Raw genomic sequence first — 115,343 nt, forward strand, 5'->3', positions numbered from 1 at the left:
ATCGGCGAGCGCGTCGCTCATGATCGCTCCCGCGGCGCGCCGAACATCGGCGAGTGAATGGTTTCGAGCGTCCGGCCGCCGCCGAGATACATATGCACGCCGCAAGGCAGGCAGGGATCGAAGCTGCGCACCGTGCGCATGATGTCGATGCCCTTGAACTTGTCGCGGCCGTTCTCCTCGAACAAAGGCGTATTCTGCACCGCATCCTCATAAGGTCCCGGCGTGCCGTAGTCGTCGCGCGGGGTGGCGTTCCAGGGCGTCGGCGGATAGGGATGATAATTGGCGATCCTGCCGTCGCGGATGACGAGATGGTGCGAGAGGACGCCGCGCACCGCCTCGTGGAAGCCGCAGCCGATCGCCTCGTCCGGAACGGCGAATTCCGTCCATGTACGGGTGCGTCCAGCCTGCACTTCGGCGAGCGCCTTGTCGATGAAGTGATAGGCGAGCGCCGCGCAATAGGCCTGGAAATAAGTGCGGGCGCGGTTCCGCTCGATGGCGTTGCTCCACTTCGGAATCTTCCATTCGAACTCGCGCTCGGGACGCAGCGCGGTCTTGGGGAGATAGATCTTGACGCTGTCGCCGGTCGATTTGACATAGCCGACGTCGACGAGACCGGCGAGCGCGGTCGACCACAGCCGCGCCAGCGCGCCGCCGCCGGTGTCGAGCGCGAGATGATCGCCGGTGCGCTTGTCGTACCAGCGCGGGCACATCACCCAGGAATAATTGCCGTCGAAATTGCGCTTCTGCGGCCGCGGTATCGTCGTCTGATTCCAGGGGTGGCGCTGATCGACCGGATTGCCGAGCGGATCGGTGGCGACGAAGGTCTCGCGGCTCTGCCAATCGTCATAGAAGCTCGCGCCGAGCAGGATGCGGATGTTGAGATTGATGTCGACGAGATCGGTCGTCACCAATTTGCCGTCGACGATGACGCCGGGCGTGACGAACATGGCGCGGCCCCAGTCCGTCATCGTCTCGTAGCGATAATCGCATTTGTCCGGATCCTGGAAGGCGCCCCAGCATCCGAGCAGGATGCGCCTGCGGCCGACCTCCTCGTAGCCGGGCAGCGCCTCGTAGAAGAAGTCGAACAGATCGTCGTGCAGCGGCACGCATTTCTTCATGAACTCGGCATATTTGACGAGTCGCACCAGATAGTCGGTGAAGAGCTGCACCGAGGGCGTCGTGCCGACGCCGCCCGCATAGAGCGTCGAGGGATGCACATGGCGCCCCTCCATCAGGCTGAACATTTCGCGCGTGTAGCGCGAGACATGCAGGGTCTCGCGATAGAACTCGCCGGTGAACGGGTTGAGCGCCGTCATGATGTCGGCGATGGTGCGATAGCCGTGCTCGGCGGCGTGCGGCGCCGGCGTCGACTGCGCCTTGGCCCAGACGCTCGGATTGGTCTCCTTCACCATCTGCTCACAGAAATCGACGCCGACGAGATTGTCCTGAAAGATATTGTGGTCGAACATATATTCGGCGGCCTCGCCGAGATTGATGATCCAGTCCGCGAGCGGCGGCGGCTTGATTCCATAAGCCATGTTCTGCGCATAGACCGAGCAGGTCGCGTGATTGTCGCCGCAGATGCCGCAGATGCGGCTCGTGATGAAATGCGCGTCGCGCGGATCCTTGCCCTTCAGGAACACGCTGTAGCCGCGAAAGATCGACGACGTGCTGTGGCATTCGGCGACGCTGCGGTTGTCGAAGTCGATCTTGGTGAAGATGCCGAGGCTGCCGACGATGCGGGTGATCGGATCCCAGTTCATCTCGACGAGATTGGGAGACGTCTTCCGCTCGTCGTCCACGGGGCGCGCTTTGTCATCCATCTCGTTCTCCTAGAGCGGGTAGACTTCCTCGGGCTTGTCCGGATGATAGCCGGTGGTGCGCTCCGCCTCGTTGTGCCGCCATTTGGGCTCCTTGCTGAGCGTGGAGTTGGTGAGGCGGCGAAGATTGCGGATGAGAAATCCGTAAGGCGTGACGAGAGTGGAGGAGATGCGCGCGCCGGGCGGCTCGTCCATGAAGGGCATGAGCTTGTCGGGAAAGCCCGGCATGGTGCAGCCGATGCAGATGCCGCCGACATTGGGACAGCCGCCGACGCCGGCGATCCAGCCGCGCTTGGGCACGTTGCACTGGACCACCGGCCCCCAGCAGCCGATTTTGACGAGGCATTTGCGCGAGCCGTATTCATGCGCGAAATCGGCCTGCTCATAGAATGCGGCGCGGTCGCAGCCCTGATGCACGGTCATGCCGAACAGCCATTTCGGCCGCAATTCCTCGTCGAGCGGTATCATCGGCGCGAGCCCGGCGAGCTGACGCAGCACATAGAGCAGCGTCTCCATGAAATTGTCCGGCTGCACCGGACAGCCGGGAACATTGACGATCGGCAGTCCGGCCTTCGACTGCCAATGCCAGCCGAGATAATCGGCGAGGCCCATGCAGCCCGTCGGATTGCCTTTCATTCCGTGCACGCCGCCATAGGTCGCGCAGGTTCCCGCCGCGATCACGCCGAGCGCCTTGTTCGCGAGGCGATCGATCCACTCTGTCGTCCTGATCGGCTGGCCGGTCTCCGGATCCGTGCCGACCGCCGCCCAATAGCCTTCGCCGCTCAGATGCTCGTTGGGAATGGAGCCTTCGACGACGAGCAGGAAGTTCTCGATCTCGCCGCGCGCCGCCTGGTGGAAGAATTTCATGAAGTCGTCGCCGACCTCGTAAGCGAGAACGGCGTTGTGCAGGTGGACTTTCGGCAGGCCGGGCACGGCGCCGAGAAGAATGTCCTCGATGCTGGGCTCGCTCGCCGCCGTGATCGAGACCGTGTCGCCGTCGCAGGAGAGGCCCGCGGTGATCCACAGAATATGAACCTCTTCGATGTTCGGAACATGTTGAGTGGAGCGTCCATAAGGGGCCGCGTCCCGAGCCGTATCGGCCATGCTCGCCTCCGCCATTCGACAAAGGAACCAAACGCGGCGTTGCGGTTTTAGTTCCTGATCCGACCGCATCCCCGGGCTCGGGCGGCGGCGCGGCCGGCGCTCCCGCCTGCTCGCATAAGTGGAATTGCGAAATTGCGGGCGCCGCGCCCTCGTCTAGGCTCGATTTCGCCATTTTCTAAAACGCGCGGTCGACGACTCGGGAAGGACGTGAGCGAAATGATCGACGTCGGCGATAGCGTGGCCAGGCTCCTGTTCGAACGGTTCGGCGCCGCGGCGCGGCGCTGGGACGAACTGCCGCCTGCGGAGCGGGATGTCTATTTTCGCACGGCGCAGGACGTCTTGCGGGAGATCGCGTCGAGAGCGCCTCTCGACGCCGAGACGCTGGTCGAGAGAGTGAGGGAGACGCGGCCGACGCGGCTCGGTTTCCTCCATATGACCTATGCGCTCAATCGGGCCGAGGCGGCCGCCCTGCTCGCCTCTCGCGCCGGCCTGCCGCGCCGCCAGAGAAAGCCGGCGGCTTGAACAAGGGCGCAGAGTCCTGCCTCGAGAGGCAGGACTCGAATCGGCGCGCTGCGCCGAACGCGATTACTTCACCGCATAGAAGCCGTATTCGCCGATGTTCCCACCGACGTCTTGAGTGAAGGTTCCGCCGATCAGCAGTTTTGCGCCGGGATCGGACAGATTGCCGGTCCAGGTCTGGAAGGTGTCGTTGGTCGCCGCAGTCACGCGTTGGAAGCTGATGCGGCCGCTTCCCGGACAATAGAAACCCTGGATTTTGTCGACCGGCGGGACGCCGACGTTCTGAATGAGGCCGGTGATCGCCTTGCACACGCCCGCTGCGGCCTGCGTCCGGATGGTGAGCGTCAGATGGCTCTGATTGGCGTATGTGTCCCACACGCCGACGACCGTCGGCGGCCAGGGCTGCGCCAGAGCGGATCCGGCTGCGAAAACGCCGGCGATGATCGACATGGAGATGATAGTCTTTTTCATGAGAATGCTCCTTTCGCAACACAGAGCCGGCTTCGGGCGAGCGCCTTCGATCCGTTCTGCGATCGCGAATATGAGCTTTGTCCCCACCTTCGTTTGTGCTGCAGCGCATAGCGAAAACTAGCAGCAGCGGAAGGCGCGCCCCCCTTCGCCAAATCGACTTGCCTGCCGCTCGCGGAAATAATCCTCGCGCGTCATCGCGGGCTCGCCCGGATGATTGGCGCGCCGATGCGCGGCATAGGCCTCGTAATCGCCCTGGCCGATCATCAGCTCGGCGCCGCGGCGCAGCTTCTTTGCGAGCCTCGCGAGATCAAGCCCGGACGGCGCGCAGATCCGGCACGTCATCGGTCGTCTCCCTCGTGGTGACTGTCTTCGTGCGCAGAGCGTCGCGGATCGCGACGAGGCCGAAGCCGAGCATCGACAAAACGAGTGCGATGAAAATCGCGCAGAGGGCGATGTTCACATAATCATTGAACATGATGCGGCTCATTTCGGCCGCCGTCTCGGCGGGCGCGAGCAGCCTGCCTTCGGCGGCTGCGGCGGAAAAGCGCGCCGCATGGGCGAAGAAGCCGATCTTGGCGTCGGGATGAAAAATCTTCTCGAGCCCCGCCGTCAGCGTGCAGACATAGAGCCAGGCCGCCGGCGCCGCGACGACGAAGGCGTAACGTTGCCGCTTCATGCGAAAGAGCACGACGGTGCAGAGCGTCAGCGCGATCGCCGCCAGCATTTGATTGGCGATGCCGAACAGCGGCCAGAGCGTGTTGATGCCGCCGAGAGGATCGACGACGCCGGCATGAAGGAACCAGCCCCAGCCGCCGACGGCGAGGGCCGTGGAGGCGAGATTGGGAATCCAGGCGCGCGTGTGACGGAAGCGCGGCGCGAAGGTTCCGACGAAATCCTGAATCATGAAGCGCGCGACGCGCGTTCCGGCGTCGACGGTGGTGAGAATGAACAGGGCCTCGAACAATATGGCGAAGTGGTACCAGAAGGCCATCATCGCCTGTCCGCCGATCGCGCTCGACAGGATCTTCGCCATGCCGACCGCGAGCGTCGGCGCGCCGCCGGTGCGCGAGAGCACGCTCTTCTCGCCGACATCCGCCGCCGCCTGCGTCAGCGCCTCGGGCGTGATCGCAAAGCCCCAGGAGGAGATCGCCTGCGCCGCCGAATCGGCGGAGGCGCCGATCACCGCGGGCGCGCTGTTCAGCGCGAAATAGACGCCGGGCTCGAGCACGCTCGCAGAGACGAGCGCCATGATGGCGACGAAGGATTCCATCAGCATGGCGCCATAGCCGATGAAGCGAATCTGCGTCTCGTCGCCGATCATCTTCGGCGTCGTGCCCGAGGAGACGAGCGCATGGAAACCGGAGACGGCGCCGCAGGCGATGGTGATGAACAGGAAGGGGAAGACGCTGCCGGCGAACACCGGCCCCTTACCGTCGATGAAGCGGCTGACCGCCGGCATCTTCAGCTCCGGCATCACGACGAAAATGCCGATGGCGAGCGAGGCGATGGTGCCGATCTTCAGGAAGGTGGAGAGATAGTCGCGGGGAGCGAGCAACAGCCAGACCGGCAGCACCGAGGCGACGAAGCCATAGGCGATGAGCATGAAGGCGAGCGCCTCGCCCTCGAAGGAGAACAGCGCGGCGAGCGCCGGCGTCTCCGCGACGGTTCGGCCATAGGCGATGCCGGCGATGAGAAGCATGAAGCCGATCGCCGACATTTCGAACACGCGCCCGGGGCGGATGTAGCGGCCATAGATTCCCATCGCCACGGCGGTGGGCAGAGTGGCGAAGACGGTGAAGGTCCCCCACGGGCTGTCGGCGAGCGCCTTGACGACGATCAGCGCCAGCACGGCGAGCAGGATCACCATGATGGTGAGAATGCCGACCATGGCGACGAGGCCCGGCAGCGGGCCCATCTCGGTCTTGATGAGATCGCCGAGCGAGCGGCCGTCGCGTCGCGTCGAGATGAACAGCACGACGAAATCCTGCACCGCGCCGGCGAAGACGACGCCGGTCAAGAGCCAGAGCGTGCCGGGCAGATAGCCCATTTGGGCGGCGAGCACCGGGCCGATCAGCGGCCCCGCTCCGGCGATGGCCGCGAAATGATGGCCGAACAGAACATATTTGTCGGTCGGAACGTAATCGAGCCCGTCGTTGCGCCGATGCGCCGGGGTCGGGCGGTTCGGATCGAGGCCGAGCGCGCGTTGCGCGATGAACAGCGAATAGAAGCGGAAGGCGACCAGATAGACGCAGATGGCGGCGGTGACGAGCCACATGGCGTTGACCGTCTCCCCACGCGCCGTCGCCAGGGTGAAGAGGGCGAAGACGCCGATGAGCGTGACGGCGCTCCAGAGCGCGATTTGAAGCGGGCTGCGGGCGGACGCGGAGAGTGATTCGGACATGGATCGCCTCGGTCGCGATGGATGAGCGCCGGCGACACAATCAGCTTTCCACAAAAATGCAAGAAGGGGCGCGCCCTTCTCCCGCCTGGGGACAAGGTGGCCTCGCGAAACGAGGTCGGATGGGGAACGACCCCAGCGCCAGTGATCTCGAACCTTCATGCGATTCCGAGCATCGCAGCGGCCCTCATCCGCCCCGGCTTCGCCGGGCCGCCTTGTCCCGCGAACGGACGCGCTCTATCTTGATTCCCTGCGCAGCGACGTATATAGATATCTTTATATCTGTCTCGGAAACGCCATGACCCAGTCTCCCCGCCTCCTCCCCCTGGAGCCCGCGCTCACCGCCCTCAATGCGGCGGGAGAAGAGACGCGGCTGCGGTTGCTCGGCCTCCTGGCCGAGACCGAGCTCACCGTCAGCGAGGCCGTCGCCATTCTCGGCCAGTCGCAGCCGCGCGTCTCGCGCCATTTGAAGCTTCTCGTCGAGGCCGGCCTCGTCGAGCGCCGCCGCGAGGGCGCCTGGGCCTTTTTCCGGCTCGCCCCAGCCGATGCGCAGGGCGAGATCGCCCGCAATGTCGTCTCCTGGCTCGATCCGCTCGATCCGATGCTCGCCGGCGATCGCGCCCGCCTCGCCGAGGTGCGGCAGGCGCGCGCCGACGCCGCCGCCCGTTACTTCGCGGAACATGCGGAAGAATGGGACGCCATTCGCTCGCTCCATGTGCCCGAGGCCCAGGTGGAGGCCGCCATGCGCGAGGCGGTGGGCGAGGAGCCGCTGCGCCGCCTGCTCGATCTCGGCGCCGGCGCCGGCCGCATGCTGGAGCTGTTCGCGCCGCAAGCCGAGCAGGCGATCGGCGTCGACCTCTCCTCCGCCATGCTCGCCGTCGCGCGCGGCCGGCTCGAGAAGGCCGGCGCGCGCAATGTGCAGCTGCGCCAGGGCGACATGTACGCCTTGCCGATCGAGCGCAACAGCTGCGATCTCGTGATCGTGCATCAAGTGCTGCATTATCTCGACGATCCCGGCCGCGCGCTGCGCGAGGCGGCGCGCGCGCTCGCGCCCGGCGGGCGTCTGCTGGTCGTGGATTTCGCGCCTCACCGAGAGGAGGCGCTGCGCGATCAGCACGCCCATCGCCGGCTCGGCTTTTCCCCACAGGAGATCAGCGCTCTGCTCGAACAGGCCGGGCTCGAGGTCTTGTCCCAAAAGGAGCTCGCTCCGCGCGCCGAGGACGGCGGCAAGCTCACCGTCTCCCTGTGGCTGGCGCGCGATCCGCGCGTCATCGCCGACCCCATTCCCAAAACGAGCTACGAGACCGCCTGATGCACGATGCGCGCACCTCCTGGCCTCCGGGTCATTTCGACATCTCCTACGAGTTCTTCCCGCCGAAGACCAAGGAGATGGAAGTCCAATTGTGGGAGTCGATCGCGCGTCTCGCGCCATTGAAGCCCAAATTCGTCTCCGTCACTTACGGCGCGGGCGGCTCCACGCGCGAGCGCACGCACAATATCGTCGCGCGCCTCGCCGCCGAGACCGATATTCTGCCCGCCGCGCATCTGACCTGCGTCTCCGCCTCGCGCGCCGAGATCGACGAGATCGTGCGCGGCTATTGGAACGCCGGCGTGCGCCATATCGTGGCGCTGCGCGGCGATCCGCCGACGGGCGTCGGCACGACATTCGAACCGCATCCGCGAGGCTATCGCAGCTCCACCGAGCTCGTGCGCGGCATTCGCGAGATCGGCGATTTCGAAATCTCCGTCTCGACCTATCCGGAAGGCCATCCCGAGAGCCGCAGCATCGACGATGATCTCGACGCGCTGGCCGCCAAGGTCGACGCCGGCGCGACGCGCGCCATCACGCAATTCTTCTTCGAGAACGACGTCTATTTCCGCTTTCTCGACAAGGCGCGCGCGCGGGGCCTGAAGATTCCGATCGTGCCCGGAATCATGCCCGTGCAGAACTTCAAGCAGACCGCCAATTTCGCGCGCAAGGCCGGCGCGAGCGTGCCCGGCTGGCTCGCCGACCGCTTCGAGGGGCTCGACGAAGATCCGGTGACGCGCCGGCTCATCGCGGCGGCCGTCGCCGCCGAGCAGGTGCTCGATCTCGCGGAAAACGGCGTGCGCGAATTCCATTTCTACACCAATAATCGCGCCGACCTCGTCTTCGCGATCTGTCATCTTCTGGGCGTGCGTCCCGTCACCGAGAAAGCCGCAGCATGAATTTCGACAAGAATCACGGACCGAAAATTCTCGCTGCGCTCGAGACGGCGGCGAGCGAGCGCATCCTCGTGCTCGACGGCGCCATGGGCACGATGATCCAGCGCCACAAATTCACGGAAGCCGATTTCCGCGGCGAGCGCTTCAAGGATCATCCCAAAGACCTGCGCGGCAACAATGATCTGCTGACTCTCACCCAGCCGCAGGCGATCGAGGCGATCCATCGCGCCTATCTCGAGGCCGGCGCCGACATCATCGAGACCAATACTTTCTCCTGCACCTCGATCGCGCAGGCCGATTACGGCCTCGAGCATATCGTCTACGAGCTCAATCTGGAGGGCGCGCGTCTCGCGCGCAAAGCCGCCGACGAAGTGGCGCGCGAAACCGGCGTTCCGCGTTTCGTCGCCGGCTCCATCGGCCCGACCAACCGCACGGCCTCGATCTCGCCGGACGTGTCCAACCCCGGCTTTCGCGCGGTCACTTTCGACGAGTTGCGCGACGCCTACCACGCGGCCACACTCGGATTGATCGAAGGCGGCGCCGATATTCTGCTCATCGAGACGATCTTCGACACGCTGAACGCCAAAGCGGCGATCTATGCGGTGGAGGACGCGTTCGAGACGGTCGGCACGCGCTTTCCGATCATGATCTCGGGCACGATCACCGATCTTTCCGGCCGCACGCTCTCCGGCCAGACGGCGGCGGCCTTCTGGAACTCGATCCAGCACGCGAAGCCGTTCTCGATCGGATTCAATTGCGCGCTCGGCGCGCGCGAGATGCGCCAGCACATCGCCGACGTCGCGCGCATCGCCGACACGCGCGTCTGCGCCTTTCCCAACGCCGGCCTGCCGAATGAATTCGGCCTCTATGACGAAAGCCCGGAATATATGGCCGAGCTGGTCGGCGAATTCGCCAAATCCGGCCTCGTCAATGTCGTCGGCGGCTGTTGCGGCACGACGCCGCCGCATATCGCCGCCATCGCCGACGCCGTGAAAGGCGTCGCGCCGCGCGCCATCCCCGAAATTGCGCCGCTGCTGCGCCTCGCCGGCCTCGAGCCCTTCGCGCTGACCAAGGACATTCCCTTCGTCAATGTCGGCGAGCGCACCAATGTCACCGGCTCGGCGAAGTTCCGCAAGCTCATCACCGCCGGCGATTACGCCGCGGCGCTGGATGTAGCGCGCGATCAGGTCGCGAACGGCGCGCAGGTGATCGACGTCAATATGGACGAGGGTCTGCTCGATTCGAAAAAGGCCATGGTCGACTTCTTGAACCTCGTCGCCGCGGAGCCGGATATCGCCCGTGTGCCGGTGATGGTCGATTCGTCGAAATTCGAGGTGATCGAAGCCGGCCTGCAATGTCTGCAGGGCAAGGGCGTCGTCAACTCCATCTCGCTGAAGGAAGGCGAGGAGAAATTCATCGAGGCGGCGACCAAGGTGCGACGCTATGGCGCCGCCGTCGTGGTGATGGCCTTCGACGAGGCGGGACAGGCCGACACTTTCGCCCGCAAGGTGGAGATTTCCGGCCGCGCCTACAAAATCCTCACGGAAGAGGTCGGCTTCCCGCCGCAGGACATCATCTTCGATCCCAACATCTTCGCCGTGGCGACGGGCATAGAGGAGCACGCCAATTACGGCGTCGATTTCATCGACGCGGCGCGCGCGATCAAGACCACCCTGCCTCATGCGCATGTATCGGGCGGCGTGTCGAATCTCTCTTTCTCCTTCCGCGGCAACGAGCCGGTGCGCGAGGCGATGCACTCCGTCTTTCTCTACCACGCCATCGCGGCGGGGATGGATATGGGCATCGTCAACGCCGGCCAGCTCGCGGTCTATGAGAAGATCGATCCCGAGCTGCGCGAAGCCTGCGAGGATGTGGTGCGCAATCGCCGGCCGGACGCGACCGAGCGCCTCGTCGAGATCGCCGAGCGCTTCAAGGGCGCGGGCGCGAAGACAGCGGAGAAGGACGCCGCCTGGCGCGAGGCGAGCGTCGAGAAGCGCCTCGAATATGCGCTGGTCAACGGCGTCGCCGATTACATCGAGCGGGATGTGGAGGAGGCGCGTCTTTCCAGCGCGCGTCCGCTCGATGTGATCGAAGGCCCGCTGATGGCCGGCATGAACGTCGTCGGCGATCTGTTCGGCCAGGGCAAGATGTTCCTGCCGCAGGTGGTGAAATCCGCGCGTGTGATGAAGCAGGCGGTCTCGCATCTCCTGCCTTACATGGAGGCGAACAAGGAACGACGCTCCAGCGCCGGGAAGATATTGCTGGCGACGGTGAAGGGGGACGTCCACGACATCGGCAAGAACATCGTCGGCGTCGTGCTCGGCTGCAACAACTTCGAGATCATCGATCTCGGCGTGATGGCGCCATGCGCGAAGATTCTCGAGACGGCAAAAGCGGAAAAGGTCGACATCATCGGCCTCTCGGGCCTCATCACGCCGTCGCTCGACGAAATGTGCTTCGTCGCCTCCGAGCTCGAACGCGAAGGTTTTTCCGTGCCACTGCTGATCGGCGGCGCGACGACGAGCCGCGTGCATACGGCCGTGAAGATCAGCCCCAATTACCTATCCGGCCAGGCCGTCTATGTGACCGACGCCTCGCGTGCGGTCGGCGTCGCGCAGGCGCTGGTGTCGGACGCTTCTCGCGCGGACTATGTCGCCAGGACGCGCGAGGAATATGAGAAGGTCGCCGAGGCGCATGCGCGCGCCCAGGCCGAGAAGCAGCGCGTATCGCTCACCGCCGCGCGCGCCAATGCGCTGAAGATCGATTGGAGCGCCTATGAGCCGCCGAAGCCGAACTTCCTCGGCGCGCGCGTCTTCGCCTCTTATGACGTCGCCGAGCTCGCGTCCTATATCGATTGGACGCCTTTCTTCCAGACCTGGGAGTTCAAAGGCCGCTATCCCGCTCTGCTCGACGATCCCGAGCGCGGCGCCGCGGCGCGGCAGCTTCTCGACGATGCGCAGGCGATGCTGGCGCGCATCGTCGAGGAGCGCTGGTTCAATCCCAAGGCCGTGATCGGCTTCTGGCCAGCCAATGCGATCGGCGACGACATCGCGCTCTATACCGGCGAAGGCCGCGTCGAACGACTCGCGACGCTGCACACATTGCGTCAGCAGCTCGCCCGCCGCGACGGCAGACCGAATGTCGCGCTCGCCGATTTCATCGCGCCCGAGGGCTGCGGAAAGGGCGATTATATCGGCGCCTTCGTCGTCACCGCCGGCGCGCAGGAGGCGAAGATCTCCGAACGCTTCGCGCGCGCCAACGACGACTATGGCGCGATCATGGTGAAGGCGCTGGCCGATCGCTTGGCGGAAGCCTTCGCCGAGCGCATGCACGAGCGCGTGCGTCGCGAATTCTGGGGCTATGCGGCGAACGAGACGCTCTCGGCCGAGCAGATCGTCGCGGAGGATTATCGCGGCATTCGCCCGGCGCCGGGCTATCCGGCGCAGCCCGACCACACCGAGAAGGCGACGATCTTCCGTCTGCTCGAAGCCGAGAAGCGCACGGGCGTCGCGCTCACGGAGAGCTATGCGATGACGCCCGCGTCATCGGTCAGCGGGCTCTATTTCGCGCATCCGCAGGCGCATTATTTCGGCGTCGCCAAGGTGGAGCGCGATCAGGCCGAGGATTACGCCGCCCGCAAGGGCGTCGCCGTCGCCGAGATCGAGCGCTGGCTGCGGCCGGTGCTGAACTACGAGCCGGCGGCGCGAAAAGAAGCGGTCGAGCCGGCGCAGTGACGCCGGCTCGCAGATCTTCGGTTCGCAAACCGCTCGTGAAAGCGCTCTAAATCGCGCCCGGGTCGAACGCGTCGCAATCGGCGGCGGGTGACGGCGCTCGCTTCGCTTCGTCGAGCCCTTCGGTGAAGCAGGCTTTGACGCGGATCGGGCCGCCGGGAGGCGGCGGAGCCTTCAGACCGTAGAGCAGCTTATGCGCGATTTGCGCCTGCTTCTGGCTGCTCGCGCGCGCAATCTTCACCTCGTCGACTCGGCCGGCGCCGTCCACATGAAGAATGGCGATCACGCCATGCGGAGTAAGGGCCTTCGTCTTGCGCTTCTCCATCGCGCGGAACATGATGTGGAGATAGTCGACCTGCACGCGGCGCCGGCTTTCGTCTGTGAACCGGAATTCCTGCCGCGCCTCGAAGGAGCCGCCGGGCGGCGGCGGCGTATGGATGGCGGCCATGATCGCCTGCACGAGCGGCTCGACCTGTCGTCGATTGGTCGACGATTCCAGCTTGTAATCGACGACGCGCCCGGAGGCGCCGATTGTGAAGACGACTTCGGCCGAATCCGTGAGGATGTCTACCTTTCTCGGCGTATGGCGTCTGATTTCGGCCGTGAGCAGGCGAACATAGTCGGCCTTGGACAGGTCAGGTCAGCCGCCTGCTCGCCCGCTTCCCGCGCCGACGGCGGCAGATTCGTTTGGGAGCGTCTTTCCTTTGCGGGCGCGGGACCGCCGATCACAAGGGCGGTCATCGTCGCATTTGGTCTATCTCGAAATGGTCGGCGTAGCGGCTGGGATTGCGGCATCTCGCGCAGATCATCGGACCGACATCCGGCGTCGTTTCGTGATCCGAAAATGCGCTCTTTGAAAAGCAGGTCACGGGAAAACGAAGACATGCATCAGACGGACCGCGCCGCCGGGCAGCGGTGGGACCTTCAGTCCGCCGAGGACGTTCCGGACCGTCTCAGCGTGCTCGCGGCTGCTCGCTCGTCACATCGTCGACGCGACCGGAGGCGTTCAAGTGGAAACTCGCCGTCACGACGCCCGGAGCGAAGTTTTTCAGCATGCGCTGATCGATCGCTTTTTGGAGAATGCGAGTATATTTGTCGGGCACCTGGAGGAAGTGGAACATCTGCGTCGCCGAGAACGAGCCGCCTGGCGGCGGCGGCGTTTTGACGGTGGCCAGGATGCCACAGGCCTCCAATTCGAGCCGGGGATGGGTCGACGACCGAACCTCGCATGAAACGACACGACCAGAGGCTCCGACGACAAACGCCACTTCGATCCAGCCGCCTGGGCCAATATGGACGGCAGGCGTATGGCGCCTGACCTCGAAGGCGAGCAGCCGGGCATAAGCCCCACCACGGTCGGGCGTGCTCTCGCCCGTCTCGCCGCCGCCGCCATTGTTTCGCCTCGCAACGACGGTCGCGCCCGCGGTCCGCGTCGCGGTTCCGGCGGCGGCTTCAAAGGCCGGAGCCGGCCCCATGAACAGCGCGATTACGATCACAGCATATTGAAAGCGTCTCATTCCGAACTCCGACGCAGATGAAATGCAACACGTAAAACAAGCGTTGACCGCTCGACCCGTGGCGCGCCAGTCTGGGCGCGAGGCCAAAGGAGATGACGTCGGCCCCTTTCGCGCTCAGTGGAAATTGAACGTCTGCGACCCCTCGAACGACCCCGCCGGCGGCGGCGGGCCTTGCAGGCCGGAGAGGATTTTGCGCACCAGCTCCGCATGCTTGGCGCTGCTCGAGCGCGCGATCGTCACCTTGTCGACGCGGCCGGTGGCGTCGATGTGGAAATTAGCGGTCGCCGAGCCGGGGCCCGACGTGTTGGTCATGGGCGTGCGCTTGGCGATCTCGCTGTAGAGCAGGCCGAGAAACTTGCTCTGCGACAGGCCGGAAGGGGCCGGCGCGGCGATCGGTTTCGTCTCGCCGGCCTTGTCTTCCACCGCGGCGGCATTGCCGCATATCAATAGGAGCCCACACAGAAGGGCGAGAGTGACGCGTTTCATCATCTGTCCGAAAAGCTGGTCCGGCGCGGCGCCCGGCTCCCGCCGGGGGCCGCGCCGCATGCTGTCAATGGAAGTTGAATTCCTGCACCGCGGAGAAGGAGCCGCCGGGCGGCGGCGGCGTGTGGACCGCGGCGAGGATCTGGCCGACCACCGGCTCCAGCGCAGGATTGGACGAGGACTGCACCTTGTGGGAGACGACGCGGCCGGAAGCGCCGACCTTGAAGGCCACATGGATCGAGCCGGTCTGAGCGTTGGCGCTCGGCGTATGGCGCTTGATCTCGGCCCCGAGCAATTTGACGTAGTCCATTTTGGACAGGCCAAGCTTCTGCTCGCTCGTCTTCCTGTCCGTCTTGGCCTTGGACTTGTCCTTCTCCTTGTCTGCGGCGGCGTGGCTCTTCGGCTTTTTCTTGGCGGGCTTCTCCGCCGCGCCATGGCCGACTATAGCGGGAGCGGCGTCAGGCGCCGACGCCGCTGCATCGCCCTCGACCGCGAGAACGGGGCCGCCGATCATCAGGGCGGCAAACATCACAGCAAGCTGTTTCATCTCGGCAGTTCTCCGCAGTTTTTAGTTTCCATGAAAGTGGAAGGTCTGAGCGAAGGATGTGCCGCCGCCGGGCGGCGGCGGAGCATGCACAGAGCCGAGAATCTGCCGCGCCAGCGCGGCATGGGCCGGCGACGACGAACTCGACACCGAGACTCGCGTGATGCCGCCGCCGGCGGTCACATAGAAGGAGCATTGGGCCGTGCCCTCGCCGAGGGCGGAAACGGAAGGCGTGTGCCGGAGAATCGCTGCCCTCAGCAGCGCGTTATAGGCGGCCTTCGACATTCCCTCGGCTTGCGACTGCCCCTCCGGCGCGCCCATGCGCCGCGCCGCCTTGGCCTCGCGCTTCTTGTCGTGGTCGACCTCGCGCTTGCGCTCGACGACCTTCTTTTTCTTCTGCTCGACGATCTCTTTCTGCTGCGGCAGGGTCGGCGCGTCGAGCGACATCACCTGCGGCGGCGGAATGGCGAGGTCGGGCTGCTCGATCTCCTCGGGCGGGAGGGGCTCCTCCTCCGCCGCTGTGACCTCTTGCGTGTCGATGAACTCGCCCTGAGGCACCAGCTCCATGCTGATCGAGTCGAGGCTCAAGATCGCCGGCACGGAGAGCTTCAGCAGCAGATAGGCGACGCCCGCATGAGCGGCGACGACTCCGGCGATGCTCGCTGCGCGCAGCCACGGCGGCTTGACGCGCGGCGGAGCGTTGTCGCCGCCCACTCCGCTCGCGACGGACGAATAAGCGATGTCGGTCATTTCGCCGCTCCTCCCGCCGCCGCCGGGGCCGCGCCCATGGCCGGAGCCGGGGCGGAAGCGGGCGCTGCCGCCGCAGGGACCTTGCTGCGCGAATCGGTCAGGATCGCGAGATGCGTGATGCCGTTCATTGCCAGCCGATCCATCACCGCGATCACCTCGCCGTAATTGGCCTCCTTGTCGCCGCGCAGATGCACGACCCGGCCGAGATCGTCGCCCATGGCCGCGCGCACGAGATCGACCAGCGCCTCGGGCGCGACTTCCTCGGAGCCGAGCGCGACCTTGCCGTCCTTGGACACGACGATAACGATCGGCTCCTTGGGATTGAGCGGCTGCGCGGCTTTCGATTGGGGCAGATTGACTTTCATGCCCTTGGCGAGCAGCGGCGCGGTCACCATGAAGATGATGAGCAGCACCAGCATGACGTCGACGAGCGGCGTCACATTGATGTCGGCGAGCGGCTGATAGAGGCTGTCGCCGTTCTTGAAGCGCGTCGGAAGTCCGGCCATCACGCCGCCTCCCGGCGCCGCGTGGGCGCCATATGGCCGCTGGTGATGGCGAGCGCCCTGTCCTCGACATAATGCGCCACCTGCTGGCCGGCGCGGGCGAAAGCCGCGCCGATGCGATTATAGCCGACCGAGGCCGGAATGGCCGCGGCGAGACCATAGGCGGTGGCGGCGAGCGCCTCGGCGATGCCGGGCGCGACCACCGCGAGGCTCGTGTCCTGCGACTGGGCGATGCCGGCGAAGCTGGTCATGATGCCCCACACCGTGCCGAACAGGCCGACGAAGGGCGCGACCGAGGAAATCACGGCCAGATTGGGCAGGCCGCCCTCCGCATTGGTCAGCAGCTCGCGGCCCGCGCGGCTCATGATCTCGGCGATGCGCTCGCGCTTCTCGCCGACCGATTCGCCGGGAAGGTCGAAGGAGCCGGCATGCTCGCCCGCCGCCTCGATCGGCGCCAGCAGGCCGGGCGGTCCGCCGGCGCGAGCGGCGCGCGCCGCCCGGGAGATGCGCACGACGGCGACGATCCCCTCGACGATGAGGACCCAGGTCCATACGGAGGCCAGAATGAGCATCGCCATGACCGCCTTGCCCACAGGCCCGGCGTTCATGAACATCGTTACGGGTGAAATCGAAGAATATTCCATGAGACGCACTCGTGCTCGGGGTTTCCCGACCGCGCGGCCAGGCCGGCGATCTGCAGATTGATTTTCTCGATTGTCGCCTTGTCGTCCGATCGCCAGCGCCCTTCCGACGAGGGAATCGGGGCGCGATCCGAATTCATTTTCGCCTCCGCGCTCTACGCGCGAAGCGTCCGTCAGGCGTGCGGCGCGACGGCCGGCGGCGCTCTTGCGCCGTTGACGGCGTGACGCAGCGCGAAACGCGGAAGCGATATCGGCGATGAGAGATAGATGGCGGGCGTCGCCGGCTCGCGCCGCATCATCAGCGCGAAACGTTCCGGCAGCACCGCCGAGCCGGCGTGCGCTGTGAGACAGCACGGGCAGGAAATCGGCTTCTTGGCGCCGCTCTTGTTCGGCGCCGCGTCTTCCGTGGAAGTCGGCTGCGCGCTGCGATCGTGACACAGGAAGGCGACGGCCTGCGCGGCTCCGCGAAGGCCCGCGCGAGCCGACGCATGAGGCGCAGCGGCGACGAAAAGACCATAGAGCAGCGCGCAAGCGGCGACGATCGCGAGAAACGCGCGCATTCCTGCTCTGTGGCCTCCACCCTGTGACATAAATGTCTCTTAACGGATTTTTTAACTTCTGACAATCTGCGGGGTCTTGGATTTGACCGCCGCCGCGCTCAAATTGCGGCCGTCGTTTCGACACGGTTAACGGCGCACCCTGCAATGGCGCTCACGTATCTCGCCCGGCTCCTGTTCGGCCTCGCCCTGCTGGCGCAGTTCGCCATGGGCGCTTCAGCGCCTGCGGCGCACGGCGGCGCGCGACTGTGCTTCGTCACGCACCGCGAGGCGCTCTCCGAGACTTACGCCGGCAATCCGTCCGAGCAGCCGCGGCAACGCGAGACGGACCACCGACACGGCGCCTGCTCCTTCTGTCTGTTCGGCTCGGACGATCCGCCAGTCTATCCTCGACTGCCGTCTCTCGAGACGTTCGCCGGCGCCGCCGGCCGGCGGCTCTCCTTCGTGTATGCCGAAGGATTGGCGTTCTTCCACGTCGATCGCAACGCGTCGGCGCGCGCGCCGCCCTCTTTCTCCTGACCTGCTGAAGTCTCACGTCGCGGCGCCGCCGGCGCCTGCGTTTCGGCATGCGCCCCCACGCGGGCGCCGGGAAGGGTTCTGTTCAATGCACCGTCATCATCTGCTGCGCGGCGTCTCCGCTGGCGCGCTCGTCGTCTGCGCGTCCGTCATCGCGCCCGCTTTCGCCCAAGAATCGCTGCCGACCATCGAAATCGCCGCCGCGCAATCGGCCGGCGCGCGCCGGCCGGCCCCCGCCTCGACCTGGTCGCCGACCCTCTCCGACGGGAGGCCGGCCTTCGCCGAGAAATTCAAGCTCCCCAACACCGTCGCGAGCGTCACGCGCAAGGACATAGACGAAAAAATCAACGTTATCGACACCGAGGACGTGGTCAAATATCTGCCGAGCCTGTTCGTGCGCAAACGCAACAACGGCGACACGCAGGCCGTGCTGCAGACGCGCACCTGGGGCGTCGGCTCCAGCGCCCGCAGCCTCGTCTACGCCGACGATCTGCTGCTCACCGCGCTCATCGGCAACGACAACACGATCGGCGCGCCGCGCTGGGGCCTCGTCGCGCCGGAGGAGATCGAGCGCGTCGACATGCTCTACGGCCCGTTCTCGGCGCAATATCCGGGCAATTCGCTCGGCGGCGTGCTGCAGATCACGACGCGCATGCCCGACAAGCTGGAAGTGACCGCCAAGCAGACCGTTTCGCTGCAGGATTTCTCGCTCTACGGCACGAGCAAGCTGTTCCACACGGAGGTGACGAGCGCCTCGGTCGGCGACAAGGTCGGCGATTTCTCCTGGTTCGTCGCCGCCAATTACGCCCATGGAACCACCGAGCCGCTCACTTATGCGACGACCGGCTCCGCGGTCATGTATCCCGGCGCCTATTGGGCGACGAACAAATTCGGCGCGCCCAATACGGTGGTGGGCTCCACCGGCAATCTCGAGAACGATCAGATCAACGCCAAATTGAAGCTCGCCTATGATTTCTCGCCGACCATCCGCGCGACCTACACGCTCGGCTTCTGGTCGAACGACGGAACCTCGATCCCGGAGAATTATCTCGCACCGGGAACGGAAAACTTCTCGGTCACGCCGCCCCTGTCGGGCTCGACTCTGCAGAGCTTCGGCTCCGGCTATTACCGGGTCCAGGAGAAGATGCTGACCAATGCGCTGGCGGTGAAATCCAACAGCGGCGGGCTGTTCGACTTCGAGATCTCGGCCGCGCATTTCACCTATCTGCAATCGGACCAGCGCAGCCCCTGGTCGGCGGTGGCGATGGGGGGCTTCACGCAGGCCGGCAGGGACGTGCGCTATGACGGGACCTATTGGACCCTGCTCGACATCAAGGGAATCCTGCGGCCGGAAGGGTTTCTTTCGGGTCACGACATCAGCTTCGGCCTCCACGGCGATCACTTCCATCTCAATAATCCGACCTATCTGACGTCCAATTGGACGGCCGGCGCGGCTTCGGCCTATCCCGGCGTCGCTCTCTCGGTCGGCAACGGAACGACGCGGACGCAGGCGCTCTGGGCCCAGGACTCCTGGAAATTCCATCCGGATTTCAAATTCACGGTCGGCGGGCGCTGGGAGCATTGGCAGGCGTCGGACGGCTATAATCAGTCGCTGCCGACCAGCACGATCAATGGGACGGCGACGACGATCACGCCCGGCAATCCGGCGTCGCTGCTGCCGATCTACCAGCCCAATCTCTATCACACGCGCTTCTCGCCCAAGGGCTCTCTGCAATGGACCCCGGACGCGGATTGGACGCTCACCGGCTCGATCGGCCTCGCCAATCGCTTCCCGACGGCGAAGGAGCTCTATAATCTGTCGACGATCTCCTCGACCGGCCTCAATGTGAATCCCAATCCGAACCTGCTGCCGGAGGTCGCGCTGTCGAGCGAGATCGCCATCGACCGCAAGATCGGCGAGGACGGCAATGTGCGCGTCTCCTTCTTCAACGAGGAGGTGCGCGACGCGATCATCTCGCAGAGCACCTATATCGCCGGGACCAACATTCTCGCTTCGGCGAACTCCAATGTCGACAAGATCCGCAACCGCGGCGTCGAGCTCGCCTTCCGCAAGGACAATGTTCTGCTGAAAGGACTGGAGTTCTCGGGAAGCCTCACCTATCTCGACGCGCGCGTTCTGGCGGACAGCAGATGGGTTCCTTCCGCCGCCTATCCGTGGAATGTGTCGGTCGCCGGCAAGAATGTTCCGAACGTCCCCGACTGGCGCTGGACGCTCGCCGCCACCTATCGGCCGGACGAGCATTGGGCGCTGACCGCAGCGGCGCGCTTTCAGGGCCGCATGTGGACGACGCTCGACAACAATGACCTCGCCCATGGCGTCTATCAGAGCTTCGACCGCTTCTTCGTCGTCGACACCAAGATCTCGTATAAGTGGAACAAGCATCTCTCCTTCACCTTCGGCATAGACAACATCAACAACTACCGATATTTCCTGTTCCATCCCTTCCCCCAGCGGACCTTCGTCTTCTCGGGCAAATACGAGTTCGGTCACACTCGTGGCGAGCGCGGCATCTTCTTCGAAGGCGACGAGCCGGGGCTGTTCGACGCGTTCCGCACGGCGTTCGCGCGCTGAGCGCGACGCTCGCAGCCCGGAGCCGATACGCGCTCCGGGCTGCTTCGCTTCCTCACGGTGGGGCAAACTACCGCGAGAGAAGACAAGGGAGCGCTTTGTTTCGCGCTCGAAGGCGGAGCCGCGCCTGGTTCGGCGCGCCGGCAGTCTCTGCGGCGGGCCAAGTCCTCTCGTCGCGCCCGACGCCGATTTCGCGCGAGACTGTCTCCCCCGCTGTGCCCACGCGCACATGACCAACGAAAAAGGCCCCGGATCGCTCCGGGGCCTCTTTCTAGCCTTCTGTGGCGGCAGATCAGAAATCCATGCCGCCCATGCCGCCGCCCGGAGGCAGGGCAGGACCGCTGTCCTTCTTCGGCTGCTCGGTGATCGTCGCCTCGGTGGTGACGATGAGCGCCGCGACGGAAGCCGCGTCCTGCAGGGCCGTGCGCACGACCTTGGTCGGATCGATGATGCCGAACTTCAGGAGATCGCCATACTGGTCGTTCTGCGCGTCGTAGCCATAGGCGTAGTCCTTCGACTCGAGCAGCTTGCCGACCACGACCGCGCCGTCGGCGCCGGCGTTGTCGACGATCTGGCGGGCCGGAGCCTGGATCGCCTTGCGGACGATCTCCACGCCGGTCTTCTGGTCGGAATTGGCGACCTTGACGTCGGCCAGCGCGGTGATCGCGCGCAGCAGGGCGACGCCGCCGCCGGGCGAGATGCCTTCCTGCACCGCGGCGCGGGTGGCGTTGAGCGCGTCGTCGACGCGATCCTTCTTCTCCTTCACCTCGACCTCGGTCGCGCCGCCGACGCGGATCACCGCGACGCCGCCCGCGAGCTTGGCGAGACGTTCCTGCATCTTCTCGCGATCGTAGTCCGAGGTGGTCTCCTCGATCTGCGCCTTGATCTGGGCGACGCGGGCCTCGATGTCCTTCTTCTCGCCGGCGCCGTCGATGATCGTCGTGTTCTCCTTGTCGATACGGATGCGCTTGGCGCGGCCGAGCAGCGGGAGAGTGACGTTCTCGAGCTTGATGCCGAGATCCTCGGAAACGACCTGGCCGCCCGTCAGGATGGCGATGTCCTCGAGCATGGCCTTGCGGCGATCGCCGAAGCCCGGCGCCTTCACGGCCGCGATCTTCAGGCCGCCGCGCAGCTTATTGACGACGAGCGTCGCCAGCGCCTCGCCCTCGACGTCCTCGGCGATGATGAGCAGCGGCTTGCCGGTCTGCACCACGGCCTCGAGGATCGGCAGCAGCGGCTGCAGCGTCGACAGCTTCTTCTCGTGGATGAGGATGTAGGGGTCCTCGAGCTCGGCGACGAGACGCTCCGCGTTGGTGATGAAATAGGGCGAGAGATAGCCGCGGTCGAACTGCAGGCCCTCGACGATCACCGTTTCGGAATCGAGGCTCTTGGCCTCCTCCACGGTGATCACGCCCTCGTTGCCGACTTTCTGCACCGCCTTGGCGATCTCCTGCCCGATGAAGGAATCGCCATTGGCCGAGATGGTGCCGACCTGAGCGATCTCGTCGTTGGAGGTGACCTTCTTGGAGTTCTTCTTGAGGTCGGCGACGACCGCCTCGACCGCGAGATCGATGCCGCGCTTCAGATCCTGCGGGTTGAGGCCGGCCGCGACGGCCTTGGCGCCTTCCTTGGCGATGGCCGCGGCGAGAACGGTCGCCGTCGTGGTGCCGTCGCCGGCGGTGTCGTTCTGCTTGGAGGCGACCTCGCGCACGAGCTGCGCGCCGAGATTCTCGAACTTGTCGGCGAGCTCGATCTCCTTGGCGACGGTGACGCCGTCCTTGGTGATGCGCGGAGCGCCGAAGCTCTTCTCGATGACGACGTTGCGGCCCTTGGGGCCGAGGGTGACCTTCACCGCATTGTTGAGAATGTCGACGCCGCGCAGAATGCGGTCGCGCGCGTCGGAGGCGAAACGGATATCCTTGGCTGCCATTGTCGTTCAGCTCCGTTGGAGAGAGATTTGATTGCGGGCCGGCCGGCTCAGGCGATCACGCCCAGAATGTCGCTTTCCTTCATGATGAGGAGATCTTCCCCGTCGATCTTCACTTCGGTGCCGGACCATTTGCCGAACAGAACGCGATCGCCTTCCTTCACGTCGAGGACGACGAGCTTGCCGCTCTCGTCGCGCGCGCCGGGACCGACGGCGATGACCTTGCCCTCGGCGGGCTTTTCCTTGGCGGTGTCGGGAATGATGATGCCGCCTTTGGTCTTGTCCTCGCTCTCGAGGCGCTTGACCACGACCCGGTCGTGGAGGGGACGGAACGCCATGTGGTCTTCCTTCATTTCGAGCCCGCACGTCGCGACGCGCGGGCGATAGGATTGCGTAAAAAGCCGATTAGCACTCGCCCGCAGCGAGTGCCAACAGGCTGGCGGAGACATAGGAACGCGCCCCCCGTCTTGTCAAGGCGGGGGACGCGAACTTCCGCACAGCGTCGCACAAGCTATTGATCGATAAGTTGAAATTTAAATAGCGGCGCTTTGTCGCGCCAGTGGCCGGCGTCTGCGGTCGCCGCCTCGGCGCCCCATTCAGCGATGCGCTTGGGCCTCGCCGCCGATCTTGGGAATGCGGAGGACCTGGCCGGGGTAGATCTTGTCCGGATCGGAGAGGAGCGGTTTGTTGGCGGCGAAGATCTCCTCATATTTGCCGCCCTTGCCGGCGCCGTATTGCGCTTCTGCGATCTTCCACAGAGTGTCGCCGCGCCGAACCTTGTAGAAGAGAGATTCGGTTTCGGTCTTACCGACCGAAATATTGCTCTCGACCTGCGAGACGCCCTTGGTGTTGCCGACGGCGAGCACGATCTTCTCGGCGTCGCTGGTCGAGGCCGCCTTCCCGCCGAGCTTGACTTTATCGCCCTCGACCTTGATCTCGATCTTCGAGGCGTCGAGCCCCTGCTTCTCGATCTCCTTCTTCAATTCCTCGGGCGGGGCCGCGGCGTTCTCGGTCGCGCCCTTGGGCGCGGGCGCGTCCTTGGCGATCGGCTCGCCGCTCTTGGCGTGGTTCCAGAAATTGAAGATGCCCATCTCGCTCCTCCTTCGCAGCATGGACGCGAGCGCCGAACCCGGCGCCGGCGTGCGGCTTAGATAGGGCGCGAGCGCCGGAGGCGAGCCTATCGGCTGCTCGCCCGCGCCGGCGGGCGGTCGGTCAGCGTCTGCAGAAAGGCGACGACGGCGTCGATCTCCGCGTCGTCGAGACGCGGCTTCTGGCCCGGCTTGCGATCATAAGGGACCTCTTTCACATTCACATTTTCGTGATGCGCCTTCGGCAGATCGTCATATTTCGCGACCTTGCCGCGCGCCTTCGGATACCAGCGCTCGGGATTGGTGTCGCGCGTCGCATAGAAGGCGACCACATCGCGCAGACTCGTGAAGACGCCATTGTGCAGATAGGGGCCCGTGAGGGCGATATTGCGCAAGGTCGGCGCCTTGAACTGGCCGCACAGCCCGTCGATGTCGTAGCCGTTCGGCGCGATCTCGGCGAGCTTCTCGCGCTTGCAGACGCCGAGATCGACATAGGCCGGCTCCTTGTTGTCGGGAATCTCGGCGTTGCGGGGCGCGCCGAGCGCGTCATAGGAGAAGTCGGTGAAGAGCCAATCCTCCGGATTGCGCGACTCCTCCTTGCCCATGTGGCACGCGAGGCAATTGCCTTTCTTCTCGTCCTTGAACAGCTCGAAGCCGCGCGCCTCCTGTTTCGACAATCTCTCCTCGCCGCGCAGGAAAGCGTCGAACTTCGACGAGAAAGGATGAAAGCGCGGCGAGCTCTCGAAAGCGGCGACGGCGCGCGCGAGCTTGTCGAAGGCGGCGTTCTTGTCCGTGAAGATGTCCTCGCCGTAGACTTGCCGGGCGAGGCCGGCGTAATCGCCGTCCCTGATCTTGTCGACGACGGCGGCCGTCGACGGATTGTTCATCTCGCGCGGATTGAGGAGCGGCCCTTCCACCTGCGCGGCGAGATCGTCGGCGCGTCCGTCCCAGAACTGGCCGCCGGCCGGGATCATTTCGACCTCGCCGGTCTTCTCGTCCTTCTTCTCGATGAAGCCGAAGCGCGGACTGTAGGACGCATAAGAGAGAGAGGGCGCATTGCGGGCTCCGAGGACGCCCGGTCGGCTGCCGCGCGCGAGCGCGGCGACCGGCGAGCCGTTGTTCCCCTGAAACGCCTTGGCCGGATCGTGACAAGACGCGCAGGAGACGCCGGCCGGCTCCGAGAGCCGCGCATCCTCGAAGACCTTCTTGCCGAGCAGCTCGAGCGGCGAGAGCCCCGCCTCATCCACGGCGAGCGCCGTCGCCGTCTCGGCGACGGCGGGGGGAGCCGCCATGACGCCGAGCCACAACAAGACCGTCGCGCACGACGCGATCGTCGTGCGGCGGCGCGGACGAAGCGCGAGCGCCATGAATGAAATCTCCGCATTCGATGAACGCGGGCGCGCCGCGTCGCGGCGAAATCTAGAAAAGACGCGAGCGCCGCGTCAACCGGATAAATTGGACGGTTTCCAAAGTAGAGCGCGTCAGGATCGCCTGTCGCGAGGCTCCGGAAGAGCGAGAAAGATCAGGACGAGGCCGAGCGAAACGAGGAAACGGAAGGCCGGCTGCTGAAAATTCCAATCGGCCGATCGCCACATCTGCAGCCATTCGCCGCCGACGATCATGAATCCGAGAAAATAGAGAAGGACGCCGAGCGTGAGGCCGGCGAATGCAAAATCCTTCGCGGCCTCGAACGCCTCGGCGTCCGCCTGCCGCGCGGCGAAGAGCCACAGGGCGCCGACGACGCACAAAGAGCCATAGGCGAGCTCCGCGGCGATGATCGCGCCATAGAGCAGGCGGTGAAGCGTGTCCGAGACCACCGCCCGAGCCATCATCGCCGCGCCGGCGCCGGTCGTGTCCATCGACGTCACATGCCGCACCACCTCGAAATTGGTCCCATAATCGAGGATGTTGTCGAGCCCGCTGAGCAGGCCGAGCAGGCCGGCGCAGGCGACGAGGAGGATTTTCGACAAACGCAGCGTCATGCGTTCAGTCTACGCGCTCCGCGACAGGACGGGAAGCGCGGGTTGACCGCGCCGGCGCCGTCTGAAAGATTGCGGCGCATTTCGCCCGAACTTTCGAGGTCCGCGTTGTTGTTCGTCGCCCTCTGTCTGGACAAGCCCGATCATGTCGCCTTGCGCCTTTCGACGCGCGAGGCCCATCTCGCCTTTCTCGCCGAGCATGCGGCGCAGGTGAAGCTCGGCGGGCCGTTCCTCGACGCGGCGGGCGAGAAGCCCATCGGTTCCCTGCTGATCGTCGAAGCGCCGGACGAGGAGGGCGCGCTGGCGCTGCTCGCGCACGATCCTTATGCGCAGGCCGGGCTGTTCGCCAACGTCGAGGTCAAGCCCTGGCGGCGCGTGGTGGGGGTCGAGCTCTGATGGCGCATTGGCTGTTCAAGAGCGAGCCCTCCGCCTGGTCCTGGGACCAGATGGTCGCCGCCGGCGCCGAGGGCACTTTCTGGAACGGCGTGCGCAACCACCTCGCCAAGCGGCAGCTGATGGCGATGAAGCTCGGCGAGCGCGGATTTTTCTATCATTCCAACGCCGACAAGGCGATCGTCGGCGTCGTCGAAGTGATCAAGAGCTATTATCCGGACCCTACCGACGCCTCGGGCAAATTCGGCATGGTCGACGTGAAGGCGGTGGAGCCGCTGAAGACGCCGGTGACCCTCGCGCGCATCAAGGCCGAGCCGCGTTTGTCCGCCATGGTGCTGGTCAATAACTCCCGCCTCTCGGTGCAGCCGGTGACCGAGGAAGAATGGGAGCTGATCTCGACGATGGGCGGGCTGAAGCCCGGGACGTGACGCCGGCGCTCGACGCCCATTCCCTCTCCGGCCCGCGGAAGAAAGAGCGACTTATGGTCACGCTCAATTTTCGTGCGAAAGCCTGTCCGAGGCCAGTCCCGTCTTTTCAGACGCCGAAAAGCGCGCTAGCACTGTTTTTCGCGACGCTCGCCCATAGGAGAAACGATGGCGCGCAAGAAAATCGCACTGGTCGGCGCCGGAAATATCGGCGGCACTCTGGCGCATCTCATCGGCCTCAAGGAGCTCGGCGACGTCGTTTTGTTCGACATCGCGACCGGCGTGCCGCAGGGCAAGGCGCTCGACCTCGCCCAGTCCTCTCCCGTATCGGGCTTCGACGCCGCTTTTTCGGGCGCCGATGATTACGCCGCCATCGCGGGCGCAGACGTGGTCATCGTGACCGCCGGCGTGCCCCGGCAGCCCGGCATGAGCCGCGACGATCTCTTGAGCGTCAATCTCGGCGTGATCTCCAAGGTCGGCGCCGGCGTCAAGACCTATGCGCCCGACGCTTTCGTGATCTGCATCACCAATCCGCTCGACGTCATGGTCTGGGCGCTGCAGAAGACGAGCGGCCTGCCGGCCAGAAAGGTCGTCGGCATGGCCGGCGTGCTCGATTCGGCGCGCTTCCGCTATTTCCTCGCCGAGGAGCTGAACGTCTCCGTGGAGGATGTGAGCGCATTCGTGCTCGGCGGCCATGGCGACGACATGGTGCCGTCGGTCCGCTACTCGACCGTCGCCGGCGTTCCCCTGCCCGATCTCGTCGCCATGGGCTGGATCACTCGGGCGAAGATCGACGCTATCGTGGAACGCACCCGCAAGGGCGGCGGCGAGATCGTCTCCCTGCTCAAGACCGGCTCCGCCTATTATGCGCCCGCCGCCTCGGCGATCGCCATGGCCGAGAGCTATCTGAAGGACAAGCGCCGCGTGCTGCCCTGCGCCGCCTATCTCTCCGGGCAATATGGCGTCGACGATCTCTATGTCGGCGTGCCGGTGGTGATCGGCGCCAATGGCGTCGAGCGCGTCGTCGAGATATCGCTCGACGCCGCCGAGCAGCAGATGTTCGCCAAATCCGTCGCGTCGGTGCGTTCGCTCATCGCGGCGAGCAAGGCCCTCGACCCGGCTTTCGCCTGAGGCCGCGCAAGCAGCGGCCGCTCGGGCATTTCACGACCCAGTCGCATTCAGGATCGACGACACATGAACATCCACGAATATCAGGCCAAAGCGATTCTGCGTGAGTTCGGCGCCCCGGTCGCCGCGGGGACGCCCGTGTTCGAGGCGGCCGAAGCCCGCCAGGCGGCGCAATCGCTGCCCGGTCCGGTCTTCGTGGTGAAGGCGCAGATTCACGCCGGCGGCCGCGGCAAGGGCAAGTTCAAGGAGCCCGCGGCCGGCGAAAAGGGCGGCGTGCGCCTCGCCCGCTCGCTCGAAGAGGTCGAAACTTTCGCCGGACAAATGCTCGGCTCGACGCTCGTCACCGCGCAGACCGGCGAAGCCGGCAAGCAGGTCAACCGTCTCTATTTAGAGGACGGCGCCGATATTGCGCAGGAGTTCTATCTCTCCCTGCTGATCGATCGCGCCAGCTCGCGCATCTCCTTCGTCGTCTCCACCGAAGGCGGCACGGATATCGAGGCCGTCGCCCATGCGACGCCCGAAAAGATCGTCACTTTCTCTGTCGATCCGGCGACGGGCGTCCTGCCCCATCACGGCCGCCGCGTCGCCGATGCGCTCGGGCTGAAGGGCGCGCTGGTGAAAGAGGCGGTCGATCTCACCGACAAGCTCTTCTCCGCCTTCGTCGCCAAGGACATGGAGCTGCTGGAGATCAATCCGCTGATCGTCACCAAGGACGGGCGCCTGCGCTGCCTCGACGCCAAGATCTCCTTCGACGACAACGCCCTCTATCGCCATCCCGACATCGTGGCGCTGCGCGACGAGACCGAGGAGGACGAGAAGGAGATCGAGGCCTCCAAATATGAGCTCGCTTATATCGCGCTCGACGGCACGATCGGCTGCATGGTCAACGGCGCCGGCCTCGCCATGGCGACGATGGACATCATCAAGCTCTACGGCGAGAACCCGGCCAACTTTCTCGACGTGGGCGGCGGCGCCGGCAAGGAGAAGGTGACGGCCGCCTTCAAGATCATCACCGCCGACCCCAAGGTGAAGGGCATTCTCGTCAACATCTTCGGCGGCATCATGCGCTGCGACGTGATCGCCGAGGGCGTCATCGCCGCGGTCAAGGAGGTCGGGCTCGCCGTGCCGCTGGTGGTGCGGCTCGAGGGCACCAATGTCGAGCTCGGCAAATCGATCCTCGCCGGCTCCGGCCTCGATGTGATCCCCGCCGAGGATCTCGACGACGCGGCACAGAAGATCGTCGCCGCCGTGCGCGGGCGCGGCTGACCTCCGATCCGGCGCCGCCGGGGCCGACGGCGGGAGCTCCGGCGGTGAGAACATCGCACTTGCGGGGATGGCCCAAAATGGCCATCTTCGCTCATGATGGTGACGCTGCGGGACGCAGTGTGAGGCGAATCGGCGCCGCTTCGGCCGCTTGCGGGAAACACAGCACGTGAACAAATCATTTTCGCTCCATGCGCCCGCCCGGCGCGGCGCAGGCGGCGTCTCGCCCCGCGCGGCGGCGGCCGTCGCGGCTTTTTGCATTTTGTCGTTCGGCGACGCCGGCTTCGTCGGCAAGGGGCTCGCCCATGCGCGCGAGAGCCTCTCGATCGCGACGCCCTTCGAGGTCGGCGAAAGCGCGTCCGGAAATTATCTCGCGGCCATCGTCGCGGGCGCGGAACGCGACACGCACGCCGCCTCCACCTTCTTCCGCGAGGCGCTGCGCGACGATCCGCGCAATCGCGAGCTGACCGAGCGCGCCTTCGTCGCGGCGCTGGCCAACGGCAATATGGCCGAAGCCTTCGACCTCGCCGCGCGCGTCGCCTCCTATGACAAGAAGAACGGGCTGGCCAATCTCACCCTCGGCGTCGAAGGCATCAAGACGAAGAAATACGCAAAGGCGCGGGCGGCTCTGACCAAGGGCGGGCTCGACCGCAAGCACGACGTGACCTCCACCCTGCTCACCGCCTGGGCCTATGCCGGGGCGGGCGACGCCAAGCAGGCGCTGCAGACGGCCGATCGGCTGAAGGAGGACGCCTTCTCCGTCTTCCGCGACTATCATGCCGCGCTCATCGCCGACCTTTCGCCGAATGGCAAGGCCGAGGCGGAGAAGCGATTCAAATCCGCCTATGGCTCCGAGCGCAACACGCTGCGCCTCGTCGACGCCTATGGACGCTTTCTCGCCCGGCGCGGCAGCCGCGAGGAGGCGCGTCGCATCTATCGCGCTTTCGACGATCTCTCGCCGCGCCATCCGATCGTCACCGCGGCGATCGCCGATATCGACGCGGGAAAACCCTTCTCCCCGCTCGTCCGCAACGCCGAGGAAGGCGCGGCCGAGGTGCTCTACGGCCTCGGCGCAATCGGCGGCCGCCAGGGCGACGAGCTCGCTTCGCTCGTCTATCTGCGCCTCTCGCTGTTTCTCGCGCCGGAAAATTCGCTGGCGACGATCACGCTCGCCGACATTTATGAGCGGATGAAGCAGGAGGCGATCGCCATCGATCTCTACGACAGCGTGCCGAAGACAGATCCCCTGCGCGTCAACGCCGATGTGCAGGCGGCGCTGCTGCTGGAGACGCTCGGCCGCAACAAGGAGGCGACCGACCATCTGCAATCCGTCATCTCCGAGCATCCCAAGGATCAGGAGGCGCTGACCGCGCTCGGCAACATCCAGCGCTCGCGCAAGCTGTTCGGCGAGGCCTCTGACACTTACAGCAAAGTGCTCGAGCTTCAGCCGCAGCCGGACCGCAGCCAATGGCTGATCTATTATTACCGCGGCATCGCCAATGAGCGCCACAAGAACTGGACACAGGCCGAGGCCGACCTCAAGAAGGCGCTGGAGCTCTTCCCCGACCAGCCGCTGGTGCTGAACTACCTCGGCTATTCCTGGGTGGATCAGGGAATCAACCTGGACGAAGCCTTCCGCATGCTGCGTCGCGCCGTCGATCTGCGCGCCCGCGACGGCTATATCGTCGACAGCCTCGGCTGGGCCTATTACCGGCTCGGCCATTATGAGGACGCGGTCCGCGAGCTCGAGAAGGCGATCGATCTGAAGCCGTCCGATCCGGTGATCAACGATCATCTCGGCGACGCCTATTGGCGCGTCAACCGCAAGCTCGAGGCGCGGTTCCAGTGGAATCACGCGCGCGACATGAATCCCGATCCAGACGATCTGCCCAAGATCCTCGAGAAGATCGAGAAGGGTCTGAGCGACGCATCCCATCCCGTCGCCAGCGACCAGACCAAGAAGAACGGCGGCTGACGGGGCGCACTTCCTTCTCACCCGGCTCTCAGGACGAGGGAGGGAGAGAGGGGCGCCTCGCGCGGACGCGATCAGCTCAAACCAGCCGGCTCTGCGCTTTCGCCGCCTCGATGAAGCTCGCGAACAGCGGATGCGGATCGAAGGGCCGCGACTTCAGCTCCGGGTGATATTGCACGCCGATGAACCAGGGATGGTCGGGGATTTCGACCGTTTCCGGCAAGAGCCCGTCCGGCGACATGCCGGCGAAGGAGAGGCCGTACGCCTCGAGCCGCTCGCGATAGGCGGAATTCACCTCGTAACGATGGCGGTGGCGCTCGGATATGTTCTGCTTGCCGTAGATTTTCGCGATGCGCGAGCCCGGCTTCAGATGCGCCGGATAGGCGCCGAGCCGCATGGTCCCGCCGAGATCGCCGCCCGCCGCGCGCTGCTCGAGCTCATTGCCGCGCAGCCATTCGGTCATGACGCCGACGACCGGCTCTTCGCAGGGGCCGAATTCGGTCGAATTGGCTTTCCCTATGCCGGCGAGAGCGCGCGCCGCCTCGATCACCGCCATCTGCATGCCGAAGCAGATGCCGAAATAGGGCACGCCGCGCTCGCGCGCGAAACGCGCTGCGAGAATCTTGCCCTCCGCGCCGCGCTGGCCGAAGCCCCCGGGCACCAGAATGCCGTGCACATCCTCGAGAAAAGCGGCCGGATCGCTGCTCTCGAACACTTCCGATTCGATCCAGTCGAGCTTCACTTTGACGCGATTGGCGATGCCGCCGTGGGCGAGCGCCTCGATGAGGCTCTTATACGCGTCCTTCATGCCCGTATATTTGCCGACGACGGCGATCGTCACCTCGCCTTCCGGGTTGTTGACGCGCTGCGTCACGGCGTTCCAGCGGCTCATGTCCGGCTTGGGCGCCGGATCGATCGCGAAGGCGGCGAGCACCTGCGCGTCGAGCCCGGCGGCGTGATAGGCGCGCGGCACGTCGTAGATATGGGCGGCGTCGCGCGCCTCGATCACCGCGCTCTCGCGCACATTGCAGAAGAGGCCGAGCTTGCGGCGCTCCTCGCGCGGAATCTCGCGGTCGGTGCGGCACAGCAGAATGTCCGGCTGAATGCCGATCGAGCGCAGCTCCTTCACCGAATGCTGGGTCGGCTTGGTCTTCACCTCTCCAGCGCTCGGTATGTAGGGGAGCAGCGTCAAATGAATGTAGACGCAATGCTTCTCGGGCAGCTCGTTGCCGAGCTGGCGGATCGCCTCGAAGAAGGGCAGGCCTTCGATGTCGCCGACCGTGCCGCCGATCTCGATCAGCGCGAAATCGACATGGTCGTTGCCCTCGAGGATGAACTCCTTGATGGCGTTGGTGACATGGGGGATGACCTGGATCGTCGCGCCGAGATAATCGCCGCGCCGCTCCTTGGCGATGATGTCCTGATAGATGCGCCCGGTCGTCACATTGTCCTGCTTGCAGGCGGGACGGCCGGTGAAGCGCTCATAATGGCCGAGATCGAGATCGGTCTCGGCGCCGTCGTCGGTGACGAAGACCTCGCCGTGCTGATAGGGGCTCATCGTCCCCGGATCGACGTTGAGGTAGGGATCGAGCTTGCGCAGCCGCACCGTATAGCCGCGCGCCTGAAGCAGCGCGCCGAGCACTGCAGACGCCAAGCCTTTGCCGAGTGAGGAAACCACGCCGCCGGTGATGAAGATGTACCGCGCCATGGGGCCCTATGCTTAGCGCCTTCCCGACCAATTCGGAAAAGATTTTTTCGTGAGTCGGAGTTTTCCCCCGGCTCACGCTGGCGTTGTCGTCAGTCGTCGCGCGCGCCTTGCGCGGCTCGTCCTATTTCGGCTCGGTCGCGGGCGCCTTGTCCGCGCCCTCGTCGGAGGGCTGGGCGTCGGGCGCCTTGGCCTCCGGCTCCTTGGCCGGCTCCTCCGCGGGACGCAGGGCCGGCGGCTCGGACGCAGGCGCGGCGTCGAGCGTGGCGGGCGGCGGAGCCTCGGCGGCGGGCGGCGTCTGGCCCTGGCGCTGCTGCTGGACGCGCTGCAGCTGCTCGAAGATGCTCTCTTTCTTGTCGCCGGGAACGGCAGCTCCCGGCGCCGGCGGCTTCGGCGCGTCGGGCGTCGCCGCGGGCGCGTTCTGCGCGGGGAGTTCCTTCAGCTCGATGATCTTGCCGGCGTCGAAGCCCTCGCCGCCGCGCTCCCAGGCCGGGAGCACGGTCAGGATGATGCTGGTCAAGAAGAAGATCGCGCCGAGAATGCCGGTCGCCCGCGTCAGCGCATTGGCTTGGCCGCGGCCGGTGAACAGGCCGCCGCCGCCGCCGATGCCGAGCGCTCCGCCCTCCGACTTCTGGTAGAGAATCAGCACGACGAGAGCCACCACCACCATGAGGTGGATGACGATGACGACCTGTTGCATGAACGGTTTTCTCCCGGCGCTCGGCTCCGCCCGCCCCGCGGTCCGCGCATGTTCTTGTCGCCGCGCCTTCTACACCATTTGCGCGGACCGAGGGAAGGGGCGGGCTGCGGGCGCAATCAGTAGAAATTGCCGTCCTGGCCCTTCCAGCCCTTCGAGCCCTGGGACGATTGGTCGAAGCGGGTCTCGTCCTTGAACTCGATCTTGGCGCCCGGCTCGATATATTGCTTTTCCTTGATCTCCTGATTGGAGATGGTGGTCGAGAAATAATTGCTCGCCGAGCAGCCCGGCTTCACGGCGCCGGTCTCGTCCGGCTTGCACTCGAGATGCGCGCCCTTGGGGAAAGCGACGGTCGCGGTGAAGTAGTACTCGACGCCGGCGTGGCCCGCGCCCTCCACATCGAGCCGCCAGAAGCGCGTCACGTCGAACGTCTCGATCACGGCGTCCGCATCGAACTTCTGCTTCACGCGATTATCGAACACTTTTCGCGCATCCTCGGCGGTCGGCTCGCAGGAGAACAGACAGAACGCCTCGGCGCGGCTCCCCGCGAACGAAGCCGCCAGCAGCGCAGCCGCGAGGATGTGAGATTTCGACATGTGCGTCTCCTCTTGTTTATTATGATTATCGTCGCCCGGAAGGGACGCCGCCTCGCCCGCCGGCCCGCGATGCGTCGTTCCCCGATCCATCGCAGGCTGCACGGTCGCCCTTCGAGCGGCAAGTGCCGCGGAAGCGGACAGATTGTCGCATGAGACGGATCGGCGCGGCCAGTGTTGCGTCGGCGCCGCGAGCGCCGTATTGACGGCGCGACCCCGAGAGAGACCCGACTCCTGGAGAAGATTTCATGCCCGCCTACAAGCTCCTTCTTCTGCCCGGCGACGGCATCGGCCCGGAGATCATGGCCGAGGCCGAAAAACTCGTCGCCTTTTTCGCGCGAGCGGGCGTCGCCTCTTTCGAGACGGAGAAGGGTCTCGTCGGCGGCGCGGCCTATGACGCCCATGGGCAGGCGATCAGCGAGGCCGACATGACCCTCGCCCAGAGCGCCGACGCCGTGCTTCTCGCCGCCGTCGGCGGGCCGAAATGGGACGGCGCGCCCTATGACGTCCGCCCCGAGGCGGGCCTTCTGCGCCTGCGCAAGGACCTCGGCCTCTTCGCCAATCTACGCCCGGCCATCTGCTATCCGGCGCTGGTCGAGGCCTCCTCGCTGAAGCCCGATCTCGTCGACGGCCTCGACATCATGATCGTGCGCGAATTGACAGGCGGCGTCTATTTCGGCGAGCCCAAGGAGATCGTCGATCTCGGCAATGGCCAGAAGCGCGGCGTCGACACGCAGGTCTACGAGACTTACGAGATCGAGCGCATCGCCCGCGTCGCCTTCGAACTCGCCCGCAAGCGCTCCAACAAGGTGACCTCCTCCGAGAAAGCCAATGTGATGAAGTCCGGGCTTCTGTGGCGCGAGGTGGTGACGGCGCTGCATGCGCGCGAATATTCCGATGTGAAGCTCGAGCACATGCTCGCCGACGCGCTCGGCATGCAGCTCGTGCGCAGGCCCAAGCAGTTCGACGTGATCGTCACCGACAATCTCTTCGGCGACATGCTGTCGGACGTCGCCTCCATGCTGACCGGCTCGCTCGGCATGCTGCCCTCCGCCTCGCTCGGCGCGCAGGACGCGACGACCGGAAAGCGCAAGGCGCTCTATGAGCCGGTGCATGGCTCGGCGCCCGACATCGCGGGGAAAGGCCTCGCCAATCCGATCGCCATGATCGGCTCCTTCGTGATGGCGCTGCGCTATTCCTTCGGCCTGACCTCCGTCGCCGACGCTGTGGACAAGGCGATCGCCGATGTGCTCGCCGCCGGCCTGCGCACGGCAGACATCGCCGGGCCGGGCGTCGCGCCGGTCTCGACGAGCCAGATGGGCGACGCTATCCTCGCCGAATTGAAGAAGACGCTGGGCTGAGGCGGCCTCGCTCGCACGGCCCCGCTTTCCGGGTCGTCACCGACGGTCGCGACGCACGTAGGGCCGACCGCAACTCCGACAGGTCATACCCCCGCCAATCCTCGACAGAAGCGCACGTCTCCTTCTCCCACTGGTGGGAGAAGGTGGCCCGGCGAAGCCGGGTCGGATGAGGGCCGCTGCGGTTCGCGGCGCGGATAAAGGTTCGAGAATGCTGTAGCGGTTCGACCCTCATCCGACCCCGCTTCGCGGGGCCACCTTCTCCCGCGAAGCGGGAGAAGGGAGAACGTCGAGACTCCGCCCTATCGCCGCCCCTCCCACGCCCAGGCCGCGACGATCGCGCCGAGCAGCGCGGAAAGGCCCAACAGCCCCAGCGCCAGCGGCGCGACCTCGACGCCGCGCAGCACGCTCGCCTCGGTGCGCTTCGTGCCGATATAATCCGCCCCGCCGAACACCGAGGCTTCGCGCAGCTCCACGATGCGCGGAAGGGCGATCGCGCCGCTCGCGTCGCGCGAGAGGCGGCGCACCGTTCCGCCCGTCGCCTCGGCGAGCGGGCGCAGCCTGTCCACCGTCGACACCACCTCGCGAAACTCGCGCGGATTCTCCGGCCCGACATTGACGAGCGCCTTCAGCTCGCCGCTCTCGAACCGATAGAGCCCCATCTCCTGCGCCGCATGATGCGCGCGCGAGAGGCCGGGCGCGGCCGGCGCGAGCGATATCTCCGCCTGCGCGCCGGAGGGCGTCGTCATCGTCGCCGGCGCGGCGTTTTCCTTCAAGCTCTGACGCTCGATCAGAATGTCGTGGCCATGCGCGCTCGCGCGCAGCGCCTCTTCCTCGAGGTCGGGCTCCTTCATCAGCCAATGGGCGAGGCGGCGCATCAGATCGACATGCGGCCCGCCGCCGTCGAAGCCGCGCGCCCACAGCCACATCTGATCGGTGAGCAGAGCGGCGACGCGCCCCCTGCCCTCGCGCGCGAGCACCAGGAGCGGCCGGTCGTCGGCGCCGGCGAGCAGCGAATGGCCCTTGACCACATCGGCCTGGACCAGACGGAACCATTCGCCCCAGCTCGGCGGATCGGAATTCGATCCCTCGAGCCCCCGCGTGACAGGATGTTTCTCGCCATCCGCCGTGACATGGGCGCGAAAGGCGCGCTCATAGAGCGCGCCGTCCGGCCGCGCCGGAATGACGCTCTCGAGCGGCGAATAATAGAGCCCCTGCACGGTGGCGAAATCGGGCCCCGTCGCGACGAGAAAGGCGCCGCCGTTCTCGACATAGCGCAATATGTTCTCGAAATAGACCGAGGGGAGGATCGTCTGGTTCGAGTAGCGGTCGAAGATGATGAGGTCGAATTCGTTGATCTTGCGGCCGAAGAGATCGGCGGTCGGAAAGGCGATCAGCGATAATTCGTGCGGCGGCGTGCCGTCGAGTTTCTCGGGCGGACGCAGAATGGTGAAATGCACCAGCTCGACATTGGCGTCGGAGCGCAGGAGATTGCGCCAACTGCGCTCGCCCGGATGCGGCTCGCCGGAGACGAGCAGGACTTTGAGCTTGTCGCGCACCCCCTCGATGGCGACGACGGCCTTGTTGTTGACCGCGGTCAGTTCGCCCGGCAGGACCGCCGCCTCGAGCTCCACGACATTCTGGCCGCCATGCTCCACGCGCACGGGGATATCGACCGTCTCGCCGGCGCGCGCCACGACCCGCGGCAGCGGCTCGCCGTCGCGCCGCATCTCGATGACGACGGGTTCGCTCGCGCCGATATTGCTGTCGACGACGCGGGCGCGGATGAGTTGATCGCGGCCGACGATGCCGAAGCGCGGCGCCTCGACGAGCTCGAGGCGGCGGTCGCGCTCGCCGTCATGGCCGGTGACGAGCGCATGCACGGGCGCCGAAAATCCGAGCGCGGCCGCGCTCGCGGGAATGTCGTGAACGATTCCGTCCGTCACCAGAATCGCGGCGCCGACACGTTCGCGCGGGACATCCTTCATTCCGTCCTCGAGCGCCTGGAACAGCCGTGTGCCGTCGCTCTCGCCGCCCTGGCGCGCGCTCTCGATGAAACGCGGCTCGATGTCGCCGAGCGCGGCGAAGGCGTTGTCGAGCGCCGCGCGCGCCGCGTCGGTCTGCGCCGTCCGCTCGCCGAAGGACTGGCTCTCGCTGTGGTCGAGCACCACGGGAACGATCGTCTTCGACGATTCGCGCTGCTCGCGCACCAGCGACGGATCGAGAAGCGCGAGCAGAACGAGCGCGAAGGCCGTGAGGCGCAGCGCGGCGCCACGCCCGCCCGCGCGCAACGAGACGGCCGCGAGCGCCACGGCGAGCGCCCCGAGGATGGCGAGCGCCGGCCAGGGCAGGAGCGGCGTGAAGGAGAGAGAGAGCTCACTCATTGGCCGAGCCGCTCCAGAAGATCGCGCACATGCACCTGATCGGATTTGTAATTGCCGGTCAGCGTGTACATCACGAGATTGACGCCGCCGCGGATGGCGAGCTCGCGCTGGCGCGCGCCGCCCGGCGTCAGCGTGTAGAGCGGACGCCCGTCGGCGCCGACGGCCCAGGCGCCGGCGAGATCATTGGAGGTGATGACGACCGGCGACACGCTGTCGGTCGCACGCACCGGCCGCGCCGGATCGTCCTTGCGCTCGGGCGGCAGCGCCTCGACCCAGGTCTTGCCATCGGTCGTGCGGCCATAGAAGCCGTCGAGCAGATAGAAGGTCTTGGTGATCACATGGTCGCGCGGCACGACCTCGAGCTCGGGGATGTCGAGATTGCGCGTCAGCTCGCGCAGCCGTTTCGTCTCGGGCGTCGGCGGGCCGTCCGGATGCGCGACGAGCGCGTCGCGCGTGTCGAAGACGATGGTGCCGCCCTGCTTCAGGTAGAGGCCGACCTTGGCGATCGCCTGCGGCGACGGCATCGGCGTGGTCGCGACGACCGGCCAATACAGCATCGGATAGAAGGCGAGTTCGTCGCGGCCCGGATCGACGCCGACGGGCGCGCCGGGCGCATAAGAGGTGCGCTGCGCCAGAGCGCGCGAGAGCGCCTCGAGGCCGAGGCGGCTCGTTTCGTCGACTCGCGCGTCGCCGGAGACGACATAAGCGAGGCGCGAGGTGAGCGCGGCGTCACGGTCGCGCTGCGAGAGAGTCGCGGCTCCCTTCGGCGCATCCTTGGCCTCTGCGCGCGGGGGCCCCGCGCCGAGCAGCGCGAGCGCACAGACAGCCGTCAGCGCGACGCGCGGGCGAAAGGCGCCGGCGAGGGCGAGCAGGATCGCCCAATCGGCGAGAAGGCCGAGAAAGACGAGCGCCAGCAGCGCCGGGCGCAGGTCGAGCGGCGCGTCGCCCTGCAGCGACGAGACCGGAAGGCCGAGCGGTCCATAGTCGAGCCGGCGCAATTCGTCGCCGGGGCGCAGCGGCTGCACGGCGACCGGCGCGTCGGCCGGGCCATAAAAACCCGGCGGATGGTCGCGGTCGGCGCGTCCGTCGAAATCGCCGGGAATAGGCCGCGCGGTCGGCGGCGGCGCGCGCATCACGCCGCGGCCGTCGAGCGCGACGAGCGGCGCGAGGGCGGGCGCGTCGTGCGCGGCGCCCTCCTCGCGATGGGCGGCGGATTCGCCGCTCTCGGCGGCGATCCTCCGCAGCATCTCGACGAAGAGACCGGAGATCGGCAGGTCCGACCAAGTGGCGTCGGCGCTGACATGAAACAGCACGACGAGCCCTTTGCCGCGTCGCTCGGCGGTGACGAGCGGCGTGCCGTCGGTCAGCGTCGCCCAGGTCTTGGCCGCGAGGCCGGGCTCGGGCTCGGCGAGCACCTGCCGCGTCACCGTCACCTCATCCGGCGCCGGCAGGCCGAAGAAGGGGCTCGCCGGCTCGAAGGGCGCGAGCTTTTTCGGCGCGTCCCAGGACATGGCGCCGCCGAGCACGCGGCCGCTGCGCCGCAGCCGCACGGGCGTCAGCTCGTCGGCGCCATTGGCGAGGCGCGGGCCGGCGAAGCGCAGCAGCACCCCGCCCTCCTCGACGAAGCGCGTCAGCGCGTCGAATTCCTCGCCCGGCACCACGCCGATGTCGGCGAGCGCGACGATGTCGGGATGGTCGGCGACGAGGCCGAGCAGCGGTTCGGCGACGCCCGGCCGCGGCAGGCGCGCCTCGGCGAAGGGCGCGAAGGCCTTGGCGAGATAATATTGCGGCGCGAGCAGCGGCTGCGCGAGATCGACGCTGGTTCCGCTCAGCACGGCGACGCGCCTGACTTTCGCGCGGCCGTCGAGCAGCGCCACGGCGCCGGCGGAAGCCTCGCCCTCGAGGCGCAGCAGAGCGACGTCATTGCGCAATTCGATCGGCAGATCGAAGCGCGCCGTCGCTTTGGCGGCGGCCTCGAAGGCGAAGGGCGCCTCGGCGACCATGCGTCCCTGCGCGTCGAGGGCCGAGACGCGGCCGGATGCGGGCGCATCCCCCGAGGCGCGGATCACCTCCACCTCGAGCGCGCCCGCCCGGTTCGACGGCGCGACCAGCGCGCGGGGGACCCGGGAGTCGGCGAGGATGCGCACGGAGGCGCCGGCGCCCGCCGCCGCGCGCAGAACCTCGACGAAGGCGATGGCCCCGCCCTGCTCCAGCCCATCGGAGATCCAGACGATGCGGGCGCCCGCATGGGCGGCGACAAAATTCGTGACGCGCGCGGCGGCGGCGGCGCGGTCGGGAATATAGGGCTTGGGCGCGAGCGCGCGCAGGCGCTCGTCGATCTTGCCGCCCTCCTCGAGAGAAGGCTCGGCGTCCGCCTCCGACATGGTGAGCAGCGCGACCGCGGCGCCATTGCGCGCGGCTTCGGCCGCGAGCGAACGCGCCGCCTCCAAACGCAGGTCGAAATCGGGCGCCGCCGGCCAGCCGTCGTCGAGCGCGACGAGCAGCGGCGCGCGCGAGAAAGGCGTCGCGGCGGTGGGCGCGAAACTCGGCCCGGCCATGGCGACTATCGCGCAGGCGGCCACGGCGAGGCGCAGCGCCAGCAGCTGCCAGGGGGTGCGGGCCGGCGTCTCCTCGCGGCGCAGCAAGTCGAACAGCAGCCGGATCGGCGGAAAGACGATCTCGCGCGGACGCGGCGGCGTCACCCGCAGCAGCAGATAAATGACCGGCAGGGCGAGCAGCCCGACGAGCGCCGCGGGCGCGGCGAAGGAGAGCGCGAGCGGCCCCATCAGACGCGCTCCAATCCGGAGGCGAGCGCGAAGCTCAGCGAGAGCGCCGCCTCGGCCGCCGGCCGGTCGGTGCGGTGGAGATGCAGCGAGAAGCCGACGCTCGCGGCGGCCCGGGCGATCTCGTCGCGATGGCGCGCGAGGCGCTCGGCATAGGCTTCCCGCCACGCCTGCGCCCGGCCGGCGCGCAGCGAGGCGCGGCTGTCGGTGTCGAGAAACAAGGTTTCTCCCTCGAAGGGAAAGGTCTCCTCGACCGGATCGGCGATCATCAGCAGCGCGCCCGCGGCGCCGTCGGCGGCGAGCCGTCCGAGCCGCTCGGAGAGCGCGGCGGGGTCGCAGAGAAAATCGGAGAGGAGCAGCGCCCTGGCGCCGCCGGGCAGCGGCGCCGCGGGCGGCGACTCGCCGCGCGCGGCCTCTCCCGCCGAGACCAGCGCCGCCGCGAGCCGTTCGATGATGTCGCGCGTCGACATGGGATGGGTGAGGCCGAGCAGGCCGACCCGCTCGCCGCCGCGCATCAGCACGTCGGCGAGGGCGAGGCCGAGGGTGAGAGCGCGGTCGAGCTTCGGCTCCAGCGCGAGCGAAGAGACGAAGGCCATGGAGGGCGAGCAATCCATCCACAGGAAATAGGAATGGGCCGCCTCCCATTCGCGCTCGCGTACGAACAGCCGGTCGTCGCGCGCCGAGCGCCGCCAGTCGATGCGATGGGCCGGCTCGCCCGCGCCGAAGGGCCGGAACTGCCAGAAATTCTCGCCCATGCCGGCCCTCCGGCGGCCATGCGCGCCATGCACGACGCTGGCGGCGACTTCGCGGGCGCGAATGATGATGTCGGGCAGCCGGCCGGCGAGATCGGCGGCCTCGATGGCTCGCGCGCTCGCCGAGAGCCGCGCGCCGGGCTCCAGCGCATGTGTGACGACGGCGGGCGCCACCTCAGCCGATCCTCTCGACCAGCTTCCCGATCAGCTCGGCGATGGTCCGCCCCTGGGCGCGGGCGGCGAAGGTCAGCGCCATGCGATGGCGCAGCGCGGGCGCAGCCAGCGCCGCCACATCGTCGAGCGAGGGCGAGAGGCGGCCCGAGACGAGGGCGCGGGCGCGCGTCGCCAGCATCAGGGCCTGGGCCGCGCGGGGGCCGGGACCCCAGGCCACATGGACGGCGATCTCGCGATCCCCCTCTCCCGGCCGCGCGGCGCGGACGAGATCGAGTATGGCGTCGACCACACGGTCGCCGACCGGCAATTGCCGCACGAGACGCTGGACCGTGATAAGTTCGTCGGCCGAGAGCGCCCGCCGCGGCTCGGCGATGCGGTCGCCGGTCGTCTCCAGCAGGATGCGCCGCTCGCTGGCGCGATCGGGATAGTCGACGTCGATCTGCAGCAGGAAACGGTCGAGCTGCGCCTCGGGCAGCGGATATGTGCCCTCCTGCTCCAGCGGGTTCTGGGTCGCCAGCACATGGAAGGGTCGCGGCAGATCGTGGCGCTCGCCGGCGACGCTCACATGATATTCCTGCATCGCCTGCAGCAGCGCCGATTGGGTGCGCGGCGAGGCGCGGTTGATCTCGTCGGCCATCAGCAATTGCGCGAAGACCGGGCCCTTGACGAAGCGGAAGGAGCGCTTCCGGTCGGCGCTCTCCTCCAGCACCTCGGAGCCCAGAATGTCGGCGGGCAGCAGGTCCGGCGTGAACTGGACGCGGCGCTCGTCGAGGCCGAGCACCCTGCCGAGAGTCTCGACCAGCTTGGTCTTGGCGAGGCCGGGCACTCCGACCAGCAGTCCATGGCCGCCGGCGAGCAGGGTGACGAGCGCCTGCTCGACCGCCTCCTCCTGGCCGAAGATCACCGTGGAGACGGCTTCGCGGGCGCGGCCGATCTGCTCGAGGGCGCGCTCTGCGGCGGCGGCGACGGAGGAAGCGGTTGCGATTTGATCGGTCATTGCGATTGCGGGTGCTCCGTGGGGGCCGACGGCCTCGATTGTCCTACAATAGACGGTGGAACGCCCTTGTCGACGTTGCGGAATGATTAATTTCGGCTTACCCATTCCTCCGAGGATAGGGCGCGCTCCCTCTCCCACTCGTGGGAGAAGGTGGCCCCGCTCCGCGCACGGGAGTTAAGGAAGACGCGCGTGCTACGCGCACGAAGAGGCTCTCATGTGGCGGGTCGTCATCCAACCTCTGCTGCTGTTCGTCACTCCCTTCGTCCTCTATGCGCTCTATCTGCTGGCGCGCCGGCGCTTTCCGTTCGTCGCCGAGCTCTGGACGCGCAGCGTCGTCTCGACGCTGGCCATCGCCGGCCTCGCCGCCGCCGTCGCCGGCTTCGTCCTGCTCGGCGTGCTGTCGACGCGCAATCAGGGGGCCTATGTGCCCGCCCATATAGAGGACGGCCGGCTGGCGCCCGGCCGCTTCCAATAGCCTTGCCGCTCCGCCTCCTCGCCGATCCGAAGATCGAGCGCCTGTTCGCAGCGCTCTCGGCGACCGGCGGCGAAACCCGCATCGTCGGCGGCGCGGTGCGCGACTCCCTGCTCGGCCGCCGTCCCCACGAGGTCGATCTCGCCACCACCGCCCTGCCGGAGGCGGTGATGGCGGCGGCGCGCGCCGCCGGCCTCAAATGCGCGCCGACGGGAATCGAGCACGGCACCGTCACCGTCGTGGTCGAGGGCGCGCCCTTCGAAGTCACGACGCTGCGCGAGGATGTCGAGACTTTCGGCCGTCACGCCAAAGTGCGCTTCGGCGATGATTTCGAGGCCGACGCCCTGCGCCGCGACTTCACCATCAATGCGTTGTCTTTGTCGCAGGACGGAACGCTGCATGACTACACCGGCGGACTAGCCGATCTCGAGGCGCGGCGCATCCGCTTCATCGGCGATCCGGCGACGCGCATCGCCGAGGATCATCTGCGCGTTCTGCGCTTCTTCCGCTTTCACGCCTCCTTCGGCGAAGACGCGCTCGATCCTGCGGGCCTCCACGCCGCGATCGTCGCGCGCCATTCGCTGCGAAAGCTCTCCGCCGAGCGCATCCGCGCGGAAATCCTCAAGCTGCTTTCCGCGCGGGGGGCCGTGGCGGTGGCGCGCGACGTCTCGCAGGCCGGCATTCTGGAGATCGTCGTCGGCGCGACCTTTCCCGCGCGGCTCGAACGACTCGCCGCGATCGAGGCGAAGCTCGGACATTTCGTCGATCCGCTGCTGCGGCTCGTCGCCCTCGCCGTGATGGTCGAGGAGGACGCCGACCGTCTGCGCGAGCGGCTGCGCCTGTCCAATGTCGAGCACAAGCGCGCCGCCGGCGCCGCCCGGCTGCTGGTCGAACTGCACGGCGCGCGCGACGCGCCGATCGAGCAGGATCTCACGCGTCTCCTCTTCGTGCATGGGCGCCCCTCGGCGCGCGACGCTCTGGCGCTCGCCCATGCCGAGAGCCGCGCCGCGACCGAGGACGAGGGCTGGCTGCGCGCGGCGCGCTTCCTGGCCGAGACGCCTTCGCCCGATTTCCCGGTGAAGGCCGCCGATCTCATCGCCCGCGGTCTCGCCCCGGGCCGCGCTCTCGGCGCGGTGCTGAAGGAGCTGCAGGCGAAATGGATCCGCGCCGGCTTTCCCGAGGATCCGGCGATCGTGACGCGCCTCGTCGAGGAGGCGACGAACAGCTGCGATTCCGCCCGCGAGTGACTCCCAATCCCGCACGTCCCGCGCTATCATCGACGCACCGTCCATGTGCGGGAGTGGCGTCATGAGCGTCGAGACCAGACAGCCGAGAGACGTGGCGCGGCGGCTGGCGGAGCGCGCCCGCGCCAATCGCAGCGCGCGCAGCGACGGCTGGCGGCGCGAGACATTCACGCTCGAGCGCGGCGCGGCGCGGGCCAAGGCGCGCGAATGGTTCGACCTCTATCCCAAAGCCGCTTACATGACCGAGATCGAGTTCTGGCGCGAGCTCGAGGACGGCCGGATCGAGTTCACCATTCGGCGGCTGCCGAGCGCGGATTGATACGACATCCGAGCTCTCTGCGGAACCCGAGACAAGAGGCCGAAGCCGAGCGAATCGCTTCGCGAGGCGGTCCTCTCTCGAACCGAAAACAAATTCCCGCCATTGGCGCGCGCCCGTCGGCTCGCTATAAATGCAGCCGGGCGGTGACGCGCTGCCCCGGGGCGTGGAAACCCCGAGAGTACCGGCAAAGGCGCCGGCCGGAACGGCGCCGAGTCCTTGACCATTCGGTCGGGGAGCCTGCGGCGCATGTCCAGGCGCCTCGGTGCTAAAGGTCGTAGGGACCGAGTACTCTCGGTTTTCCAACTCCCCGATCTGGTCGCGAGAGTTTGCGGGGGCGCACCGCGAACGCCGCCTTCCGTGCCGAGGGGAGATGAAGGCTGGAAAGTCGGCCACGCGCCGCCACGCAGAACAAGGACGTCGCCTGAGCCTCGCAGGGCGCGAGAGCAGAGCCGTCCTGCCTTCGGCCCGGCGTCGCCGGCTTTTCCGATCGGTTGTCGAATGCCCATTGAGCAGCGGGCCGGCGGCGCGGCGACGGCGTTCCGGCGCTCCGCGAGCAGCGCCGATCGGCGTCGGAGCGGCAGTTTTTCAACAGGGAGAATTCAAATGAGTCATTCTTTGTCGTTCGAGCACGCGAGAGCCGAAAATGTCGAGGCGGCGGCGAAGCTCGCATCCGAGATCACGATCTCGGGCAAACGTTTGGAGATCGCCGTCAGAGACAGCCTGCGCTGCGCCCTCGGCGAAGCGAGGCTCTTCTATATCGAAGGCGACTACGCGAGCGTCGTACGTTCCTGTGTCGAAGCCGCGCTCGCGGCGGCTCGGCAGACAAAGAGCGAGAGCGAGATCGCTGTCGTGATCGAAGAGCATATCTCGGCCGCGATCGACGCGCATCTGAGAGAGTTGGCGGCGCCATCCTCGTCACGATAGCCGATCGCGCGAGGCCTCAGAACGTATCCGGCAGCACGTCCGGCGTCTCCCAGGCGAGATGCTGGCCGGCGTCGACGGCGATCATCTGCCCGGTCACGCTCTTCGCCTCGGCGAGATAGACGACCGCGTCCACCACGCCCGCGACATCCGCCGGGCGCTTCAGCGGCACGCCGCGCGCCTCGGCCTCGAAACCCTTCTGGCCATGCACGGCGTTGGGAAACACCGGCCCCGGCCCGACGGCGTTGACGCGGATGCGCGGCGCGAAGCTCTGCGCCATGGTGCGCGTCGCCATCCACAGGGCGGATTTGGCCAGCGTATAAGTGAAATAGCGCGGCGTCGGGCGGAAGACGCGCTGATCGAGGATGTTGACGATCGCCCCTTCCGTCTCGGCCGGCAGTCGCGCCGCCATGTCGCGCGCGAGCAGCAGCGGCGCGCGCAGATCGACGGAAAATTGCCGGTCGAACACCTCGACCGAGAAATCCTCGGCCGAATCGAGTTCGAACAGCGAGGCGTTGTTGACGAGCAGCGCGATCGGCCCGAACTGCCGCGCCGCGAATTCCATCAGCGCCTCCGTCTCGCGCGCGTCGGCGAGGTCGGCGGCGGCGATGGTCGCGCGCCCGCCTCTGGCGCGGATCGCCTCCGCCGCGAGCTCCGCCTCCTGCGCGGAACGAGGCGAGGTGTGCAGCACGACCGGCCGACCCTGCTGCGCGAGGCGCGCGGCGATGGCGAGGCCGATGCGCCGCGCCGCGCCGGTCACCAGAGCGGGTCCCCGGCCGGCGCCGCCCGCGCTCGAGATGTCTTCGCCTTTCGTGCTCACGGGCGGGGGAATTCTCACGGCCGGAGGGCGACGTCAATGCGGACAGAACGCTCCGCCGCCCCAGGAGTCTCGAATGTCACGCGCGCTTCGATTGTGCGGCCTCGTTGGAATTGGCGGTCGGCGTCGCGGTGATTTCCGCCATCCTCGCGCCGAGATCGATGATCGCCTGACGCAGGGCCAGCACGTCGCGCTCGCCCTGCCCCGCTTCGCCCGTGAACGCGAGGGAATGGCCGCCGGCGGCCTCGCGCCAATGGGCGTGCTCGCGCCGCAGCGCGTCGACCGCTCCCTGCAGCAGCGCATTGTCGGAGCGCGCGGCCTCCAGACGGTCGGCGTGGTCGCGCTCCTCGGCGCGGGCGACGCGCAACGCCGATTGGAGCCGCTCGATCTCCACCGTCGCCGCGCCCTCCAGCGCCTCGAGCCGCGCAACGGTCTCGTCCAGCCTGCGCTGGAGCTCGGTCTTCTCGACGATGGCGATGTCGAGCTCGCGCGTCGTCTGCGCCAGCACCTGATCGACGTCGCCGAGCCGCTGCGCCTCGGCGAGCGCGCGCGCCAGCTCCTCCTGCAGCGCGTCGAGCCGCTGGCGCATCTCGGCGTTCTGCACATGCAGGCCGGCGATGCTCGATTCATGCGCCGCCACCTGCGTCCTGTGCATTTCGGTCAGCCGGCCGAGCTCCTCGCGGTCGGTCTCGACATTGCGCAGATTGCCGATGAGCTGCTCGACGCGGTCGGTCATGTCGTTCAGCGCGGATTCGGTCGAGCGCAGCAGCGCCGTGCGCTCCTCGAGGAAGCCCTTGGTCTCCTCGAATTTCTTCTCGAACAGATCGCCGCGGGCGGTCGCCGCAGCGAGCTTGCCGTCCAATTCGGCGATGCGCGCGACGCCTTGCCCGATCGCCAGCATGTCCGCGGCCTTGCCGGCCTCGACCTTCTCCATCTTCTTCTCGAGGCCACGGCGGCGCGCGGCGAATTCCGCGCGCAGCAGATCGCGCTCGGCCGCCATCTTCTCGATCGAGAGCGGCGTGAGCATGTCGAGCCGGCGCAGCGACAGCCGCATGGCCCGCCGCCAGAAGGCGGGCAGGATCATCAGGGTGAAGAGCCCGGCCGCGAGGAACCCGAGCGCGAAATACATCGCCTGTTCGATCACTTGCGGGTTCCTTCGGACGAAGCTCGGGCGAGAACTCTCGAGGTCGGGATGAAATGGGGGCGCGCCCTCGTCGCGACAATGCCACGGCGCCCATGCGAAAGCAAAGCGCCGAGCCGCCGTCCGGCCCGGTGTTTTCATGTCTCGGTAAATAGGCGCGGCGACGCTTCAGCCGCGTCCGAACAGTTTTTCGATGTCGGCGAGCTTGAGCTCCACATAGGTCGGCCGGCCATGATTGCATTGGCCCGCGCCCGGCGTGCGCTCCATCTCGCGCAGCAGCGCATTCATCTCCTCAGCGCCGAGCCGCCGTCCGGCGCGCACCGAATGATGGCAGGCGGCGCGCGCCAGCACCGCGTCGAGCCGGCGCGAGAGGCCGCGCGCGTCGCCCTCTTCGACGAGCAGATCGGCGACGTCCGCGACGAGCCGCTCGACCTCGGCGTCGCCGAGCGCGGCCGGAACCTCGCGCGCCAGCACGGCGCCGGGACCGAAGGGCTCGAGCACGAGGCCGAGCTCGGCGAGCTCGGACAGCGCCGCGAGCAGCGCGTCGAGCGGCGCGTCGTCGAGCTCGACGACGCGCGGGACGAGCAGCAGCTGGCGGGCGACGCCGGCGGCCTGCCGCTCGGCCTTCAGCCGCTCATACACGAGCCGCTCATGGGCGGCGTGCTGGTCGACGATGACGAGCCCGTCGCGCGTCTGGGCGACGATATAGGTCTCGTGAATCTGCGCGCGCGCCGCGCCGAGCGGGGCCTCGGCGTCGGCCGGCGCGGTGGGGACCGCATCGGCGCGGGCGTCGGCCGAGGGCGGGCCGATGTCGAATCCGGCCTGCGCCGCCTCGGCGAAGCCCGCGGGCGCGGAGGGCGAGCGGCGCGGGTCCCAGTCGAGCGGCCGCGTCCAGACGCGCGGCGGCGGCCCCGCGCGTCCGCGCGCGAGCAGCGACAGGGCTTCGCGCGCCGGCGTATCAGCGCTGCGGTGCAGCGCCGAGGCCAGCGCCTCCTTCAGCGCGCCGACGACGAGCCCGCGCACGAGGCCGGGATCGGAAAAGCGAACCTCGGCCTTGGCCGGATGCACATTCACATCGACCGCGCGCGGATCGCATTCGATGAAGAGGGCGAGCGCCGGATGGCGGTCGTGCGAGAGAAAATCGAGATAGGCGGCGCGCAGGGCGCCGGCGAATAATTTGTCGCGCGCCGGCCGCCCGTTCACATAGACGAATTGCATCTGCGCATTGGCGCGATGATAGGTCGGCAGGCCGGCGAGCCCTTTGAGCCGCACTCCTTCGCGCGCGGCGTCGAGCGTGATCGCATTGGCGGCGAAGTCTTCGCCGAGCGCCTGCGCGACGCGACGCGCCCTCCCCTCCGCCGCGGCGCCGCAGGCGGGATAGTCGAAACTCTGGCCGATGTCGGCGCTAAAGCCGAAGCGCACGGCGGGATGGGCGATGGCGAGCCGCTTCACGACATCGGCGACCGCCGCCGTCTCGGCGCGCTCGGACTTCAAAAATTTCAGCCGCGCCGGCGTCGCGGCGAACAGATTGCGCGCCTCGACCCGCGTGCCCTTCGGCCAGTCGCCGGCGCGCAGCGCCCGCCGCTCGCCCGCCTCGACGCGGATATGCGCGCCGACCTCGGCGCCCCGCGCGCGCGTGTCGACGGAAAGATCGGCGACGGCGGCGATGGAAGGCAGCGCCTCGCCGCGAAAGCCGAGCGTCGCGATTGCCGTCAGATCGCCGTCGGGGATTTTCGAGGTGGCGTGACGCTCGACGGCGAGCGCCAGATCCTCGAGGCTCATGCCGAAACCATCGTCGACGACGCGGATGAGCCGCCGCCCGCCCGCCTCGATCGCGACGTCGATGCGCGTCGCTCCCGCGTCGAGCGCGTTTTCGACGAGTTCCTTGACGGCGGAGGCCGGCCGCTCGATCACCTCGCCGGCGGCGATGCGGTCGACCAGAATGGGATCGAGACGACGGATGCGCATGGGATGACTTCTAACCCAAAGGCGCGATTCGGCGAAGACTCGGGCGGCGTGCGCCGATCGCGCTCGAAGATCTCGCCTATGGAGCCGCATCCGACTGAGAACATCCGTCTGATAAATATTTGTCGGCCCGCGCCGCACTCGCGCGCTCACAGCGGCTCGATCGCCAGCGGCAGGCCGGTCCGCGAGCGCAGCGTGAGATTGGTCGCGAGACGCATGCGATGGCCGGGCGTCGCGCGGAAGCGGAAACCGCGCACGAGGCTCGCGAGCAGCACGATCATCTCGATCATCGCGAAGTTCATGCCGATGCAGACGCGCGACCCGGCGCCGAAGGGCAGGAAGGCGCAGCGATGACGCGCCTTCGCGCGCTCCGGCGCGAAACGGTCCGGATCGAAGCCGTGCGGCTCCTCCCATAGTTTTTCGTGGCGGTGCACGCAGAAGGTCGCGACGATCGCCAGCTGTCCGGCCGCGAGGCGCAGCGGGCCGAGCGTCGTCGCCTCGCGCGGCGCGCGGCCGACGCCGATCGCCGGCGGGAACAGCCGCATCGCCTCGCACAAGACCTGCCGCGCGAAGCCGAGCCTTTCGATGTCCTGCGGGCCGATCTCGCGCGCGCCGACGGCGGCGTCGATCTCCGCGCGCAGACGCTCCTGCGTCGCCTGATCCTTGGCGATGAGCCAGAGCGTCCAGGCGAGCGCCGTCGCCGAAGTCTCATGGCCCGCGACCATGAAGGTGTAGAGATTGGACAGAAGCTCGTCGTCGCTCATCGCGCGGCCCGTCTCCGGATCCTGCGCGGAGAGCAGCAGGCCGAGAATGTCCTTCGATTCCCCGCCCTCTTCGCGCCGATGCGCGATCAGCGTCTTCGTCGCGGCGTGCAGCCAGGCGATGCTCTCGGCGACGCGGCGCGAGCCGGGATAGGGGAAGGCGTCGGGCAGGCCGATGCGCGAATAGAGAAAGCGCCAGCCGACGCTCGCGAGCGACGGAGCGAGCGCATCGAGAAATCTGCGCTCGTCGAGCCGTTCCGCGCCGGCTCCCAGCACGGCGTGCAGAATGATGGCGAAGGTCAGCCGCGACATTTCCGGCGCGACGTCCCGCACGGCGCCTTCGCTCGCGCGGCGCCACTCCCGCGCGAGGTCCGCCGCGCAGCGCGCGAAGATCGGCACGAGAGCGAGCAGGTTCTCATGACGGAACGCCGGAGCCGCGGCGCGCCGCTGCCACCGCCAGTCGGCGCCTTCCGCGAAGAAGAGGCTCTGTCGGTTGACGACATTGGACAGCGCGCGAGTCTGAAAGCGGTCGCGTTCGAAGGCTTCCGCACGCGTGACGAGCGCCTCTTCGACGAGAATCGGATCGGCGACGAGCAGAGTCGGCGGCAGCAGCGGCCAGACGCCGCGCATCGTCGCAAATCCTCGGCGATAGGTCTCGGCGGGCCAGTTCTCGATCTGGTTGAAGGCGGCGACGCGCAACGACGGACGCGCGCGCGGCGTGAAGGGCAGGAACTCGGGATCGTGGAACATGTCGTGGCTCCGTCGTCGACCATCGAACTTATGCCGCAGCGAAACGCACATGTCGCCTCGCAATTTGCGCCCTTTCGCCGGCCCCGAAGCGTGGACGCGAGGATTGCGTTTATCGGCGATCCGTGAATAGTTGTGCCGACATCGGCCTTGCCGGGCCGATGTCTCATAGTCGAAGGAGCACGATCGACATGTTTCGATTCTTGATCATCTCGCTCGCGGCGGCCGCTTTGACGCAGGCCGCGCATGCGGAAACGAAACTCGCGAAGAAGATCGACCCCGCGATCGTCGCGAAGACTGCGACAGCGAGCGAGATCGCCGATGCGATCGCCGAAACGGGGACGGTCCGCGTCATCGTCGTCGTCAAGCCGAGCGCCGGCCCCACGACGCAAGAGCTGTCGGCCGCCGCGCGCGAACCCTCCACCCGCGCGGCGACCAAGCAGCTGGTGACCGCGGCGCTCGACGACGTGCTGTCGCGCCACAAGCTGTCTCATGTCGGCGGCGGCAAGGGCGCGCCCGCCATCGTGCGGCTGACGACGGTTCCGGCCTTCTCCGCCGTCGTCGACGAGGCGGAGCTGGCCGCCCTCGCGAAGGATCCCCGCGTCGTCTCGATCCAATATGATCGCCCGATGAAAAAGCAGCTCGCGGTGAGCGTGCCGTTCATCGGCATGACGGCCGTGCATTCGGCCGGCGGCACCGGAGCCGGCTATGCGGTCGCGGTGATCGACGACGGCATTCAGCGCGATCACGTCTTCGTCGGTCTGTCGCGCCTCTACAGCGGCCGCGAGGGCTGTTTCCTCGACACCAATAATTGCCCGAACGGAAGCAATCAGCAGATCGGAACCGGCGCGTCCGCGGTCGCGCCGGGCGCGAGCCACGGCATGCACGTGTCGGGCATCGTCCTCGGCAAACGCGCGTCGGGCACGCCGAACAAGGGCGTCGCCCCGAGCGCGAAACTGGTGCCGATCAATATTTTCGGCCCGAACACCAGCGTGTCGCAGGCGGCGATCTTGCGCGCCTTCGAACATGTCGAGGATCTGGTGATGGAGAGCGGCGGGACGAATCCGCTGAAGATCGCCTCGATCAATATGAGCGTCGGCGGCGGCGCCAGCGCCGGCATCTGCGACGCCGACGCCAATATGACGCTGCTGAAGCCCGTCATCGACAATCTACGCAAGCGCGGCGTGCTGCCGGTGGTCGCCGCCGGCAATGATGGCAAGCGTGGCGAGATGGGCTTTCCGGCCTGTCTGTCGACCATCGTGTCGGTGGCGGCGACGAGCCGCGCGGGCGTCGTCGCGAGCTACAGCAACATCAGCCCGAGCACGGACCTCTTCGCGCCCGGCGGCGAGCAGGGCGAGTGCATCGTCTCCTCCGTGCCGACCAACGCCTTCGGCCAGAAGTGCGGCACCTCCATGGCCGCGCCCCATGTCGCCGGGGCCGTCGCGGCGCTGAAGCAGCTGAACCCGACGGCTACCGCCTGCCAGATCGAGAACGCGCTGAAGTCGACGGGCCTCGCCACATCCGACATCCGCAGCGGCGGCGCGATCACCAAGCCGCTCATTCGCGTGAACCACGCTCGCTCGCGGCTGAAGTCCCCCGTGGCGCCGGCCAATGACAAATTCGCCTCGGCCCAAGTCATTCCGCCCCAGGCGTCGCAATATACGGTCGAGGGCTCCAATGTCGGCGCCACGCTCGAGACCGGCGAGCCCAGCTACTTCGGGACGGGCACGGCCCGCAGCGTGTGGTGGAAGTGGAAGCCGAACGCTTCGGGCCCTGTCGTCATCGACACGCTCGGCTCGGGATTCGACACGGTGCTGTCGGTCTACAATGGAGCGACGTCGGTGACGAGCCGCGGCACGCGCGTCGCTGTGAGCGACAATATCTCCAATGCGGTGAAGCAGAGCCGAGTCGCCTTCAGCGCCGTCGCCGGCCAGACCTATCACATAGTGGTGGCGGGACGGAACGCCGCGGAAGAGTGCTCCGTCACGCTCAACGTCACGCGTCCGCCGCCGAACGACAATTTCGCGCAGGCGCGCATCGTGAGCCTTCCGCTCGCGACCGAGGTCAGCGTCGCGGGAAGCAATGTCGGCGCGACCAAGCAGACCGGCGAGCCCAACCTCGGAGGCGATCCGGCCACGACATCCACCGTGTGGTTCCGCTTCAAGGCGCCCGAAACCGGACTCATCACACTGGACACGGTCGGCTCGCAGATGGTCGACACCGTCCTCGCCGTCTACAAGGGATTGACCCTCGACAAGCTGACGCTCGTCGCAGCCAATGACGACATCGTCAACGGCGTCGAAAGGCACAGCCGCCTGTCCTTCCAAATGACGGCCGGAGCGACCTATCAGGTTCAACTCGGCGGTTGGCGGGGCGAGCAAGGGCGCTATCGGCTGTGGTTCAATCCGGCCGGCGCGCAGAGCGTCGACCGCACGAAAGTGTCGGCGACCGAGTAGCGCCACTCTCGTGCGCCGAGACGAAGGAGCGGCGCCCGCGCCGCTCCTCGTTCCTTTGCCTCGCGACTTCCTGCCGCGCCGCGCGAGCGTGAACGTGAGGATTGCGTCTGTCGGCGATCCACGGGATAGTCTGGCCACGCATCGGCTCCGACCGATCGGGTTCACATCGTCGACAGGAGCGTCATCCTCATGTTTCGATTTTTGATTGTCACGCTCGCCGCGGTTCTTTCCATCTCGATCGTCCGCGCCGAAACGAAGAAGGCGAAGATCGGCTCCGCCATCGCCGCGAAGACGGGGACGGCGAACGAAATCGCCGACGCCCTCGCCGCCCAGGGCGCGGTCCGCGTCATCGTCGTCGTCGCGGCGAGCGGGGGAGCGACGATGAACGAGCTGTCGACCGCCGCGCGCGTCGCCTCGACGCGCGCCGTGACGAAGCAGCGGGTCGCGACGACGATCGACGCAGTGCTGTCGAGCCACAAGCTGTCCCACGTCGGCGACGCCAAGGGGGCGCCCGCCCTCGTCCGCCTCACGACGGCGCCGGTCTTCTCGGCCGTCGTCGACGAGGCCGAACTCGCCGCGCTCGCGAAGGATTCGCGCGTCGTCTCGATCGAATACGACCGTCCGATGAAAAAGCAGCTCGCCGTGACCCTGCCGCTCGTCGGCGCGCCGGCGATCCACTCGCTCGGCGGAACCGGATCCGGCTACGCCGTCGCGCAGATCGACGACGGGATCCAGCGCGATCACGTCTTCCTCGGCGCGTCGCGCCTCTATGCGGGGCGGGAGGCCTGCTTCCTCGACACCAATGATTGCCCGAACGGGACCAATCGGCAGATCGGGACGGGCGCGGCCGCGGCGGCTGCGGGCGCGAGCCATGGCACGCACACGGCCGGCATAGCGGTCGGCAAGCGCGCGTCCGGCGCTCCGAACAAGGGAGTCGCGCCGGGCGCGAAGCTCGTGCCGATCAATATTTTCGGCCCGAACGCAACCGTGTCGCAGGCGACGATCCTGCGCGCCTTCGAACATATCGAAGATCTGGTGTTCGAGAACTCCGGCGCGAATCCGCTGAAGATCGCCTCGGTCAATATGAGTGTCGGCGGCGGGGCCAGCGCGGGCATCTGCGACGCCGACGCCAACATGGCGCTGCTGAAGCCGGTCGTCGACAGTCTTCGCAGCAAGGGCGTGCTGTCGGTGGTGTCCGCCGGCAATGAGGGCGAGACGGGCCAGATGTCGTTTCCGGCCTGCCTGTCGACGATCGTGTCGGTGGCGGCGACCAGCCGCGCGGGCGTCGTCGCGAGCTACACCAACATAAGCCCGAGCACCGATCTCTTCGCGCCCGGCGGCGAGGTCGGGGGCGATTGCGTCGTCTCCTCCGTGCCGACCGACGGCTTCGGCTCGAAATGCGGGACCTCCATGGCCGCGCCCCATGTCGCCGGCGCCGTCGCCGATCTGCGTCAGCTGTTCCCGACGGCCTCGGCCTGCCGTATCGAGAATGCGCTGAAGTCGACGGGCCCTCTCACCCCCGATACGCGCTCGGGCGGCGCGACGATCAAACGCCGCCTTCGCGTGGACGGCGCGCGAGCGCGCCTGCTGAACCCTGTGGCTCCGAGCAACGACAATTTCGCGTCGGCCTCGGCCATTCCGAGCACTGCGACACAATATACGACCGAGGGCTCCAATGTCGCCGCCACGCGCGAGACGGGCGAGCCCAGCTATGTCGGGACGAGCACGACCCGCAGCGTGTGGTGGAGGTGGAAGCCCATCGCCTCCGGCCCGGTGACGATCGACACGCTCGGCTCCGGATTCGACACGGTGCTGGCAGTGTATAGAGGCGCGACGTCGGCAGCCCATCTCGGCGTGCGCGTCGCGTTGAGCGACAATATTTCCGGCGCCGTGAAGCAGAGCCGCGTCTCTTTCAGCGCCGTCGCGGGCCAGACCTATCACATCGTGGTCGCCGGCCGCAGCTCGAGCCAGGAATGCTCGATCCAGCTCAATCTCTCGCGCCCGCCGGCGAACGACGATTTCGCTCAGGCGCGCGCGGTGAACGTGTCGGCGATCTCCGAAGTCGGCCTCGCGGGAAGCAATATCGGCGCGACGAAGCAGATCGGCGAGCCGAATCTGAATGGCGACGCCGCAAATACCACGACCGTGTGGTTTCGTTTCAGGGCGCCCGCGTCCGGACTGATCAGCCTGGACACGCTCGGCTCTCCGACGCTCACCGACACGGTGCTCGCCGTCTACAGGGGCGCGGCTATCGACGCCTTGACGCTGGTCGCGGTCAATGACGACATCTCCGACACGACCCTGAGCCGCGTGACCTTCAACATGAAGGCGGGGACCACCTATTACGTCCAGCTCGGCGGCTGGCACGGCGCGGAAGGCCGCTATCGGCTGTGGTTCTCGCCTGCCGGGGCGCAGAGCCTCGACCGCGCGAAAGCGGCGCTCGTCGAATAGAGCGGATCGCTTCCGCCGCGCGCCCTCACGCCTGCGTCACCAGCCCCAGCCGCCCGCTCCGATCGCATAGCCGCCGAAGCCGGCGTCGACGATCCCCGGACCACCATAGGCGTAGCCGTAAGGATAGCCATAGCTCCCATAATAGCCGACGCCATAGGCCGGATAGGAATAGGCGGGATAGCCGACATAGACAGGGGCGGCGACGACGGCGGCGGGCTCGACATAGACGGTCCGGCGCTCCACCACGCGCCGCACATAGGTCGTGCGGCCTTCGCAAGGCTGCTCATAGTCCGTCTTCTCCGGACAGACGCAGCGGCGCACGCGCTCCTTCGCAAGAGCGGAATCGACGCCGATCTGCGCGCAGAGGACGGCGAGGATGGCGAGGCAAGTCGGCTTTGCGAAATATCTCATGGCCCTGTTCCCCAAGCTCGACGCGGCCGAGCTGCGGCTTCCGCGGCATCGACTCGGCGATGAATGAGAAATTAAGGCGGCTTCGCCATCCGGCGAGCCCGCGGGAGGAGACGCCCGCGCCTCATGCGTCTTCCGCCCGATCGCTTCACCGAGGCTATGGCGGTCGCCTCGCCCGTCATTGCGAGCGAAGCGAAGCAATCCAGGACCGCAGGGCGGCGGCTCTGGATTGCTGCTTCGTCGCTGCGCTCCTCGCAATGACGAAGGGAAATCGCCTCAGCTCGCCTGGGCGAATTTCTCGGCCTGCTCGAGATCGACCGAGACGATCTGTGATATGCCGCGCTCGGCCTGCGTCACGCCGAACAGGCGATCCATGCGCGCCATGGTGATCGGGTTGTGCGTGATGGCGATGAAGCGCGTGTCGGTCTTCTTGCGCATATCGTCCAGGAGATCGCAGAAGCGCTCGACATTGTAGTCGTCCAGCGGCGCGTCGACCTCGTCGAGCACGCAGATGGGCGAGGGGTTGGTGAGGAACACGGCGAAGATCAGCGACATTGCCGTCAGCGCCTGCTCGCCGCCCGAGAGCAGCGTCATCGTCTGCGGCTTCTTGCCCGGCGGACGCGCGAGAATATCGAGCCCCGCCTCCAGCGGATCGTCGCTCTCGACCAATTGCAATTCCGCCGTGCCGCCGTCGAACAGAAGCGTGAACAGCTCCTTGAAATGCGCATTCACGCGATCGAAGGCGGCGAGGAGGCGTTCGCGGCCCTCCTTGTTGAGGCTGGCGATGGCGCCGCGCAGCTTCTTGATCGCCTCGGCCAGATCCTCGCGCTCGGCCATCATCTTGTCGCGCTGCGCCTCGATCTCGGCGAGTTCGTCCTCGGCGCGCAGGTTCACGGCGCCGAGCCGCTCGCGATCGGCCTTCAGCCCTTCGAGCCGTTTCTCCACCTCCGGGATCGACGGCAGCGACGAATCGGGCGCGACGCCCGCGAGCCCGGCGAGCGCCTGCGGCTCGCTCTCCAGCTCCATGGCGATCATGTGCTCGACATCGGCGGCGCGGCGGCGCGCGGCCTCGAGCTCCGCCTCGCTGCGCGCCTTGGCTTCGCGCGCGGCGCTCATCGCGTCGAGCGCGGCGCGGGCGGCGCGGTCGGCGTCGGCGAGCGCGGTCTCGCCGGCGACGCGGGCGTCGGTCGCGGCGGCGCGCATGGCCTCGGCCTCGGCGACGCCGGAGAGCAGCGAGCGGCGCTGCAGCACGAAAGTCTCGGGCGCGTCGGCGAGCCGCTCCTGCTCCGCCCGCGCATCCTCGAGCCGCTGCTCCAATTCGGCGATGCGGTCGCCCAAACGGTCGCGCCGCTCCATCCAGGAGGCGCTCTCGCGCATGATCGCCGCCTTGCGCGAGGCGCGCGTCTCGGCCTGATGCCGCAACGCCGTGAGCGCGGCGCGCGCCTCGCCGGCTTGCGCGCGCTCGGCGGCGGCGCGGGCGCGCGCATGCTCCACGGCGCCGGCGAGCGAAGCGGGCTCGTCCAGATCGTCGAGGGCGCGCGCGGCCGTCTCGCGCTTCTGCGCGGCCTCGTCGCGATTGGCGAGGATCTGCGCCTTGGCCTCCTGCAGCGCCGAGAGGCGCTGGGCGATCTGCCCGAGGCGCCGCTCGGCCGCGACATGGCGCTCGCGCGCCTCCTCGACGACGACGCGGGCGCGGCGCTGCGCCTCGCGCGCCTCGCTCTCCTCCAGCGCCGCGGCGCGCACCTGCTCCTGCGCCGCCTCGCCTTCGTCCGCGAGCGCGTCGGCGGCGGCCCTGGCGGCGGCGGCCTCCTTGCGCAGGTCGGCGAGGCGGTTCTTCTCGGCGAGGCGGCGGGCGGCCGGCGTTGGCGCCTCGGCGGCCTGGGTGAAGCCGTCCCAGCGCCAGAGATCGCCCTCCTTGGAGACGAGCCGCTGGCCGGGCTTCAGCAGCGCGCGCAGCGAGGCCCCCTCCCCGCGCAGCACGACGCCGATCTGCGCGAGGCGCCGCGCCAGCGCCGGCGGCGCGCGCACACGCTCGGCGAGCGGGCGCACGCCCGGCGGGAGGGGCGGATCGCCGGCGCCGGCGGTGAGCGCCCAATGGGCCGGGGCGGAAGTCTCGATCGAAGCCTCGAGATCCTCGCCGAGCGCGGCGCCGAGCGCGGTCTCATAGCCCTTCTCGACCTCGACGCTCTCGACCACCGGCGCCCAGAGATCGCCGCCGCCGCCCTCGAGGAGTTTTTCGAGCGTGCGCGCCTCGGTCTCCAGCCGGCCGGCGCGCTTTTCCGCCTCGGCGAGCGGCGCGCGCGACGCGCCTTCGGCCTCGCGGGCCTCGGCGGTCGCCTCCTCGGCCCTGCGCGCCGCCTCGTCGGCCTCATGCGCCGTGTCCATGGCGATCTGCAGCGCCTCGGAAAGGCGCTCGACCTCCTCGATCACGCCGCCCTGCCCGGCGATGAGCGCGAATTCGGTCTCGACGCGCGTCAGCTCCGCCTCGAAGCGCGCGACGCGCTGCGTCTCGTCGCGGAGCGAGGCCTCGAGCGCGGCGCGCTTGGCGTTGACGCCGGCGAGCGACTGCTGGGCGTCGGTCAGTTCGCGCTCCGTGCGGGCCAGCGCCTCCTCGAGCTCGGCGAGGCGCGCGCGCGCTTCTTCCTCGCGCATGGCGCCGATCTCGTCCTGCTCGGCGAGCTCGCCGCGCTCGTCTTCGAGCTGCTGCGCCACTTCGGCGGCGTCGTCGATCAGCGAGCGCTCGCGCTCCAGATCGCGGGCGAATTGATCTGCGTGCCGGGTCAGCTCGGCGATGCGCTCTTTCGCGCGCTTCTCCTCGCCGTCCAGCGCGTCGCGCGCGACGATCAGCCGGTGCAGCGCGGCGCCGGCCTCGGCCTCCTTGTCGCGGAGCTTCGGCAGCTCATGGGCGGCGATCGCTTGGCGCCGCGCGGCCTCGGCCTGCTGCAGCGTGCGCTCGGCGACGAGCTTCGCATCCTCCTCCAGCCGGCGCTCGGCGCCCGCCAGCTGCTCGCTGGCCCGGCGATGCGCGATATAGGCGATCAGCGCCTCGTTCTGGCGGATTTGCGCGGCCACCGCGCGATAGCGCTGCGCCTGCCGGGCCTGGCGGCGCAGGCTGTCGGTCTGGCCGTCGACCTGTTTCAGCACATCCTCGAGACGAGTCAGATTTTCGGACGCCGCGGTGAGACGCAGCTCCGCCTCGTGGCGGCGCGAATGGAGGCCGGCGACGCCGGCGGCCTCTTCGAGGATGCGGCGGCGGGCCTGCGGCTTGGCGGAGATGATCTCGCCGATCTGTCCCTGGCGCACCAGCGCCGGCGAGCGGGCGCCGGTGGAGGCGTCGGCGAACAGCAATTGCACGTCCTTGGCGCGCACCTCGCGGCCGTTGACGCGATAGGTCGAGCCCGCCTCGCGCTCGATGCGGCGGGCGACCTCGAGCGACTCGCTGTCGTTGAAGGCGGCGGGGGCGGCGCGGTCGGAATTATCGAGCAGCAGCGAGACTTCGGCGACATTGCGCGCGGCCCGCGAGCCGCCGCCGGAGAAGATGACGTCGTCCATCCCCGAGCCGCGCATGTTCTTGTAGGAGCTCTCGCCCATGACCCAGCGCAGGGCCTCGACGAGATTGGATTTGCCGCAGCCGTTCGGCCCGACGACGCCGGTGAGGCCGGGCTCGATGAGAAAGTCCGTCGATTCGCAGAAGCTCTTGAAGCCGAGGAGTCGCAGCCGCTGGAATTTCATGAGCCGAGAGCGCCACAAAATAACGGGGAATGCAACAAAAGAGCCGCGATATGTTGTGGAGGCGGGGGGCGCCGGGGAAACCAGCCGCGATGGGGCGCACCCCTTCTCCCGCTCGTGGGGGAAGGTGGCCCGGCGAAGCCGGGTCGGATGAGGGCGGCTGCGGTTCGTGGAACCGGAGGAAGGCTTCAAGATTCTTGTGGCGGATCGTTCCCTCATCCGACCTCACTTCGCGAGGCCACCTTCTCCCGCGAAGCGGGAGAAGGGAGCGCCTTTCCTTGCGAGAGTCGCGCTACTCCAGCGGCTCCACCGCCACGATCTCTATGCCGAAACCGGAAAGCCCGACATAGGTGCGCGGCTTGGGCTTGGAGGTGCGCAGCCGGATCGAGCCGACGCCGAGATCCTTCAAAATCTGCGCGCCGAGGCCGACGTCCAGCCAATGCGCCGTGCGCGCCTCTTCCGAATTGCTCTTGTCGGCGCCGGCGGGATTGACCGGCACGCCGGCCGCGCCGTCGCGCAGATAGACCAGCACGCCGCGGCCTTCCGCGGCGAAGCGCTCCAGCGTGCGGCGGATGGCGTCGGCGCCGCCGAACACATCGGCGATGATGTCGGCGCGATGCAGCCGCGCCGGCACGCCCTTGCCGTCGCCGATCTGGCCGACGACGAAGGCGAAATGCTGCACGGCGTCGAAGGCGCTGACATAGGCGTGGCAGGTCGCCTCTCCCGCGAAAGTCTTGACCGGAAAGGTCGCGACGCGCTCCACCAGTTTTTCGCGCGCCTGGCGGTAGGCGATGAGATCGGCGACCGACACGAGCTTCAGTCCGTGGGCCTGCGCGAAATCGACGATCTGCCTGCCGGCCATGACGGTGCCGTCGTCGTTGGCGAGCTCGCAGATGACGCCGACCGGAGCTAAGCCGGCGAGGCGGCAGAGATCGACCGCGGCCTCGGTATGGCCGGAGCGCATCAGCACGCCGCCCTCCTTGGCGATGAGCGGGAACACATGGCCCGGCCTGACGAAATCATGCGGACCCATATTGCCGTTGGCGAGCGCCCGCACGGTGTTGCAGCGCTGCTCGGCGGAAATGCCGGTGGTGAGTCCGTGGCGCGCGTCGACGGAGACGGTGAAGGCCGTGCCGAGCGGCGCGTCATTGGCGGCGACCATGGGCGCGAGATGCAGCCGCCGCGCCTCCTCGAGCGTCAAGGGCGCGCAGACGATGCCGCAGCAATGGCGGATGACGAAGGCCATTTTCTCGGGCGTGCAGAGCGAGGCGGCGACGATGAGGTCGCCCTCGTTCTCGCGGTCGTCGTCATCGGTGACGACGACGATCTCGCCGCGCCCGATCGCCTCTATGGCCTCGGTGACGGAATGGGACAAGGGCGGCTCCGATAAATGTGGGCGGGGCTCCGGCGCTCCGGCCGGTGGAGATTTACTCCGGCGGCCGGTGGGATTCAAACAAAGGCTCCCTTGCGTTTCGATCCGAAGGCGCCGCCGATCCTCTGCGACGCGGTCACGCGCGCCACGATCTGCATTCGTGCCAGAAATTTTCTTCAATAACAAAGAGAAACTGCTCGGCTTGATTTACGTGAGAGAACAGAAGACACTCTAGCATCAGCTTCGGGATCGAACGATTCCTCGGAGGACCTCGGATGCATGGACGGCTTCTGCTCGATGTTCCGATGCTGGCTCTCGTCGCCGGGCCTGTTCTGGCCGCAGATCTTCCGCGCCCTCCGATGTGGAGCGGCTTCTACGCAGGCCTGAATGCGGGATATGGCTGGGGAGCGAGCAGCGGCGTCGCGACCGGCGCCCTTCCGCTCGTCGACAATCTGGCGAGCGATCCCTTCTGGGGGACGCCCTTCGGCTTTACCGCCGCGGCGAACTCCGGCGGCGAGAAGGTCGATCAGTCGGGCTTCGTCCGCGGCGGACTGGTCGGCTACAATTATCGGCTCGGTCCCGCCTTTGTCGGCGGGCTCGAGGCCGACTTCCAGGGCGCAGGGATTCGCGGCGAAGGCGGCTACGCCGGATTTGCGCAATTCGGACCCGATCTTTCCGACGCCGTCGACACGGCCTACGGCTCCGGCGCCGTCACCGCCGCCCTCGACTGGATCGGCACATTTCGCGGCCGCCTCGGCTATCTCGCGACGCCGACCGTGCTCCTCTATGCGACCGGCGGCCTCGCCTATGGCGGGGTCCGGGCGGGCGCGACGCATCATCTCGGCTTTTCCGACGACACGCCGACGATTTATCCGACCTTCGGCGGCCGCGGCGGCTACTCGGGCGCCAGGGTCGGCTGGACGGCGGGCGGCGGCGCGGAATGGGCGTTCGCGCCGGACTGGAGCATCCGGGCGGAAGCGCTCTATTACGATCTCGGCTCGGCGCGCGTCGCGTCGAGCCCCGTGGCCGCCCTGGACCCGGACGGTCTCAATCTGAGCGCCGGCGCGCCCGGCGCATTGCTCTTCGCCGGCGGTCCGGCGACGCGCGTGAAATTCGACGGCGTCATCGCGCGCGCCGGCGTCTCCTATCATTTCGATTCCGACGCGGCGGCGGCGCCCGCCGCCGCGCAGGATCCGCCGCCCCCGACATGGAGCGGTTTCTATATCGGCTCGAGCGCCGGATATGGATGGAGCGCGACGAGCCGCGCCGCGACGAGCGCGCTCCCCCTCGTCGACAATCTCGCGGGCGACCCCTTCTGGGGGACGCCCATCGGCTTCACCGCCGCGGCGAACTCCGGCGCCGCCGCCGTCGATCGCTCCGGCTTCGTCGGCGGCGGGCAGATCGGCTATAACCATCAGTGGAGTCCGTCCTTCGTCGTCGGCGCGGAGGCGGACATCATGGGCGCCGCGATCCACGGCTCCGGCGGATATGTCGGAGCCGCGCCGTTCGGCCCCGACCTCTCGGGCCTGACGGACACGGCCTATGGCGCCGGGATCGTCACGGCCGAGGTCGATTGGATCGGGACGATCCGCGGCCGGCTCGGCTTTCTCGCGACGCCTTCCGTGCTCGTCTATGGGACGGGCGGCCTCGCCTTCGGCGAGGTTCGGGCGAAGGTCGCGCATTCGCTCCACTTCACGGACTCCGCCCCGACGATTTTCCCGACCCTCTCCGGACAGGGCCGCTATGCGGGCGTCGAGGTCGGCTGGACGGCCGGCGGCGGCGTGGAATGGGCCTTTGCGCCGGATTGGAGCGTCAAGGCGGAGGCGCTCTACTACGACCTCGGCTCTGTGCGCGTCGGCTCGAGCCCGGTAGGCGCGCTGGACCCGGACGGCCTCAATCTCGGCGCCGGCGCCGCCGGCGCATTGCTCTTCGCCAATGGCCCGGCGACGCGCGTGAGATTCGACGGCGTCATCGCGCGCGCCGGCGTCAATCATCACTTCGATTGGGGCGCGCTGCTCGCGATGGACGGGCTGTGACCTGCCTGCGCCGCACAATCTCGACCGGATGGGAAAAGGCGAGACAAAGGGGAGCTCCGATGGAGTCTATTCGGCGGATTCTTTTCTCTCTGCTCTCGGCCGCGTCGCTCTCGGCGGCGTCGATCCACGCAGCCGAGGCCGTTCCGGCCGCCTGCCCGTCGCCGCCGCCGACGAAAACCATTCGCATCGTCAACAACACGAATACGGTTCTCAACCTGTTCATCCAGGCCCCGATCTACGAGAACGCGGGTGAGACCGACGCCGATTTGTGGATGCAGGCGCAGTGCAAGATCGACGATTGGCGAAACATCCGGACGCCGGCCAATCCGCTCTGGAATTCGAACAGAAAATTCACAACGACGAAGCTCTACAGAGCCTATATCGAAGTCCAGAACAAAAGCAAAGGAATCCCGCCGAAGCCGAGTGGAAGACGAGACCCCTATTACGTCGATATCGTCGTTCCCTTCTACACCCAGCTGGAGAGGATCGCGCCGGGCCGGTTGGGCCTGGACCCGGATCAGTATATCGACTGGTGGAACGCCAACCGCATCTATATTTTCGATTCGCCGGCCGGCTATAATTCCGCGAAATGGACCAATAATATGGATACTCCCAAGCCACGGCCGGGAGGAGGGCTTCCCCAGCCCGGCGTGAAGCCGATCGGCGGCGCTGTTTCGCCGAAATGCAAATCCTCGGACAAGGCGCCCTGCGTCGTCGTCCTGAAGGAATCGGCGATCAACGTCCCGGACGGAGTCCCGTTCCAGCTGCAGGAATACACGATGGGTTCGGCGGAGGGGCCGCCGATCAATAATAAGCTCGACGCGCCCACGCGCACGAAGATGGAGAACAAGTGGGTCAACTACAATGTCTCCTCGCTCGACTCCGTGTTCCTCTCGGTCGCGATGGGCCCGCTCGGCCGAAGAGACACGGAATTCGTCGGGTCGGCGATGTCGGTTCCGGATCTGAGGAAGAAGCTCGACGCCTTCTCGAAGAACGGCGCCGGCTGGCCGTTCTATGTTCCCGCTTATTTCGACAGTCGGACGCACGACCGATTTCCGTCGGCCGTGTCGCGCGCCTGCTCGGTCGGCGCTCCTTTTCCGAGCGATTACGCCTTCGCCCCCTACAAGCTGCCCAAGATCGCCGGCACGTTCAACCTGCTGACGGAATCCTATCAGGGCGCGCAAGGCGCGGACGGCGCGAATCCTCCCATCCCGCCGATCCTGAGCTCCAATCCGGGGAATTGGAAAACCGTCTATGCCGACAACAGCTGCATTCCGCCGACGGTGCCGCCCTTCGTCGATCCGCCCGCATTGGGAAGCGCGGGCAAACAGGTCGTGGATTTGTGGAGCCTCTGCCTGAAGCCGAATCCGCTGGACAAGAGCGTCACCTGCACACGCATCCGAACGCTGCGGGACATGTTCCTTGCGAGCTATACGGCGAATTGCAAGGGCAAGGGCGAGGTTCCGTTGTGGCAATTGGCGAGGGCGGTCTATGGCTGGGTCCCGATCACCTACGCCGGCTGCAAGGGAACGGATCTCTTGCGCCGGCCGAATTTCGCGACGCGTCAAAGAGAATATTGCGAGCTGCAATATAATTATCTCGATCCGGCGGTAAAATCGAACCCGAAATATTTGTTCAATCCCTACACGGCCTTGATCCACAAGCCTGCGAGCGCCGGCGGGCTCGAGTCGAGCGCCTATGCGTTCTCCATAGACGACGCCTTGTCGTTCAAGCATGTGGAGTCGACGGGCGTGATCATCGCGGTCGGAGGCGCGGGCGGCCTGGTCAACAAGACGGGTCAGAAGATTCCGACGACCGTGGCGGAGGCCCTCGCTCATTGCCGGCAGGACCATTAGCGCCCGCGTATCCTCCGAGCGTGAACGGGGCGCCAGAGGATGCCGCGGCAATGGCGGATGACGAAGGCCATTTTCTCGGGCGTGCAGAGCGAGGCGGCGACGATGAGGTCGCCCTCGTTCTCGCGGTCGTCGCATTGGCGCCGGCGACGATCTCGCCGCGCCCGATCCCCTCTATGGCCTCGGTGACGGAATGGGACGAGGGCGGCTCCGATGTGGCGGGAGCGGGGCGGCGCGCCGGGGGCCGGATGGGCGAGGTTTACTCCGGGGGCATAGCGGCCGGAACAGACCTTGCCGCGCCTCGTCGCCGTCGCTACACGGCTCCTTCGCAGCCTCCTCGGCATGAGAAAACCTTCATTCGATCACCCTTGAGTTCCAGCCTGCAGGGCGTTATGGATACGCGCCTGCTCGCCGGCCGTGTTTGTCGATGAGCGGTGTCGGCCGGGCGCCGTGCGGCCGTACCGGCAAGCGGGCCGAGGGATGTCGGCAGCAGCGAACCGATGCGTCGACGGATGATGGGACCGAGATGATGTTGCGCAGTCGGGTCGCAGCGGGCGCGCTCGCGATTCGGCGAGGATCCGACGCCGTTCGGCTATGCGCGCTGCTCGGGTCGCTCGCAACATTTCGGCAGAGGCCGCCGCGATGCAAACAGTCCTCGTGATCGGCAACAGCCACACGCAAATGATCTCGGTGGCATTGCAGGAGGAATTGGTCGATACCGGCGACAAGCGATTCAACGTGCTCTGGCTGAAGACCAGAGAGGAGGGATTGGTCGAAGCGCGGGAACAGATCGATGAGCTCGGAGAGGATGACGTCCTGGTCATCGCCCACCTCGGCGCCCTGCACAATCGACTGACTATGTTCGAGCATGGCACGCCCTGGCGCCTGATCGATCTTCACACGGGTGAGTCGTCGCCCGAGAGCGGCGCCCTCGTGCCGGCGGCGCTCCTTCGCCACGATTTCACCTCCAAGATCGAGAATGATCCGTGGGTCAAGCGGATCGCCGCTGTGGCGAAGTGCCCAGTCCTTCACTTGGCGCCGCCGCCGCCGAAGCGAATTCGCAACAGGACCACAAAGACGATCGAACGTCCCGGACGCGAAACGGTGACTCGCACATTCGCCGATCCCCGCCTTCGCTTGGCCGCTTGGCGGCTGGAAACAGAGGTGACCAACGCCTATCTTGCCGGGCTGGACGTCCAACCGCTCGAGGTTCCCACCGAAGCCGTTCATGAGGACGGATTTCTGCGCGACGAATATTCGGCTCAGGACCTGACTCATGCGAACGCCGCCTATGGCGCGCTCATTCTGCGACAGATTCTGGATACGGCGAATTGCTCCTCGGCGCCGAACGGGGAGGCCCGGCAATGACGTCTCTGCAGGGCCAACCTTCGGACGCCGCCGGACACGGCCGCGGAACCCGGGTTTGGATCGTCGGCGACAGCCATGTCGGGGCCATCGCGGACGCATTCAAATCGGAGGGTTTTCGGAAAGACGAGTTCGAGTTTATTATCGGTCGACTAAAAAAGAAGAAAAATAACGTTGTCAACGGAGATATCGACTTCGATCAATTCGTGTCGGACGTGAATCTCATCCCGGATAGTGATGTCATCGTTTCAGTGATAGGCGGCAATCATCATCACACCTTGGCGCTTCCGCAGCACCCTATCCCCTTTCGCCTGTCCGGCCCCGAAGGCGATGCCGATTTGCGGCCCGAGCGTATCCTCGTTCCGAGAGCCTTGGCCCGAGACGCACTTCAGGACCTCCAGGAGAATGAAATCAGTCGAATTCGTCGCCTCCGTACCGCGGCGAGCAGGCGAAAGATTCTCCATGTTCTGTCCCCGCCCCCACGAAGGAACGAGGAAGACATAACACGTACGAGAACAACGGGCGAGCTCATAAAGCGCATGCGCGATAATGGCATCAGTCCAGCAGAACTTCGCATGGCGGCATATCGGCTGCAATGCGATATTCTCGTGCAGCAATTCGACGACGTAAAATTCGTTTATCCGCCTTTTCAGGCGCTCGATCGAGATGGATTCATCAAACGCGAATATCAGGCCGACGACGCTACCCATGCCAACACAGCCTATGGCGTCCTCATTTTGGGCCAGATCATGACGGCGTTGACGGCCGATTGAGCATAGGCCGAGCGCAGCGACTCGATAAAGAGCGAGGATTTCCACCTTCCCCGAGTTCCGGGCCGCCTTGTTCGCGGCTCGGCGACCTGAGATTTCGTCCCTCGTATTTATGGCGAGTTCCGACGTCGGTCTATGTCTTCGGGCGCATGAGGAGGCGGGCAGATATTATCCAACTGCTGCAAGAGCAATTCGCCGTAGAGCGGATTGGCGTGCGTCGCATCATTGGCGTAAAATTCGGGTTTCAGGAAGCCTTCCTCCGTCTGGACGCCTGGCGGCGGGGGCAGAAGCGGAATTTTTTCTTCGTCGCAAATAGCCTGGAAGACGCTGGTCTGCAGCCGCCAGATCTTCAGGCGAATATCAGCCGGCGTGATACCTTTCTCAGACAGGCCTTGCTGGGCAAAGACCGCCTCGAAACGCCTTCGGATATGATGTTCGTCGGCCTTCGGCGGCGGCGGGGTAAGGTTGCAGACTCGACAATGAGCAACCGCATTGCAGAGTTGCTTCCATCTCCTGTAATCACTGCCATGCATGTAGTGCTCGAACATATCCAGAACAACCCGATAAGGCAATACGATATGGCCGGGACGAACGCCGGTCGTCGTGCCCGGCTCAAAGAAATCAAACGCTTCAGGATGTTGGACGAGACCGAGAAGCTGGTGCTGATTGCCGCCTACCGCCAAAGCCAGCAGATCGTTCTCGTCCAAGGCGGCGACGATCTCCGTTGCGGTTTCGAGAGGAATATCGCCAATCGTCCCATTTCCCTTCGGCCTGACGATACGCAGAATAGAGATTCTGTCCTGCTCCGCCGCCGAGCGCTCGAGCCGAGCGAGCTTGAGGGCGTCGATGTGGCTATCGCCAAAGATCACGATCTTGTTTGCCAAATTTGCCCCCAACGCCCGTAAGCCTTGTTCCGAACTGTGCAGCCTTCGGCGCCGTGAGCCTTCCTGCTACAAGAAGACCGCGACCGGCGCAAAGCGTTTCGGCCGCCTGGACCGGCAACGGCGCGCTCGACGCAAGCCTGTTTCTGTCTTATGTCGAACCCGTTCTCGCGCCGACGCTCCGTGAGGGAGAATATCCCTCGTGTTGGACAATTTGTGCACGCATGGGACGGCGGGCGCGGGACAAGCTATCGAATCGAGGGACGCCGCCATCCTTCCCCTTATTCGCCGGACTGCGATTCGATCGAGAATCGGTCTCGAAGATCAAGTCCATTCTGGACCGCATCTCGGCGCGGAGCGCCGATGCGTTCCGGGCGGCCGTCCGCGAAGCGCTCCGGTGCTTCACGTCGAGCGTGCACGAGCATGCGTCTACAACGCGGCTCTTACGGATTTCTGCTCGAAACGTCGAGCAGACATGAGGAGTGCGGTCATGACCCGGTCCGATAATCCCTATCGCCATCTGCCGCCCAAAGCCTTCTGGCGGCGCGCAGTCGCGGGCCTGCCCATGGCCGAGGTCGATCCCGTCGGCCGCTTCGACCTGAAGATCACACCCGACATGCGCGTCGCGACGGCCGGAAGCTGCTTCGCGCAGCACATCGCCCGGCATCTCGCAGAGACGGGGTTCAACTATTACATCGCCGAGCCGGGCCATCCGATCATTCCCGAGGCGCTTCGCCGCAAGCATAATTATGGCGTGTTCTCCGCGCGATACGGAAATATCTATACCGCCCGGCAGCTCGTGCAGCTGTTCGACCGGGCCTATGGCCGGTTTCAGCCGGCGGAAGCCCCCTGGATCGACGACGACGGCTCGGTCCGCGACCCGTTCCGCCCCGCCATTCAGCCCGGCAACTTCATCTCCGTCACGGAGATGGAGGCGGACCGTCGGCAGCATCTCGCGGCCGTTCGGACGATGCTCGAAACGCTCGACATGTTCGTCTTCACCATGGGACTGACAGAATGCTGGATGTCCCGCGAGGACGGCGCGGTCTTTCCCGTGTGTCCGGGCGTCGAGGGGGGCGCTTTCGATCCCGATCGCTTCGTCTTCCACAATCAGACGCTGGACGAGGTGGTCGGCGACATGGAAGCCGCCCTGGCGCATCTGAAGGCGGTCAATCCTTCCGCCGGCGTCATATTGACCGTCTCGCCCGTGCCGCTGGCCGCCACCGCCGTTCCCGACGCCCATGTGCTGTCCGCGACCACCTATTCCAAATCCGTCCTTCGGGTGGCCGCTCAAACGCTGACCGACCGCCACGCGCATGTGCATTACTTCCCGTCATTCGAGGTGATCACCGGCGCATACAGCCGCGGGGCCTATTATGCCGATGATCTCCGCAACGTCGTGGAGGACGGCGTCGGTCATGTGATGCGCTTGTTCCTGCATCATGCGACGGACCACCGAGCGGACGAGCCGAGCCACCGTCGCCGAGCCTTCGAAGAGGAGAAGGCGAATGAAGCGTTTCTCCGCGACAACGCGGAGTTTGTCGCCGTCGAGTGCGAAGAAGCGTTCCTGAATGCGTTCGCGAACGACGCCAAGGAGCGGGACGCGACCGACCAACGCCAGGAAGGGCGCGCGCCGAACGCCGGTGAGAAAGACCTGCGCCCGACCGCGGCCCGACGATTCCCGGTTGCCGAGGCGCCGGAAGACGCGGTCAGGCGCATCAGCTTCGGCGGCGAGGCGCCGGGCTTCGCATTCGCGGGCGCGGACACGAAATTCACCGATTCGTCGGGTTTCGGCTGGATCGAGGGGGATGCGCGCCGCGACGTGATCCGAACGAATGAGGTGGAGCAATATCGAAAGAGTTTCGTCCTGGGCAGGCGGCGCTCCGTGTTCCGGCTCCGTGTCGGCGAGGGAAGGCGCGCGCTGCTCCTTCAGTTCGGCGACGCCAAGGGTATTCCGCGAGCGGTTCGGGTTTCCGTCTCCGGAGGGGGAGAAAGCTCTCTCGTGAAGACGGTGAGCAAGAAAATCGCGTCCGTGAAGCTGGCGGCCCAAGCCGACGACGGCTTCATCGATATCCTGCTCGAAGAGCAGCGAGACGAAGGGGACGGCTGGGCCGTCGTCTCGCTGGAAGTATTGGAGCACCCTGATCAGATTATCGAACCTTCGCCCGAACAGGAGCGCCAGAGCAACGACCTGTGGGCTCTGCCCGCGGAAACTCGGAACGGCCCACGGGCCCTACTCGAAAAGTGGCGCGCGCAAAAGGCCCATCTCGATCCTCCGAAGGCGACAGGCCTGGGCGCGCGTGACTATCTGCGCCCGATATCGGGATGTGTGGACTTCTTCCGCACTTGCCAGGACGAGAGAGGCGCGATCATCGATCCATATCTGAAGGTCGAGGTTCAATACGCGACGCCGTGCTACGCTTATTCCTCCGCCCTCCTGGCGGCGCATGACGGTCGAACCGATCTGATCGAATCGAGTTTCGAGACGTATTCCTTTGCGGCGGCCGCCCTCGGAAATCGGACCGCCGCCGACGGACACGAGGACTTCTACCCCTCTCCCCTGGCGCATGCGCACGCATTGCTGGCCAATTGCGTCGCGCCGGACAGACTCGCATTCGCCTCGGAGCCGCTTCGCCGGTTCGATCCTCATCGCGTCTATCGGAAGCCGCCCGGAGGCCGCAAACGTTCCGGCGCCAATTGGAATTGCAAGGCCCTCGCCGGCCATTGGCTCCTCATCGAGCAAGGCCTGCAGCAGGACAATGGATATGTCGCGGAATCCCTCCTTCGTCAGGGACGCTGGTTCGACAACGAGAATGGACTCTATGCGGAGGGCCCGGCGACATATGACGCGTTTCCGCGAGCCTGGCTCGCGGATATGCTGGCGCATGGTTATGACGGCCCTCATCGAGATCTCTTACGCGAGGCGCTGGAACGCGGCGCGATTTCTTCGCTCTTCATGCAATCGCCGACGGGCGAACTGGCGACAGGCGGGAGAAGCAGCCACCACCAATGGGCCGACGCCCTGCAATGCGTGATCTTCGAATGGGCGGCGTCGCAGGCTGTCGCGAACGGCGACGTCTCGCTCGCCGCGACCTTCAAACGCGCAGCCCGTCGCGTGATCCGAGCGCTGCAGCCGTGGCGCCGTCCGAGCGGCGAATTCTGGATCGTCAAGAATCGCATGGATCCGGAACTTCGACACGGCTACGAACCATACTCGCACCACTCTCAATATAATCTGCTCGCGGCCGCCGCCCTCGGTTTCGCATTCGAATTGGCGCAGCGAACCGAATGGCTGCATGAGGAATGGACTCCCGCAGAAGCCGGGCGCTTCGTTTTCTTCGCAGGGCAAGGCATGGATCGCGTTTTTGCGACGGCGGATGGAACTCAGGTCGAAGCCGCGCTCGCTCCCGTCCCCGGTCAAACTCCGAGGGGACTCATTCGCATTCATATGAACGGCCTTCCGCCTCAGCTGCCGATGACCGACGGCGTTCCCGGCGCTCCGATGTTTCATTTGAAAGATCCGCAACCGGCCGCTATAGCCCTCGGTCTCGCATGGGAGCCGGGCGCCTCCGTCGAAGCGAGCGACAAAGGCATTGTCGACAGTGTCGCGGCGCTGCCGATCTCATCGGCGCAGACCACGATCAGACGCTACGCCAATACGGTCGACGGCGTGTTTCTCGGGCTTCGTTACAGGATTCTCGTCGCCGACGCGCCGCGCTTCGTCGACGAGAGCGTGGAAATCGAGGGAGGAGCCGTTACGGTCACGTGGAATTGGGACCCGGAATGGAAAAAGGGCGTTACTTTACGCTTCCCGATATTCGCGGGCGACGGCGCGACGTCGAGCGAAATAAGGACAGTCGAAAACGGGGCGACTTTGTCGATCGAATGGCGTGGCGCGCAATGCCGCATTTCCCGAGTCGGCCCCGGCGAGCCAATTCGGGTCGGGCCGGAACTTTGGCCATTCCGCTGCGGATGGTTTAGAATTGCCGAACTGCCGGCTGCAGGGTCGGCAGTGACGCTGCATATTTCCGGAAACGTCGATCAGGGCGTCGTCACCGCATGAAAATCCGTATTCTCATGATGCAAAAAGACGAAGTGCTGCTGCTACGCCCGTGGATCGCGTATCACGCCACGCTCGTGGGCCGGAGCAATCTCACGATCTTCGACAATGGATCGACGGCGCCGGACGTGTTGGATGCGTTGAATGAAGCGGAGGCATCGGGAATAGAAGTCATTCGTGAGCATAGCACGGTCGAGGATTTCAGGGAGAAAGGCACGCTGATCGGCAACCGGATCAAGGCGTATGATCGGCATGAACCGGCGGATTTTTATTTTCCGCTCGATTGTGACGAGTTTCTTGTTTCACAGACGACAGAAGGAGCGGTTCGGTTCGACCGGGACGGTCTTCAAGAAGCCCTGCGACCGCATCTCGCTGCTCCAGAGGTGCTGAAAATTGGCTTCGGATACGACAACGATCCGCGCACGGTAGGCCATTTCTTCTCCAAAGGGAGAGGAAAGTGCTTTTTTGCTCAGGGGACGTGCGACTTTCTGGATCTCGGTTTCCACCGCGCTCTCACCGTAAATGGTACGGATCATGCATATGTAAAGGTCGGCTATCTTCATATGCACAATAAGCCGCTGAGCTTCCTCAAGGAGGATGCTCGCAAGAAAATGAAGGGAAGAGTGGCGGACTTTCGGCGCGAAACCCTCCTCTCCCATCAGGAGGCTCGCGGCCAAGGATTCCATCTGATTGTCGAATTGCTCTTCGAGAGCGAAGAGGAATATTTCCTTCATGTCGCCAATAAATATATCCGTGCGAAGCAAGTAGAGATTCCAGCGCTCGCGGAAACGCTGAACCGGCTCGGATTCGCCGCACCTTACTGATCCAGATCGCGCATGGTTCGGAGGACGGAGCGTGGCCGGCCTATGCCGCAGCGCGCCGGCGTTCTATAGCGAATATCGTGCGGCGCGAGTCGGGAACTCGTCGGGCGGCACATTCCATTCGAGGATACAAGCCCCTCCGGTCTCGTCGTCAAAACGAAGCAGAGCCATGTGGCCGGTTCCGATCTTGCCGACACAAGGCTTTCCCTCGATCGAGGCGGCGAGCAATTTGAATATTCCATTGCTGGAAATCACCAGGGCGGGGAATTGCCGTCCCTGGCGCACGCTCTCCAGGATGCTGGAAATCCGCTCCAAATAGGTCTCGCGAGAGAGCGGCCATGCGGCGCTCTTCGGCCACGCGCCTTCATTCTCCCACGCTTCGAGCTCTTCGGCTCCCCCGCACGCCTGAATTTCGTTCGAACTCCTGTCCTCCCAGAGACCATAATCGATCTCCCGCAAACGCTCGTCGATGTCGATCGGCGAGGCGCCGAGCCCAGCCGTCGCATGCACGATCTCCGCCGTTTCCGACGTGCGTTTCAGCGGTCCTGCGAGCGTTTTGATCGGGAGCAGGCCGGCTTCTCGCAACGCGCGGCCGATCTGTGCTGCTTGCTCGCGTCCTCTCGCGACCAGCGGCAGATCCGTACGGGCCCCGACCCAGACCGCCGGACGACCAGCTTCGAAAGTATTCCCATGCCGGGCCAGAATCAGATACGCCAATTCTCAACTTCCGCGTACGAGTTCGCCTTCGCGAGCGATTATTTGCTCGACTATCGACACGTCTCCGGGAGAATCGATAGATCCGTGACTGCGGCCACGGTAGTCGACCACCGCAATCTTGACAACCATGCCATGCTCGAGCGCCCGCAATTGCTCGAGCCCTTCGGTTTTCTCCAGCGGAGTGGACGGCAAACGCACATAACGCTCGAGCCCCTTCCGTCGAAAAGCGTAGAGTCCGATATGGCGGTGAATGGCGGCATGTCCGGCAGTGCGGACAAAAGGGATCACACTCTTGGAAAAGTAGAGAGCGCGCTGCCGGAGATCGAAAACGACCAAGGTCCCACTCGCCGGCTCCGTCTCCTTTTGCGCCTGGAAGCGTCGCAGTTCGTCTCCCTGCAGCTCCACGGCAGGGGTGACGATTTCGGCCTCCGCATCCAGTTCGATCTCCCGGATCATCGCGTCGAGCACCCACGGCGGCGTCAACAACGCGTCTCCCTGAAAATTCACGATGATCTCGGGGTCGATACCCGCCGCCCGAACCGCTTCCGCCGTTCGCTCGGTGCCATTGGCGCAGCTCTCCGAGGTCAGAACGACCTTTGCGCCGAAAGCCGTCGCGAAATCGACGATGCGCTCATCGTCGGTCGCGATCACGACAGTCGCTTCGTGTTCGATGGATTTGGCGATCAGCCAGACGCGTTCGAGCATCGACACTCCGAGCACCGGCTGCAGCGGCTTCCCGGGGAAGCGCGACGACCCGTATCGCGCTGGAATGACGATTGCCGTCTGCGTCATCAAATGGCCTCGCGAGCTGACGACGACGTCTCTAGCAAGACGGAGTTCCTGAAACAAGAGTGGAGGGGCGGCCTGTCGAGGGCAGAGGATGCGCCTTGTTCGAGGCCGAGAGGGATGTCGCGGCAGGTTCGAACGGTCGAAAACGCCCCGTCCCTATCGCCGCGACGAGAACGGGCGTCTCGGACATCGATTCCCGGCCTGATGAATCGCGACAATTCCCTCGTGGAAACTCGAGTTCACGCTCGAAGGCGTCCGTTGCCACCTGGGGATATCCATGATATTCACCACAAACTTGACGGGCGAGTGTCGGCAAAAGGCGAGTGTGCATCGAATGATCGACGTCATTGTTCCAGTATATAACCAAGCGCATGTATTGAGATTATGCCTGTCGAGTCTCCTGAGAACGAAAGATGATACTGTCGATAAAATTATTTGTGTTCTCGATGGATGTGACGACCACACAGTGGCGCTGGCGAGAGACATGCTGTCGCCCTTCGACCGGGCGGTGATCGTAGAGTTCGAAAAGAACCTCGGGTTCCTGCAGGCCTGCAACGCCGGTTTCGCGCTGAGCGCGGCCGAGATAGCAGTCCTGGTCAATAGCGATACCTGCGCTACTCCCGGCTGGACTTCCGCAATCGAGGCGTGCTTCGCTTCCGACGACCGGATCGGCGTCGCCAGCCCGCTCTCGAACTTCTGCCCCCACCATAGCGTGCCGATGCCTCCCGGCATGAGCTATCTCGAGGTCGCCGACGTCATCCGCTCGACGGTCACGCCACATTATCCGAATATTACGACCTGTGAGGGCTTTTTCCTTGCCGTGCGCGGCGCCTGCCGGCGGGAAATCGGCGTTTTCGACGTGATTTTCGATCGCGGCTATTGTGAAGAGTCGGATCTCTGCATGCGCGCCAACCACTATGGCTGGAGGACGGTCCTCGTCGATAATCTCTATATCTTCCATTTCGGGCGTCAGACGTTCGGCGCAGACAAGCGGGACGAGTATTACAATCGCAACAAGCGCGTGTTCTTCGACAGATGGAATCCGACCTTCGCGGAGCGTCATAATGTCCCCGATGGGACAGGCGGCGTCGAGCGTCTACGCGCGTCCTTGGATAAGGCTCGGCCACTCGATCTGCCTTCGGTCAAATGGGTGTAGAATGACTTGCATGCCCCAGCCTCCGACCGATGGCGAGCCGCTGCGAATACTGGCGGTCCTACCGACCCTCAATCTTTATGGCGGCGTCCTCTCTGTCGTCAATATGCTGGACGAATTCATGGAGAGAGGGCACAATGTCAAGCTTTGTACTTTGAGCAAGTTCGCCTCCACAAAACTCATCCTGCGTTACGAGCCGATCTATGTCGCCGAGCTCGACGGCCGCTTTCTCGGCGACGCGCCGATCGACATTGTGATCGCGACCGCCTGGAACACGGTCGATCTGGCGCTGCGCATCTGCGATGACACGGGCGCCGTCCCCGTCTATTTCGTGCAGGATATCGAGTCCGATTTTTTTCCTGCCGCCGACGAGCGGAGCGCCGCCGCATTGCAGAGCTACGCGAGGATCGACATCAAAATCGTCAAGACCGATTATCTTCGCGGCCGTCTACGCCGGATCGGGCACGACGCCCATGTCATCGTTCCAGGGGTGAACCTCAACATCTTCTACCCGCGACTCCGGACCGCGGAGCCGTCGCTGCGCGTCCTGGCCATGGCTCGGCCGAACGCGCCCAATGGTCAGCGCGGTTTCGACATTCTTCTCGAAGCCTTCCGCCGCGCGGCGGAAGTCGCGCCGGACTTGCAATTCGGATTTTTCGGCGAAGACGACCTCGCCGGCGCGAATATCGACTTCTCTTTCGTGAACTTCGGGCGGCTTTCTTCGTCCAAGCTCGCGGAGGTCTATTCCTGGGCCGACGTCTATGTGGACGCCTCGCGCTTCCATGGATTCGGACGCACGGGCGTCGAGGCGATGGCGTGCGGCGCCGTCGCCGTGCTTTCGGATTCGGGCGGAATCCGCGATTATGCTCGCGACGACGAAAATGCGCTGATTGTCCCGGTCGGCGACGCGGGAGCCATCGTCGACGCCTTGTTACGCCTTCGCGCCGACCCGATGTCGAGGGAGCGTCTGGCGTCGAACGGTCGCAAGACTATCGAAACTTTCGACGATCGCATCGCCGCCGCGCAATTTCTGAGCATCTGCCGCGAAGCCTTGCAGAGCGCGATCGCCCTCTGATCGGGGCTATCCCCTCCCCTCTCCGAGAAGCAGGTTTTGTGAGATGAGCAGTGACAGGCGTCAAGTTCGAGGCTCGCTGAATGACGCTGGGCGGGACGAGAGCATCGAAAGCGCTTGGCGGATCGTCGCTGCGCAAGACGCGACATTCCAACATGTGATTTCGAGGAGCGGACCACAGGGGATCACGCTCGGCTATTTGGAGTTGTGGCGGCCGCCCCGCGATGAAGCCGACTACGATCCCATCTTCGAGACGACGGTCGAACGGACGACGCGCGCGACAAAAAGCAATGTCGTTTCGTTGCGCCTTCGCGCCTCCCGCCCGAATGTGAAAGCGCGACTCGTCGCCGTCTACGAAAGCGACGCCGGCGGCGCGCCGCCACTGTCGGCGACCGTCGATTTCACGCTGGATCGCGACTGGCGGACACAGGAGCTTTCCGTCGCGGAGCTTTTCAAACAGCGCCAAAATGGCGCAACGGCTCGGGTCCGCCTCTCGGTCGAAGTGTGCGGCTCGACTCCGGGCACATTGATCGAACTGGGAAACCCGCATCCGGACGACCGCGTCTCGACGAAGGCCGCCCGGACGACGCAAGTCGAGCCGGCGCCGTCCCCGACTCCGCGCTCACGGAACGACAGCAGCTATCTCTCGGCCAATTTTCTGCGCACGCCCATACTCGCGCGCTCCCCGCAGGGCGTCTTCGGATGGGGGCCGAATTGGCGGTTGCAAGCGGGTCGTGGAGGCTCGCTGGCGACCGAAATCGCACAGATCGACGTCCCCTCCGACATTGATCCGCGCGCGATACAACCACTGCCCGCGTCACGGATAGACTTTCGGGAAAACGAACATTACGCGCGTCTGCGCTATCCGCTGGATCCCCGAGAGTTCCTGAAGTCGCCCGATGTCGCCCTTCATCTGTGGGCGCGATGCGTCAGCGGCGCGGTCAAGCTCGAGAGCTACCTGTTCTTCGCGCTCGACCCGACCGGGGAAGTCGCCGTCAAAATCGGCGTCGCGCTGAATCTCAACGCGCGTTGGACGACGATCGATCGAAACTGCGACCTGGACGAGGATGTGCGCGCAAAGGCCGCCACGGCCAAGAATTGTTTTTTCATTCTGCAATTCACCGGTGTGGGGACCGTGGACCTCTATGCGCCATGGCTCGGGTCCGTGCCGCAATCGGCCCCAGGCTTGCCGCCGGCCTGGAGCCCACACAAGGCGTTCCTCTACGACCAGTTCATCGACACAGCGGAGCCTGTCCTGCCTTCGGCCGACGTCCCACGTTGCGCGGTCGTCGTCCAATGCAGGTCGGGTCGGACGACCGAAGCCGCTGCCGAGCAGGTTGCTCACCTTCTTCGCGGCCGGCGCCACACGATCGCCCGCACGCTCGTTCTCGTGGAATCGGTCGACTTCGAGACGCCGCTGTTCCGCCGAAACTTGAATGCGCGACTGTCGCGAGCGGTCGCCGAACGGATCGACGTCGAAACTGTCGCCGCCTTCGACTCGCCCGAGGCGACCGCGGCGATAAAAGGTCTCGCAGCCGCGCTCGCGCCGGACACATTCGTTCTCTTCATAGAGATCGGCGACCGATTGCGTGAAGACTTCGCTGCGGCGCTCGCGCAATGCGGCGCGGATATCGTCGTCTTCGATCACGATCATCTCGATCCCTCGGGGCGCCGCGAACGTCCCGTCTTGAAGCCGGGACTGTCGTCGCATTTGCTGCTCGAATGCGATTTCGTCGCAGGCGCGGCGGCGTTCCGCGCACGCATTGTCGCCGCGATGCGCCAGCCGCCATTCGTCGGGACGCCGATGCGCCGCGAAGTGCTGCGCGCCCTCTGGGGGTCGAACGCGGCGACCATCGAAAAGATCGACGCCATCCTTCTCCATCGGGCGTGGCCAATGCCCACGGATCCCGTGTCGGACGCCGACTTTGCGCGCGAAATGCTCGCGGAGGCGGGTCGGCGCGCCGTGGTGCTCGATCGCGGCAACCGCATCTCGGTGCGCTGCCGACTGGAGCATGAACCGCTGGTCTCGCTCGTCATCCTGTTCCGGGACAAGGTGGACTTTCTCACCGACCTCGTGGCGTCGATCTTCGCCGTGAGCACTTACCGCAACTATGAGCTCATTCTGGTCGACAACCGGTCGAAGGAGCCGGAGACCCACGCCTATCTCGAGACTCTGAAACATGATCCCCGCATTCACATCGTGCGGTTCGACGAGGCGTTCAATTATTCGCGCATGAACAATCTCGGGGCGTCCGCCGCTTCCGGCGATTTCCTGATCTTCATGAACAACGACATGCGCGTGGTCACGCCCGACTGGATCGAAACCATGATCGGTTACGCGGGGCTCCCCGACAGCGGCTTCGTCGGCGCGAAACTCCACTACGCCAACGGTCGGATCCAGCATGGAGGCGTCGTCGTCGGGCTCAAAGGCCTTGCCGGCCATGCGCTCGAAGGCTGTCACGACATCGCCGCCCCGGCTCTGCTCTCCATGCACTCTCGCGAGGTTTCGGCAGTGACGGGAGCGGCCATGTGCATCGAGCGGCGCAAGCTCGAGAGCATCGGGCGCTTCGACGAACGATTCATCGTCACCGGCAATGATGTGGAGATTGCGCTGCGCGCCATCACGAAAGGGTATCGCAACATATTTCTCGGCGATATTCAAATGTTCCACTACGAAAAGACGACGCGCTCCGCCATCCCGGTCAAGGGCTACGACATCGCGCTCTCGCTCGAGACCTACGAACCGCACCTCACGCAGGGCGATCCTTGCTGGAACAAGCTGGCGAGCCTCGTGCAGAGCGACGGGCCGCCGCGCCGCTTCGGCGAGCCGACCGGCAGCGCTCGCAGGGCGGAGGCCCGGGCGACCCGTACGGCCGCGATCGTCGGCCGCAAGACCGGCTCCGACGCGGCCTTCATCGCTCGCAACAATCTTCGGCGAGCCACTATCGATAAGGTCATAGCCGCCAATGGCGCCTATGCGGCGCGAGCCGACAGGAGCGTGCGATCGATCGCCTGGCTGCTCCCGATGGTCGATCACATCTATCGTGGCGGGGTCTTCACGGCTTTTCGATTCGCCGCCGCCGCATTTCGCAACCTCGGAGCCGCGCCACACATCGTGCTGTGCTCCGAGCACGCTCCCGATTGCGAGAGCGTGCGCGACCAGCTCGGCAATGCGTTTCCCGATGTTCCATTCGTCGTCCATTCCTTCAACCCGGAACTCGACAACATCTCCCTCTTGCCCCCGACGGACGCCGCGGTGGCGACATTGTGGACGACGGCCTACATCCTCGCGGAATATCCGTGCGGCGGTCGCTTCTATCTCATTCAGGATTACGAGCCGCTCTTCCTCGCAGAGCACGCCGGCTATGGACTGATCGAGACGACCTATCAAATGGGACTGTTTCCGATCTGCAACTCGCCGGGCGTCGGCGACGCGATTCGCAATTATGCGAACGCGCCGACGCTCGTTTTCAACCCGGCCGTGGACCGGACCATCTTCAGTCCCCGCGAGACCGAAGCGCCGAGCGGGTCGCCGGTCCAGATCGTCTTCTATGGACGTCCCTCCAACCGCCGCAATATCTTCAGCATGGGCGTCCAGGCGCTGTTGGAGGTCAAGCAGCGCTTCCAGGACTCCGTCAATATCGTCAGCGTGGGCGCCGAATTCGACCCGCAGCAATATGGCGCGGAAGGACAGATCGCCAACGCCGGGCTGCTGCCCTCGCTGGAGAGCACGGCGGCGCTCTATCGCGCGAGCGATATCGGCGTCGTGTTCATGCAATCCAAACATCCCTCTTACCAGCCGCTCGAATATATGGCGAGTGGTTGCGTCACCGTGACCAACCGAAACCATGCGAACGGCTGGCTGTTGCGCGATCGCGAAAATTGCCTTCTCACCCCGATCACGCTCGACGCCATCGCCGAAACGATCTGCGAAGCCGTCGCCGATGCGGAGCTCCGAAAACACATCTCCCGAAACGGCATTGAAACGGTGTCGGGCTTCGAATGGAAACCGGTGGAGGATCGGGTCGCGCGTTTCCTGGCCGATCCGACGGACGGCGGTCCGTTTGCATATGAGATTTGAACGGCGGCGGCGGCAGTCTCTCCCAACGCCCGGAACGGAGCCGACGCCCGGGCAATGTCGCCGCGCGGCGCCGTGACCCATGCCTACGGAAATCCGGTCGACGCCGCTTTCGAATATCCACGGCACAAATTGTCGAACTGCCAAAGCGCCTGACTTGGCGTCGGCTGATTCACGAGGCAATAGCCCATCGTGGGCGACGCTTGGTCGTCCACGATGGTGGTGTTTTTGATTGTGACATTCGTAGGAGAATACATGTCGCCGCGGCTGCGCTGAATAAATATTCCTGTTATCCTATGTCCGACCCAGTGATTGTTGTAACCGATGTTTGTGATGGTCGCGCCGTCTACGGTCGCATCGACCAAGGAAGGGGGACCAAATCCTCCGACACGCGGCGTACCATACGAAAATAATGCTATGCCTGCGTATCCGCAATTGGTGGCGATCACTTTCGAATATGTCAGATTGTGGGCTGATCCCGCTTTGAAACAGAATGCGTCGATATCATGCGCATTGACATTTTCGACAGATGCATTGGTGGTCAAATGGGCTCCAGAGAAATCCAATCCTTCTCCGACCTGCGCAATTTCGCCGCCCGCTACCGTCAACGTCGCCGTCCCGCTGCTGTCGAAGCCGTCGGTCATATTATTGCGCTGCCCGGCGCGAGGGTGACCGATAGAATAGACAATAGATTGGGGAGATAGATTGGTAATTATCGGGTCGACCACCTGCACGTTGGACGAAACAATCGACCAAATCCCGACCATGACCTCACCGCTTGGTTCATAGAGCGGGTTTGGATCGAGCTGCGCCCATCGCATGTCATGGACATGAGGGCGAACCAATTTGACATTCGAGGAAGACAAAAATTTTATCCCGGTCCCGACGCCGTCGCCATGGACATCGACATCGGTGAGCGTGGCCTTGGTCACGCCGTGAATGTATATTGCCTGTGTTCGAAGTTGAGCGCGGTAGAGGTCCTCGCGAGCGCGCTGTGCAAAGTAAGGATCCGAACCACGATCGACGACAATACGTGTGAGCTCGACATTCGATTTATTTCGAGCGAGAAGAATGTCATTCTCGACATCGTTGGCCGGGATAGCCCCGACGATCGTCGCATCACGGAACTCGACATTACTTTGAAGTAAAATGACCGAGCCGACCCTATAGGTCTTTCCCTGTCCGTCGACCACGCCGCAACCGCCTGCGAGCGCCGCATTGAGAGCCGCGGCGTCGTCGGCTATTCCGTCGCCTATTGCATGAAAAGCTTGCGGCGTTACGATGCAGGAATCCGACGCGCCTGTTGGTTGCGCCAGCGCGGCGAACGGAAAGCAAATCATAGCGATAAAAAACAAGCGGCGCATCTTCACGCTCCTCGCATGCCCCGAAGCGGCGTCCCTGCGGCGGGCGCATAACTCCAGCTCGGAACGTCGTTCAACGGCCGGTTGCTGCGCAGCCATACACAACGGCGCTTTCGCCGGTCTCACGGCTGTGGCTGCCGCCGCATGACACGGATCAATCGAGATGCAAACTCGGGAGACGCTTGGAGATCTGGTCGAAGGCGAGCACGCTCTCCAAAAATGCAGGCATCGACCGAAGAGGCAACATGTTCGCGCCATCTGAAGGCGCTTTGTCGGGGTCCGGGTGTGTCTCGACGAAGAGCCCTGCGACGCCCACGGCGACGGCGGCTCGCGCCAGCGCCGGAACCATGCGACGGTCGCCGCCGGAACTCGCTCCCCGTCCTCCCGGCTGTTGGACCGAATGGGTTGCGTCGAAAATCACCGGATAGCCGGTCTGGGCCATGATCTGCAAGCCACGCATGTCCACGACCAGTGTGTTGTAACCGAAACTCACGCCGCGCTCGGTGAGGAGAATTCGTTCGTTCCCGACGCTCGCGATCTTTTCCGCCGCATGCTCGACGTCCCAGGGAGCCATGAATTGGCCCTTCTTGATATTGACCGCGGCGCCCGTCTCGCCCGCCGCCAGAAGCAGGTCTGTTTGTCTCGACAGAAACGCTGGTATTTGCAGAATATCCACGACCGATGCGACGGGCTTGCATTGCTCTTCTTTGTGAATATCCGTCAGCGTCGGAATTTTGAAGCGATCACGAATTTCCGAGAAGACGCCGAGGGCTTTCTCCAACCCCAATCCGCGCCGTCCTGCGACGGAAGTTCGGTTCGCCTTGTCGAAAGATGTTTTGTAAATCAGACGCACGCCTGCCTCGGCCGTAATTTCGACAAGCGCGGCGGCGCATTCGAGGGCATGATCGCGCGACTCCATCTGGCAAGGGCCTGCGATGAGCGCCAGCGGGAGATCATTGCCAAATACCGTGTCGCCAACAGTAACATGACGCTGCATCGGGCTGTCAGCCTTTGTTCCTCTCGTGACGCCTAACCGCCCACATCCAATGGACAGACCGTTTCGTACGCCATCCGGTTCGCATGCGATGTCGAGGCGTGCAAGTTGATCGCCACGCTGAATAAGGGTTCGATTTCATAGGCGAAGTTACAGGTACGGTGTGATTGCGTCAATTGCCTTGCGCGAGGTCATTCGGTCGGGCACACTCACGAACCGCACGGCAGCAAGTCTTCACCTCGGGCAACATCAATTATCGGCTGTCGTCGTGGAGGCGCCCCGTCGAGCAGATATCGTGTTGTCGTTTCGTGTGGCGACCTATCCTGTTTCGGCAGGAATGTCTGACCAAATTTCTACCAAGGTCGAGGATCGAGCGCGATCTCGCGTCGGATGGAGTTGAAACCGGATGCCTTTGGAGTCTATATCTTCTTCGGTGGCGCTTTCGCGCATTCGTTCCGGAGCGGAAGCGCGTTGGCCCGATGGTCGATTGCTGAACGAGCGCATGAATGGGATCGTCGACGTCACGCCGAGGCGCCGTTTCTCATTCGGCGCCGACGATGCGATCATCACCATCGGATCCTGTTTCGCGCGCAATATCGAAGGCCGTCTGCAGCAGCTCGGCTTCGATCTGCCCATGACCAAGATCGTCGTTCCCCGCGAAGAGCGCGTTTCCGAGACTGCGAACGACATCCTGAATAAGTATACCATCCATTCCATGGAGACGGAAATCCGCTGGGCCTTCGAGCCTCCGAATATCCCTTACGAGGAATTGTTCCTGCGAACGGGCGACGGGTTATGGCACGATCCTCAACTGGCGCCCAACTTGATTCCCGCGACTTTCGAACGCGTGCTCGAGCGGCGTCGGATGGTGGCGGCGGCCTTTTCCGAGTTGCCGCGGTGCAAAGTAGTGATCGCGACGCTCGGGCTCGCGGAATCTTGGTACGACGCCGAGACATCGCTCTACCTCAACGGGATGCCGCGTAACGACACGCTACGGGCCGAACCGAAACGCTTTTTTCTGCATGTATTATCCTATGAGGAAATCCTCGACGGGCTGGAGCGTCTGCGCGCGACGGTCAAGAAATACGGCCATCCCGACGTGAGGATGCTGATCACCGTCTCTCCCGTTCCCTTCAAGGCGTCGTTTTCGGGGACCGATGCTCTCGCCGCCAACTGCTACAGCAAGAGCGTCCAACGCGCGGCTTGCGAGGCTTTCGTGCGCAAGCATGACGACGTCGACTACTTCCCGAGCTATGAAATCGTCACCCTGACCGGGCCTTCCGCCTTCATGCCCGACAACATTCACGTGAAGCCCGAAGTCGTTTCGCGCATCATGGACCGCGTCACGGACATATACGGCTCCAATTCCGAGATCGGCCAGTCGGACAAGACGGTTCCGCGCCTCAATGCATCCTCCGGCGTGAAAGGTCTTCAGGCGACGGCACGCTCCTATTTCGCCCAAAAAGATTACTGGACAGCCGCACGCGTTTATGAATTTATTTTCCATAACTTCGAAAATCGGCTCAACTCGAAGGAGAAAGCCGACCTCTATACGGCGTGTGGCGTCACGATGCTGCGGGCGCGGGAAACCGTGGCGGGCGTGGAGATGCTCCGCAAGGCTCTGCCGTACGACGTCGACAATGCCCGCCTCAACTACAAGCTCGGCCTAGGCGTGGCGAGGCTCAAGGCCGACGATGAGGCGCTGCAATGGTTCGCCCGCGCGATGAACCTGGACGAGAAGCAGGCCGACTATCTCTGGCGCTATGGCGTACAATTGGTGCGTATGCGGCGGCTGAAAAAAGCGCTGCCGTATCTTGAAAAGGCCGTCCACATGGCGCCGGCCGACGAGCGGTATCGGACCGCGCTCGACCGGGCGAAACGAAAGTTGTCGAGCGGGTCCGCACCCACCGCCTGAGCTCGGCCCCGTCCCTGTCCGCCCGGCGGGGACGGGACTACCGCAGGTTGCCGGTCACGGATTCCGCAGATGCGGGCAACGCCATGGACTAAACCGCTTTGACATGTCGGCGCCGGTCTCGAGATCGACGACCGTCGGGCGACCGCGCTGCAAATTCCTCGACGCCATCTCCGATCACGCCGTAAGAGCAACGATGTTTGCTCGTGAACTCCGAAACCTTCGCGGAAGGAGGGTCGTCAGCGCTACCGAGCGGGAATTCGACGCCGTCGGGCTCCCCTCAGCGCCTGCCTGCGAGCTGACAAAGTTCTCGATATCTGCCTGCAATATCGGCCGGCATTTTCAGCGAGGCCAGAAAGCCATCCTGCAAGCTCAGGAACCGCTCCGGATTGCATAATGCGGCCTCCGCGAAATCGAGCCACTCTCTTTCGTCAGAGACGAGGTGAAGCCCTTCGAATATCCCGAGATCGGCCCTCGGGCTCCCCCAGACGGCGACAGGAATCCCCGCCCAGACCAAATCGAAAACGACGGTCGACGGCGCCGAGATGCCGAACGAAAATTTCTCCAGCGCCTGTTTGTAAAGCGGCAGCCTGTTCATGCGGACATTCGATGGTAGCGAAATTTTATGCTTCTCCAGATAGCGGCCGCCGGGATGCGGGCGGAGCTCTATCGTCCCGCCTCGGGTTTCGAGCTCCCGCGCAAACGCAGTAAAACAGGTGATGAAACTTCTCTGATCGCCATTGTTGAACCGCACCGAGTGGAGATTCTCGCACACGAGGCCATGCAACTCCCGAGCCGCCCCTCGCCGCTGGCCGAAGCGCTTTGCCACAGGCGGAGACTCGATCCCGAATGGAGGGCCGACCGTGATCACTTTTGCGCATTGATCGGGCCGAACAGAATGCAAAGAGTCGATCTCGAACCAGCTGGCGGCGACGTCGCAGGCCATGCCGATGAAATGGCCCCAGGTTCGATCGTGCGCCTCATTGTGACTGAAGCCGATGCACTCCAAACCATGTTGAAGGGTCACGCGCGTGAAGGCGTGAGGCGCGGCGAGTAACACGTCATGTGTGAATTGATGCGCATTCAAGGATGATTCGCTTGCGGCGACAAGCAAACCGCTCTTGTCGCCGATACAACAAATCGCATCCGAGACGTCTTGGACCTCGATCACGTCCCCATGCAAGTCGCGGGCAATTTCCTGGAGCTCCTGGAACCAGAGCCCGGTCGCGTCTCGTTCTCGAAATTTCGCCGTTACGAGAAACAGAATCTCGAAGGACTCTTCATGGTGAAACAGCCGGGCCACCGGGCGGCTCACGGCGACATCCTGATTGAGATTGATGAGGAAGACGGCGTGCTTCATTGTTCACCGAGCGCAGACGGATTGGCAAACGAACCTGCGAATTTGTAGGCGTTGATCTCGGCGAGTGAAAATTCGATGTCCGGAAACATTCGGTGGCATATCCTCCCGATATCGAGCAGAAACTGTCGATAGGCTTCCGTTTCCTGGATGATGGAGCGCGTGTCGTTCAATGAGAACATCGGAGCCGCTGCGAGGATCGATTCGTCGAGCACATCGACCTTGCACATCTGCATTTTTCCTTTCTTTTCGGGCGCGGAGCAATTCGCGGCAAGGTCGGGCGCGAGATATTCCCGAATGGGAACCGTGATCCAAATTTCGACATGTCGCTTCGACGAATATTCCACTCTGATATCATACGCGCGTTCATCCCGCGAAACCGGCGTCTTCACGGATAATATCCCCATCGCTCTGGCCGCTCTGATCGCCAGAGGATCTCGCTGTGCCCCGTAAATCAACGCACGCTTGCGGATGGATCTGGAATCCTTTTCTCGCCCGGAGCCCGGCGCCTGGGACGCGGCGCGTAACAGACGGTATAAAAAAAGAAACAATGGAGCGCCTATCGACTCTACCCCGGAAACATCGGTGGCGATCTGATTGATCCTATCGAGGTTTTCTCGCCTGATGCGGCACTTCCCACTTAGAATGTCCTGCAGCAGATCTCCTGGCTTCTCATATATTGCCGGACCGAGCTCTCGATAGAGGGGAAAGCCGGGAGACAATACCTGGGTCCCCGTCGAAATGGCGGAAAGCGCACGGTTGAGGGATTTGGCGCGGCTGAAGCTCTGTCCATTGACGGGAATATAGGCGACGAACGCATTGGCCAACGCCTCCGTCTCCGCCTCCAGCGACCAGATAGCCAGTCTGAAATCGACGGGCAATCTGTTCAAGCGCGCCAACATCGAACTCGTCAGAGCGGCTTTATTCGTGAGAATAGATAGCCTCGGCGTGAATCCCGCAGCCGTCAGCTCATGCAAAACCGAAGAATAGGACGAAAGATCGTGCAAGCCCACAGGGAAAAGCGGGTTCGAGCCGTTTCCGAACCACAGGACGTCGATCACCTTCGACTGGCGCACCTTTTCGAGCTTGGCCGCGAGCGCGCTTGCGACGGCGTTCGGCTCTATCTCGGGGTAAGGGTCGGGCAGCATATGGACGGGAAGTCCCGGGGCGTATTTCTCGATCAAACGGCGCATCACTGACGTGGAACACAGTGCGAAGTGAACGACCTCCGACGCCAATTGCAGCCATCTTCTAAATCTGAGCAGCCGCGAATCGCCCTCCTGCGAAAAATAATCGTCGAACAAGTCAACGCCGATAGCCTTGCCATCGGCTTTCAGTTCCTGGGCAATGGCGATTGCCTCTACCGAATAGGTTTTGGAAAACACGCAGACGTCGCATGTCCTCAAATCATCGCTGTTCAGGTCTTCGAGCGATCGAACCGTGACATCGAAATATTCGTCGACAGAGGCTAGACGATCATAACGGATCCGGCTTCCCGCTGTAGCCTTGAACGTGTTATTGGGGACAAGAAATAAGAGCCGCATTTACTCAGAATCTCCTCCGCTTGTCCAAGGTCAGAATGATCGCAAGATCGTACTGGTCTTCAGCGCTGGCAGCAGCTTCCAAATTCCGAAGTAAGACGCGTCTGGGACGCCGACGAGACGCTTCGCTTTGGCGTCTGTGAAGACAGAGATGAGCGTGGTGCATAAGTTCACCAATCCACTGTCCGCCGCCAGCCTGGCCGCCAAGTCGATTTCCCAAAACCCGCTCGTGAATCGAGCATCGAAACCTTTGGTTCGACGCCACGCGTCCGCGGACAATGCGAAGAAGTTCGGGGCATTAGCGGTCACTGCATAAACGGCGTTCGGCAAAGAGATGCTGCAATCGACTTCGGTGAGAGCGACATGAGGAGCAGCAGTAAAATCTAACCGACCAGGAAAATAGCCGGCAGATGCGAAAACCGGAGTCGTATCTGATGCAGAACGCGATCGAATATGCATGCAACCGACAGTTCCGACACCCTCGGTCGAGGCCAAATGGGCGATTGTTTCCAACGTACGTTGATCATGGAGAACACACTCATGATCAATAAAGACAAAAACGTCGCCGGACGCTTTTTCTATGGCTTTGTTCATGGCGTCCGCAGCGCTCATGGAGGTCGCGGCTCGGATGATACGCCCGCCATTCGAGCATATTTCCTTCAGCTGCTGTTCATAATTCGTATATTCATTCGCGTCGCAGTTCGCGGTCACGAGAAACACTTCGACCGCAGGCGTTGCGACTTGTGTGGCTATGGACCCGAGAAGCAGGCGGATTTCGAGATTCGGCTCGAACAGCTCGATGAATACCGAAATCTTCGCAGGCGACCTCCCCTGGCCCAAAAGGTCGATCCGCTCTTTGTCCTTGGGCACGGGAAAAAGCAGCGCCTCTTTTGCGCGCGGCGAAAGGTCCCTCACGAGGATCGCCGTCGGCTGCGAAGACTCCATCTCTTCGCCATTCGCCTGCCCTATCGTGTGTAAAGTCGGGAAATAAGTCGATCCGCGACTGAATTGCTTCAAGATCGTCGCCGCAGGCCCACCCGGGAACGTGATTGCGATTCTGTGATGCTGTGGGTTCGCCTCGTCCACCAGGATGAACGGAGCCGGCGCGCCAGAATAAGCCGAATGAAACCGGCGCGAGGCCAGAACTCCCACCGTAGGTATTGCACAACTCGGGAGAGACAGACGCAGACGCCCGCGACGAGGTTCGCTCGGAGCGGCTTCGGGCAGCAGCTTTTCGATATACTCGACGAAGGAATTATCCCCGAGGTCCGCTTGCTCCCGGGCGTCTCTATTCACCCCTTTCAACGCCACGTCGAAGACGCATGAGAGCCATTCGCGCACGACGGCGTCGAAAATTTGCTCGGCTCCCGTCGCCATTAGAAGATCGACCGAAATCTCTGCAATCGCCGGGGATGCAGCAGCATCATTGCCCCACCCCACGGCCTCGGCCAAATAGGCGTCGCTCAAACGGCAAAAGTCCGACAGCAGTCCGCCATGCTCTCCACATGCGGCGACCTCCGCTTCATGAATCCCGCCACGCAAGAGCGAAGGAAAGGGAACGAGGTCGGTAAAGCTGATCTCCCCCGCCGCGTCATAAGCGACAAAGAGAATAGGCATCAGAGGATTACGCACACCGAACGGATAGACGCCCATTCGTTCCTCTATCGAGAACTCGTCGACCACGACGAGCCCCGCCCGCCCATTCGCCTGCCTGAGCGGCTGAAACACGCGCACGGTTCTCGCCTCGGCTTGATTTGCCTCGAGCGGGAGTTTCTTGGCCCTGACCTTGACGAGATGGCTGTTGGCCCACCAAACATCTTCCACCTTCCATCCCTGGGTCGCCTCCGCGGACCGAAGCGTGCGGTAGGAGCCGAGGTCGCTCAAATACCGTCCGCCGCCGCTGAGCGTCGACTTGGCCTCGCCGCCGAATCTTATGGTGGGATGCAAGGGGCCACGCTCGCCGCCCAGCAAGAGGCTGAGAGCGTTCACCGATCCGGCAGGCAGCCAGAAGCCCTTCGGCCAGGCGGCGGCGCCGAGATGGGCATCTACATCCGGGCGACTGTAACGCCGCGACAACCGACCGACGAGGAAGTCGCCACACCACAATTCGACCGGCGATTTCGTGGCGTCGCCAGCCGTCTCCCCGGCGGAAAACGCCCATCCCTGGATCCGGTTTCCCTTCAACCGGTCCAGCGCTAGCCGAGTCGACTTTTCCGTTTCCGGCTGAACGACAGGACTTACAGCAGGCGGAGCCCGCTCCAACTCCGGTTGGAGCGGCGGCGCGCCGTCCTGCCGCCGCTGTTCTGCAGACAACAAACCGGTTGCGAGTTCACGGGCCCGATCGAACACCGACAAAATTTGCCCCCGTAGACGATCTGGTGAGTAATTTTCTCGAACCCGGCGCTGAGCGCGCTCCACTTGCGCGCGATGCAGCGCCTTGTTCGCGAGAAGCGTTTCCAACGCCGAATACCACTCGTCGTCATTTGAGACAAGCATTCCGCAGCCATCGGCGCAGCACGCGTCGTAGATCGAATTGCTCGACGCCACGACGGCAAAACCACTTGCGGTATACTCGACCCACTTGGTGTTCGACTTGAGCTTGTTGAAAGGCGTATCCGCGAGCGGGCAAATGCCGATCGTCCATCGGACGGACGCGAGCTTTTGTCTGAATTCTGCGTATTCCCGTATCGTGTCAATTCTCCGAATGCGCGCTCCAAACCGCTCCAGAGCCTCGGGAAGCACGAGATTGCCGAACAACTCGAAGAAGACATCGGGCCTCGAGTCGAGGATTCGAACGATCGCGGGCACTGCAAAGGTAAAATCGTGATCGTGACTACCGAAACCCATATAACCGATGACCGGCGGCTCGTCGGTGGTCGGGGTTCCCATGATCTCGGAGGCGCAATAGATGTCGCCCGCAATGACGCGCGAACTGTGCTCATCGTCAAAAAGCACTCGGCGCAATCGGTCATTCGAGCAATAGACTACGGTTGCCTCGTCGAGCAGATAACGCACGGTGGCGACCCGTCGAGGGGCGTTGTGCGATTTCGCCTTCGCGGCGCCGATTTCCTCGGGAACGTTCAACAGATTATCATCTATGTGATAGATCGTCGGAACTTTGAACGACCTCGCCCATTCGACGATGTCCCTCGCATATGGCCCGGCATAACGACAGAAAACGATCAACGTCGGCGCAAGATCGCCGAGCCGGTTTCGAAGCTGCTCGATGGCGGCGGGATCGTTCGGCCAAGCTTTCTTGGTCGTCCCCGACACGTCGAAGTCGCTCTCTAGGAGGTGATGCGCCTCTATTGTGGGAATTGCCTTCAGAGGCTCGACGAAGCTCAGAAGCAGGCTCGGGTTCCGGCCGGCGTCGACGTACAGAATCCGTTCGAATTCCGTCTTGGCGGCGCGGGTCATTACGGTTTGCTCCTGGATCAAACTCCCCTCCACATGGAATACGATCTCGGCAATTCATTATCGATTTCGTGTCGATATGCAATCGGAATTCGATTTTGCATACATCGGCGGAAGGCAGAACGCGGTTTATCGGGAGCCCTCAACGCTCGAACTCGCGCGGCGGCTTCGCGACAACCTCGATCGCTCGGATTTTCGATCCGCGTCGACCGGGTTGCCTCGCGGTCGATATCCATTATCGCTCGAATATGATCGCGGCTGTCCTGCGCCGACCGGCGTCGAAGACGTCATTAAGAGAGCGAATAAAAGCTCCGAACGGAAGCGCCTGGACGAGAGCTCCTTTGTTTATATTTCGTAGTGCAGCGAGCCCCGCAAGTCAGGGGAAGAAATCGTTCGCGCACGAACGAAGGCGATCGACCGAGACATTGCGGGCGTAACGCTCGATGCTGTAGTTTTCGGCGAAGCTCGGCGCGGCCCGGGCATCGCGATTCGAAAAAAGAGAGGATACGCCATGAGGAGGATAATGGCGCTTTCGATGGATCTTCCCGAAGTGGCGAGGGAGACGTTCCGATCCGGGAAGTCATGCCATCGGGCCGCTTCGCGGTTCGAAATCGGTCCGGCGCCGGGCGAAGCGCGTCGAGGTCGCCATGGCGAAGATGAACGGCGCCCGCAGGTCGCGGCGCATCGGTTGCGTTCTCGCGCGGATGAAGGAAAAGCCGCAGCGGCCTCCGCTGCGGCTATGGAAGGCGGACCGACCATTCCTCGCGCGGCAGGCAACGATGCCGCCATGGTTCGAGAGCCGGCGGCGTCGGTCGACGAGACACGAGCGTCTTGGCGAGCGCTCGTTCCGAGCCCTGTGTAGATCGGGTTCCGGCCGACGCTCCGCGCGGGGACCAATCATCGTGATGGACAATCCTTCCACGCACAAGATCGTCGGGATGCATCTGTGGCTGACCGAGAAGCAGCAGAGATCCACTCCGAAAAAACATGCCGAACGACCTCGCAGCGAGCAGCTCCGATCGTCCCGGCCGGATTCTCTAGCCGTGGTGGGAGTCTCATGATTCCATACATCGTTCATCAATTGTGGATCGAGCCGCCCGGAGGCGTGGAGAGCGGCGACGCCGCGCCCAAGGATGTGCAGCGCAACATCTCGACCTGGATCAAGCACCATCCGGATCTCGACGTTCGCCTCTGGCGCATCCGAGATCTGGAGAGCATTCTCGCCGATTTCGAAGGACATGACGTGCTCGAGGCGATCCGCGTTTGTCGTTTTCCGACCATGCAGTCGAATCTCATTCGCCTCGTCCTGCTCTATCGCTTCGGCGGCTTTTGGAGCGACCTGAAGAATTTTGTGAACCGGCCGTTTCTGAAGGAGCTCGTCGACGAGGAACTCGTGCTCGTCGAGCATCAACCATTGGCCGATGCCCGCCCGCCGGGCTATCTCACCAACTCCTTCCTCGGCGCCCGCGCCGGCCATCCGTTCCTGCTCGAATGTCTGAAGGAGGGGCTCGCAGGCATCGATCGTCGCATGACCGGCAGTCTATCTACCGTGACCGGCCTCGTGCTGATGAACCGTTTGTTCGTCCGCGCAAAGAATTCGGGACGCGTTCCGCCGCACCGCTTCCTCACCAAGGAACAGGCATGGTCCGATTACATGAGGCGAGTCTCCGCCTCTTACCAATCGGGAGCGCGGCACTGGTCTCAACTGCAGAAGACACAGTCGTTGTATTTGGACGATCCGACCGACGGCCCCGGCCGCGAGCCATAAAATCGAACTCCGGAGGCGTCTCGAAGGCATGATATGAAGAGGCTGCGCAAGTCCGGCCGCCACATCTCGTCCATTGATCCCATTCGTGCGCAAACATCGAGCGGCTCCGAGTCATAGGAACGACGGGCATAGGCTTTTCCCTCGACGCCAGCGTCATTGGTCGAGAATTGCCGGCTGGCGTCGGCGTGACGTTTGTCGCAAATTCGCCTGACAGCCCGCTGACAGGGCTTCCGAGCCGTGGACGCCGATCGGCGCAGGCTCGCATGCGTCGCAGTCTTGCGCTATTGCGGAGGGCGCGGTCGACATGAGGAGACATGGACGATGCTGCGTCCCTTGTCACATGCGATGTTCGCTGCCGGCCTCGCCGCTTGCGCCGCCTCTTCCGCCGCCGCGGGGGGCGATCGGGGTCCCTATGCGCAGGGCTCCTACGCCATCATCCGCGAGGCTCATGCGGGACGCCCGCTCATCGTGCATTTCTGGTCGGTCGCCTGCCCGACCTGCATTCTCGAGCTCGCCGAATGGGCGCGGCTCGCCCGCGAGCGCCGTGACATCGATTTCGTCTTCGTCGACGCCGACCGCGCCTGCGACCACGCCCGGGTCGTCGCGCGCCTGGACAAAGTGGGTCTGCGGCAGGAGGCGAATTTCGCCTTTGCGGAGGATGTCGTCGATCCGCTCTATCTCGAGGTCGACCGCAATTGGAGCGGCGAATTGCCCTTTACCGCGCTCATCGGCGCCCGCGGTGAGACTCAGACGGTGATCGGCGCGCTGGACGCTCCGCCGATCAGAGCCTGGCTCGCGCGGGAGACGCGGACGCGCGGACACCCCTCTATCGCGTCGCGCCCGGCGTCCACAGCACGTCGCCCTTCTCGCGATTGGCGTAGCGCGCGGCGACGAAGAGAAAATCGGACAGGCGGTTGACATAGCGCAGCGCCGGCGCGTCCACCGTCTCCTCCGGCGCATTGGCGAGCGCGACCATCACGCGCTCGGCGCGGCGCGAAATGGCGCGGGCGACATGCAGATGTGCGGCGGCGGCGGTTCCACCCGGCAGCACGAAGGATTTGAGCGGCGCGAGCGCGGCGTTGAGCGTGTCGATCTCGCGCTCCAGCCGATCGACCTGCGACTGCAGAACGGCGAGGCGCGCCGCGCCGTCCGGCGCCGCGTCGGGCTTTTGCGGCGTCGCCAGCTCTGCGCCGAGGTCGAAGAGATCGTTCTGAATGCGCGCCAGCATTGCATCGAGCGCAGGCGCGGCGGCTGTGGCGAGGCGCGCGACGCCGATGGCGGAATTGGCCTCGTCGACCGCGCCATAGGCCTCGACGCGCAGGTCGTCCTTGCGGCGACGTTCGCCGGTGGCGAGAGAGGTGGCGCCGGCGTCGCCGCCGCGCGTGTAGATCTTGTCGAGGCGCACCATGGGGTCGAAATCTCGTCAGTGTCGGAGAGCGAGAACGGCGAGGATCAGCAGAAGCGCGCAGAATTGCAAGCCCACGCGCCAGCGCATGAGCGTTTGCGAACGGTTGCGGTCGCCCTTGCGCAACAGATTGACGAGCCCGAGCGGCACGACGGAGGCGACTGCCGCGACGGCGACGGCGACGAGAAGATTGGACCAGTGCGACATCATCGGCCCGCTTCTCCGGAAGGCGCGCGGTATGGCGGCTCCATGACTAGTGGAGCGCGGGACGGGGAGCAAGGGACCCCCGCTCCTTTCTGCCGAAGGCGCAGCAGTGCAACCCGCCCCGATCCCCTGCCGGCGACGCTGCTCGGACAATTCGCCGTCGGCACGGAGTTTCAGGGGAAGGGCTACGCCGCCGATCTCCTGCTTTTCGCGCTGAAGACCTCGTGCGAGCCGCCGAGATCGCCGGCGCCATCGGCGTCGTCACCCACCCGCTCGACGACGGGTTCGCGGCTTTTACGCGAGGCACGGATTTATCGACCTGCCTTTCGACCCGCGCCGCGCGATGATCATCCGCATGACGGAGTTGCGGCGCGCCGAGAGCGATGTCGAAAGTCGAAGGTGAGGCGGCGCGCATTTTTCCTGGCGCATTCTTCTGGCGCAAGTCTCTCGACGAATGTCGCGCAGCCGCTCCAGAGCGCCGCTCGCGGCGACGCACAAGCTCGAGCAGGGGACGAACCTCTCTGTCGCCTCGGCGCGCTCGCCCCCGCTGGTCGAAACCCAGAATCGCCCTAATGCTCTGTCCATGATCCGAGATGGTAAGAGTTGCGCGCGAAGTCGGAACGAGTCGCTTACACATCCCGAGCGCCTTCGGCGCTCGGGAGCGAGCGATTCCCCGACTCTCGAAGGCTCACCCCCACCCGGACCGCTGCGCGTTCCGGGTGGGGTGAGCCTCGCGATCGCCTCGGCGAAAGACTTTTTTCGAGCGCCCGGAGACGGCTCATGTGTGGAATTGTCGGCATACTGGGGCGCGAGCCAGTCGCGCCCGCCCTCGTCGAAGCGCTGAAGCGGCTCGAATATCGCGGCTATGATTCGGCCGGCGTCGCCACGCTCGAGAAGGGGCGACTCACGCGGCTGCGCGCCAGCGGCAAGCTGCGCAATCTCGAGGAGAAGCTCGCCGCCGCGCCCTTGTTCGGGACCAGCGGCATTGGCCATACGCGCTGGGCGACCCATGGCCGCCCGACCGAGACCAACGCCCATCCGCATGCGAGCGGCGGCCTCGCCGTGGCGCATAACGGCATCATCGAGAACTTTCGCGATCTGCGCGAGATGCTCGCCGCCAAAGGCCATGTCTTCGCCACGGAGACCGATACGGAGGCGGTCGCGCATCTCGTCGCCGAGGAGCGGCGCTCCGGCGCCGGTCCGCGCGAGGCGGTGGCGAAGGCGCTGACGCGGCTCGAGGGCGCCTTCGCCCTCGCCTTTCTCTTCGACGGCGAGGAGGACTTGCTGATCGGCGCCCGTCGCGGCGCTCCCCTCGCCGCCGGCTGGGGGCGCGACGGCGTGTATCTCGGCTCCGACGCGCTCGCGCTCGCGCCCTTCGCCCATACGATCGCTTATCTAGAGGAGGGCGACCATGTCGTGCTGACGCGCGACAAGATCACTTTCTATGACGCCGCAGGCCGCGAGGTCGAGCGGCGTCGCCAGCCGCTGCAGGCGGGCGCCTTCCTCGTCGACAAGGGCAATTACCGCCATTTCATGGCGAAGGAGATTCACGAGCAGCCCGAGGTCGTCGGCCGCACGCTCTCCCATTATCTCGATCTCGCCGTAGGTCGAGTGCGGCTTCCCTTCGACCTGCCGTTCGATGCGGCCGAGCTTTCGCGCGTGACCATATCGGCCTGCGGCACGGCCTATTACGCCGGGCTCATCGGCCGCTATTGGATCGAGCGCCATGCGCGGCTCGCCGTCGAGATCGATATCGCCTCGGAATTCCGCTATCGCGAAGCGCCCATGCCCGCCAATGGACTGACGATCCTCGTCTCGCAATCGGGCGAGACGGCCGACACGCTGGCCGCGCTGCGCTACGCCAAGACGCAGGGGCAGCACATTCTCTCCATCGTCAATGTCGAGACCTCGACCATCGCCCGCGAGAGCGACACCGTGGCGCCGACGCTCGCGGGCCCGGAAATCGGCGTCGCCTCGACCAAGGCCTTCACCTGCCAGCTCGCCGTCTTCGCCTGCCTCGCCATTGCGCTCGGCCGCGCGCGCGGCGTGCTGAGCGAAGCGGACGAGCAGCAGCTCGTGCGCGAGCTCGCCGCGACGCCGGGCCAGATGGCCGCCGCGCTCGCGCGCGAGGCGCCGATCGAGCCCGTGGCGCGCGACGTGGCGCGGGCGGCGAGCGTGCTCTATCTCGGCCGCGGCGCCGCTTTTCCGCTGGCGCTGGAAGGCGCGCTGAAGCTGAAGGAATTGTCCTACATCCATGCCGAGGGCTACGCCGCCGGCGAGCTGAAGCACGGGCCGATCGCGCTGATCGATTACGCCATGCCGGTGATCGTGCTGGCGCCGCCGGACGCGACGCTGGAGAAGACCGTGTCCAACCTCCAGGAGGTGGCGGCGCGGGGCGGCCATCTCATTCTCATCGGCTCGGCGGCGGCGCGCGCGGCGGCGGCCTCGGAACTCGCCGGCTTCATCGAGCTGCCCGAGATCTCGAGCGCCTTCGCGCCGCTGGTCTACGCCGTCCCCATGCAACTGCTAGCGTATCACGCGGCGGTGTTCATGGGGAAGGACGTGGACCAGCCGCGCAATCTGGCGAAGAGCGTCACCGTGGAGTGACAATCGTACGGCGTGTGCTCCGGGGGCGGGCCTGCACAGCCCGGCGTCGTTCGGGTTCGTGCGCGCTCGCGGGACGCCGTTCAAAAAACTCGCTCACATTTCTAGCGACTTGGTCTAAAGGATGAAGGCTGCTTTCGAGCGGTGAGCAGCGCGCATTGCGGAGATGTCGCTGGTCGCGCCGCTCGGGTTCGAGGCGGAAGGAATTCATGGCGCGTCGGCGCGACTAATCGAAAGGTCATGGCGCCGGAGCGTCCACGTAAGGGAGAGCATTCATGTCGCGCTCACAATCGGCCTTCCTCGCCCGCAAGGATGTTCCGGGACGAAGCGACCTCCAGAAGGCCGTCGACGGCCTCGGCTTCAAGATCACGATCGACGATACCTATGTCCCCATGAAGTCATCTGGTTATCTGCCCTGCACATTCGACGGCGAGGACTCGGGCTTCACGATCAAATTTCTCGAAGTCGATCCCGATGCCGAGCGTCCCGAGTCCATGAAGGCCGCGCTCGGGGACAAGGATGTCGAGATCGCGTTTCACTGGAGCGGCGATCCACGCGAGGTCGTCAGCGCCATGGCGGTCGGCGCGGCTCTCGCTACGAGCTTCGACGCGGTCGTCTATGATACGGGTGACAAAGTATTCGTCTCCAGCGACGACCTCCTCGCGAAGGCGCGCAAGGCGGCGTCTGCTCTTTGAGGGTTGCTGCACACCTGCACGATCCCGGGAGTAGCCATGCGTTCGAGAGCGCCGAGAGGTCGGGCCGCCCAAAGAACGACATCGAGACCACCAGCCAGCCGGACAGGCGCACGATGTGCGAGGGGCGCGGCTTGCGCAAGCGAATCGCCCGGCCATGTTATGGTCGCGCCATGATTCTGCTCCGTCGCCTCCTTCCGCCCGCCCTCGCGCTGCTCTGCTCCGCCGCGGCCGCCGCCCCCTCGCCCTGCCAGGACGTCGAGGACCAAGGCGCGAGCTACACCGTCTGCACCTTCGACGCGCGCGCCGACTCCATCCGCCTTTTCCTCGCCGATGAGAAGAACGAGGTCTTCGGCTCCTTCTCCACGCTCGCATCCGATCTCGCGCGCAAGGGCGAGACGCTCGCCTTTGCGATGAACGCCGGAATGTATGGCGAAGACCATCGCCCCATCGGCCTCTTCGTCGAGGGCGGCCGCTTGGAGAAGCGCGCCAACACCGCCGCCGGCGCCGGCAATTTCCACATGAAGCCCAATGGAATCTTCTGGGCGCAGGGCGCGCGCGCCGGCGTCACCGAGACACAGCGTTTCTTGAAAGAGCGCCTGCGGCCGGCCTACGCCACGCAATCGGGGCCGATGCTCGTTATCGGCGGACGCGTCAATCCGCGCATCCACGAGACCGGAACCTCGGAGAAGATCCGCAATGGCGTCGGCGTGCGCGACGGGCATATCGTCGCTTTCGCCATCTCCAACCGGCCGGTCACCTTCCACGCCTTCGCGCATCTCTTTCGCGAGCGGCTGAAATGTCCGGACGCGCTGTTTCTCGACGGCTCGATATCGGCGCTCTACGCGCCCTCGCTCGGCCGGCACGACCGTTTCCGCCCCATGGGGCCGATCGTCGGAGTGGTGGAGAAGGCGCGGTGACTTAAACGCTGCTCAGGCCGCCTCGTGGAGCGTCCAGGCGCCGACGAAATCCGGGTCGCTCAGAATCTCGCCCGTCTCCCACAGCAGATAATCGCCGGGGCCGGCGTCCTTCAGCGAACCCTGCGCCGAGGGAAGACGGATCGTCTGGCCGGCGTCCGCGCCTTCGAGGTCGATCTCCACGCTCTGCGCGTCGATGGAGGCGATCGTGCCGAACATCTGCCGGATGACGGCGCCGCGCGGCGTCACGCGCGTCACGCCGATCAACGCGCGCTTGCCGATCATGCGCGGATCGCAATTCAGTTTCATCGTAGCGAGCATCGTTTCCTCCATGCTTCGATCTCTTGCGGAGGATGCCGCGAGCGATGCGGCGGCGCTGTGCGCGGGCGCACATTTCAGGGGCGCCTCAGGCGCCGGCCAGCGCGCCGACATGAGCGGCGACGCAGGCGGCGAGATCCTCCGGCCGATAGCCGCCCTCGAGCAGAGAGACGATGCGTCCGCCGCAGCGGCGCGCCGCGATCTCCATGAGGCGCAGCGTGAGCTCGGCGAAATCGCACGCCTGCAGGCGCAGCCCGCCGAGCGGGTCATGCAGATGCCCGTCGAAGCCGGCGCAAATGAGGAGGATGTCCGGCGCAAAGGCGTCCACCTCAGGTAGAATTTCGTCCCACGCCTCGGCGAAGCGCGCGCCGTCGTCACCCCTGGCCAGCGGGGCGTTGACGATGTTGTCGTGCGCGCCGCGCTCGCTGCGCGCGCCCGTGCCGGGATAGAGCGGCATTTGATGCGAGGAGCAGTAGAGGACGTCGCGCTCGTCCCAGAAAATCTCCTGCAGGCCATTGCCGTGATGCACGTCGAAATCGACGATGGCGACGCGCTCGGCGCCATGCGCGCTCATCGCCGCGCGCGCGGCGACGGCGGCGTTGTTGAAGAAGCAGAAGCCCATCGCCGTCTCGCGCGTCGCATGATGGCCGGGCGGACGCATGGCGACGAAAGCGTTTTTCGTCGCCCCGCGCATGACGTCGTCCACCGCGAGCAGCGCGCCCCCCGCGGCGTGGAGCGCCGCCTCCAGCGTGCCGGGGCTCATGACCATGTCCGGCCCGAGCGTCGCGAGCCCGCTCTGGGGCGCGGCGCGCGCGAGGCGCCCGAGCAGAGATGGAGAATGGACGCGCAGGATCGCCTCGCGCGAGGCGGCCGGCGCCTGCGCGCGCCGCAGCGAAGCGAAAGGAGGCGCCGAGAGCGCGGCGGCGATGGCGGCGAGACGCTGCGGCTGGTCCGGCCGGCCGGCCCCGACCTCGTGAGCGAGGCCGGAGGGATGGGAGACGAGCAGCGTCGCCTTCTCTCCGGCGCCCCCCTCCAATGCGAGAACAGCGCCGTTGAGCAGGAAGTCGCGACGCGTGAACATCAGGAGGAGGCTCGTCGATTTTCGAGCGGCGGGGGCCGCCACGGCCGCGGCGCGAGGACCATTCGAGACCAGGGCCGCGCCGGCGTCGGGTCTGTGAGTACGACGCGGCGTGGGGGCCGATCAAGGGCGAGACGGAGCGCGAGGATCAGCGCAGCAGTGCGTTCACCTCCTCGCATTCCGCGAGGCTCAGGCGGAAATCGAAGATGGAGAGGTCCTGGCGCATATGCTCCTGCGACGAGGAGCCGATCAGACAGACGATGTCCTGCTGGGTCAGAAAGCGGAAGAACACTTCCGCCGGGCTTCGCTCGTATTTCTCGCAGAGCTCTTTCAGGCGCGCATGGGCGAGGACCGTCTCATTGGCGGTCAAAGTCCAAAAGCTCTGATAGAGAATGCCGCGCTCGCGGCAGAAGGCCCGCAGCTCGAGGTCATAACCCGTCTTTGCGTAGAAGCGGTTCTGCACGACGGCGGGCGCGATTTTCGCCTCGCGGCAGAGATATTCCAGCCGGCTCCGCTCATAGATATTGCTGATCCCCGGCTGGCGGACGCCGCCCTCCGCGCAGAGGCTCTCCATCGCCCGCCACGCCGCCAGAGTGTCCCTGTCCTCGGCATAGGGCGAATGGAGGATCAGCCCATCGAGATAGTCGACGCGCAGATTCCGCAGCGAGGCCTCGAAGGACTGCCGCACCTGCCGGCCGATGTCGGCGGCGGAGTCGTAAGGGACGTTCTCCGGGTCCTGTCCCGGCAGGGGCGTGAATTTGGTCTGGAGATAAATCTCCGATCGGGCGAGCCCCTCGCCGAACAGGACGGCGAGCGCCTCGCCCACTCCCGGCTCGTGATAATGCTTGGGCTGGCAGGCCGTGTCGACGCCGCGAAAGCCCGAGCGCAGAGCCAGCTCCACCAGAGCGGCGGTGCGTTCCTTCTTCCAGGCCGTCCCATAGACGAGGCGCGGCATGACGACCCCGCGGGCGGAGACGATTTTCTTCGGGTCGTCGCTCGGCCGTGGCGTCATCATGCAATCTCTCGAAGCTCACGCCGCGCCCGCGAAGACCGTCAGCACGCCGGTATAGCCGTAGAGATGGTGGCGCGCGATCTCGCCGCCGGCGAAGAAGCCGATCAAGGGCGCCGGGCCCAGCGCTCGACGAACCATCTCGAATTCCGCATTGCGCCGGTCGAAATGCGGACCGCCGCGTCCGGAGCAGCTGACATATAAGGCTCCACGAATGCCGCCGGCCGCCTCCGCCTGCGCGCGGACCTCCTCGACGATGCGCAGCAGATCATTGCGCGCGGCCTCGACATTGCGCTGGCAGAACGCGAGCTGCATGCCGTTCTGGAGCCGGTCGGCGACCACCAGCAGCCCCGCCTTGCGGCCGACGCCCACGATATGGCGCACTTCGGTATTGGCGCCGAACTGGCCGGGCTTGGCGGCGGCGTCCTCGCCGACTGCGACCAGACCGACGAGCGTCTGCGCCAAGGCCTGGCCGAGCTCGGCGTCGGACATCTCCCGGGTCACGCCGAGATCCTCGAGAATGCAGTCCAGCGAGGGGCGACTGTCCAGCGTCACCAGATAATTGCCCTCGGCCCGCGTCACCGTGCGCCGCGGCCCGATCGGCCGGCAGCCCTGGGTGACGCGCGAGATCACCGGCGCCTCGGGGCCGAAGGCGACGCCGGACACGCCCCCGGTCAGCGGCTCGTCGGCGAAGCACAAATGCCGATTGCGCGCCGAGGAGAGGCCGCCGAAGAGATAGCCGGTGGCGGTCTTCTCGCTCAGAGCTTTCAATCTGGCCTGCAGATCGGGGGTTCCGCCATCGGCATGGACGAGAGCCGTGAAGGCCTCGAAGCCGTCCCACGGCCGCGCGTCGGAAAAGAGCCGGAAGGACGCCGGCGGCAGCTCGGCCAGCATCAGCGCCATGGCGGGCTCGTCGAAATATTCGATTTCATCGGCCGCCACGCCGACCCCGACCGCGCCGACCCAATGGACGCCGGGCCATCGTTCTTTCAGCGCCGCCAATATGCTCGCTGCGGAGGGAGTGTAATAATCGGTCAGATAACACCAGCCGAGATTGGGCGTCATGTCGTCCCGCAGCCCAGCGCCGATCTGCTCGAGGCAGGAGCGCAGAGCGATCGTCCAATCGGCGTCGCCGGCGTGAGCGCAGAGGAACAGGCTCATTCTCGTTTGTTCTCCCCGACCGACGAAATGTCGCTTCGGGAAGCGGGTTAGCAACGGCTGTGCCGCCTTTCGAAGGCCAGGGCTCTCGGTCCAGTGGGCGTTTGGTGCGCGCACCTGTGCGCGGCTAATCAAGAACTGTAGCACGACACATGGACGGTCGGGATGCTGTATTTTCCTATCTATAAGCCAGGGAAAAAATTTGAGACCTATAGTCACTTGTTAGGAAATAGATCGGGTCATCGTCGAAGAAAAATACTTGCGCGTCAGTTCCCGCCTCGGGGGTAAGCTCACAAGCTTCCAATATCTTTTTAATGTCTCCGCGCGCAACCTGACGTGACCAGCCGGGAAATCCCACGTGAAATACACGCTTGTGCTTTGGTTGCTTTAGTGTATGGCCGGGCTCATATTTAACGACGTCGATATAGTTATTATCAGGAAACTCCAACCCGAAGTTGCGTTGCCTAAGCCTTCTGTCGAGTTCACGATATGTAATCAAATACATTCGTTTATCGATCTTGCGCGTGTTGTGCTTGAGGTAGTCTGCAACGAACAAAATCTCCGAATCTGGGTCATTCTTGAACAGGTCGTAACCCTCGAGCAGGTGCAAGCTACCGCTAGCAATGTACACCAAAACATCTTCGAGGTCATTCTTTTCCGCCGTGACATAGAATCCGTTGAGTAAAAAGCCATAAACTAGGGTTAGTAATGCAGTTCTCTTGTTTGCGTCGTGGAACGCGTGGTTTTTCACAAGTCCGAAGGTAAGCGTCGCAAGTCGCTCGTTGATATCATTCCACTTCATTTGGCCGCCAAACTGGGCGAATTGCCGATCAACGGCGGAGAGCAGCAGAATTGGGCTCTTTGGCCCTATGCCTCCAATACCCTCCCCTATGTTCTCGGACAAACAAAAATCGACGACAACATAATGGGCTCGCAATACGTCCAGAGCGTCGATGGCGCCCGATGGTTGATCAATCGAATATTTCATAAGCTCTCGGGCGTCGCGCTCGTAGAGTTCAACTAAATCCGACGACAAGGCCGGTGTCCTGAGGTTTTCTGTGATCACACGCGGCTGCCCTTCTGTCGACGGTAGCCTATCCGACTTGCCCTCTGTGTCGCAAGAAATGGTCCGCCAGCACGATGGCCATCATCGCCTCGCCCACCGGCACAGCGCGAATGCCGACGCAAGGGTCGTGGCGGCCCTTGGTGACGATCTCCGTCTCCTTGCCGTGTCGGTCGATGGTGCGGCGCGGCGTCAGGATCGAGGAGGTGGGCTTCACCGCGAAACGCGCGACGATCGGCTGGCCGGTCGAAACGCCGCCGAGCACGCCGCCGGCGCGGTTGGAGAGAAAGACGGGCTTCCCCTCCGCCCCGGCGCGCATCTCGTCGGCGTTGTCCTCGCCGGAGAGCTCGGCGACCGCGAAACCCGCGCCGATCTCGACGCCCTTCACGGCGTTGATCGACATGAAGGCCGCGGCGAGATCGGCGTCGAGCTTGCCATAGATCGGCGCGCCCCAGCCGGCGGGAACGCCCTCGGCGACCACTTCGATCACCGCGCCGACCGAGGAGCCCGCCTTCCGCACCCCGTCGAGATAATCGGCCCAGCGCTTCGCCGCCTCGGCGTCCGGGCAGAACAGCGGATTCCTGTCGACTTCCGCCCAGTCGAAGCAGGCGCGGTCGATCTTGTGCGGCCCGATCTGCACCAGCGCGCCGCGGATCTCGACGCCGGCGATCGCCTTGCGCGCCACCGCCCCCGCCGCGACGCGCGCGGCGGTCTCGCGCGCCGAAGAGCGTCCGCCGCCGCGATAATCACGAATTCCATATTTGGCGTCATAGGCGTAATCGGCGTGGCCGGGCCGGTATTTCTCGGCGATCTCGCCATAATCCTTCGAGCGCTGATCCGTGTTTTCGATGAGGAGCGCGATCGGCGTTCCCGTCGTAACCTGCCGCCCCTCGGCGGCGGCGAAGACGCCGGAGAGGATTTTCACCGCATCGGGCTCCTGCCGCTGCGTGGTGAAGCGCGACTGGCCGGGCCGGCGCTTGTCGAGAAAGACCTGAATATCGGCTTCGGTCAGCTCGAGCCCCGGCGGGCAGCCGTCGACGATGACGCCGAGCGCCGGCCCATGGCTCTCGCCGAAGGTGGTGATGCGAAAGAGATGGCCGAAGCTGTTGTGGGACATTTCGGGATTCCGGATCGTCGCCACAGCTTCTAGGCGCCAGGGCGCCCCGGGTCAATTTACGGGATCGGCGAACCGCGACCCCGGCGAAGAGAGACCCCCTCCCTCGAGGGGACGACGAAACGCCTCTACGGTCGTCCGATCGCTCACCCCAGCGCGCGCGTGGCAATATCGGAGACGTCGGCGGACAGCGCCGGAGCGGCGAGGATGCGGCGTAGCGTCGCCTCGGCCAGCTTGCGGCGGCGTTCCTCCAGCGAACGCCAGGAGCGCAGGGCCGACAACAGCCGCGCGGCGAGCTGCGGATTTTTCGGATCGAGCTCCAGGACGACGCTCGCCAGGAGATCATAGCCCGAGCCGTCGAGCGCGTGGAAGCGCGTCGGATTGCCATTGGCGAAAGCGCCGACCACCGCCCGCACCCGATTGGGATTGGCGAGCGAGAAATCCTCATGCTCCATCAGCCGCGCGACACGCTTCGTCGTCCCGGCCTCGGGGATCGTCGACTGCAGCGCGAACCATTTGTCGAGGACGAGATGATCGCCGGCGTAACGCTCGTAGAAGGCGGCGAAGGCCGCTTCGCGCGCCTCGCCCGGCAGCAGCGACAGGGTCGCCAGCGCGGCGAGCCGGTCGGTCATATTGGCGGCGTCCGCGAATTGCCGCTCGGCGAGCGCGCCGCCCGTGGCGGCGTCGCCCGCGGCGATCAGGTCGAGCGCGGCGTTGCGCAGCGCGCGGCGGCCGGCGCTGGCGGCGTCGGGCGAAAAACCTTCGGCGGGGGCGAGACGCTCGCGCGCCTCGGTCAGCACGCCCGAGAGATGGCGGCCGAGATCGCGGCGCAATCCCGTGCGCGCGGCGAAGATCTCATCCGGGTCGACGTCGCGGCCGATCTCGCGCGCGATGTCGATGTCGGAGGGCAGCGACAGCGCCTGCGCGACGAGGCTCGGATCTCGTTCCGGCGCCGCGACGAGCCGGCCGAGCGCGTCGAAGAAGGCGGCGGCGTCCTCCTCCGGCCGGGCGCCGCGCAGCGCCTCGATGCGCGCGAAGATCGAGCGGAGAGCGAGGCTCTGCGCCGCCTGCCAGCGGTTGAACGGATCGCGGTCGTGGGCGAGCAGGCGCTGCAGATCCTCGGCCGCTTGCGGCGGCGCGAGCCGCACCGGCGCGGAGAAACCGCGCAGCAGCGAGACGACCGGGCGCGAGCCGATATTCTCGAAGGTCACGACGCGCTTTTGCGTCGCGAGCTCGACGAGCCCGCGCTCGCATTCCGCGACGCTCGCATCGCGCGAGACGAGCGGAATCTCGTCGCCGTTCTCGCCGATGAGGCCGAGCGCCAGCGGAATGACGAAGGGCTTCTTCTCGTTCTGCCCCGGCGTCGGCGGAGTCGACTGCTCGAAGGCGAGCGTCAGCCGCTTCGCCTTCGCGTCATAATCGCTCTCGACGGTGACGAGCGGCGTGCCGGCCTGCTCGTACCAGAGCGAAAATTGCGCGAGGTCGCGGCCCGAGCTCTCGGCGAAGCAGGAGAGGAAATCCTCGATCGTCGCCGCCGTCCCGTCGAAACGGTCGAAGTAGAGCGTCATGCCCTTCGCGAAATCATCCTCGCCGATCAAGGCGCGCAGCATGCGGATGATCTCGGCGCCCTTCTCATAGACGGTCGCCGTGTAGAAATTGTTGATCTCGTGATAGACGCTCGGCCGCACCGGATGGGCGAGCGGTCCGGCGTCCTCCGGGAATTGCTGCAGCCGCAGGCCGCGCACGTCCGCGATGCGCTTGACCGCGCGCGAACGCTGGTCGGCCGAGAACTCCTGGTCGCGGAAGACCGTCAGGCCTTCCTTGAGGCACAATTGGAACCAGTCGCGGCAAGTGATGCGATTGCCGGTCCAATTGTGGAAATATTCATGCGCGATGACGGATTCGACGCCGGCGTAATCGCCGTCGGTCGCGGTCTCGGGCGAAGCCAGCACATATTTGTCGTTGAAGATATTGAGACCCTTGTTCTCCATCGCGCCCATGTTGAAATCGGACACGGCGACGATGTTGAACACGTCGAGATCATATTCGCGGCCGAACGCCTCCTCGTCCCAGCGCATGGAGCGGATGAGCGAGTCCATCGCATAGCCGGCGTATTTCTCCTTGCCGTGCTCGACATAGATCGAGAGATCGACCGTGCGGCCCGAACGGGTCGTGAAGCGCTCGGAAATATGGCCGAGATCGCCGCCGACGAGGGCGAAGAGATAGCAGGGCTTGGGAAAGGGATCGCGCCAGACCGCGAAATGCCGGCCGCCGTCGAGCGCGCCGGACGCGATCCGGTTGCCATTGCCGAGCAGCACCGGCGCCTCCGCCGCATCGGCCTCGATGCGCGTCGTATAGACGCTGAGCACGTCGGGACGGTCGAGGAAATAAGTGATGCGGCGGAAGCCCTCGGCCTCGCATTGCGTGCAATAGGCCGAGCCGGAGCGGTAGAGGCCGGAGAGCTGCGTGTTGGCGGCGGGGTCGACCTCGGTCTCGATCTCCAGCACGAAGGGCGTGTCGGGCGTCGCGCGCAGCGTCAGCGCATCGGGCGTCGCCTCGGCCGCGACGCTCGCGCCGTCGAGCAGCAGCCGGCGCAGGACCAGCCCGTCGCCGTCGAGCGCCAGCTCCGCGCCGGGCCGCCCTTTCGGATTGCGGCGAATCGCGAGCCGCGCCGTGACGCGCGTCTTGCTGCGATGCAGCGAAATATCGAGATCGACCGAATCGATGAGGAAATCCGGCGGCCGATAATCGGCGAGGCGAATGGCCTGGGGCGGTGGATTGCGCATGGGACCTCGAAGCTCCGCAACACCTACACCAGGGGCGCCGTCCCGCGCAACGAGATCGGGCGGAACGGCGGAGCCTCGTCGCTCTCAGGCATTGCCGCGGCGGCCAGCCTCGAACAGGAACCATACGCGCCGCTCGGTCTCGTCGATCCAATTCTCGAGCAGCGAGGCGCTCGCCACATCGCCTTGCTCATCGCAGAGCGAATGGGCCTCGCGCATGCGGGCGGCGAGGGCTCCATTATCGTCGCGGAGCTCCGCGAGCATGTCCTGCGGATCGACATAATCCGCGTCATTGTCCTGTATGCGCTGCAAGCGGGCGATGTGGCCGATGGAGCGCAGCGTCGTGCCGCCGATCTTGCGCACCCGCTCGGCGATGTCGTCGGTCATGGCGAAAATCTGCTCGCCCTGCTCGTCGAGCAGGAGATGATAATCGCGGAAGTGCGGCCCCGACATGTGCCAGTGAAAATTCTTGGTCTTGAGATAGATGGCGAAAATGTCGGCGAGGACGGCGTTGAGCGCGCCGGAAACGTCGCGCGTCGCCTCCGCCTTGAGGCCGGAAGGCGTCTCGAGCGCGGCCTTCTGGCGGGAACGCAGGTCGCGATTGGCGTCTCTGTGAGTCATGGGCGTCGTCTCCCGAAAGGACGGATCACCCGGACAAATATGCCGCGCGCCGCGCCTTCCCACCGTGAACGGGAGACTTTTTTGAATCTACCTCAGTGAGACGCCCTGGAGCTGAGGGGCGGGCTCGGGCGGGGGCGGCAGGGCCTGAGGCTCGGCCGTCTCGCGCCGGCGCGCGGCGAGCCGGTGGATCGTCGCGCTCGGAGCCGCCTCCCGGTCGTCCTCCGCGTCCATCTGCGCCAGATCGCGCCGAACCATCATAACGAACAGAGCGAAGGCCAGCGCAGAAAGCCCCCCGACCGTCACATCGATCCAGGCGAACCGCAAGACCCGCGCCTCGATCAGACCGGGACCCGCCCAATGCGCGATCACCGCCCAGGCCGCGACCAGCAGCCGGAACTCCGTCGCCCCCATCCCGCCATAGGACAGACGATGCACCCCCTCCGTCGCAACCCGAAGATAGGTGTAGGAGCTCATCAACAAATAAAGCGACAGCACGAACAGCGCCGACGGCATCGTGAAATAGGGCGACGCCCCGAGCCCCACCACGATCAGGCTCTGCGCGATCAGATCGCTCGAATGATCCAGCAGGAAGCCGTAGCGCGGCCGCTCGATCGAACGGTGCCGCGCCAGCGTCCCGTCCAGCGAATCGCCGAACCAGTTCGCCGCCAGGCCCGCCACCACCGCCGCCAGGAACCACCCCGACCAATGGCACAGCAGAAACCCCGCCGCCGTCACCCCCGCTCCAAGGAGCCCGACCGCCGTCAGATGGTCCGGCGTCACCGATACCGGAAGGCGCGACACGATCGCGCCCAATAGCCGCTGCTCGAAAGCCGCAAGCACGCTCGTGTTCAATCGGTCCGCCAAGAAGCCCCCTCGAGTAGTTGAGGCGCCCCGCGCCTCGCGACGCCAAGCGATCCGCGCGCCTCATCGGCGCCGAACTCGGAAAAACCCGAACCCGATCCTCACAGTCCACGCCGCCGGCCGCCAGGCCCCGCATCCCGCGATCTCCGTCGATCGCCTTTCCGCTTGCGGCGCCGCAACATCCGGCGACCTTCAGCTTGCCTGCGTCGCCCCGCCCCGTCAACCGATTATCGCCGCCCCCGCGCCTGTTTTCGGCCTCATCTGATCCGCGACTGGACCGTGAACCCCTGGATCGCAGGCTGCGTCAGCAGCGACACCAGCCGAAGCACCTTCGTCGCCTCCGTCAGCGCCGCGTTCGAAACGAACAGAATATCCTTGTCGCGCATCGCGAACCGCCGCGCCGCGAACAGCGCCTGCGGGTCCCGCATGTCCAGGTGATAGGCCACCGGAACCTGCGGCCGCGACGCCAGTTCCGGCGCCGCCGCCGGGAATTCCGCGACGATCGCGCTCGGCTCATACCGCAGCACATAGAGCCCGGACGGATCGGCCCGCTGGTCCTCGATCCCCCCGGCCTTGCCGATCGCCTCCTCCAGCGTGAGGCTGCGCGCCCCGAACTCGAGGACCGAATTCGACCCCGTCGCGCCCGCCACCGTGAAGGTCTGCGGCGTGTGCTCCACCGTCACCACATCGCCCGGCCGCACATAGATGTTCTCGCGCGGCGTCGCCAGCAGCGCCCCGAGCGGAACGCGCGCCGTCCGGTCGCCCCGCGTCAGGCTCACGAAAGTCTCGTGGATCGGCGTGCGGAACCCTCCCGCCGACGCGATCACATCCATCACACGGTCGCCCCGCAAAGTCAGCGGAACCCGCGCCCCCTGCCCGACCTCGCCGGTCACCGTCGCCATATTGCTGATGTTGTGCGTCACTGTCACCAGCGCCTGCGGCTCGATCGCCTTGCCGCGCAGACGCTCCACGATGACCGCCTCCACCTCCTGCTGGCTGCGGCCCGCCACCTGGATGCGCCCCGCATAGGGCACCGTCACCGAGCCGTCGCGCCCCACCGTCTGCTCGGGAATGGTCGCCGAGCGCGACCCGGGGCTCGTGCGGTCGCCCCCGCCCGAGGAGAACAGCCCGCCCCCAGCCGCCTCCCACACCGTGATCTGCAGCGCGTCGCCGACCCCGATCGGCTGCGTCGCCGGCGGCCGATGATCGCCGAAGGAGCCCCGCAGCGACGGTTCGCGCCGCCGCGCCAGCACGTCGAGGGAGAATGCGTCGATCTCCACCCCGACAAAGGCGGGAACGGCCGCCGTCCCCGCCTCCGCCATCGAATCGCCCGACGGACCGCTCCCCGGAAGTAGCGAGCACCCCGACAGGAGCGCTACGCCCAAAAACGTCACAACCAACAGAAATCGCTTCGAATCCACTGCAGCCTCGACCTTGCCAGGACGCGGCCCCCGGAAGGGTGGCGGCCATGCGAGCGACGAAGGTCGGAGGGCGGCCCGAAGGGCCCGCCGGCGCAGCGCCGCGCCCGGCGGGTTATGCCGCAAATATGACCGCCATGCTACAGGCGAAGGTCGTGAGAGATCGGTCGGGGTCGTCAGCCCTTGCCGCGGGGATGGTCGGCGGCGGCCGCGGAGGCGGCGAGCGACATGCGCACCAGCTCGGAAAGACTGCCGGCGTTCATCTTCAACATCACATTGGCGCGGTGAACCTCGACCGTGCGCACGCTGATCCCGAGCTCGCGGCCGATCGTCTTGTTCGGCATTCCGTCGAGCAGGCGCGCCAGCACCTCGCTCTCGCGCGCCGTCAGCGTCTGGATCCGCGCCTGGATGGTCTGCGTCTCGGCGGCGCGGAACTGCTCCTCGCGCTCATAGGCGAGCGCGAGCCGAACGCAGGCGATCAACGCGTCATTGTCGAAGGGCTTCTCGAGAAAGTCGAAGGCGCCCTGCTTCATCGCCTGGACCGCGAGATTGACGTCGGCATAAGCGGTGATGACGACCACCGGCAGCGTCAATTGCCGGCTCTTCATCTCCTCGAGCAGCTCGATGCCGGTCATTTCCGGCATGCGCGCGTCGGTGACGACGCAGCCGGAGGAGCCGGACTGGACATGCGCGAGAAAAACGCTGGCGCTCTGGTGCGCCTCGACCCGCAGCCCTTCGGTCGAAAGCAGCAACGCGAGCGAATCCCTCACGGCGTCGTCATCGTCGATGACATGGATGATGGCGTGTTCGTTCGTCGTTCCGGGCGCGGGAGCGAATGTCGGGCGAGCGGCGACATCGGCGAGCGCGCTCGCCTGCGGCGGTGTGTGAGCCATGGAGCCGTGATCTCTTCAGCGAAATGACGAGGCGCAAAACGCGCCGGCGACGATCTCGCGCCTGCGCCGAACAGGCGTCGCGAGCCGAGCCGCTCTTTGCGGCGCGCGCCGGTCGGGCGCCGCCGCAGCCGCACGAATTGCGCGCGCAACACTTTGTGTCGAAATGATCATTGCAACGAGCCCCAATTAATCTGCAGCCCCGAAGAACTTGTGCGCGTCGCCGTTCCGCACGTCGTGGCGCTTACGGCGAAACCCGCACTATAGGCATTATTCTGGGGGCGGCGACGATTGACAAACTGGGGAATACACGTAGCTCGAAAGCGATACGCGAATCACGCCCATGATGTGTTCGATATTTATTCGTCGCACGGCGCTCGCTGCGATCATCGTCGCCGCGGCGACGAACGGCGTTTCCGCGCAACAACAGGACGAACGCGACGACTGGTTGCGGCGCGTCGATGCTGCGCGCGAACGTCACGACGCGTTCGCGACGCAGGCCGCCGCCGCATTCCGCGACGCGCTCGCCGCGCGTCGGAGCGCTTCGACGACGGACATGCTTCGTCTCGACGATCCCACTCTGCGGCCGGGCGACATCGTCGTCACGCCGTCGAGCCTGCTGCTGTTCAAAGGCGCGCAGAGCCATGTCTGCGAAACCGATTTCGAACGCATCGACGATGCGCGTGCGCGCGGCCTGCCGCATGCGGGCGCGCTGCGCGCCATTCTTCGCGCCGGCGTCGCGCGCCGCCGGTGAAGGCCGTCATTTCGCGGCTTCGCGCGGCGCGAGACCCACGCCCGCGCCGAGGCTCGCGGACAGCACGGACGCTGCGCCGGCGCTCGTCTGCCGCATCGTCGCCGCTCGCGCCGGCAGCGAGAGAGTGACTCGCAGTCCCGGCCGATTGTCCTCGATCCGCAGCGCGCCCCCATGCAGACGCGCCACGGCCGCCGCCAATGACAGGCCCAATCCGGAGCCCGGCCGCGAGCGTGAATTCTCGAGCCGCACAAAACGACCGATCACCCGATCGCGATCCTTCTCCGCGATCCCCGGTCCGCGATCCGTTACCGCGAGTTCGATCCCTTCGCCTGCGCGCCGCGCCTGCACGACGACCGCGGAGCCTTGCTCGGGCGCGCCATATTTCAACGCATTGTCGACGAGATTGACCAGCGCCTGGCCGAGCAGATCGCGATTGCCGAGCAGGTTCAGCCCTTGCTCCGCTTCGAGCTCGAGCCGCGCGCCGCGCTCCTCGGCGACCGGCTCGTACATCTCGACGATGTCGGCCGTCACCCGGCTCGCATCGAATTCGGTGAGGAAGTCGCTGCAATAGCCGGCTTCGGCGCGCGCGATCATCAGCAGCGCGTCGAAGATGCGAATGAGCCCGTCCGATTCTTCGATCAGCCCGGCGAGCGCCTCGCGATATTGTTCTTTGGTCAGATCGGCGCGCAGCGCTTCGTCGGCGCGATTGCGCAGCCGAGTGAGCGGGGTTTTCAAATCATGCGCGATGTTGTCGGAGACTTCGCGCAATCCGGTCATCAATTCGTCGATGCGCTCCAGCATGGCGTTGAGATTGCCCGCGAGACGGTCGAGTTCGTCGTCGGCTCCCATCAGCGGCAGGCGCTGTTTGAGATCGCCGCCCATGATGCGCTGCGCGGAGGCCGAGATCTTGTCGAGCCGCGCCAAAATGCGCCGCGCGACGAAAATGCCGCCGAGCGTGCCGATGGCGACGAGCCAGAACAGCGAGGTGATCAGCGCTTTGCCCAGAATCGCGTGCAGCATCTTGCGGTCGTGCAGGTCGTAGCCGACCAGCAGGCGGAAGCCGTCCGGCAGCACGAACAGGCGCATCAGGGCGCGATGGCGCGGAAGGGTCTCGCCGCGTCGCTGATAGAGCGATTCGACGAGCTCGGAGCGCTCGGGCAGATCGCGCGGCATGGCGGCGATATTGCCGACGACGAGCTCGCCGGCGAAGGTCGCCACCAGATAGAGCGACGCGCCGGGCGCGCGCCCGCGCCGCTCCACCACTTCGACCAATTGGCGGATGCCGCCCTCCGCATATTGCTCGGCGAGGCCGCGGATGTCGGCGTCGATCGTCTGCGCGGTCTGCTCGTCGAACAGATCCTCGACATGAATCTTCACGCGCGTCAGAACGATGGCCGCGCCGAAGGCGAACAGCACGAGATAGGCGAGCGATAGCCGGAAGGCCGTCGTGCGGAAGAGTCTAACGAGCGCCTTCACGGATCATGTATCCGGCGCCGCGGATCGTGTGCAGGAGCGGCGTCTCGCGGCCCTTGTCGATCTTGGAGCGCAGCCTGGAGATGTGGACGTCGATGACATTGGTCTGCGGATCGAAATGATAATCCCAGACATTCTCGAGCAGCATGGTGCGCGTCACCACCTGACCCGCATGTTTCATGAGATATTCGAGCAGGCGGAACTCGCGCGGCTGCAGCACGATCTCCTGCCCGCCGGAGGTGACCTTGTGGGAGAGGCGATCGAGCTCGAGATCGCCGACGCGATAGACCGTCTCCTCCCGCTTCGCGCCGCCGCGCCGTCGCGCCAGCGCCTCGACGCGGGCGAGCAATTCGGAGAAGGCGTAGGGTTTCGCCACATAATCGTCGCCGCCGGCGCGCAGGCCCTTCACGCGGTCGTCCACCTGGCCGAGCGCCGAGAGGATCAAGGCCGGGGTCTCGATCTTCTGCTCGCGCAGACCCGAGATCAGCGAGAGCCCATCGAGTCGCGGCAGCATGCGATCGACGACGAGCACGTCGTAAGGTCCCTCGGCCGCCGCCGCATAGCCGGAGAGGCCGTCGGCCACATGGTCGGCGACGTGGCCCTGCTCGCGGAACGCCTTCACGAGATAGGCGCCGGCTTCCGAATCGTCCTCGACGATCAATATGCGCATTTCTTTCATATAGCGCGCCTTCGGCGAAAACGGCAGACCGGCGGGGGCGCGCTGGTCTGCCGGGGAGAGACGCCGGGAGAGGAGACGGTCGTCTCCCGGCGCCCTTCATTGCGCGAGCCCGCTTCGCGCGGGTGGTGGGGGCTTCAGACGGACCCGCGCAAGAAGCCTTTACGACGCCGGATTGACGGAGAGCGCCACGAAGCGTGTTCCGCCGGCCGATTTCACGCGCAGCAGCACGGATTTGCGGCCCTCTTTCTTCACCGAATCGATCGCATCGGCGAGGTCGGCGGGCGTCTTCATCGCCTGGCCATTGGCCTCGAGGATCACATCGCCCTGCTGCAAGCCTCGCTGCGCGGCCGGACCGCCCGGATCGATTCCGACGACGATCAAGCCTTCGCCGCCGCCGCGTCCACGCAATTCGGACGCCGGCGCCACTTCGAGGCCATAGGCCGCGAGCGCGGAGCCCTGCTCCACGCCGTCATCCTCGGTCTCCGCCGCCGCCTCCTTCTCCGAAGGCAGCTTGCCGAGCTTCAATTTCGCGGTCTTCTCGGCGCCGTTGCGCAGAAAAGTGATCTCGGCGGTCTTGCCCGGGCCGAGCGTCGCGATGCGGCGGGCGAGCTCGCGCGGATTGTCGATCTTCTGGCCGTCGACCGCGGTGATCACATCGCCGGACTTGAGCCCCGCCGCCGCCGCCGGTCCGCCGCGCTGCGGCTGCGCGACGAGCGCGCCCTTGGCCGACTTGAGACCGAGGCTCTCCGCGATGTCCTGCGTGACCGGCTGAATCTGCACGCCGATCCAACCGCGCGCCACCGAGCCTTTCTCTTTGAGCGCGGCGATCACGTCCTTGGCGACCTCGCTCGGAATGGCGAAGCCGATGCCGACCGAACCGCCGGACGGCGAATAGATCGCGGTGTTGACGCCGACCACCTGGCCGCGCTCGTCGAAGGAGGGGCCGCCCGAATTGCCGCGGTTTACCGGCGCGTCGATCTGCAGGAAGTCGTCATAGGGCCCGGCGCCGATGTCGCGCCCGCGCGCCGAGACGATGCCGGCCGTCACCGTGCCGCCGAGGCCGAAGGGATTGCCGACCGCGATCACCCAATCGCCGACGCGCGGGCTCGAGGTCGCCCAGTCGACATGCGGCAGCTTGTTGCCGTCGCTGATCTTCAGCAGAGCGAGATCGGTGCGCTTGTCGGTTCCGACGATCTTGGCCGGCAACGTGCGGCCGTCGTCGAAAGTCACCTCCACCTGCGTGGCATGCTCGACGACGTGATTATTGGTCACGACATAGCCATCCGCGCTGATGACGAAACCCGAGCCCTGCGCCTGGGTGACCTGCTTTTGCCGCCGCCCGCCGGCGGGCGGACCGAAATGGCGGAAGAAGCGATAGAGCGGATCGTCGGGCGAGAGCTCGGGCGGCATGCCGGGAAAACCCTCCTCCGGGCCGCCGCCGACCTCGAGCGCCTTGGTCTTGACCGCGACGACGGCGGGCTTCACGCGCTCGACCACATCGGCGAAGGATTGCGGGCCGACCGCGGCCGGAGCGCTCTGAGTCTGAACCGGCGGCGCCTCGGCCATGGCGAAGCCGGTGAGCGGCGTCGC

General features: G+C 65.5%; 91 protein-coding genes and 1 pseudogene (2 of these 92 cut by a window edge). 34 read left to right on the top strand and 58 right to left on the bottom strand.

Going from position 1 to position 115,343, the window contains the following annotated elements; genetic code table 11:
• The 3 genes in view from AC6IW9_RS21215 to AC6IW9_RS21225 are tightly spaced (at most 9 nt apart) and all read right to left on the bottom strand, a layout consistent with a single transcriptional unit that may run on beyond the window.
• Window positions 1-21 carry the beginning of a NifU-related iron-sulfur-binding protein gene (locus AC6IW9_RS21215; RefSeq protein ID WP_497767050.1) on the bottom strand. Its footprint begins 471 nt before the window's first position, so the window shows 21 of its 492 coding nt (coding positions 1-21); the start codon lies at window positions 19-21; the stop codon falls past the left edge of the window.
• Entirely contained in the window at window positions 18-1,823 is a 1,806-nt protein-coding gene (locus AC6IW9_RS21220; protein WP_497767052.1) for a nickel-dependent hydrogenase large subunit, read from the bottom strand. The genes AC6IW9_RS21215 and AC6IW9_RS21220 overlap by 4 nt, the downstream gene beginning before the upstream one ends.
• 9 nt (window positions 1,824-1,832) lie before the next feature.
• Window positions 1,833-2,924 (bottom strand): NADH-quinone oxidoreductase subunit B family protein, encoded by a 1,092-nt coding sequence (locus AC6IW9_RS21225; RefSeq protein WP_497767055.1) that lies wholly within the window; start codon window positions 2,922-2,924, stop codon window positions 1,833-1,835.
• A gap of 216 nt (window positions 2,925-3,140) precedes the next feature.
• On the opposite strand from AC6IW9_RS21225, the gene AC6IW9_RS21230 reads away from it, so the two are divergent.
• Window positions 3,141-3,446, top strand: a complete 306-nt coding sequence (locus AC6IW9_RS21230; RefSeq protein ID WP_497767058.1) for a hypothetical protein — start codon at window positions 3,141-3,143, stop codon at window positions 3,444-3,446.
• Window positions 3,447-3,509: 63 nt separating this feature from the next.
• Here AC6IW9_RS21230 and AC6IW9_RS21235 read toward each other — a convergent pair whose 3' ends face one another.
• The 3 genes from AC6IW9_RS21235 to AC6IW9_RS21245 all read right to left on the bottom strand — a co-directional run bounded on the left by AC6IW9_RS21235 (window position 3,510) and on the right by AC6IW9_RS21245 (window position 6,315).
• Window positions 3,510-3,914, bottom strand: coding sequence for a hypothetical protein (locus tag AC6IW9_RS21235; RefSeq protein ID WP_497767061.1), 405 nt, complete (start codon window positions 3,912-3,914; stop codon window positions 3,510-3,512).
• A gap of 117 nt (window positions 3,915-4,031) precedes the next feature.
• A complete protein-coding gene (locus AC6IW9_RS21240) occupies window positions 4,032-4,256 on the bottom strand; it encodes a YbdD/YjiX family protein (protein ID WP_497767064.1) in 225 nt (74 codons plus the stop codon).
• Entirely contained in the window at window positions 4,222-6,315 is a 2,094-nt protein-coding gene (locus tag AC6IW9_RS21245) for a carbon starvation CstA family protein (RefSeq protein ID WP_497767066.1), read from the bottom strand. Before AC6IW9_RS21245 ends, AC6IW9_RS21240 begins: the two co-directional genes overlap by 35 nt.
• 295 nt (window positions 6,316-6,610) lie before the next feature.
• On the opposite strand from AC6IW9_RS21245, the gene AC6IW9_RS21250 reads away from it, so the two are divergent.
• The 3 genes from AC6IW9_RS21250 to metH are packed head-to-tail and all read left to right on the top strand — an operon-like array spanning window position 6,611 to window position 12,251.
• Window positions 6,611-7,624, top strand: a complete 1,014-nt coding sequence (locus AC6IW9_RS21250) for an ArsR/SmtB family transcription factor (protein ID WP_497767068.1) — start codon at window positions 6,611-6,613, stop codon at window positions 7,622-7,624.
• Entirely contained in the window at window positions 7,624-8,520 is an 897-nt protein-coding gene (gene metF, locus AC6IW9_RS21255; protein ID WP_497767071.1) for a methylenetetrahydrofolate reductase [NAD(P)H], read from the top strand. The genes AC6IW9_RS21250 and metF overlap by 1 nt, the downstream gene beginning before the upstream one ends.
• Window positions 8,517-12,251 (top strand): methionine synthase, encoded by a 3,735-nt coding sequence (gene metH, locus AC6IW9_RS21260; protein ID WP_497767074.1) that lies wholly within the window; start codon window positions 8,517-8,519, stop codon window positions 12,249-12,251. Before metF ends, metH begins: the two co-directional genes overlap by 4 nt.
• A gap of 46 nt (window positions 12,252-12,297) precedes the next feature.
• Here metH and AC6IW9_RS21265 read toward each other — a convergent pair whose 3' ends face one another.
• From AC6IW9_RS21265 to AC6IW9_RS21300, 8 genes are all read right to left on the bottom strand, one after another.
• Window positions 12,298-12,882 (bottom strand): TonB C-terminal domain-containing protein, encoded by a 585-nt coding sequence (locus tag AC6IW9_RS21265; RefSeq protein ID WP_497772576.1) that lies wholly within the window; start codon window positions 12,880-12,882, stop codon window positions 12,298-12,300.
• A gap of 319 nt (window positions 12,883-13,201) precedes the next feature.
• Window positions 13,202-13,723: a hypothetical protein gene (locus AC6IW9_RS21270; RefSeq protein WP_497767077.1), complete on the bottom strand. Its 522-nt coding sequence runs from the start codon at window positions 13,721-13,723 to the stop codon at window positions 13,202-13,204.
• 156 nt (window positions 13,724-13,879) lie between these two features.
• A complete protein-coding gene (locus AC6IW9_RS21275; protein ID WP_497767080.1) occupies window positions 13,880-14,251 on the bottom strand; it encodes an energy transducer TonB in 372 nt (123 codons plus the stop codon).
• A gap of 64 nt (window positions 14,252-14,315) precedes the next feature.
• Window positions 14,316-14,795, bottom strand: a complete 480-nt coding sequence (locus AC6IW9_RS21280; protein WP_497767082.1) for an energy transducer TonB — start codon at window positions 14,793-14,795, stop codon at window positions 14,316-14,318.
• A 21-nt stretch (window positions 14,796-14,816) separates the two neighbouring features.
• On the bottom strand, window positions 14,817-15,542 hold the full coding sequence (locus tag AC6IW9_RS21285) for a hypothetical protein (RefSeq protein WP_497767085.1): 726 nt from the start codon (window positions 15,540-15,542) through the stop codon (window positions 14,817-14,819).
• Window positions 15,539-16,048, bottom strand: a complete 510-nt coding sequence (locus tag AC6IW9_RS21290) for an ExbD/TolR family protein (protein WP_497767087.1) — start codon at window positions 16,046-16,048, stop codon at window positions 15,539-15,541. Before AC6IW9_RS21290 ends, AC6IW9_RS21285 begins: the two co-directional genes overlap by 4 nt.
• Window positions 16,048-16,689 (bottom strand): MotA/TolQ/ExbB proton channel family protein, encoded by a 642-nt coding sequence (locus AC6IW9_RS21295; protein WP_497767090.1) that lies wholly within the window; start codon window positions 16,687-16,689, stop codon window positions 16,048-16,050. The genes AC6IW9_RS21290 and AC6IW9_RS21295 overlap by 1 nt, the downstream gene beginning before the upstream one ends.
• Before the next feature lie 170 nt (window positions 16,690-16,859).
• Window positions 16,860-17,246 (bottom strand): DUF2946 family protein, encoded by a 387-nt coding sequence (locus tag AC6IW9_RS21300; RefSeq protein ID WP_497767092.1) that lies wholly within the window; start codon window positions 17,244-17,246, stop codon window positions 16,860-16,862.
• A 144-nt stretch (window positions 17,247-17,390) separates the two neighbouring features.
• Here AC6IW9_RS21300 and AC6IW9_RS21305 point away from each other — a divergent pair, with 144 nt between their 5' ends.
• Both AC6IW9_RS21305 and AC6IW9_RS21310 read left to right on the top strand, forming a co-directional pair.
• Entirely contained in the window at window positions 17,391-17,762 is a 372-nt protein-coding gene (locus tag AC6IW9_RS21305) for a DUF2946 family protein (protein WP_497767094.1), read from the top strand.
• Window positions 17,763-17,847: 85 nt separating this feature from the next.
• Window positions 17,848-20,352, top strand: coding sequence for a TonB-dependent receptor (locus tag AC6IW9_RS21310; protein WP_497767096.1), 2,505 nt, complete (start codon window positions 17,848-17,850; stop codon window positions 20,350-20,352).
• 289 nt (window positions 20,353-20,641) lie between these two features.
• Here AC6IW9_RS21310 and groL read toward each other — a convergent pair whose 3' ends face one another.
• The 5 genes from groL to AC6IW9_RS21335 all read right to left on the bottom strand — a co-directional run bounded on the left by groL (window position 20,642) and on the right by AC6IW9_RS21335 (window position 25,346).
• A complete protein-coding gene (groL, locus tag AC6IW9_RS21315; protein ID WP_497767099.1) occupies window positions 20,642-22,279 on the bottom strand; it encodes a chaperonin GroEL in 1,638 nt (545 codons plus the stop codon).
• A gap of 47 nt (window positions 22,280-22,326) precedes the next feature.
• Window positions 22,327-22,614: a co-chaperone GroES gene (groES, locus tag AC6IW9_RS21320; protein WP_497767102.1), complete on the bottom strand. Its 288-nt coding sequence runs from the start codon at window positions 22,612-22,614 to the stop codon at window positions 22,327-22,329.
• Between the two features lie 258 nt (window positions 22,615-22,872).
• On the bottom strand, window positions 22,873-23,367 hold the full coding sequence (lysM, locus tag AC6IW9_RS21325) for a peptidoglycan-binding protein LysM (RefSeq protein ID WP_497767104.1): 495 nt from the start codon (window positions 23,365-23,367) through the stop codon (window positions 22,873-22,875).
• Between the two features lie 86 nt (window positions 23,368-23,453).
• Window positions 23,454-24,731: a cytochrome-c peroxidase gene (locus AC6IW9_RS21330; protein WP_497767107.1), complete on the bottom strand. Its 1,278-nt coding sequence runs from the start codon at window positions 24,729-24,731 to the stop codon at window positions 23,454-23,456.
• A gap of 114 nt (window positions 24,732-24,845) precedes the next feature.
• On the bottom strand, window positions 24,846-25,346 hold the full coding sequence (locus tag AC6IW9_RS21335; protein ID WP_497767110.1) for a DUF2165 family protein: 501 nt from the start codon (window positions 25,344-25,346) through the stop codon (window positions 24,846-24,848).
• Between the two features lie 105 nt (window positions 25,347-25,451).
• Here AC6IW9_RS21335 and AC6IW9_RS21340 point away from each other — a divergent pair, with 105 nt between their 5' ends.
• From AC6IW9_RS21340 to AC6IW9_RS21360, 5 genes are all read left to right on the top strand, one after another.
• On the top strand, window positions 25,452-25,739 hold the full coding sequence (locus tag AC6IW9_RS21340) for a YciI family protein (protein WP_497767113.1): 288 nt from the start codon (window positions 25,452-25,454) through the stop codon (window positions 25,737-25,739).
• Entirely contained in the window at window positions 25,739-26,164 is a 426-nt protein-coding gene (locus AC6IW9_RS21345) for an EVE domain-containing protein (RefSeq protein WP_497767115.1), read from the top strand. Before AC6IW9_RS21340 ends, AC6IW9_RS21345 begins: the two co-directional genes overlap by 1 nt.
• Window positions 26,165-26,329: 165 nt before the next feature.
• Window positions 26,330-27,292, top strand: coding sequence for a malate dehydrogenase (gene mdh / locus AC6IW9_RS21350; protein WP_497767117.1), 963 nt, complete (start codon window positions 26,330-26,332; stop codon window positions 27,290-27,292).
• 63 nt (window positions 27,293-27,355) lie between these two features.
• A complete protein-coding gene (sucC, locus tag AC6IW9_RS21355) occupies window positions 27,356-28,555 on the top strand; it encodes an ADP-forming succinate--CoA ligase subunit beta (RefSeq protein ID WP_497767119.1) in 1,200 nt (399 codons plus the stop codon).
• 166 nt (window positions 28,556-28,721) lie between these two features.
• Entirely contained in the window at window positions 28,722-30,527 is a 1,806-nt protein-coding gene (locus AC6IW9_RS21360; RefSeq protein ID WP_497767121.1) for a tetratricopeptide repeat protein, read from the top strand.
• Window positions 30,528-30,603: 76 nt separating this feature from the next.
• Here AC6IW9_RS21360 and pyrG read toward each other — a convergent pair whose 3' ends face one another.
• From pyrG to AC6IW9_RS21375, 3 genes are all read right to left on the bottom strand, one after another.
• Window positions 30,604-32,232: a CTP synthase gene (gene pyrG / locus AC6IW9_RS21365; RefSeq protein WP_497767124.1), complete on the bottom strand. Its 1,629-nt coding sequence runs from the start codon at window positions 32,230-32,232 to the stop codon at window positions 30,604-30,606.
• Between the two features lie 121 nt (window positions 32,233-32,353).
• Window positions 32,354-32,929, bottom strand: coding sequence for a preprotein translocase subunit SecG (gene secG, locus AC6IW9_RS21370; RefSeq protein WP_497767127.1), 576 nt, complete (start codon window positions 32,927-32,929; stop codon window positions 32,354-32,356).
• A 116-nt stretch (window positions 32,930-33,045) separates the two neighbouring features.
• On the bottom strand, window positions 33,046-33,522 hold the full coding sequence (locus tag AC6IW9_RS21375) for a hypothetical protein (protein ID WP_497767130.1): 477 nt from the start codon (window positions 33,520-33,522) through the stop codon (window positions 33,046-33,048).
• 245 nt (window positions 33,523-33,767) lie between these two features.
• Between AC6IW9_RS21375 and leuB the strand changes: the two genes are divergently transcribed.
• Window positions 33,768-34,880, top strand: a complete 1,113-nt coding sequence (leuB, locus tag AC6IW9_RS21380) for a 3-isopropylmalate dehydrogenase (protein ID WP_497767133.1) — start codon at window positions 33,768-33,770, stop codon at window positions 34,878-34,880.
• Window positions 34,881-35,179: 299 nt separating this feature from the next.
• Here the strand turns inward: leuB and AC6IW9_RS21385 are convergent, their stop codons facing one another.
• From AC6IW9_RS21385 to AC6IW9_RS21400, 4 genes are read right to left on the bottom strand one after another with little or no spacing between them, the layout of a single operon-like run.
• The gene (locus AC6IW9_RS21385; RefSeq protein WP_497767136.1) at window positions 35,180-37,261 is read right to left on the bottom strand and encodes a hypothetical protein; all 2,082 of its coding nucleotides are present in this window, start codon (window positions 37,259-37,261) and stop codon (window positions 35,180-35,182) included.
• Complete coding sequence (locus tag AC6IW9_RS21390; protein WP_497767138.1) at window positions 37,258-40,047, bottom strand: DUF4159 domain-containing protein; 2,790 nt, start codon at window positions 40,045-40,047, stop codon at window positions 37,258-37,260. Before AC6IW9_RS21390 ends, AC6IW9_RS21385 begins: the two co-directional genes overlap by 4 nt.
• Window positions 40,047-40,970, bottom strand: coding sequence for a DUF58 domain-containing protein (locus AC6IW9_RS21395; RefSeq protein WP_497767140.1), 924 nt, complete (start codon window positions 40,968-40,970; stop codon window positions 40,047-40,049). Before AC6IW9_RS21395 ends, AC6IW9_RS21390 begins: the two co-directional genes overlap by 1 nt.
• 1 nt (window position 40,971) lies before the next feature.
• Window positions 40,972-41,967, bottom strand: a complete 996-nt coding sequence (locus tag AC6IW9_RS21400; protein ID WP_497767142.1) for an AAA family ATPase — start codon at window positions 41,965-41,967, stop codon at window positions 40,972-40,974.
• A gap of 214 nt (window positions 41,968-42,181) precedes the next feature.
• Here AC6IW9_RS21400 and AC6IW9_RS21405 point away from each other — a divergent pair, with 214 nt between their 5' ends.
• The 4 genes from AC6IW9_RS21405 to AC6IW9_RS21420 all read left to right on the top strand — a co-directional run bounded on the left by AC6IW9_RS21405 (window position 42,182) and on the right by AC6IW9_RS21420 (window position 44,926).
• The gene (locus AC6IW9_RS21405) at window positions 42,182-42,442 is read left to right on the top strand and encodes a DUF6111 family protein (RefSeq protein WP_497767145.1); all 261 of its coding nucleotides are present in this window, start codon (window positions 42,182-42,184) and stop codon (window positions 42,440-42,442) included.
• A gap of 2 nt (window positions 42,443-42,444) precedes the next feature.
• On the top strand, window positions 42,445-43,686 hold the full coding sequence (locus AC6IW9_RS21410; protein ID WP_497767147.1) for a CCA tRNA nucleotidyltransferase: 1,242 nt from the start codon (window positions 42,445-42,447) through the stop codon (window positions 43,684-43,686).
• Between the two features lie 61 nt (window positions 43,687-43,747).
• On the top strand, window positions 43,748-44,002 hold the full coding sequence (locus AC6IW9_RS21415; protein ID WP_497767149.1) for a hypothetical protein: 255 nt from the start codon (window positions 43,748-43,750) through the stop codon (window positions 44,000-44,002).
• A 603-nt stretch (window positions 44,003-44,605) separates the two neighbouring features.
• Window positions 44,606-44,926: a hypothetical protein gene (locus AC6IW9_RS21420; protein WP_497767151.1), complete on the top strand. Its 321-nt coding sequence runs from the start codon at window positions 44,606-44,608 to the stop codon at window positions 44,924-44,926.
• 16 nt (window positions 44,927-44,942) lie between these two features.
• Here the strand turns inward: AC6IW9_RS21420 and AC6IW9_RS21425 are convergent, their stop codons facing one another.
• The 4 genes from AC6IW9_RS21425 to AC6IW9_RS21440 form a co-directional block, all read right to left on the bottom strand.
• Entirely contained in the window at window positions 44,943-45,743 is an 801-nt protein-coding gene (locus tag AC6IW9_RS21425) for an SDR family oxidoreductase (protein ID WP_497767153.1), read from the bottom strand.
• A 76-nt stretch (window positions 45,744-45,819) separates the two neighbouring features.
• Entirely contained in the window at window positions 45,820-46,884 is a 1,065-nt protein-coding gene (locus AC6IW9_RS21430) for a hypothetical protein (protein ID WP_497767155.1), read from the bottom strand.
• 165 nt (window positions 46,885-47,049) lie between these two features.
• On the bottom strand, window positions 47,050-48,849 hold the full coding sequence (gene mutL, locus AC6IW9_RS21435) for a DNA mismatch repair endonuclease MutL (protein WP_497767157.1): 1,800 nt from the start codon (window positions 48,847-48,849) through the stop codon (window positions 47,050-47,052).
• A 146-nt stretch (window positions 48,850-48,995) separates the two neighbouring features.
• Window positions 48,996-50,357: a cytochrome P450 gene (locus AC6IW9_RS21440; protein WP_497767160.1), complete on the bottom strand. Its 1,362-nt coding sequence runs from the start codon at window positions 50,355-50,357 to the stop codon at window positions 48,996-48,998.
• A 188-nt stretch (window positions 50,358-50,545) separates the two neighbouring features.
• Here AC6IW9_RS21440 and AC6IW9_RS21445 point away from each other — a divergent pair, with 188 nt between their 5' ends.
• Together AC6IW9_RS21445 and AC6IW9_RS21450 are read left to right on the top strand one after the other, a co-directional pair.
• Window positions 50,546-52,810, top strand: coding sequence for a S8 family peptidase (locus AC6IW9_RS21445; protein ID WP_497767162.1), 2,265 nt, complete (start codon window positions 50,546-50,548; stop codon window positions 52,808-52,810).
• 189 nt (window positions 52,811-52,999) lie between these two features.
• Entirely contained in the window at window positions 53,000-55,261 is a 2,262-nt protein-coding gene (locus tag AC6IW9_RS21450) for a S8 family peptidase (RefSeq protein ID WP_497767164.1), read from the top strand.
• A 36-nt stretch (window positions 55,262-55,297) separates the two neighbouring features.
• Here AC6IW9_RS21450 and AC6IW9_RS21455 read toward each other — a convergent pair whose 3' ends face one another.
• The 3 genes from AC6IW9_RS21455 to ribB form a co-directional block, all read right to left on the bottom strand.
• On the bottom strand, window positions 55,298-55,672 hold the full coding sequence (locus AC6IW9_RS21455) for a hypothetical protein (protein WP_497767167.1): 375 nt from the start codon (window positions 55,670-55,672) through the stop codon (window positions 55,298-55,300).
• 273 nt (window positions 55,673-55,945) lie between these two features.
• Window positions 55,946-59,401 (bottom strand): chromosome segregation SMC family protein, encoded by a 3,456-nt coding sequence (locus AC6IW9_RS21460; protein WP_497767169.1) that lies wholly within the window; start codon window positions 59,399-59,401, stop codon window positions 55,946-55,948.
• Window positions 59,402-59,690: 289 nt separating this feature from the next.
• Window positions 59,691-60,773, bottom strand: coding sequence for a 3,4-dihydroxy-2-butanone-4-phosphate synthase (ribB, locus tag AC6IW9_RS21465; RefSeq protein WP_497767172.1), 1,083 nt, complete (start codon window positions 60,771-60,773; stop codon window positions 59,691-59,693).
• 272 nt (window positions 60,774-61,045) lie between these two features.
• Between ribB and AC6IW9_RS21470 the strand changes: the two genes are divergently transcribed.
• The gene (locus tag AC6IW9_RS21470; protein WP_497767174.1) at window positions 61,046-62,806 is read left to right on the top strand and encodes an outer membrane protein; all 1,761 of its coding nucleotides are present in this window, start codon (window positions 61,046-61,048) and stop codon (window positions 62,804-62,806) included.
• Between the two features lie 59 nt (window positions 62,807-62,865).
• On the top strand, window positions 62,866-64,662 hold the full coding sequence (locus AC6IW9_RS21475) for a hypothetical protein (RefSeq protein WP_497767176.1): 1,797 nt from the start codon (window positions 62,866-62,868) through the stop codon (window positions 64,660-64,662).
• Between the two features lie 8 nt (window positions 64,663-64,670).
• Here the strand turns inward: AC6IW9_RS21475 and AC6IW9_RS21480 are convergent.
• Window positions 64,671-64,909, bottom strand: a pseudogene (locus AC6IW9_RS21480) (3,4-dihydroxy-2-butanone-4-phosphate synthase); the annotation flags it as partial.
• A gap of 392 nt (window positions 64,910-65,301) precedes the next feature.
• Here AC6IW9_RS21480 and AC6IW9_RS21485 point away from each other — a divergent pair.
• A complete protein-coding gene (locus AC6IW9_RS21485) occupies window positions 65,302-66,027 on the top strand; it encodes a hypothetical protein (protein WP_497767178.1) in 726 nt (241 codons plus the stop codon).
• The gene (locus tag AC6IW9_RS21490) at window positions 66,024-66,797 is read left to right on the top strand and encodes a hypothetical protein (RefSeq protein WP_497767181.1); all 774 of its coding nucleotides are present in this window, start codon (window positions 66,024-66,026) and stop codon (window positions 66,795-66,797) included. The genes AC6IW9_RS21485 and AC6IW9_RS21490 overlap by 4 nt, the downstream gene beginning before the upstream one ends.
• A gap of 107 nt (window positions 66,798-66,904) precedes the next feature.
• Here AC6IW9_RS21490 and AC6IW9_RS21495 read toward each other — a convergent pair whose 3' ends face one another.
• Entirely contained in the window at window positions 66,905-67,678 is a 774-nt protein-coding gene (locus AC6IW9_RS21495) for a hypothetical protein (protein WP_497767183.1), read from the bottom strand.
• 487 nt (window positions 67,679-68,165) lie between these two features.
• On the opposite strand from AC6IW9_RS21495, the gene AC6IW9_RS21500 reads away from it, so the two are divergent.
• On the top strand, window positions 68,166-71,738 hold the full coding sequence (locus AC6IW9_RS21500; protein ID WP_497767185.1) for a GSCFA domain-containing protein: 3,573 nt from the start codon (window positions 68,166-68,168) through the stop codon (window positions 71,736-71,738).
• Window positions 71,735-72,559, top strand: coding sequence for a glycosyltransferase family protein (locus tag AC6IW9_RS21505; protein WP_497767188.1), 825 nt, complete (start codon window positions 71,735-71,737; stop codon window positions 72,557-72,559). The genes AC6IW9_RS21500 and AC6IW9_RS21505 overlap by 4 nt, the downstream gene beginning before the upstream one ends.
• A 63-nt stretch (window positions 72,560-72,622) precedes the next feature.
• On the opposite strand, the gene AC6IW9_RS21510 is transcribed toward AC6IW9_RS21505, so the two are convergent.
• Window positions 72,623-73,273, bottom strand: coding sequence for a histidine phosphatase family protein (locus tag AC6IW9_RS21510; RefSeq protein ID WP_497767192.1), 651 nt, complete (start codon window positions 73,271-73,273; stop codon window positions 72,623-72,625).
• Window positions 73,274-73,276: 3 nt separating this feature from the next.
• Window positions 73,277-74,065: a 3-deoxy-manno-octulosonate cytidylyltransferase gene (locus tag AC6IW9_RS21515; protein WP_497767194.1), complete on the bottom strand. Its 789-nt coding sequence runs from the start codon at window positions 74,063-74,065 to the stop codon at window positions 73,277-73,279.
• A 331-nt stretch (window positions 74,066-74,396) separates the two neighbouring features.
• On the opposite strand from AC6IW9_RS21515, the gene AC6IW9_RS21520 reads away from it, so the two are divergent.
• The 3 genes from AC6IW9_RS21520 to AC6IW9_RS21530 all read left to right on the top strand — a co-directional run bounded on the left by AC6IW9_RS21520 (window position 74,397) and on the right by AC6IW9_RS21530 (window position 80,368).
• Window positions 74,397-75,218, top strand: coding sequence for a glycosyltransferase family 2 protein (locus tag AC6IW9_RS21520; protein ID WP_497767197.1), 822 nt, complete (start codon window positions 74,397-74,399; stop codon window positions 75,216-75,218).
• The gene (locus AC6IW9_RS21525; protein WP_497767200.1) at window positions 75,127-76,290 is read left to right on the top strand and encodes a glycosyltransferase family 4 protein; all 1,164 of its coding nucleotides are present in this window, start codon (window positions 75,127-75,129) and stop codon (window positions 76,288-76,290) included. Before AC6IW9_RS21520 ends, AC6IW9_RS21525 begins: the two co-directional genes overlap by 92 nt.
• Window positions 76,291-76,444: 154 nt before the next feature.
• A complete protein-coding gene (locus AC6IW9_RS21530) occupies window positions 76,445-80,368 on the top strand; it encodes a rhamnosyltransferase WsaF family glycosyltransferase (RefSeq protein WP_497767204.1) in 3,924 nt (1,307 codons plus the stop codon).
• A gap of 83 nt (window positions 80,369-80,451) precedes the next feature.
• Here the strand turns inward: AC6IW9_RS21530 and AC6IW9_RS21535 are convergent, their stop codons facing one another.
• On the bottom strand, window positions 80,452-81,729 hold the full coding sequence (locus AC6IW9_RS21535) for a hypothetical protein (RefSeq protein ID WP_497767207.1): 1,278 nt from the start codon (window positions 81,727-81,729) through the stop codon (window positions 80,452-80,454).
• 151 nt (window positions 81,730-81,880) lie between these two features.
• Window positions 81,881-82,723 carry a 3-deoxy-8-phosphooctulonate synthase gene (gene kdsA, locus AC6IW9_RS21540; RefSeq protein WP_497767210.1) on the bottom strand — a complete coding sequence of 281 codons (843 nt, stop codon included), beginning with the start codon at window positions 82,721-82,723 and terminating at the stop codon, window positions 81,881-81,883.
• 484 nt (window positions 82,724-83,207) lie between these two features.
• Between kdsA and AC6IW9_RS21545 the strand changes: the two genes are divergently transcribed.
• Window positions 83,208-84,635: a GSCFA domain-containing protein gene (locus tag AC6IW9_RS21545; RefSeq protein ID WP_497767211.1), complete on the top strand. Its 1,428-nt coding sequence runs from the start codon at window positions 83,208-83,210 to the stop codon at window positions 84,633-84,635.
• Between the two features lie 277 nt (window positions 84,636-84,912).
• On the opposite strand, the gene AC6IW9_RS21550 is transcribed toward AC6IW9_RS21545, so the two are convergent.
• The 3 genes from AC6IW9_RS21550 to AC6IW9_RS21560 are packed head-to-tail and all read right to left on the bottom strand — an operon-like array spanning window position 84,913 to window position 90,947.
• Window positions 84,913-85,992, bottom strand: coding sequence for a hypothetical protein (locus AC6IW9_RS21550; protein ID WP_497767213.1), 1,080 nt, complete (start codon window positions 85,990-85,992; stop codon window positions 84,913-84,915).
• A complete protein-coding gene (locus AC6IW9_RS21555; RefSeq protein ID WP_497767215.1) occupies window positions 85,989-87,533 on the bottom strand; it encodes a hypothetical protein in 1,545 nt (514 codons plus the stop codon). Before AC6IW9_RS21555 ends, AC6IW9_RS21550 begins: the two co-directional genes overlap by 4 nt.
• Window positions 87,534-87,563: 30 nt before the next feature.
• Window positions 87,564-90,947 carry a glycosyltransferase gene (locus tag AC6IW9_RS21560; RefSeq protein WP_497767217.1) on the bottom strand — a complete coding sequence of 1,128 codons (3,384 nt, stop codon included), beginning with the start codon at window positions 90,945-90,947 and terminating at the stop codon, window positions 87,564-87,566.
• Between the two features lie 1,054 nt (window positions 90,948-92,001).
• On the opposite strand from AC6IW9_RS21560, the gene AC6IW9_RS21565 reads away from it, so the two are divergent.
• The gene (locus tag AC6IW9_RS21565; protein ID WP_497767219.1) at window positions 92,002-92,712 is read left to right on the top strand and encodes a glycosyltransferase family 32 protein; all 711 of its coding nucleotides are present in this window, start codon (window positions 92,002-92,004) and stop codon (window positions 92,710-92,712) included.
• Between the two features lie 321 nt (window positions 92,713-93,033).
• Window positions 93,034-93,630 carry a TlpA family protein disulfide reductase gene (locus AC6IW9_RS21570; RefSeq protein WP_497767221.1) on the top strand — a complete coding sequence of 199 codons (597 nt, stop codon included), beginning with the start codon at window positions 93,034-93,036 and terminating at the stop codon, window positions 93,628-93,630.
• On the opposite strand, the gene AC6IW9_RS21575 is transcribed toward AC6IW9_RS21570, so the two are convergent.
• Both AC6IW9_RS21575 and AC6IW9_RS21580 read right to left on the bottom strand, forming a co-directional pair.
• The gene (locus AC6IW9_RS21575) at window positions 93,539-94,120 is read right to left on the bottom strand and encodes a cob(I)yrinic acid a,c-diamide adenosyltransferase (protein ID WP_497767223.1); all 582 of its coding nucleotides are present in this window, start codon (window positions 94,118-94,120) and stop codon (window positions 93,539-93,541) included. The genes AC6IW9_RS21570 and AC6IW9_RS21575 overlap by 92 nt on opposite strands.
• A gap of 15 nt (window positions 94,121-94,135) precedes the next feature.
• Entirely contained in the window at window positions 94,136-94,327 is a 192-nt protein-coding gene (locus AC6IW9_RS21580) for a twin transmembrane helix small protein (RefSeq protein WP_497767225.1), read from the bottom strand.
• 774 nt (window positions 94,328-95,101) lie between these two features.
• On the opposite strand from AC6IW9_RS21580, the gene glmS reads away from it, so the two are divergent.
• From glmS to AC6IW9_RS21595, 3 genes are all read left to right on the top strand, one after another.
• Entirely contained in the window at window positions 95,102-96,928 is a 1,827-nt protein-coding gene (gene glmS, locus AC6IW9_RS21585) for a glutamine--fructose-6-phosphate transaminase (isomerizing) (protein WP_497767228.1), read from the top strand.
• A 272-nt stretch (window positions 96,929-97,200) separates the two neighbouring features.
• The gene (locus AC6IW9_RS21590; protein ID WP_497767230.1) at window positions 97,201-97,620 is read left to right on the top strand and encodes a hypothetical protein; all 420 of its coding nucleotides are present in this window, start codon (window positions 97,201-97,203) and stop codon (window positions 97,618-97,620) included.
• 170 nt (window positions 97,621-97,790) lie between these two features.
• Entirely contained in the window at window positions 97,791-98,537 is a 747-nt protein-coding gene (locus tag AC6IW9_RS21595) for a phosphodiester glycosidase family protein (RefSeq protein WP_497767233.1), read from the top strand.
• A gap of 12 nt (window positions 98,538-98,549) precedes the next feature.
• Here AC6IW9_RS21595 and AC6IW9_RS21600 read toward each other — a convergent pair whose 3' ends face one another.
• The 11 genes from AC6IW9_RS21600 to fixJ all read right to left on the bottom strand — a co-directional run bounded on the left by AC6IW9_RS21600 (window position 98,550) and on the right by fixJ (window position 110,850).
• Window positions 98,550-98,843 carry a hypothetical protein gene (locus AC6IW9_RS21600; RefSeq protein WP_497767236.1) on the bottom strand — a complete coding sequence of 98 codons (294 nt, stop codon included), beginning with the start codon at window positions 98,841-98,843 and terminating at the stop codon, window positions 98,550-98,552.
• A 97-nt stretch (window positions 98,844-98,940) separates the two neighbouring features.
• Entirely contained in the window at window positions 98,941-99,933 is a 993-nt protein-coding gene (locus AC6IW9_RS21605; protein WP_497767239.1) for a histone deacetylase family protein, read from the bottom strand.
• A 145-nt stretch (window positions 99,934-100,078) separates the two neighbouring features.
• Window positions 100,079-100,945, bottom strand: coding sequence for an aldo/keto reductase family protein (locus tag AC6IW9_RS21610; protein ID WP_497767241.1), 867 nt, complete (start codon window positions 100,943-100,945; stop codon window positions 100,079-100,081).
• A 15-nt stretch (window positions 100,946-100,960) separates the two neighbouring features.
• Window positions 100,961-102,100 carry an FIST signal transduction protein gene (locus tag AC6IW9_RS21615; protein ID WP_497767243.1) on the bottom strand — a complete coding sequence of 380 codons (1,140 nt, stop codon included), beginning with the start codon at window positions 102,098-102,100 and terminating at the stop codon, window positions 100,961-100,963.
• A 175-nt stretch (window positions 102,101-102,275) separates the two neighbouring features.
• Entirely contained in the window at window positions 102,276-103,163 is an 888-nt protein-coding gene (locus tag AC6IW9_RS21620; protein WP_497767246.1) for a type II toxin-antitoxin system death-on-curing family toxin, read from the bottom strand.
• Window positions 103,164-103,191: 28 nt separating this feature from the next.
• Window positions 103,192-104,277, bottom strand: coding sequence for a chorismate synthase (gene aroC / locus AC6IW9_RS21625; protein ID WP_497767248.1), 1,086 nt, complete (start codon window positions 104,275-104,277; stop codon window positions 103,192-103,194).
• Window positions 104,278-104,420: 143 nt separating this feature from the next.
• Entirely contained in the window at window positions 104,421-107,060 is a 2,640-nt protein-coding gene (gene pepN / locus AC6IW9_RS21630) for an aminopeptidase N (RefSeq protein ID WP_497767251.1), read from the bottom strand.
• 84 nt (window positions 107,061-107,144) lie between these two features.
• On the bottom strand, window positions 107,145-107,678 hold the full coding sequence (locus AC6IW9_RS21635) for a Dps family protein (protein ID WP_497767254.1): 534 nt from the start codon (window positions 107,676-107,678) through the stop codon (window positions 107,145-107,147).
• An 87-nt stretch (window positions 107,679-107,765) separates the two neighbouring features.
• Window positions 107,766-108,542: a CDP-alcohol phosphatidyltransferase family protein gene (locus AC6IW9_RS21640; RefSeq protein WP_497765981.1), complete on the bottom strand. Its 777-nt coding sequence runs from the start codon at window positions 108,540-108,542 to the stop codon at window positions 107,766-107,768.
• A 254-nt stretch (window positions 108,543-108,796) separates the two neighbouring features.
• Window positions 108,797-109,861 carry a polysaccharide biosynthesis/export family protein gene (locus AC6IW9_RS21645; protein ID WP_497765984.1) on the bottom strand — a complete coding sequence of 355 codons (1,065 nt, stop codon included), beginning with the start codon at window positions 109,859-109,861 and terminating at the stop codon, window positions 108,797-108,799.
• A gap of 272 nt (window positions 109,862-110,133) precedes the next feature.
• Window positions 110,134-110,850 carry a response regulator FixJ gene (gene fixJ / locus AC6IW9_RS21650; protein ID WP_497767256.1) on the bottom strand — a complete coding sequence of 239 codons (717 nt, stop codon included), beginning with the start codon at window positions 110,848-110,850 and terminating at the stop codon, window positions 110,134-110,136.
• Between the two features lie 340 nt (window positions 110,851-111,190).
• Here fixJ and AC6IW9_RS21655 point away from each other — a divergent pair, with 340 nt between their 5' ends.
• Window positions 111,191-111,601, top strand: coding sequence for a hypothetical protein (locus AC6IW9_RS21655; protein ID WP_497767259.1), 411 nt, complete (start codon window positions 111,191-111,193; stop codon window positions 111,599-111,601).
• A gap of 6 nt (window positions 111,602-111,607) precedes the next feature.
• Here AC6IW9_RS21655 and AC6IW9_RS21660 read toward each other — a convergent pair whose 3' ends face one another.
• The 3 genes from AC6IW9_RS21660 to AC6IW9_RS21670 all read right to left on the bottom strand — a co-directional run.
• The gene (locus AC6IW9_RS21660; RefSeq protein WP_497767261.1) at window positions 111,608-113,077 is read right to left on the bottom strand and encodes a HAMP domain-containing sensor histidine kinase; all 1,470 of its coding nucleotides are present in this window, start codon (window positions 113,075-113,077) and stop codon (window positions 111,608-111,610) included.
• The gene (locus AC6IW9_RS21665; protein WP_497772577.1) at window positions 113,061-113,744 is read right to left on the bottom strand and encodes a response regulator transcription factor; all 684 of its coding nucleotides are present in this window, start codon (window positions 113,742-113,744) and stop codon (window positions 113,061-113,063) included. The genes AC6IW9_RS21660 and AC6IW9_RS21665 overlap by 17 nt, the downstream gene beginning before the upstream one ends.
• A gap of 168 nt (window positions 113,745-113,912) precedes the next feature.
• Window positions 113,913-115,343: the 3' portion of a DegQ family serine endoprotease gene (locus AC6IW9_RS21670; RefSeq protein ID WP_497767264.1), read on the bottom strand. Its footprint extends 132 nt past the window's final position; 1,431 of the gene's 1,563 nt are visible here — the last part of the coding sequence; its start codon lies off the right edge, out of view; its stop codon occupies window positions 113,913-113,915.

The sequence above is a fragment of the Methylosinus sp. shoA genome (assembly GCF_059718125.1).

Coding starts and splice junctions, on each gene's coding strand:
- AC6IW9_RS21220 (WP_497767052.1), bottom strand. CDS start 1,823: ATGGATGACAAAGCGCGCCCCGTGGACGACGAGCGGAAGACGTCTCCC.
- AC6IW9_RS21225 (WP_497767055.1), bottom strand. CDS start 2,924: ATGGCCGATACGGCTCGGGACGCGGCCCCTTATGGACGCTCCACTCAA.
- AC6IW9_RS21230 (WP_497767058.1), top strand. CDS start 3,141: ATGATCGACGTCGGCGATAGCGTGGCCAGGCTCCTGTTCGAACGGTTC.
- AC6IW9_RS21235 (WP_497767061.1), bottom strand. CDS start 3,914: ATGAAAAAGACTATCATCTCCATGTCGATCATCGCCGGCGTTTTCGCA.
- AC6IW9_RS21240 (WP_497767064.1), bottom strand. CDS start 4,256: ATGACGTGCCGGATCTGCGCGCCGTCCGGGCTTGATCTCGCGAGGCTC.
- AC6IW9_RS21245 (WP_497767066.1), bottom strand. CDS start 6,315: ATGTCCGAATCACTCTCCGCGTCCGCCCGCAGCCCGCTTCAAATCGCG.
- AC6IW9_RS21250 (WP_497767068.1), top strand. CDS start 6,611: ATGACCCAGTCTCCCCGCCTCCTCCCCCTGGAGCCCGCGCTCACCGCC.
- metF (WP_497767071.1), top strand. CDS start 7,624: ATGCACGATGCGCGCACCTCCTGGCCTCCGGGTCATTTCGACATCTCC.
- metH (WP_497767074.1), top strand. CDS start 8,517: ATGAATTTCGACAAGAATCACGGACCGAAAATTCTCGCTGCGCTCGAG.
- AC6IW9_RS21270 (WP_497767077.1), bottom strand. CDS start 13,723: ATGGGGCCGGCTCCGGCCTTTGAAGCCGCCGCCGGAACCGCGACGCGG.
- AC6IW9_RS21275 (WP_497767080.1), bottom strand. CDS start 14,251: ATGAAACGCGTCACTCTCGCCCTTCTGTGTGGGCTCCTATTGATATGC.
- AC6IW9_RS21280 (WP_497767082.1), bottom strand. CDS start 14,795: ATGAAACAGCTTGCTGTGATGTTTGCCGCCCTGATGATCGGCGGCCCC.
- AC6IW9_RS21285 (WP_497767085.1), bottom strand. CDS start 15,542: ATGACCGACATCGCTTATTCGTCCGTCGCGAGCGGAGTGGGCGGCGAC.
- AC6IW9_RS21290 (WP_497767087.1), bottom strand. CDS start 16,048: ATGGCCGGACTTCCGACGCGCTTCAAGAACGGCGACAGCCTCTATCAG.
- AC6IW9_RS21295 (WP_497767090.1), bottom strand. CDS start 16,689: ATGGAATATTCTTCGATTTCACCCGTAACGATGTTCATGAACGCCGGG.
- AC6IW9_RS21300 (WP_497767092.1), bottom strand. CDS start 17,246: ATGCGCGCGTTTCTCGCGATCGTCGCCGCTTGCGCGCTGCTCTATGGT.
- AC6IW9_RS21305 (WP_497767094.1), top strand. CDS start 17,391: ATGGCGCTCACGTATCTCGCCCGGCTCCTGTTCGGCCTCGCCCTGCTG.
- AC6IW9_RS21310 (WP_497767096.1), top strand. CDS start 17,848: ATGCACCGTCATCATCTGCTGCGCGGCGTCTCCGCTGGCGCGCTCGTC.
- groL (WP_497767099.1), bottom strand. CDS start 22,279: ATGGCAGCCAAGGATATCCGTTTCGCCTCCGACGCGCGCGACCGCATT.
- groES (WP_497767102.1), bottom strand. CDS start 22,614: ATGGCGTTCCGTCCCCTCCACGACCGGGTCGTGGTCAAGCGCCTCGAG.
- lysM (WP_497767104.1), bottom strand. CDS start 23,367: ATGGGCATCTTCAATTTCTGGAACCACGCCAAGAGCGGCGAGCCGATC.
- AC6IW9_RS21330 (WP_497767107.1), bottom strand. CDS start 24,731: ATGGCGCTCGCGCTTCGTCCGCGCCGCCGCACGACGATCGCGTCGTGC.
- AC6IW9_RS21335 (WP_497767110.1), bottom strand. CDS start 25,346: ATGACGCTGCGTTTGTCGAAAATCCTCCTCGTCGCCTGCGCCGGCCTG.
- AC6IW9_RS21345 (WP_497767115.1), top strand. CDS start 25,739: ATGGCGCATTGGCTGTTCAAGAGCGAGCCCTCCGCCTGGTCCTGGGAC.
- mdh (WP_497767117.1), top strand. CDS start 26,330: ATGGCGCGCAAGAAAATCGCACTGGTCGGCGCCGGAAATATCGGCGGC.
- sucC (WP_497767119.1), top strand. CDS start 27,356: ATGAACATCCACGAATATCAGGCCAAAGCGATTCTGCGTGAGTTCGGC.
- pyrG (WP_497767124.1), bottom strand. CDS start 32,232: ATGGCGCGGTACATCTTCATCACCGGCGGCGTGGTTTCCTCACTCGGC.
- secG (WP_497767127.1), bottom strand. CDS start 32,929: ATGCAACAGGTCGTCATCGTCATCCACCTCATGGTGGTGGTGGCTCTC.
- AC6IW9_RS21375 (WP_497767130.1), bottom strand. CDS start 33,522: ATGTCGAAATCTCACATCCTCGCGGCTGCGCTGCTGGCGGCTTCGTTC.
- leuB (WP_497767133.1), top strand. CDS start 33,768: ATGCCCGCCTACAAGCTCCTTCTTCTGCCCGGCGACGGCATCGGCCCG.
- AC6IW9_RS21385 (WP_497767136.1), bottom strand. CDS start 37,261: ATGAGTGAGCTCTCTCTCTCCTTCACGCCGCTCCTGCCCTGGCCGGCG.
- AC6IW9_RS21390 (WP_497767138.1), bottom strand. CDS start 40,047: ATGGGGCCGCTCGCGCTCTCCTTCGCCGCGCCCGCGGCGCTCGTCGGG.
- AC6IW9_RS21400 (WP_497767142.1), bottom strand. CDS start 41,967: ATGACCGATCAAATCGCAACCGCTTCCTCCGTCGCCGCCGCCGCAGAG.
- AC6IW9_RS21405 (WP_497767145.1), top strand. CDS start 42,182: ATGTGGCGGGTCGTCATCCAACCTCTGCTGCTGTTCGTCACTCCCTTC.
- AC6IW9_RS21415 (WP_497767149.1), top strand. CDS start 43,748: ATGAGCGTCGAGACCAGACAGCCGAGAGACGTGGCGCGGCGGCTGGCG.
- AC6IW9_RS21420 (WP_497767151.1), top strand. CDS start 44,606: ATGAGTCATTCTTTGTCGTTCGAGCACGCGAGAGCCGAAAATGTCGAG.
- mutL (WP_497767157.1), bottom strand. CDS start 48,849: ATGCGCATCCGTCGTCTCGATCCCATTCTGGTCGACCGCATCGCCGCC.
- AC6IW9_RS21440 (WP_497767160.1), bottom strand. CDS start 50,357: ATGTTCCACGATCCCGAGTTCCTGCCCTTCACGCCGCGCGCGCGTCCG.
- AC6IW9_RS21445 (WP_497767162.1), top strand. CDS start 50,546: ATGTTTCGATTCTTGATCATCTCGCTCGCGGCGGCCGCTTTGACGCAG.
- AC6IW9_RS21450 (WP_497767164.1), top strand. CDS start 53,000: ATGTTTCGATTTTTGATTGTCACGCTCGCCGCGGTTCTTTCCATCTCG.
- AC6IW9_RS21455 (WP_497767167.1), bottom strand. CDS start 55,672: ATGAGATATTTCGCAAAGCCGACTTGCCTCGCCATCCTCGCCGTCCTC.
- AC6IW9_RS21460 (WP_497767169.1), bottom strand. CDS start 59,401: ATGAAATTCCAGCGGCTGCGACTCCTCGGCTTCAAGAGCTTCTGCGAA.
- AC6IW9_RS21470 (WP_497767174.1), top strand. CDS start 61,046: ATGCATGGACGGCTTCTGCTCGATGTTCCGATGCTGGCTCTCGTCGCC.
- AC6IW9_RS21475 (WP_497767176.1), top strand. CDS start 62,866: ATGGAGTCTATTCGGCGGATTCTTTTCTCTCTGCTCTCGGCCGCGTCG.
- AC6IW9_RS21485 (WP_497767178.1), top strand. CDS start 65,302: ATGCAAACAGTCCTCGTGATCGGCAACAGCCACACGCAAATGATCTCG.
- AC6IW9_RS21490 (WP_497767181.1), top strand. CDS start 66,024: ATGACGTCTCTGCAGGGCCAACCTTCGGACGCCGCCGGACACGGCCGC.
- AC6IW9_RS21500 (WP_497767185.1), top strand. CDS start 68,166: ATGACCCGGTCCGATAATCCCTATCGCCATCTGCCGCCCAAAGCCTTC.
- AC6IW9_RS21505 (WP_497767188.1), top strand. CDS start 71,735: ATGAAAATCCGTATTCTCATGATGCAAAAAGACGAAGTGCTGCTGCTA.
- AC6IW9_RS21515 (WP_497767194.1), bottom strand. CDS start 74,065: ATGACGCAGACGGCAATCGTCATTCCAGCGCGATACGGGTCGTCGCGC.
- AC6IW9_RS21520 (WP_497767197.1), top strand. CDS start 74,397: ATGATCGACGTCATTGTTCCAGTATATAACCAAGCGCATGTATTGAGA.
- AC6IW9_RS21525 (WP_497767200.1), top strand. CDS start 75,127: ATGTCCCCGATGGGACAGGCGGCGTCGAGCGTCTACGCGCGTCCTTGG.
- AC6IW9_RS21535 (WP_497767207.1), bottom strand. CDS start 81,729: ATGCGCCGCTTGTTTTTTATCGCTATGATTTGCTTTCCGTTCGCCGCG.
- kdsA (WP_497767210.1), bottom strand. CDS start 82,723: ATGCAGCGTCATGTTACTGTTGGCGACACGGTATTTGGCAATGATCTC.
- AC6IW9_RS21550 (WP_497767213.1), bottom strand. CDS start 85,992: ATGAAGCACGCCGTCTTCCTCATCAATCTCAATCAGGATGTCGCCGTG.
- AC6IW9_RS21555 (WP_497767215.1), bottom strand. CDS start 87,533: ATGCGGCTCTTATTTCTTGTCCCCAATAACACGTTCAAGGCTACAGCG.
- AC6IW9_RS21560 (WP_497767217.1), bottom strand. CDS start 90,947: ATGACCCGCGCCGCCAAGACGGAATTCGAACGGATTCTGTACGTCGAC.
- AC6IW9_RS21565 (WP_497767219.1), top strand. CDS start 92,002: ATGATTCCATACATCGTTCATCAATTGTGGATCGAGCCGCCCGGAGGC.
- AC6IW9_RS21570 (WP_497767221.1), top strand. CDS start 93,034: ATGCTGCGTCCCTTGTCACATGCGATGTTCGCTGCCGGCCTCGCCGCT.
- AC6IW9_RS21575 (WP_497767223.1), bottom strand. CDS start 94,120: ATGGTGCGCCTCGACAAGATCTACACGCGCGGCGGCGACGCCGGCGCC.
- AC6IW9_RS21580 (WP_497767225.1), bottom strand. CDS start 94,327: ATGATGTCGCACTGGTCCAATCTTCTCGTCGCCGTCGCCGTCGCGGCA.
- glmS (WP_497767228.1), top strand. CDS start 95,102: ATGTGTGGAATTGTCGGCATACTGGGGCGCGAGCCAGTCGCGCCCGCC.
- AC6IW9_RS21590 (WP_497767230.1), top strand. CDS start 97,201: ATGTCGCGCTCACAATCGGCCTTCCTCGCCCGCAAGGATGTTCCGGGA.
- AC6IW9_RS21595 (WP_497767233.1), top strand. CDS start 97,791: ATGATTCTGCTCCGTCGCCTCCTTCCGCCCGCCCTCGCGCTGCTCTGC.
- AC6IW9_RS21600 (WP_497767236.1), bottom strand. CDS start 98,843: ATGAAACTGAATTGCGATCCGCGCATGATCGGCAAGCGCGCGTTGATC.
- AC6IW9_RS21605 (WP_497767239.1), bottom strand. CDS start 99,933: ATGTTCACGCGTCGCGACTTCCTGCTCAACGGCGCTGTTCTCGCATTG.
- AC6IW9_RS21610 (WP_497767241.1), bottom strand. CDS start 100,945: ATGATGACGCCACGGCCGAGCGACGACCCGAAGAAAATCGTCTCCGCC.
- AC6IW9_RS21615 (WP_497767243.1), bottom strand. CDS start 102,100: ATGAGCCTGTTCCTCTGCGCTCACGCCGGCGACGCCGATTGGACGATC.
- aroC (WP_497767248.1), bottom strand. CDS start 104,277: ATGTCCCACAACAGCTTCGGCCATCTCTTTCGCATCACCACCTTCGGC.
- pepN (WP_497767251.1), bottom strand. CDS start 107,060: ATGCGCAATCCACCGCCCCAGGCCATTCGCCTCGCCGATTATCGGCCG.
- AC6IW9_RS21635 (WP_497767254.1), bottom strand. CDS start 107,678: ATGACTCACAGAGACGCCAATCGCGACCTGCGTTCCCGCCAGAAGGCC.
- AC6IW9_RS21645 (WP_497765984.1), bottom strand. CDS start 109,861: ATGGCGGAGGCGGGGACGGCGGCCGTTCCCGCCTTTGTCGGGGTGGAG.
- fixJ (WP_497767256.1), bottom strand. CDS start 110,850: ATGGCTCACACACCGCCGCAGGCGAGCGCGCTCGCCGATGTCGCCGCT.
- AC6IW9_RS21655 (WP_497767259.1), top strand. CDS start 111,191: ATGATGTGTTCGATATTTATTCGTCGCACGGCGCTCGCTGCGATCATC.
- AC6IW9_RS21665 (WP_497772577.1), bottom strand. CDS start 113,744: ATGCGCATATTGATCGTCGAGGACGATTCGGAAGCCGGCGCCTATCTC.